This window comes from Phyllobacterium sp. LjRoot231 (assembly GCF_964253365.1).
In the GTDB taxonomy this organism is placed as follows: Bacteria; Pseudomonadota; Alphaproteobacteria; order Rhizobiales; family Rhizobiaceae; genus Phyllobacterium.
The window spans coordinates 2,379,852-2,493,628 of sequence record NZ_CAXUQT020000001.1 but is presented as its reverse complement, the minus strand read 5'-3'; the positions used below and the strand labels follow the sequence as shown (position 1 = coordinate 2,493,628).

Sequence of the window (113,777 nt, the reverse complement as noted above, 5' to 3'; positions counted from 1 at the left end):
CAAATGGACGAGATCGATTGGCCGCTTGCGCGATGGCTTCGACTTTTCGCCTCCCGGCGATGCAAAGGCCATCGATGCTTGTTGTGCCATTGGGTACTCTCCTGAACGCTTTACAATTGAACTAACAACTTTACTCAAATGTCTCTGATTCAAGGTTAAAACGTGGCAAGCGTTGCGGGGAAATGGCCGGTTATGGTGAACAGACGGTAAATTTTGGTGTTCGTATGAAATTTCGCTCGACCTGAAAAAATTAACCTTGTGTTTAAACTTTTAAGCATTTCCCGAATCCATTGTTTCTTTCCAATCCATGTGCCAGTACGATACAGTAGCGGTGTAAAGAGTATGGTGCGGTGGGCTTCACATGTGGTCACCGCCCAATATTGTGAGGTAAACATGGCCACAGCCCCGAAAAGCAAAGCAGTGAAGGCCGAAGATGAACTAGGCCAAGCTCTTGAAAAGGCTCTTGAAATTGATTTCGATGAGTCCACGCTTGGAATGGATATGGATTTGTCACCTATCGATGACGAACTCTTGTCCTTCACTGATTTGGAAGCGCAGATATCGCAGGCAGCTCAGGAATTGGCAGCGGAAAAACATACCCCGCCTGCAACTCCGGAACCTGTGAACGCGCCGGAAATCAAGGCGCCTGTCGCCGCTGAGCCATCTACTCCTCTGCCTGCACCAAAGCCGCAGATCAAAGCTGCCAACCCCATCCCTGCCGCACCGCCAGCGCCGCCCAAGGCTCCGGCAGTGCCCGCACAGACCTTCAAGCCGGCAAATGATGATTTGCTGCAGACGACGACTATAACGCGCCCGGCCAGTGCCGTGCCTGCGCCAAAATCCTATGCCCTGACAACAGTGATCGTCAGCGTCCTTTGGGCGGCGGCAGTGCTTGCGCTCGGCAATGCGCTTTATGGCTCCGAGCTGCGGTCAATCCGTTCATTCGCAGATTTTGCCGCAGCACCGCATGCAATTGCCATGGTCGTCGCCATTATTGTGCCGATCATGCTGTTTTGGGCCTTTGCAGTCATGATTCGCCGCGCCCAGGAAATGCAATATGCCGCGCGCTCAATGGCCGAAGCTGCGATGCGCCTGTCCGAACCGGAAATGATGTCCTCGGACCGTGTCGCCTCGCTTGGCCAAGCCGTACGCCGCGAAGTGGCTGCCATGAGCGAAGGTGTCGAACGGACCCTCGCCCGTGCAGTCGAACTCGAAACGCTCGTGCAGACCGAAGTCAACCAGCTCGAACGGGTCTATACGGACAACGAATATCGCATCCGTACCCTCGTCGACCGCCTCGGCGGCGAACGCGAATCGGTCATTGGCCATGCCGAACGCGTCCGCGCTTCTATTTCGAGCGCGCACGAGCAGTTGAAAGATGAACTGTCGCAAGCGGGGGATTCATTGCGCGACAATCTCGCCAATGCTTCGACCAACCTGACCATGTCCATCAGCCAGTCCGGCGAAACGCTCATCGACCGGCTGACGCAAAGCGGACAGAATATCTCCGAATCGATCGTTTCGCGTTCCGACGACATTTCGCACAAGATCAGCACTTCCGGCGAAGCCTTTGCAAATCTTCTGGAAATGCGCATTGCGGCCCTGTCCGAACAGACCGATGCCGTAACGATGAAACTTGCCGATACGCTGGATGGCCGCACCAACAGCATGCTGTCGCTGCTCGGCAATGCCACGCAGACGCTGGTCGGCGAATTCGATACGCGCCTCGCTGGACTCGACACCACAATCAACGAACGTGGCCGTTCACTGCTCGCCGAGTTCGAGACGCGCGCGCAATCGCTGGATACAAGCACCGAGCGCCTCAATTCTGCGCTGGAAGCCCGCGCCCGCCAGATCAACGAACAACTGATCGAGCGTACCCGCGATATCGCCAAAACCTTTACCGACGGCCGCGCCTCGATCGATGGGATCATCGATGAGACCAAGGCCAAGATCGGCAACGACCTGTCGAGCCTGTCTGACTCCGTCGGCAGCCTCCTCTCCACCAATGCGGCGGCCTTTGCCGACAAGCTGGTCGAGAGCCGCGAGGCACTCGCCGCAACACTGTCTGTCGAAACAGACCGTGCGGCCAACGTCATTCGCGAACAGGCGGGCCAGATCGGCGACCATACGTCGAACCTCAAGACCATCCTCGAAAGCAGCACCGCCGCCATCGGCCAGATTATCGGAGGCCATGGCTCATCCCTCGAAAGCCAGGCTGCGGGCTTGCGTTCTGCCCTCGACGACAACGATGCGCGCATCGGCTCGGCGCTCGAGCAGCACGCCAAGGCGATCGAAGACCGTACATCGGGCATGCACGCCGCCTTCTCCGATACGGATGCCAAAATCCGCGAAACGCTGGACGAGCATGCGCGTACCATCGATCTGCGCAGTTCAACCATTGAAGCGGCAATCCAGGCCAACGATTCGCGGATCGGCCAGACGCTCGACGCACATGCCAAGATCTTTGAGGATCGCACGTCGGGCATGCGCGCCGCATTCGTCGATACGCACGCCAAGATTGCGCAAACCCTTGATCATCACGCCAAGAGCCTCGACGAGCGCAACCAGGAAATCCAGTTGGCTCTGTCGAGCAGTGACGGCAAGCTGGCCGAGACATTGGCGGCGCATACGCAGGCTATCGATGCTCGCAATGCGGAAATCCAGTCGACATTGCTCTCCAGCGGTGCGCGCATCGACGACACGCTGGGTGGCTTCATCGACTCGGTTGACGACCGTACCAACCGTATTGAGTCCGCGCTCACCAGCAGTGATGCGCGCATCAGCGATGTCCTGGCATCCCATGCGAGCGCCATCGAGGATCGCACCGCCGGTATCGAGCAGGCGCTTAGCAACAGTGATCAACGCATCGGCCAGACCCTCGCCTCGCATGCGACCTCGCTCGACGTGCGCACTGCGGGGATCCAGTCCGCACTCGAAAACACCCATGCACGCATCGGTGAAACGCTTGCCCAGCATGCAAACGACATTGAGGAGCGCACCTCGGGCATTCGTTCGGTGCTCGATAACAGCAACAGCCAGATCGCGAATACACTCAACCGGCATGCAAATGATATCGAGGAACGCGCTGTAAACATCCGCGCCACGCTCGATAACAGCAACAGCCAGTTTGGCGAAACACTCGCATCGCATGTCGGCGCTCTCGAAGAACGCGCGACAGCAATCCGGGCTGCGCTTGCGGACAGCGACACCCGCATCGGCGACACGTTGAACGAACATGCAGGCATGCTCGATGACCGCATTGCCGGCATCCGCGCCGCCATGGAACAGGGCAACGCCGCCATTGGCCAGACCTTGGACAACCAGGCAAGCGCCATCAGCGACCGCACGGTTGCACTGCAGGCTATCCTGCAGGACAGTGCCGAAGTGCTGGCCAAGGCCTTCGACAACCATGGCGGAACCATCGACGAACGCACATCGACGATGCAGAACGCTCTGGCGATGGGCGTCGAAAATGTGCGCAAGTCGCTCGAACAGAGTGCGACCGTCGTGGCACGCAGCCTGCGGGACAAGATCACCGAAGCCGCCTCGTCCCTTACCGGCGAAGCACAGAAGGCCGGCGAAGCGCTCGACGGCCACGGCGAGGCATTCAGCCTGCGCATGAACGAAAGCCTTGCGCAAACCGAAAAGCGTCTCGGCGAACGGGCCCGCGAAGCCGCAGCCAATCTGGAAGCGCTCGAAGCGCGCTTCTCTGCGGCAACGGATTCGACTGCGTCGAAGCTTGCGGAAAGCACGCGCGAACTCAACGAAGTTCTCGCTGCCCGCTCGCAGGAGATCATAGGCATTCTCGACAACACTGCACAGCCGCTTGTGGACAGCCTCGCTGACAATGGCCGTACGCTGGCTTCGCAGCTGGTCGAGGCGACAACTGCGGCAACCGAGCGCCTGCGAGTCGAAAACGCGGCCCTGATCAATGCCATCGCCAGCCGCACGGCCGAGACCATCACCGCCGTTCAGGCTGCAAAGGCTGGCCTCACCGACGACGTCAGCAATCTGATCGACCGGCTCTCCGCTTCCAACGCGAAGCTCGGCGAGTTGATCGATATGGCTACCAAGAACCTTGGCGACATCGATGGGCGTCTGCTCGACACGACGACGACCTTCGCCGAAAACGCAACGAAGGCGGCGGAGTCGTTCCAGACGTCGACCCGCCTTATCGATGGCAATCTCGGCAAGCTGTCGCAACTGTCGAGCTCGACGCTGACGGACATTTCCGCCATCGCCAAGAGCTTCGAAGAACATGGCAGCATGCTCGACAAGGCATCCGAACTGATCAATGCGTCGCAATCGAACCTCGCATCTACCTTCGACGAACGTCAGGAAGCGCTGCAGAGCCTTGCGGCCGGTTTGATCGCGAAATCGGAAAGCGTCGAAAAGACCATGCGTTCGTTCGAGTCGCTGGTTTCCTCGGCATTCGACCGTGCCGAAGGCCGGGCAACACAGACAACCGAACAGATCCGCAACTCGATCTCGGAAGTCGTCGAACAGGCGTCGCAGAAGTTCGCCAATGCAACGGACGAAATTCGCCGCTCTTCCGCTGCCATCCGCGCGGAACTGGAGGAAACCCGTTCCGAGCTGCAGCGCGGCGTCATGGACATGCCGGAAGAAGCCAAGCAGTCGACCGCGCAAATGCGCAAAGCTGTGTCCGAGCAGATCAACGCTTTGAAGGAACTCGCGGAAATCGTTCAGAAATCCGGCCGTTTGACCGATGTTGGCGAGGCCCGTGCAGTGCGCGCAGCGACGCCCACTCGGACATCGGCCGTCGCAGCACAGCCGCAGCGTACCGAACCGGCGGCGGCCCCGCGGGCATCCGCACCTGCGCCGGCTTCTACACCGGCACAGGCACCTGCAATGCGCGGCACCCTCGATGTTCGTGGCAGCGCAGCTCCGGCTGCACGCCCTGCCGGTAATGGTTGGGTTTCGGATCTCTTGCGCCGCGCATCGAGCGACGAGGCACAAGCCGAGCCAAAGGCGAAGGCACCCGAGACTGGCGGACGCTCACCTGGCCAGGTCGTCGAATCGCTGAACTCCTTGTCGATCGACATCACCCGCGCGATCGACCATGAAGCATCGGTCGAACTCTGGCAGCGTTATCGCGCTGGCGAACGCAACGTGTTCACCCGCCGTCTCTATACGCTGAAGGGTCAGCAGACATTCGATGAGATCAAGCGCAAGTATCAGGGCGACAGCGAGTTCAAGCGCGCCGTCGACCGTTACATGGATGATTTCGAACGCCTGCTCGAAGACGTTTCCCGCAATGACCGCGACAATGTCATGGCGCAGAACTACCTGACGTCGGATACAGGCAAGGTCTATACGATGCTGGCGCACGCGAGTAACCGGCTGAAGTAAGAATTGGTATATGGATGTGAAAAACGCGGCTTCGGCCGCGTTTTTTGTTGGGGAGAACCAGGACGGACACTGCAATCATTGTGCGTGGTTCGACAAGCTCACCACGAGGGAGGTGGTTATTTGCAATTACAATCGGCAACCGTAGCGGTTCCTAGCTCCCTGCGAACCCCGACGTTCCTCATGGTGAGCTTGTCGAACCACGCACAATGATTGCAAATTTTAAAAAGAACAGGGAGATAACCCTGCCTAAATCACCGAAAGCGTCCACTTGACGATATCGCTCGTGGCACTGTCAAAGGCCCTGTCAAGCGCGGCAATATAGAGCGCATTGCCTTGCCCGCTTACCGGCCCACCCACCGGTGACGTTGAGCGGAAAACCCGCGACGAACGCACGGTTCCGTTCGTGTCGTTCAGTATCTTGACAGCGATTTCGACGACAGCGGTTTCCCCGGCGGACGCGTCGATATCGAAAGTGCGGATGTCGCTGATCACCTGATAGTCGATCGCGAGTCCATCGCCCGGACGACCGACGCCGCCGAGACGGCCGGTGCTTTCGAACGCCTGGAGCAGACGTGACTGCACGATATTCGGCAGGCGATCAGCCCATTGTGCGCCTTTGAGATAGGAAATCGAATTAGGGCCGGAGCGGACAACGACATTCTCGCCATCCAGCGCCTTGAGCGCCGAGGGCGCCGCGATCAGGATCTGACGCCCCTGCTTCTTCGCTGAAGACACGGAAGGCGAAGCACTGGAAAGATCGAACGTATCAAGCTTTTTAGAGCTGGCGCAGGCTGAAACGGACAAAGCCATCAGCAGACCGGCAACTGTCGTTCTTGAACTCACCAATGCCCCCGTCCCTGCGAAGCGTGACAACCCATTGACTCTCATGCGATGCGAATCGGGCAAAGTCAACGGCGTGTGCGTCCGTCATATTCGGGAACGCTGCCGCCACCACCGAAAATCACGCGCTGCGGGTTTCTTTCAAGATCGGTGATTGCCCGTTCGATGCGTTGTACTGACTGACGGCTCTCATTTACGAGCGCCTGCACGTCCCGCAGGCCCTGTCCGGAGAATCGGTTGATGTTGTCGGCGATCGGACCGAGCCGGGTATTCAGATTGTCGGCGACTGCACGATAGGATTTGAGCGTATCCTGCGCTTCCCTGACGACGCTGCCGTCCTGATCCGATAGCTGTTTGTCGAGCTTGGCGAGAACGCCATCGACCCGCGTCGATGCAGTGTTGAGGCGGGTCATCATTTGCCGCGCTTCTTTTACCACAGCCTGAACATCTTCAGCGCTCTGGCTGAATTTGTCGATGACATCGGAATTGTTGGCGAGCGCGTCGGTGAACTTCTTGGTGTTGCTGACCGTGTCGACCAGCGGCCCCTTCACTTCGGTGATGAAGCTTTCAATGGTACCCACTGCACTATCCACACGCTCAAGAATTGTCTGCGCCTTCTGCAAAAGGTTGTTCACCACCGAAGGATCGGCATCCATACGGGCGATCTGATCATCTTTCGCAGCTTCTTCCAATAGATTAGGCTCGTTGAGCTTTCCACCCTTGAGTTCGATGAAGGCCTGTCCGGTCAGGCCGGCAAAGCCCAATGTCGCCTGGGTGGATCGGGTGATCGGAGTCGTCGCGTTGACTTCCGTCTGGGCGATAACCGCATCGGGATTGTTGGCATCGATGGACAAGCGCCGCACGCTGCCAACCTTGATGCCGTTGAACAGAACCTGGCTGCCCTCGGCCAGTCCGGTGACGGAGCCTACGATGCGGATTTCGAGCGTTGCGGTTTCGCTGCGATCGCCATAGCGGGCGATCCAATAGACGAATCCAAAGGCGAGGATACACACTACGAGCGTGAAGACACCGACCAGGACATAGTTGGCTTTCGTTTCCATAGATTACTTCGTCTGATCCTGCTCTGCCTTGGGCTGTTCGTGGGTCGACCGCCGCCTGTTATTGCCATTGGATACTATCTGGCGTGCGCGCTTTCCGCGGAAATATTCCTGAACCCACGGATCATCGAACGCCAGCATATCTTCAATGGTTCCCTCAACGAGAACCTTCTTCTTACCCAATACCGCGATTCGGTCGCAAACGGCGAACAGGCTGTCGAGGTCATGGGTCACCATATAGACCGTCAAACCCATCGTATCGCGCAAATTGGCGATAAGTTCGTCGAATTCCGCTGCACCGATCGGATCGAGACCCGAAGTCGGCTCGTCGAGAAAGACGATCTCCGGATCGAGCGAAAGCGCGCGGGCCAGTGCGGCGCGCTTGATCATGCCGCCCGAAAGCTCCGACGGGAACTTTTCCGCAGTATCGGGTTTGAGGCCGACCAGCTCGATTTTCAGCCGTGCGAGCTCATCCATGAGCCTTTGCGGAATATCGAGATATTCCCGCATCGGCACCTGGATGTTCTCAAGAACCGTCAATGCCGAGAAAAGCGCGCCCTGCTGAAACAGCACGCCCATGCGCATGTCGACGCCCAGCTTTTCCTGCTCCGAGGCGCGATCAATATCATGGCCGAATATTTTGATTTGTCCGCTCTGCTTTTGGTTGAGGCCGAGGATCGCCCGCATCAGCACCGACTTGCCGGTGCCTGACGCACCGACAAAGCCGAGAATCTCGCCGCGATAGACGTCAAGTGAGAGGTGATCGAGAATCTTCGCCTTGCCGAAAGAGACGCTGACATCCTTCACCGAGAGGATGACCTCGTGTGCGTCAGCGTCAGGTTGTCTGTTTGTTGCCGGAGTCATTCGCCTTGGCTCAAAAATTGATTGATGCGTAGAAGATTGCGAAAATGCCATCGACCACGATAACAACGAAAATGGACTTCACCACGGATGCCGTCACCCGCTGGCCGAGTGACTCGGCGCTGCCGCCAACCTTCATACCTTCCACCGAAGCCATGATGCCGATGATCATTGCCATGAACGGCGCCTTGATCAGACCGGCCAGATAGCTTGACGTATCGATTGCGTCGCGCAGCCGCTGGATAAAAGCATCGGGGGTGATACCCGAATAAGCCCAGGTGATTGTTATTGCACCGCCGAGAGCCGAGAAGTCTGCGATGATCGTCAACAACGGCAGGGCGATCACCAGCGCCACCAGACGCGGAAATACGAGAACGCCGACAGGATTGAGACCGATGACGGTCAAAGCGTCGGTCTCCTCGCGCATTTTCATCGAGCCGATTTCGGCGGTGATGGCGCTGCCGGAACGGCCGGCAATCATGATCGCGGTCAGGAGCACGCCGATCTCGCGCAACACCAGAATACCGACGAGATCGACAACGAAGATCTCGGCTCCGAAATAGCGAAGCTGAAATGCACCCTGCTGCGCGATGATCGCACCGATGATCGTCGACATCAGCACAACCACTGGCACGGCTCCGATACCCATGCTGTCGAGCTGGTGTACAATCGCTGCTGGCCTGATACCGCTGCGACCACTGCCCTTCATCTGGGCGCCGCGCACGGTTGCACCCAGGATATGCATGGCTTTGATAAAGTCGTCGCCAAACGCATATACAGTCCTGCCAATCGCTGCCAAAAAGCTGATCAACAGCGATGGCCGTTCGATATGGACGGGCTCCTCAGGTGCGGATGCTGCTTCGCCGACCGCATCGAACAACGCGCCCCAGCTTTCGGATCGCCCCTCGACCGTGACCTGCTTGCCTGCCTTTTCTAGCGTGGTGCGTAAGCGTTCGATCAGCCACGTTCCCGCCGTATCCAGCAATTCAATGCCGGAAAGTTCGATCACAGCGCTGGAAAAACTCTTGTCGTGGCCAATTTCGCGCATGCGGTCATCGACACGGCGAACATTGCGCGTGGTCCATGCACCCGATAGCGTGATCGTCGCGCGATCGCCATCCTTGCTGAATTCAACGTGAGGCGGCGCTGCGGTAGAAGCACTTGAATTGTTTGCTCTATCGGTCAACATCACACACACATATCGAGTCTCGTGCTTCCTGTCACTTGAACAATTAAGGCGTGAAATATGGTCCTGAGAATGGAGATTACGGTGGAGCGCTGGCCGATTGCCGGAACGTTTACAATCTCCCGCGGTTCGAAAACCGAGGCCGCTATCGTGCTCTGTACGCTGACCGATGGCAGGTTCGCCGGGCGCGGCGAATGCGTGCCCTATGCGCGCTATGGCGAAAGTCTGGAGTCGGTCTGCGCCGAGATCGAAGGGTTGCGCGTGGCCTTGGTAAATGGCGCTGCACGAGATGATTTACCGGGGTTGATCGGTGCCGGTGCCGCCCGTAATGCCGTCGACTGCGCTTTGTGGGACCTCGAGGCAAAGCGGAGCGCCAAGTCAGTCGCTGATATTGCCGGATTGCCTCCCTTGCGCGAACTCACAACCGCGGTGACTGTCTCCTTTGGCGATCCGGAGACGATGGCAGTCGCGGCTCGCGCTTTCGCCGGCCGGCCATTGATCAAGGTCAAGGTGGGCGGCGAGAACGATGTCGACCGTATTCGAGCAGTCGCAGAAGCTGCGCCTTCAAGCCGCATCATTCTCGATGCCAATGAAGGCTGGACGGACAATAACGTCGTCGAGAACATGCTGGCGGCGGCAAAGGCCGGTGTCGTTCTGATCGAGCAGCCCTTGCGTGCAGGAAGCGATGCCATCCTCGCTAAAATACCGCATCCGGTGCCGATCTGCGCCGATGAGAGCGCCCATGGTACAGATGATCTTCACATGCTGCTTGGCCGCTATGACAATATCAACATCAAGCTCGACAAGACCGGCGGGCTGACGGAAGCGCTGCGCATGCAGAAGCGCGCCCGTGAGCTTGGTTTCGGTATCATGGTTGGCTGCATGGTCGGGACATCATTGGCCATGGCGCCAGCGATACTGGTGGCACAGGACACGGATTTCGTCGATCTCGATGGACCGTTGATCCTGAAGGAAGACCGCGAGCCGGGGCTGGTTTTTGATGGCAGCCAGATCTCGCCGCCCAGATCCGAACTATGGGGTTAGACCTCCCGCTGTTCGAGCCTTAACGAGACAACGGCCAGGGAGAGGCCACAAGCGGCAAGCGCAACCATTGCGTAGAAACCGTAAATGCCGGTGGCGCTGTAGAGCGGACCGGACGCCATGGTGGCGATGGCGAGCGATGTACCGATGAAAAACGTCGAAAGACCTTGCGCCGTACCGCCGCGTTCCTCGGGTATGGTGAGCGCAATCATCTTCTGCATGCCGAGGAATGACAGCGCGAATGAAAAGGAATGCAGGCTCTGGACAACGAGAAATCCGCCAACGCCAAGACCGGCGGGCGCAATGAGCGGAAACACCGCCCAACGGAACATCGCTGCTGCCGAACCGATGATCAGTACTTTGGCCGGATGAAGACGGCCGAACAGCCGCCGGAAAAACGTAAACATGATGACTTCCGCCACCACGGAGATGGACCAGAACGCACCGATGACGGTTTCCTCCATGCCGATCGATTTCCAGTAGATCGCTGAAAAGCTGTACCCATAGGCATGGCTGGCCTGGGTGATGCCGGTGGCAATCAGAAAGGTGACGAAAGCCGGTCTGCGCAGCGCCCTGCCTGCATCGGCGATATCCACATCCGAGAGCGGCGAAAGACGCCTCGGCTTGCCGATGCGCGGCACGATGAAACTCATGCCGCATGCTGCGGCAAGGGTGCCTAGAAGTGCCCAGGGAATGATGTGTTCACCCACATGCTGGATGAACACACCGCCTATGAAGGACGTGAGAAGAAACGATATCGAGCCCCAGACGCGCATCCTGGCGAAATCGGCGCCGTAGCGGCGGACGCCTGACAGAGCGATCGTATCGGCCAGCGGCACCTGCGATGTCCACGGTGGGGCAAGCATCAGCGAAACGATCAGAATTCCCATGAAGCCGAACGGTACGAAGTAAAATGCCGCAACGATAACGGCGAGAACCGTCGCCATGGTCAATATATGCGCCCGATCATTGGAGCGATCGGCGAGCATCGAGACGAGCGGCGCTGCGACAACGCGCACGAACAGTGGCATCGACAAAACGATGGAGATTTGCGTCGGTGTCAGCGCGCGATACTCCAGCCACAGCGGGAAGTAGGGCAAATGCAAGCCGCTCGACATGAAAATAGCAAAATAAGCCAATGCAACCCGCAGCTCGAAGCGCGACGGCATGTCCTGGCTGGTATCCGCTGCAGCGGCCGTCATGGGAAAGACTTTCGGAAGATCGAGCGGTTCAGGCGGAATCGCAACACTGCGTTGCCTGAGATTCGCAACTATCACGAAATTCGCCAAGCGCCTAGAAGCGCTGGGGGTCATCCGCAATTAACGCGACACTACCGCGCCGGCATCGCCCGACTGGACTTTACTTTGCGCGATTTCAGTTCCCTCGCACCGCCAATCGTCGTCAGCACGCTCTCGAAAATGTCGGCGCAGGCTTCCCAGCTGAAGCCTTTGAGCCTGACATCTGGATCGACCCGGCCCATCTCCAGCGCACCCAATGCGGCCTTCTGCAAACTATCCGAGAGGACGCCAGCACCTGATGCGCCGATCACGTCCTTTGGGCCTGGTACGGGATAACCCGCAACGGGCAGTCCGCAGGCGATAGCTTCGAGCAGCACCAGACCGAACGTGTCGGTACGACTGGGAAACACGAAGACATCGGACCCTGCATAAAAGCGGGCAAGGGTCTCGCCCTCTCTCTTTCCGGCAAATACCGCTTCCGGATATTTCCGTTTCAACTCGTCCAGGTCAGGACCATCGCCGACGATAAGCTTGGTGCCCGGCAGATCGAGAGACAGGAAGGCTTCAAGGTTCTTTTCAGGGGCCACCCGGCCGACGCAGAGGAAGATCGGTCGCAGCAACTTGAGATCGACCTCCGGTTGCGGCCGGAAGAGTTCACGGTCGACGCCGCGCGTCCACACTTTTAGCGTCTCGAAGCCGCGTTCAGCCAGTTCGTCATGGATAGATTGCGTCGGGACAAGGCAATGTTCGGCAGCATTGTGGAAACGCCGCAGGAAACCGTACGACCACGACAGCGGAACCGGCAACCGCTCACGCAGATACTCGGGAAAACGCGTATGAAAGCTCGTGGTAAAGCGCCAATTATTCTTCAGGCATGCACGCCGTGCCATGATACCGAGCGGACCTTCGGTCGCGATATGAACGAAAGCCGGCTGCAGCGCTTCGATCCGCGCCCTGATCGCAGACGGGTGCGTCAATGCCAGACGGATTTCCGGATAGGTCGGGCAAGGCGCGGAGCGATAATCGGCTGGCGAGATGATCGTCACTTCATAGCCGCGCGCTTCCATCTGCTCGCGCAGCTTGGTCAGTGTGCGCACCACACCATTGACTTGCGGGTGCCAGGCGTCCGAGACGATGACCAGGCGCTTTGCTTGACCCTCAGGCTGCATTCGCCGCCTTTGGACGCTTGTCATCCAGCCGGACGACAGGCGCGAAGCCGGCCTGTTCGCCGATCAGATGCGTCCATGACAGGAGTTCCATGCGACCATCGAAGTGCTCGACGATTGCCGTGCAACTTTCCACCCAATCGCCCGTATTGATGTATTCGATGCCGTCGATCTGCTCGATCGTCGCATGATGAATGTGACCGCAGATCACACCATCCGCACCGATGCGCCGCGCTTCATCCGAGACCACCGTCTGGAACGAACCAATGAAATTCACGGCCTTCTTGACGCGGAATTTCGCCCAGGCCGAGAACGACCAGTAGCGCAGGCCGAGCATGCGCCGGACCTTGTTCATGATTGTGTTGATTGCGAGCGCCGCGTCATAAGCCCAATCGCCGAGATAGGCGATGTGACGGGCATTACGCACGACCACATCGAACTGGTCGCCATGGATGACGAGGAATTTCCGGCCATCCGCAGTCTCATGCATGATGCGGTCCATGACCTCGATGCCGCCGAAATGCGTTCCCTGGAAATCGCGCAGAAACTCGTCATGATTACCGGCGATGTAGAGGATACGCGCGCCCTTACGGCTCTTGCGCAGGAGCTTCTGCACGATGTCGTTGTGTTCTTGCGGCCAATGCCAATTGCGGCGCAAGCGCCAGCCATCAACGATATCACCGACCAGAAAGATCGTGTCGGCATCGTGGTATTTCAGAAAATCTAACAGAAAACTGGCCTTTGCACCTTTCGAGCCGAGATGCACATCGGACAGGAAAAGCGTGCGGAATTTGCGGGCCTCGATCTCGACCATGCTGCTGATCTCCGTTCAGCTGACGCAAAGCGCGTCCATTTGCGCTGACACAAACCTGATTCATGTCACAGTCTTATGACGGCGCAGAAAAGTGCGTGGTTCGGCAAGATAAGCACTTGTAACAAAATCGAGTTCGGTTATGCCTCTGGATGACATTTTAGCGTGCTGGAAAATTTGAAACGCCAGTGTATAAACGCGCGAGCCAAATCCCCGGAGGACATCGTCAATGGCCAAGGACAAAATGCCCAGCAACTCTGACCTGGAAGAAAGCGCGCTGTTTTATCATCGCTTTCCTCAGCCGGGTAAGCTGGAAATCCAGGCGACGAAGCCGCTTGGAAATCAGCGCGACCTTGCTCTCGCCTACTCCCCCGGCGTCGCTGCACCATGTCTTGCCATTCACGAAAATCCTGCAACGGCCGCCGATTATACCAGCCGCGCCAACCTGGTGGCGGTTATCTCCAACGGTACAGCCGTCCTCGGTCTTGGCAACATCGGCCCGCTTGCGTCCAAGCCCGTCATGGAGGGCAAGGCCGTCCTGTTCAAGAAATTCGCCAATATCGATGTGTTCGATATCGAGATCGACGCACAGGAAATCAACAAGATCGTTGATGTGGTAGCGGCTCTCGAGCCCACGTTCGGCGGTATCAATCTCGAAGATATCAAAGCTCCGGAATGTTTTGAAGTTGAGGAACAACTTCGCGCCAAAATGAACATCCCGGTATTCCATGATGATCAGCATGGCACAGCGATTATCGTTGCCGCGGCCATTCTCAACGGCATGGAACTTGCCGGAAAAGATCTCTCTAAGATCAAGATCGTCGCTTCCGGAGCCGGCGCTGCGGCGCTCGCTTGCCTTAACCTCCTGGTGAAGCTCGGCGTTGATCGCAAGAATATCTGGGTCTGTGACCTCGATGGCGTTGTCTATGAAGGCCGCAATACGCTGATGGACCGCTGGAAATCGGTCTACGTGCAGAAAACCGATGCGCGGGTTCTCGCTGATGTCATTGGCGGGGCTGACGTCTTTCTTGGCCTTTCGGCCGCCGGTGTGCTGAAGCCCGAACTGCTGCAGCAGATGGCACCGAACCCGCTGATCATGGCTCTGGCCAATCCCAATCCGGAGATCATGCCGGACGAGGCGCGCGCCGCGCGCGCCGATGCAATGATTTGCACCGGCCGTTCGGACTTTCCCAACCAGGTCAACAACGTCCTCTGCTTCCCCTTCATCTTTCGCGGCGCGCTCGATTGCGGCGCTCGGGCGATCAATGAGGAAATGAAAATGGCAGCAGTGCAGGCTATTGCCGCACTTGCTCGCGAAGAACCATCGGACGTTGCCGCCCGCGCCTATTCCGGCGAGACGCCGACGTTCGGGCCAAATTATCTCATCCCTTCGCCCTTCGATCAGCGCCTGATCCTTCGCATCGCGCCGGCCGTCGCCAAAGCTGCAATGGATACCGGCGTTGCCGAACGTCCGATCGAGGATTTCGATGCCTATCTCGACCGGTTGAATCGCTTCGTCTTCCGCTCCGGCCTGATCATGAAGCCTATCTTCACGGCGGCAAAAACTGCGGAAAAGAAGCGCGTCATCTATGCAGATGGCGAAGACGAAAGAGTCTTGCGTGCTGCGCAGGTGGTGCTGGAAGAAGGCGTCGCCATCCCCACACTGATCGGGCGCCCGCAGGTCATAGAGACGCGCTTGCAGCGCTACGGGCTGAAGATCAAGATCGGCACTGATTTTGATGTTATCAACCCCGAAGATGATCCGCGTTATCGCGATTATGTCGACCTGCTGCTGAATCTCACCGGGCGACGCGGCACAACGCCGGAAGTGGCTCGCACCATGGTCCGCGCCAGTGGTACTGTCATCGCAGCACTTGCAATCGTTCGCGGTGAAGCCGACGCGATGATCTGCGGTCTTGAGGGCCGTTTCGAGCGGCACTTGCGCAATGTTGACCAGATCATTGGCAAGTCGGAGGGCATTCGCAATTTCTCGGCGCTGAGCCTGCTGATATCGCAACGCGGCGTGCTGTTCCTGACCGACACCTATGTCAGCATCGATCCGACTGCCGAGGAAATCGCCGAGAAGACCGTTCTGGCTGCCAATGAAATCCGCCGCTTCGGTATCGAGCCCAAGGCGGCCTTGTTGTCCCATTCCAACTTTGGTTCGCGTGATTCCGAGAGCGCCGCAAAAATGCGGACCGCGTCGGAAATTCTGCGCGTCAAGGCACCGGAACTGGAGCAGGACGGCGAAATGCATGGCGATTCCGCCTTGTCGGCAATTCTGCGGGAGCGCGTACTTCCACATTCGCGGCTGAGCGACGAAGCCAATCTGCTGGTCTTCCCCAATCTGGATGCAGCGAATATCACGCTCAATGTTGTCAAATCTGTCACCGATGCCTTGCATGTCGGCCCGATCCTGCTCGGCGCCGCCAAGCCTGCACATATCCTGACGCCATCCGTGACATCGCGCGGTATCGTCAACATGACGGCACTGGCGGTCGTGGAGGCATCACAACGCATTGATTGAGGTTCAAGAGTCTGTCTTATTGCTGCCGCATGACCATGGCTGGTTCTTGCGCATTCACCCGCTTCGAATGCACATGACTATCTTGGGCCGCCGCATGTACCGGACATTTCAGATCGCCTTCATAACAGCAGCAGCCATCCTGGCGGCGACACAACTTTCTTCCGGAAATTCAAATATTTGCGCGCGCATGCAGGACCGTCTCGACGAACTCAACCGCAACGCGGATGTCGACGATTTCGAACTCACCCTGCGGCGTGACCGCGTCGAGGCAGCGCTCGATGCCAATGATTGCCCGGTGGTGGACGACCGCGTGCACGAGGAGCCACGGCGCGACACGGCACGTCCGCAACCTTACGAAGTTCTCGGGAAAGAGCCGGAACCGGTCGAGCCGGAAATGAGCACAGCTCCGGTCTATGGTGGCCGGTACCAGACGCTTTGCGTGCGCACATGCGACGGTTACTATTTCCCGCTCTCCTATGAAACCGGTGCGGAGAATTTCTCACGCGATCAGGCGCAGTGTCAGTCCCAGTGTCCCGGGGCAAAGCTGTATTATCAGCCCACGGACAATCCAAATCCTGAAAGGATGACCTCATTAAGCGGCGAGGATTACAAGGACCTGCCGAATGCCTTCAAATTCAGGAAGGTAGGAGCTAATGCAACGCCGCAATGCGGTTGCCAGAGATCGGCCGCAAATTTCAGCACATTGGGTAATCCTGCCGCGGCGACATCTGCCACAGGAAAGCCCGGAGAGCCTGCCAAAATTATCGAACCTGTGAAACCCGTAGAAACCAAAGTCGAGCCAGCAGTGCCCGCGCCTCAACCGGCGGAGAAACCCTCATCCATCATTCAGCTAGGTGAACCCGCGCCGGCAAAGACCGAAGCACCGTTGCCGCAGCCGCTCAGCGGCGACAAGCCCATCGATCCGAACCGCAAGGTCAGGGTCGTCGGGCCAACGTTCCTTCCCGACCAAGAAGGGGCAATAAATCTGCGAGCTCCGGACCAGAAGACAGCCCAGTAAGCGCGATACGCAATGGCATGAACAGTGGCTTGCCCTTGCGTCCGCTCTGGAGCTTCACCCCATCGGTCCATAGTTTCCAGGTCTCGCGGTTCCACGGCTCCGGCGGCAGCAGATCAAAGGCAGCACGAACGAAATCGCGGTCCTCTTCGGCAAGCTGTTCATCCGTAGCGGGACCGTCCTTGATGATCTTCCACCAACCTTCCGCATCCGAAACGCGCGAAAGATTGCCTCGCACTGCGAGCCAGAATGCCTCGGCCTGATCGCCTTCAATACCAAGCTCTTTGAGCCGGTCCTTGGCGTCAGAAAACGGCATTGCGTGGATCAGTGCGCGGTTGAGCGTGTCGAGTTCAGCCGGATCGAACTTCGAAGCGGACTTTGACGTTGCCGCGGGATCGAAAATCTCGGCAAGGGCGTCCATGTCACGTATGGCGGTGACATTCTCCGAAGTTCCAATCAGCACGGCAAGGCTGGCCACGGCCATCGGCTCGTAGCCGTCACGACGCAAGCTGCCGATCGAGAGCGCACCGGTACGCTTGGAAATCCCCTCGCCTGACGCCGTCGTCAGGAGGTTGATGTGACCGAGCTCGGGAACCTTTGCCCCCAGAGCCTCGATAATCGCGATCTGAACGCCACTATTGGTGATGTGGTCGTTGCCCCGGATGATATGGGAGATTTCCATGTCGATGTCGTCGACGACCGAAGTAAACGTGTAGAGATAGGTGCCGTCTTCCCGCACCAAAACCGGATCTGAGAGTGAAGCGAGATCAACCGTTTCCCGGTCGCGCACAAGATCGTCCCAGTGAACTTCCGTCCTCGCTACCGAAAACGGGTCGTCCTTGAAGTTTGGCAGGAGGAAGCGCCAATGCGGGCGGCGCCCTTCGGCTTCAAGCTTTTCCCTGTCGGCAGAGGTCAGCTTCAGGGCGTCCCGGCCATAAATTGGAGGCAGGCGCCGCGCCAGGCGCAGCTTGCGCTTGCGCTCGAGTTCCTCGGCGGTCTCGTAGCAGGGATAAAGCACGCCCGCTGCCTTGAGCCTCTCGGCCGCAGCGTCATAGATCGGAATACGCTTCGACTGATACTCGATGTGCGCCGGTTTAATGCCCAGCCAGTCAAGGTCAGCGATCGTCGCCTCGGCATATTCCGTCTTGGAACGTACAGTATCCGTATCGTCAAAGCGCAGGATAAATTGGCCATTGTTTTTCAGGGCGAAAAGCCAGTTGAACAAGGCAATGCGCGTATTGCCAATATGGATATAGCCAGTCGGAGATGGTGCAAAACGGACGGTAATGGTCATGCTTGGGGCATATCGGATGCTGCCCTGAATGGCAATATGGGCCGCGCTCACATGCGGCCCATATCTTAGTCATCGTTGAGGACAAGCCCCTTGGTCAGTTCGAGCGCCTGTAATTCGAACAAGCCACGATAGATACCGCCATTGAGCCCGATCAATGCCTCGTGGTTACCCTCCTCGGCAATACGGCCATGCTCGAAGACCAGAAGCCTGTCGAGAGAGCGCACGGTCGACAAACGGTGAGCGATCACCAGTGTCGTCCGCCCCAGCATCAGCCGTTCCATCGCCTGCTGGATCAAGACTTCCGATTCCGAATCAAGGCTGGAAGTCGCCTCGTCCAGAATGAGAACCGGAGCATCCGCGAGGAAAGCACGGGCAATTGCCACTCTCTGGCGCTCACCGCCGGAAAGCTTGACACCGCGCTCACCGACCAGCGTGCTGTACCCCTTCGGCAATGCCGAGATGAAGTCATGTGCGCTGGCCTGCCTTGCAGCCTCTTCGATCTCATCTTGCGTGGCACCGGGCCGCGCATAGGCGATATTCTCCGCCAGAGACCGGTGAAACAGGATCGGCTCCTGCTGCACGATGGCGATCTGCTGTCGTAGCGAAGCCTGTGTGACCCCGGCAATATCCTGACCGTCGATCAGGATTCGACCCGACTTCAGATCATGCAGACGCTGGATCAGCTTGACGAAGGTCGTCTTGCCCGAACCGGAATGACCAACCAGACCGACGCGCTCACCTGCCCGGATCGTCACCGAAAACCGGTCATAGAGCGGCAGGCGATGTGCGCCATAATGGAACGTCACATTGTCGAACTCGATCTTGCCATTGCTGATCCGGATCGGCTTTGCGCCGGGCCGGTCTTCAATGCCAAGCGGCTGACTCTGGATATCAACAAGCTCCTCCATGTCGTTGACCGAGCGCTGCAAATTGCGGATGTGCATGCCGACTTCCCGCAAATAACCCTGCAGGATGAAGAAGGAGGTGAGCACGAAAGTGATATCACCCGCACTCGCCTGCCCCTTCGACCACAGGACCAGCGCGAAGCCGATAATGGCCGCCCGAAGCAAGAGCAGCATCGTGCCCTGCGTCGTGCCGTTCCATGTACCGCGGACCCAGGTGCGCGCCGTCCGGTCCCGCCATTTGGTCAGAACCTTGGCGAGACGCGCATCTTCACGGCTTTCCGCACCGAAGCCCTTCACCACCATGTTGCAACTGACAGCGTCAGCCAGCGAACCGCCAAGCTTTGTGTCCCAACGATTGGCAAGACGTGCCATGGGCGCAACGTAACCGAGTGACAGCGATGCGGTCACCGCAACGAACAGGAGCGATCCAATGCCGATGATGAGGCCCATCAACGGCCAATACCAGGCCATCAGCGCTGTCGAACCGATCAGCATGATCACCGACGGAAACAGCGCCAGCAGCAGCGTATCGTTCAACAAATCCAGCGCCCACATACCACGCGTCACCTTGCGAACGGTCGAACCTGCGAAGCTGTTGGCATGCCAATCGGTCGAGAAACGCTGGATGCGGTAGAAAGCCCCCGAGGCAATTTCTGTCATCATGTTCAATGTCAGATCAACGATCTGCATGAAGGTGATGTGCCGCAGGACGATCGCACCCAGCGATAGGGCAAGCAGCGTCGAGAACGCTGCAATTGCAGCATCCCACACGACAGCTTCAGTGGCATGGCCATTGACCACAGCATCGACCAGCCGGCCCGAATAGAGCGGCGTCAACACGTCGGCCAGTGTCGAGAGCAACACTGCACCAGCAATGACGACGATACGCACCGGCTGCCTTTGCCAGTGTAACCAGGTGAATCCAAGAACGCTGCGGAATGCGCCGCCGCGCAGGTCGAATCTAAAAAAAGCCATGACGATTGTCCGATGCCAATGCGCACCGGCCCCAATAGAAAATGCAAACGAGAATGCCGTGAAAAAGGACGATGGAATCAGTACGGCATGAATGATCTGGCGACTTGCCTGAATACAGGAAATGCCATTATTGGCGATGAGTTACCTTGACCGGTGAAGTCAATCGAAGAGCCGAAAGGCTCTTCATCATCACGTGTCAGGAACGAGCGCCTGCCCAGAGGGACTTATAAAAAGCTGCCATTCGAGAACCTCCCGGTCGCTATTGCCGGAAGATCGCTTATAGGTGAATCGCTCCAAGCCGCCAAGCGCCTGTTTTTTAAGCTGCCGCTTTTAGAATGTCGGTGCGGCCAGATTGCAACAGTACAGGTCATGCAGCTCTGGTGGGTTGGCGAGGTTTAGTCTGGTCACCATAGCCGGCCAGAAGCCCGGCAATCGAAATATCCTCATCCAAAGTTTCCCAATGCAGGCCACGCGAGCTTATTCGTACATCACTGCGTTGCTCGGGTGTCGCATGAAGAAGGCGCGGAAACCACACCAGTGGAACACCAAGTGTTCGTCCATCCGACAGTTCAAGCCACATACTGTCGTCGTCGAAGCGGACGCTCTCAGCTTTCACCAAAGAATTCATGCCACGCTCCTGTTATAACTTTATGCCGTTGCTCCACGAGTTCATTCAACTCACGCAGAGTTTTAGCATTGAAACCATCATTATAGGCTAGATGCACATTAGGAAACAGCCAGAATTTGGCTTCGATATTGTCTTTCTCAATATGGACGTGCATTGGCTCACGTGGATTGCCCTCGTTTGCATAGAAGAAAAACTTGAAACCCTTGTGTCTAAAAATCACCGGCATCAGGAACCAGTTCGCCGATCCCGGAACCGGTTGGTGATCGGGTAGCGGCGGTCGCGGCCGAAATTTTTCTTTGTCACCTTCACACCTGGCGCAGACTGCCGGCGCTTGTATTCGGCAATGTAGAGCAGATGCTCGATACGCTCGACCGTCGCGCGGTCATGACCGCGTTCAACGATTTCATCGACACCCATCTCATGTTCGACAAGGCATTCGAGGATATCGTCGAGAACCGGGTAAGGCGGCAGAGAATCCTGGTCGGTCTGGTTTTCGCGCAGTTCTGCCGATGGTGCCTTACGAATAATGTTGACCGGAATGACTTCGCCAGACGGGCCCAGGCCGCCTGCGGGAACATTCTTGTTGCGCCATTCCGACATGGCATAGACCTGCATCTTGTAGAGGTCCTTGATCGGATTGTAGCCGCCGTTCATATCGCCATAGAGCGTGGCGTAGCCGACCGACATTTCCGACTTGTTGCCGGTGGTGACGACCATGGAACCGAACTTGTTGGAGATCGCCATCAGGATGGTACCGCGGGCACGGCTCTGCAGGTTTTCCTCGGTAATGCCTTCCTTGGTGCCTTCGAATGTTGGCCCAAGCGCCTTGAGGAAACCCTGCACCGGCTCGAAAATCGGCACGATGTCGTAACGGCAACCAAGAAGCTTGGCGCAGTCTTCAGCATCCTTGAGAGAATCCTTCGATGTGTAGGTGTAGGGCATCATGACAGCGCGCAAGCGTTCTTCGCCCAGCGCATCGACGGCGAGCGCGGCGCAAATCGCTGAGTCGATACCACCAGAAAGGCCAAGCACAACATCCTTGAAGCCGTTCTTGTTGACGTAGTCACGCAGACCCAGCATGCAGGCTCGGTAGTTAGCCTCCTCGCCCTCCGGGATGCGTGACATCGGCCCTTCGGTGCAGGCCCAGCCATTTGACCCACGCCGCCAAGTGGTGACGATGAGCTGTTCCTCGAATTGCGACATCTGGAATGCGAGGTTCTTGCCGGCATTGAAGGCGAAGGAAGCGCCGTCGAAAATCAGGTCGTCCTGCCCGCCGAGCTGATTGGCGAAAATCAGTGGCAGACCAGTTTCGATCACCTGCCGCAGCGCTACCTGATAGCGGACGTCAACCTTGCCGCGATAATACGGCGAGCCGTTCGGCACACAGAGGATTTCCGCGCCGCTTTCGGCCAGGGTTTCACAGACGTCATGATCGCCCCAGATATCCTCGCAGATCGGAATGCCAATGCGAACGCCGCGAAAATTGACGGGGCCGGGCATCGGGCCAGCCTGGAACACTCGCTTTTCGTCGAACTCGCCATAATTGGGCAGATCGACCTTGAAGCGCTCGGCAATCACCTTGCCGCCATCCAGCACCATGACAGAATTATGCAGGCCAGATTCGCGCTTCAGGGGCGTGCCGATAATCACACCGGGTCCACCGTCCGCCGTATCCAAGGCGAAATCCTGAACCGCCTTTTCGCATGCTTCGATAAAGGCCCGCTTCAGCACCAGATCTTCCGGCGGATAACCTGAAATGAAAAGCTCGGTGTAGAGGATCAGATCGGCGTCCTGACGCGCAGCGTCGGCGCGAGCCTCACGGGCTTTTGCAAGATTGCCTTTGATATCACCCAGCACGGGATTGAGCTGAGCGATGGCGATACGAAGAGTGTCTGGATTTTTGCTCATATTGAACATATATCGTTTCGTTGATGGAAAAACAATGTTTGATCAAGCGCCGATCAGGAAAAAAACACGCTCCACACGGTATAGAACCAGACGGTGGCCACAAGAATAACCGAGATCAGCACAGCAAGCGATCCGCAATCCTTGGCGATCTGGATTTCATGATGAAAATCCAGTGAAACTGCATCACAGGCTGCCTCGATACCGGTATTGAGTACCTCGATCATAATGAGAAACAGCACCGATCCGGTCAAAAGCAGGAAGGATAGAACTGTCGGGGCAATGAACGCCGCAACAGGAATGGAGAGAATGAACAGCATAAGTTCCTGCTGAACAGCCTTCTCATGCTGCGCCAGATGCTTCAGCGCGCGCATGGAGTTGATGAATGCCAGTACCAGACGCCGCATGCCCGCCCCCGTATTTCCACAAAAGGCAGCTATAAAGCGAGAACGGCCCGCGTCAATCCTGTCAGTCCCCTGCAACCACAACACCACCGCCGCTCTTCGCGTATTTCGGCAGATCGTCGTGGATTTGATAATAGTCGCCCTTGTCGTCGACGAAGATATGGCTTTCGCCATGCAGGTCGGACGGGCGATCGAACGATCCTGCCATCACCGAAATATAATCAAGATCCTTGTGCTTCCAGAAAAGTGCCGAGCCGCAATTCTTGCAGAAACCACGGCGGGCGAAGTCGCTTGCCTCGTACCAACTGATGTTGTCTTCACCGGAAATGTCGATCGAATCGTCCTGCACATTGGTTGCAGCATAGAAATGGCCCGACTGTTTGCGGCACTGCGAGCAATGGCAGTAGACGACGCCGCGCAACTTTCCGCGCGTTTTGAAATGTACCTTGCCGCACAGGCATGAACCCCGATGCAACTCCATATCGCCACCTCCTTGTTGCTGAAGACGAAACATAAGCGACGCCGCGGGCAACGCCTTTCGTATTCACGTCTTTGCAGGACGCTTCGACGACAGACTGAGCAGGAAAGCCCCGAAGACAGCAGACAGCAGCGAACCGAGCAGCACGCCAAGCTTGGTCTCATCCTGCAGCAAAGGTGAATTCGCGTAGGCAAGCAGGCCGATGAACAGACTCATGGTGAAGCCGATCCCACAAAGCGTGGCCACGCCATACATCTGAAGCCAGCTTGCGCCGACAGGACGTTCGGCGAGACGAAGCTTGATCGCCAGCCAGGCAAAGGAAAACACGCCGATCTGCTTGCCAACAAACAGGCCAGCCGCGACACCGAGCGGAACCGGATCGGCGAGATTTGAAAGCGACACGCCACTGAAGGAAACGCCGGCATTGGCGAAACCGAAGATCGGCACGATAAGAAAGCCAACCCACGGCTGGATAGCATGCTCAAGTTCAACCAGCGGCGAATCGGCCTCGCCCTTCGCTCCGCGCATGGGGATAGCCAGGGCCAGCAACACGCCGGCAATGGTCGCGTGGATGCCGGACTTGAAAACAAGAATCCACAGGATCACCCCGAGAATGAGGTAAGCCCAAAGCCGAATCATGCCGAGAAGATTCATCGCGATGAGAATAGCGAAAACGGCAGCAACCCCGGCCAAGGCCGGGATGTTCAATCCTTCCGAATAAAACAAGGCAATGATGATGACCGCGCCAAGATCATCAATGATGGCGAGCGCGGTCAGAAAGACCTTCACTGACAACGGAACGCGCGACCCGAGCAACGACAGAACGCCGAGCGAAAAGGCAATATCGGTGGCGGTCGGGATGGCCCAGCCGCGAACTGTTTCACCCTCATTGAAGGCAAGGAAGATCAGCGCCGGAACGACCATACCGCCCACAGCGGCAAAACCCGGCAATGCGCGGCGCGACCAGTTCGACAATTGGCCGCTGATCATCTCGCGCTTGATTTCGAGGCCAACGAGCAGGAAGAAAACGGCCATCAAGGCATCATTGACCCAATGAAGGATGCTCAGGCCACCAACATAGGTTTTCAGGAGACCGAAATAATCTTCGCTTAAGGGAGAGTTGGCGACAATCAGTGCCAGAGCCGCGACCGCCATCAGAATGATACCGCCGGAGGCCTCATTCTCAATGAACGAACGGAAAGACGCTGACAGGCGGATTCGGCGTACGGGTTTTATGTCCATACAACCTTGATAGAATCCCGAAACGCAAAACTCCAGCCCCAATGCCTTGATTACTGAAATTGAAAAAGGCGGCCCGAAGGACCGCCTTTTATTGCAGATATACTTTGAGGTCAGGCGTTGACGGCCATTTTCTCCGGATGGCTGTCGCGTTCCTTCTTGAGAAGTTCAGCAACGAGGAACGCCAGTTCCAGTGCCTGATCCGCGTTGAGACGTGGATCGCAATGGGTATGGTAGCGATCCTGCAGATCTTCTGCCGAAATCGCTCGCGCACCGCCGGTGCATTCCGTGACGTTGTTGCCGGTCATCTCGATGTGGATGCCGCCCGGATAAGTTCCTTCGGCGTGATGAACCTCGAAGAAGCCTTCGACTTCCTTCAGGATACGGTCGAAAGGCCGCGTCTTGTATCCATTGGCAGTGATGGTATTGCCATGCATCGGATCACAGGACCAGACAACCTGACGGCCCTCCTTCTGCACCGCACGGATCAGCTTCGGCAGATGGTCGGCAACCTTGTCGTGACCGAAGCGGGCGATCAGAGTCAAACGGCCTGGTTCGTTTGCAGGATTGAGCAGGTCGATCAGCCGAAGAAGATCGTCGGCCTCCAGCGACGGGCCGCATTTCAGACCAAGCGGATTCTTGATACCGCGGCAGTATTCTACATGGGCATGATCCGCCTGACGGGTGCGATCGCCGACCCAGATCATATGTCCGGACGTCGCGTACCAGTCACCAGATGTTGAATCGACGCGGGTCAGGGCTTCTTCGTAGCCAAGCAACAGGGCTTCGTGGCTCGTATAGAAATCCGTCTCGCGCAACTGCGCATTGGTTTCTGCGGTGATGCCAACTGCACGCATGAAGTCAACCGTTTCGGAGATGCGGCGTGCCAGCTGGCCGTAGCGTTCGCCTTGCGGGCTGTCGGCAACGAAACCCATCATCCATTGGTTGACGTTCTCCAGATTGGCATAACCACCCTGGGCGAAAGCGCGCAGCAGATTCAGCGTTGCAGCCGACTGGCGATAAGCCATTTCCTGGCGGGCAGGATCCGGCGTGCGCGACTGTTCGGTGAACTCTGTACCATTGATGATATCACCGCGATAGATCGGGAGCTCGATACCGTTCTTGGTTTCGGTATCAGAGGTGCGCGGCTTGGCGAACTGACCCGCAATACGGCCAACCTTGACGATGGGCTGTGAAGCGCCGAATGTCAAAACAACGGCCATCTGCAGGAAGACGCGGAAGAAATCGCGAATATTATCCGCACCATGTTCGGCAAAGCTCTCGGCGCAATCGCCGCCCTGCAACAGGAAGCTCTCGCCCTTGGAAACAGCCGCAAGCTGCTTCTTGAGCTTGCGCGCTTCACCTGCAAAAACCAGCGGCGGATAAGTACGAAGACGGGCCTCGACATCGCTCACAGCCTGAGCGTCCGGATAATAAGGCACCTGCTTGATAGGTTTGCCTCTCCAGGAAGTCGGTGTCCAGTTCTTGGTCATTATTGCACCTGTTACTTGCTTTCCACATTGGTAGCATTGAGAATATCCGGTCATTCCGGAAGGCGCTCGTATAGTCCAATTACAACGGATACGCCAGTCCTGTTGACGTCAACGTAGATGAGCCCGTTGTCGCGCTCCAGGCGGCTATTAATGGAAGTAAAAACCGACGAACGCGACTAAGCTTGATCTTACTTTACGTTAGCAGCAGTCGCATCATTTATTTCTGGCGCATCGGTAAAGTTCGCACCAATCTCTACGAGCAACCGGTCGAACATGTCGATTTCCTTGTCGCTGAGTTTCACGGCGCGTGGATAGGTCGGCGACGGTCGGTCCCTGTAGATCGGTGTGTTGAAATATTCTGTCTTAAGCACGAAGTGCCGAAGCCCCTCTTCACCATGCTCGACGAGAAAACCCTGCATGACCGCATCCAAATAGGATTGCAGGATCATCGGCGGTTCTGGACGAACCGGTACATATTCGTGCGCCTCATACACAAAGATCGGCACGCCTTCCGGAAAAGGCGTTGCAGTCTCGATGTCCTCAGGCAGGACGTTGCGGCGGTCGTAATTTTGCTCGCGCAGATCGACTGCTGGAAGGTTTTCCTGGTAGTCGAAAACCAAAAGACCATCCACACTGGCGCTCTCGTCCCGGCAGACCGAGAGGAGCGCTGTGGGGAGCTCGCTCTCGCTTGGACTGGCACGCCACAATCTCCGCCAACCGTGAAGTTTGGCCGGCATGGCATGCACGATGTTAGTCCGTAATGTTTGACGGTTTACCAGCGAGCCATAACCGAAATAAGCGACAAGCTTGCCGCTTTTCGCAAGGTTTTCGAATTCATTCATCAATCAACACGCTCGCCATTCACCAGCCTATAGCTTGGCTTGTACATGGTAACCAGTTCTTCAGAAGCAGTAGGATGCACCGCCATTGTGCGGTCGAAATCATTCTTGGTGCACCCTGCCTTGATGGGAATGGCCAAAAGTTGAGCCATTTCGCCCGCATCGGGTCCCAATATATGCGCACCGACGACCTTTCGGCTGACGGCATCGACGATAAGCTTGGTCAGCATCTTGTCCTTGGCGCCGGAAAGCGTGTTGCGCATCGGGCGAAAAAGAGCGCGGTAAACCTCGATCTCCTTGAATTCCCTGGCCGCATCTTCTTCGGTCAGTCCTACGGTACCGATTTCAGGCTGCGAGAAAACGGCGGTAGCGATCTGGCGATGATCGGGTTTGGTGGGATTGTTTTTGAATGCTGTCTCGAGGAAACACATGGCCTCGTGAATCGCGACGGGCGTCAGCTGGACCCGGTTGGTCACGTCGCCTACAGCCCAGATGTTGGCCCTGGTTGTGCGCGAATACTCGTCAACCTTGATAGCGCCGAGCTCGTCAATTTCTACACCTGCCTGTTCCAGGCCAAGCGATTTCGTGTTTGGTGCACGGCCGATGGCCAACATGACCTGGTCGGCAACAAGCTCATCGCCCGCATAAAGACGGACAGCGAGCCGGCCATTATCCTGGCGTTTCACTTCCTCGATGACCTCCACGCAACGTACGCGGATACCCTTGGCTACCATGGCCGCGTGAAGCAATTGGCGAAGATCGTGGTCGAAGCGCGAAAGGATTTCCTTGCCGCGGTAGATCAGCGTCGTTTCAACGCCAAGACCATGGAAAATATTCGCGAACTCAACAGCGATATAGCCGCCGCCCTCGATGATGATGGCCTTTGGCAATTTCTCCAGATGAAATGCCTCATTGGAACTGATGCACAACTCGTGCCCAGGCAGAGCCGGATGCGGATTAGGATGACCGCCTGTTGCAATCAGTATCTGGTCTGCAGTTATCCGCTTGCCAGTCTTGAGGATTTCGATTGTGTGATAATCGATAAGGACTGCGCGGCTGTCGAAAATCTCGACATCGGAATTATCGAGTCCCTGCCGATACAACCCTTCCAGTCGCGCGATCTCACGATCTTTATTGGCGACCAGCGTCGGCCAATCGAACTTCGTTTCACCAAAACTCCAGCCATACCCGGCAGCAGCTTCGAAATGTTCGGAAAACTGCGACGCGTATACAAAAAGCTTCTTTGGAACGCAGCCGCGGATTACGCACGTACCGCCCATCCGGTATTCCTCGGCGAGCCCGACCTTCTTGCCCATGGCACCGGCAAGCCGGCCCGCGCGAACACCGCCCGACCCTCCCCCGATGACGAAAAGGTCGTAGTCATAGCTTGGCATGGTGGAAACACTCCGAATCTGATGAGCAGTTCATATGGGTTGTATAGTGGCGACTTAAAAGAACAAAGCCCGGCTTTGCGGCCGGGCTTTGCAGAATATCGAATTAAGGCAGCACTCAGGGTTTTGGCTGAGCCGGTTCGGCGGGTGCGGCTGGAGCTTGCGCGGGGGCTGTAGCGGCGGCTGCAGCGACAACCTTCTCGGCAACGGCCTGGGCCAGGTCGCGCGCGATGCCACGCTGCCAGATGCCAGCTGCCTTCATCACTTCACGCGTAACGATCGGACCTTCGGACAAAAGCTTCTTACCAGCCGTGGAATTATAAAACCCGGTGATCGCGTTCAGTTCTTCTTCATTGAACGACACAGCATAGGCGCGGGCGGCTTCATTTTCGAGGTCGGCGCGGCGTGCTGCAAGCGCCAAAGCCTGTTCGTCGACGGCTGCGCTGATGATAGATTCGAGATTGGGATCCTTCTGGATCAACTCGCCCTTCAGCTGCTGTGCAACGCTTGGCAGAATCGAGTCGAATTGGTCCGTTGCCTTGATTGCGGAAATAGCAGCCCGGGCGGCTGCGAGATGCGATGCTGTAATATTATTGTTGTTGTTCGCATCCTGCGCCTGGGCGGCACAGAGACCGCCAAGCATGATTACGATAGACAAAGGTGCAATCAAGCGGCGGAAGCCAGTTGCTCGGTTCATGAATTTATCGCTCCGTTTTCGACGTTGTCGCGCATAACCCAAAATCATCGATTTTCAGAAGGCTTTGCGCAGATTCAAAGTGCACCTGCTTCTTGTGCCTCTAAGCAGACGCACGGCTCAGCAGCGTTCTGATCCCGTCAGCACCGGCCAAAATGGCTACGCGCGCCAGTCCCAGAAAAAGTCCATGCTCCACCACGCCAGGTATGGCGTGCAGAGCGTTCGATAAAGCTCTTGTATCCGGAATGCGGCCAAAAGATGCATCCAGGATCAAATGTCCGCCGTCTGTAACAAATGCTTCGTCTCCCGTCATCCTCAATGTAACAGGACCCACAAGTCCGAGCTTGCCAGCCGCCTGCTCGATAGCAAGTTTTGTCGCCGCAAGTCCAAAACGATTGACCTCGATGGGCAGCGGGAAAGTACCCAGCGCCTCCACCAGCTTCGATTCGTCAGCAATCACGATCATCTCGCTCGAAGCTGCCGCGACGATCTTTTCCCGCAGCAACGCGCCGCCCCCGCCCTTGATCAATGCAAGTTCAGGGTCAACCTCGTCGGCACCGTCGATCGTAAGATCAAGCTGCGGCGTTTCTTCCAGAGTGGTGAGCTTGACGCCGAGTTCGCGGCAGAGAGCCGCGGTGCGCTCGGATGTGGGTACGCCAATGACATTCATTCCGGATGCGACCTTATCAGCCAAAAGCCGCACGAATTCCTCTGCGGTCGAGCCCGTTCCAATTCCAAGGCGCATGCCGTCCTTGACGTAGGTCAGGGCCTCGGCAGCAGCTTTGATCTTCAGCGATTTGGCATCCATGGATGGTGCGCCCTCTTGTAGCTTTGACTTGTCTTCGCTTTGACTTGACACTGGGCTCCCTAACACGTCAGGCAACCGGGTCAAGGCTCGTCGCTTGATTTTGAGCCCACCTTATACTTCAGTGTGGGAAGGTCACCTCACGAAACCGGTAATAATCTGGTTTCGCCATCGGCACGGATGCCACAGGAATATAGATGTCCAAACCCATTGTCGTATTTGATCTTGACGGAACTCTGGTGGATACCGCCCCGGATCTCCTCGATAGTCTCAATCATTGCCTTGATGCAGCAGGCATGCAAAAGGTCGATCCAGTCACCCTGCGCCGTTATGTCGGGCAAGGCGGACGCGTGATGATTGAGCGCGCATTCGAGGCACAGCAAAAACTGCTGAGCCCGGAACAGCTCGACTGGCTGGTTGATATCTTTATCGAGCATTACGGTGCCAACATGCCCGGCCACTCGGCGCTCTATGAAGGCGCCGAACGAGCCATGGAAGACCTGTCTAGCGCCGGTTACCTGCTTGCCGTATGCACCAATAAATTTGAAGGCCTGTCGGTTAACCTCCTGGCGGGCCTTGGCCAATCGTCCCGCTTCAGTGCGATTTGCGGTTCCGATACTTTTGCCTACCGCAAGCCCGATCCGCGCCATCTGGTTGAAACGATCCGCAAAGCTGGCGGTGATCCCGAACGTGCAGTGATGATCGGCGACAGCCAAACGGATATCAACACGGCAAAGGCTGCGGGAATTCCCGTAATCGCAGTGGACTTCGGCTATTCGGATCTACCGGTTGCAACCTATGAGCCAAGCCGGATCATCTCACACTATCGTGAGTTGAAGGTAAAGCTTGCAGACGATTTGATAGGTGCGGTTAGCGCCTGAACCGACTGAATTGGAACGATTTTTTTATCAGCGCGTTAACCAGCTACAGGTGTTAGGCGGCTTTGGCCTACCATCCGAGGTTTTTTGCTCTTACATTGAAATCGGGGCACACAGTCCCGGAATTCCAGGAGGAAAAATTGAGGAAACTAACTTCAATACTGGCCGCTCTTGCGATGTCGGTGGGCATGACATCGGTCGGACCCATGCCTGCCTTTTCGGCGCCGCTCTCGCCCTTGAGTGTTGAAACCAGCAGCCCCAACATCGAACAGGTACAATATAGACGTCCTTATCGCGGAGGTCGCTACTACGGCGGAGGTCGCTACTATGGCGGAGACCGCTACTATCGCGGAGACCGATATTGGTACAGAGGTCACCGAGGTTACAATTATTATCGCCCCGGCTACCGTTACTATAACGGCGCATGGTTTCCGCTGGCCGCTTTCGGCACCGGTGTCATAGTCGGCAGCGCTATTGCTCCTCGCCCGGTTTATCGCGCCGACGGTTCACATACACAATGGTGCTATAATCGTTATCGGTCGTACCGGGCCTATGACAATACGTACCAGCCCAACAACGGCCCCCGTCGTCAATGTGTTTCTCCATACTAAGCACGGCGAAATGATTCCAGAGCCCGGCTGCCAATCGGTAGCCGGGCTTTTTATTTGGCTAGTGTACAAGGACCCGAACCGCCTACCCATTAGACGAAGATCGCACTGCGCTTGCCTCGATCCCATTATAGGTGCCTAATTTTTGAGCTGTGCTGCAACACATGCCCCCGGACAATGGAATGTGCTTGCATTTTTTGCCGAACCCGCTTGAATGACGCTTATATGAAGGGGATTTTGAGTGAAGCCATTTGATGAGATGATCAAAACCGGCGGTGACGTGCGCCCGCCATATGAACAGCTAAAATGCTGGCTCGATACCCAGAACCCTGAGCGGTTGGCTCAAAAGTCGCTCGACGCCGAGAACGTTTTTCGCAAGACCGGGATTACCTTCGCAGTCTATGGCGATGAAGAAGCCGCCGAACGTCTCATTCCCTTCGATATTATTCCACGCATCATCACCGGCAATGAATGGCGCCGCCTGTCGCAAGGTATCGAGCAGCGTGTCATGGCGCTCAACGCGTTTCTTGACGATATTTATCACCGCCAGGAGATTATCCGCGCTGGCCGCATTCCTCGCGAATTGTTCACACACAATGATGCCTATCTGCCGGAGATGGTCGGGTTTAGACCGCCGGGAAATGTTTACACGCATATCATCGGCGTCGACATAGTAAGGACCGAAGAGAACCAATTCTACGTTCTGGAAGACAATGCGCGCACACCCTCTGGCGTGTCCTACATGCTTGAAAACCGCGAAACGATGATGCAACTGTTTCCGGAGCTATTCCAGCAGATCAAGGTACGTCCTGTTGAAACCTATCCGAAGCTGCTGCGCCAGTCATTGGCGGCGGTTGCTCCGCCCGGATGCAAGGGCGCGCCGACCATCGCCGTTCTGACGCCGGGCATCTATAATTCCGCCTATTTCGAACACGCGTTCCTTGCCGACCAGATGGGTGTCGAACTCGTCGAGGGTAGCGACCTCAAGATCGAAAATGGCAAGGTGGTCATGCGTACCACCGAGGGTAACCGCGCGATCGACGTCCTCTATCGGCGAGTTGACGATTCCTTCCTCGATCCCCTCACCTTTCGCCGCGATTCAGCATTGGGCGTTGCCGGGATCATGGATGTCTATCGTTCGGGTAACATCACGATTGCCAATGCACCGGGCACCGGGATTGCCGACGACAAGGCGCTCTATTCCTATATGCCGGAAATTGTCGAGTTCTATACCGGCCGCAAGGCGATCCTGGAGAACGTACCGACCCACCGCTGCTCGGAACCGGACACGCTCAAATATGTGCTCGAAAACCTTTCCGATCTTGTGGTCAAGGAGGTTCACGGCTCCGGCGGATATGGGATGCTCGTCGGTCCGGCTGCTTCGAAGAAGGAATGTGAGGCTTTCGCTTTCAAATTGAAGGCCAACCCGAAAAACTACATTGCACAGCCAACGCTGGCGCTTTCGACCACGCCGATCATGACCGAAAAGGGCCTCGCGCCGCGCCATGTAGATCTGCGGCCCTTCGTTCTGGTCTCCGACCGCATACGCATCACGCCGGGTGGTTTGACGCGCGTTGCCCTGAAAGAGGGCTCGCTGGTCGTCAACTCCAGCCAGGGAGGTGGTACAAAGGATACTTGGGTACTGGACGATTAGACTTGTTCTGAGGGGTATAAGAACCGCTCAAGACGGTTCCAGAACGACAAAGAGGGATACCACCAAAAAATGCTTCTTGGCCGAACCGCAAATGGTCTCTACTGGATGTTCCGCTATATAGAGCGGGCAGAGAATATGGCGCGCCTGATCGATGCCGGGTTGCGTATGGCCTTGACGAAGACATCCGACGCGCCGGAAGAATGGTCATCGGTACTGATGAGCGCCGGCGTCAAGATCGGCTATGACAACAAGTACAAGGAATACAACGCGAGCCTGGTGTCGGATTTCCTGCTGCGCGATCTGAGCAATCCTTCGAGCGTTATGTCCTGCGTTGAAACTGCACGCTCCAACGCGCGCATGGTGCGCACGGCGCTTACGCGTGAGGCCTGGGAAAGCGTCAACGAAACCTGGATGGTGCTCAAATCGACCCTGGCTTCAGCGATCCCAGAAACTGATCTTCCACGCGTGCTCGATCAGATCAAGCGTGAAACCGCGATCATTCGCGGTGCTTTTCACGGGACCATGCTGCGCAACGAGATTTTCAATTTCGCGCGCATTGGCACATTCATCGAGCGGGCTGATAACACAGCGCGTATTCTCGATGTCAAATATTACGTGCTGCTGCCGTCGATTTCCTATGTCGGCACGACACTCGACAACTTTCAGTGGGAATCAATCCTGCGTTCCGTTTCCGCCCATCGCTCGTATCGCTGGGTTTATGATGTCGAGTACAATCCCGTGAACATTGCGGATTATCTGATCCTCAATTCTCGCATGCCGCGATCCTTGAACTTTTGCTACTCAAACATCGTGGATAATCTGAAATACCTTGCAAACGACTACGGCAAACGGCACGAATGCCATGACATGTCGGAAGGCATTATGACACGGCTCGAAAACAACGAGATCCGGACCATTTTCGACAATGGGCTGCACGAATTCCTGAGTGATCTCATTTATCAGACGAACAGCTTGAGCAGTAAGATCGCTGAAGCCTACAATTTCGATTGAACATCATGCTTTTGAACATCCAGCATAATTCCCGCTATCATTACGACGCTCCGGTACACTATTCGGTGCTGCGCTTGCGCATGCATCCGCAGAGCAGTCCGGGCCAGAAGGTCATCGATTGGACGCTGAACGTCCAGGGCGCAACGCAGGAAGCGAACTACCGCGACGGTTATGGCAATCGCACCATATTGATACGGCTTGATCGCGACGTGGAGGAACTCGTTATTCACGCCGAAGGGCACGTCGAAACCGAGGACCGTACCGGTGTACTCGGCAAGGTCTATAATTTCATGCCGATATGGCTCTACGAGCGCGAAACGGACCTGACCAAAGCCGGAGATGCGATCCGTGAATTGGCAGCAAGCTTGCCGGCCAAGAACGACAAACTGGCAGTCATGCACGATCTGATGGGATTGTTGCATCAGAAAGTGGCCTACACGCCCGGCACGACCACTATCAACACGACCGCTGAAGAAGCCCTCCTCAACGGCAATGGTGTTTGCCAGGACCATGCGCACATTTTCATTTCGGCCGCTCGCCTGCTCAACATCCCGGCCCGCTACGTATCCGGGTATCTCATGCTGAACAACACGATAGAACAGACGGCAAGCCACGCTTGGGCCGAGGCCCATATAGAAGGACTAGGCTGGGTAGGATTCGATGCGGCCAATGATATTTGTCCGAATGAAACCTACGTGCGTCTGGCTTGCGGCCTCGATTACCGCGAAGCGGCACCAGTTTCCGGAATACGCTTTGGACCGGGCATTGAATCACTTGCCGTAGAGGTCAATGTAGAGCAGTAATCGCTCTGCTATCGGAATTCGGGATTCGCTATGACTTACTGCGTGGGGCTCAAACTGGACCGCGGCCTTGTGTTCATGTCTGACACGAGAACAAATGCTGGTGTCGACAATATCTCTACGTTCAAGAAAATGTATACGTGGGCCAAGACAGGCGACCGCGTCATCACGCTGCTTTCCTCTGGCAACCTAGCAACAACCCAGGCCGTCATCAGCATCCTGAATGAACGCACCAAGCAGCCATCGGAACGGTCGCCGTCGATCTACGAAATGCCGTCGATGTTCCAGACGGCAAGGCTTGTTGGCGATACGATAAGACATGTCATCGACGAGGTGGATTCCGGCGGGCAGCGTGCGGATTCGTTCGGCGCCTCGATCATCCTCGGCGGTCAGATCAAAGGCGGCGATCCGCGACTTTTTCTGATTTATCCCGAGGGAAACTTCATTGAATCAACGCCTGATACGCCCTTCTTCCAGATCGGCGAGCATAAATATGGCAAACCGATCCTCGTGCGTTCCTACGATCCGGCGATGACCTTTGAGGAGGCAACCAAGCTATTGCTGGTGTCCTTCGATTCGACGTTGAAATCCAACCTCTCGGTGGGTTTGCCGCTAGATCTGCAATTTTACGAGTCGGACAGTCTCAAGCTTGGCTTCGAGAAGCGCATCGAACGCCATGATCCCTACTATGAAATTATTTCCGATGGCTGGTCGCAGGCCTTGAAACTCGCGTTTCAAAGCCTGCCGCCTTTCGAGATCAAGTCCGACGAATGACCTTGCCTTTATAGCGTCGCGGTCTGAACGCTTGCTGCCTGCCTGACGGCGCGTGTCTTGACGAACGCTTTTTCGAGATAGGCATCGCGCTGATAGACGTCATCATAATACTTGATCTCGCCTGTTGTCGCATCCGGCCATGCTGTGAAATAGGACACGTAGACGGGCAGCTGGTCCTTTACCTTGACGCTGCGTTCGTTTTTGCCGAAATACTGCTTCAAATCTTCGACCGGAACGCCGAGCACAGCCGCAGCCATGTCACGCGGACGCTCCAGCCGGATACAGCCGTGGCTCAATGCCCGCATGTCCCGCTTGAAATAGGATTTGGCCGGCGTGTCATGCATGTAAATGTCGTGGCTATTTGGGAAGAGTATCTTCAGTTCCCCAAGAGCATTGTCGAGGCTCGGCTTCTGGCGAATGCCGACCCCGCCGCCATTTGAAGCAACCTGATACCAGTTGATCGAGCTCGATGGAACCACACGGCCCGATTTGTCATAGACCTCGTATCCGCTGTTTTCGAGATAAGACGGGTTGCTGAGTATTTTCGGCATCATCTCGTTGAGAATGATCGAGCGCGGCACCCCCCAGGATGGATTGAAGACAACAGTCTCGATCGTATCATCGAAGAAATAGGTCTGGTTCGTAGGCGATCCGACGACAATATTCATTGCCAGTTTTTCTGTGTTGTCGTCGAAATACTGGGCCCGGTAGGCAGGCTGATTGATGAAGACATAACGCTTGCCGAAATCATGCGGCAACCAGCGCAGCCGCTCCATCGAATAAAGAATACGGTCGCGTTTTGACGAGGTTGTTTCAGTTTGAAGCGACTTGATGGTGCTGCTGCCGATTATTCCGTCGCCTTTGCGCCCCTGTGCCTTCTGAAAGTCCTTGATGGCTTCGACGAGGCTATCATCATAGACATCGCCGTTCTCATGCGCCGCCAGTACGGTTTCGTGCTTCGCGAGATAATCCTTTGGCGCTTTCGCCCTGATCAGCGCCACGACGTTACGGATTTCCGGGTTCGTTTCACCAGGGCGGATCATTGTGCCGGGGACAATGCTCACAGTTGGTTCGTTGGTGTCGCCAAGCTCATGCAGATTCTGTTTCAGCTCGGCATACCATTTATTCTGCGGTTCGAAACCAATAAGCGTTGCGGCGGGACCGTTCGAGGAAGCAAGCTGATCGATCACTTCCCGCGGCTTGACACGACCCGTGGCGAAATCATGGAACCCGCTGAGGCGGTTCGGATTAATGCGCCCCTCGCCCTGATCCAGGGCATAGCGCAGCGCCCGTGCCGACATCGACAATTCGAAATCTGCAAGCTCCTTTAACCGCGCTGGAATATTGGCACGGTCATAATCGTCGCTCGGCACCGTAACCGCATAGTCTTGTGGATCAAGACCATCTTCGGCAGCCTTTGCAAAAAGCGCTACGACTGCCTTGGCTTGTCGTGTCACATCATAGGATGCCGTCCAGATCGGCCGCTGTTTCGTCGCATAATACGAGACGATGGCATCAGAGATTTCCTTTTCCGCCAGGACATGAGCGGTTTTCAAATGATCGAACTTCAGACCGAATTCATCCATGGCCATCGATGGCGACGCATCCATGCTATGATCGGCAGAGGCCGTGAGCTGTGTATCGACTTTGGAAAAATCCACCTGAACCAAGCCTTCAGGCTTGTAGTCGTAATTTGTGGGCGCAGTGACGACCACGCGCTTTATAGGGGCAGCCGGACGCTGGACGCTCGCGCGCTTGACAGATTGGTCGTCCTCCAGCCTTTGGCGGGTCTGATCGACAGGCCGGGATTCGATACGGCGATTGCCGAACAGCAATTCCATCAGGTTATTGGCTGCCGAAGCCGGCGACATCGAGACGGCCGTGGCCGACAACATCGCAGCCAGAAAGATTGCATGTTTTTTGGAATAGGAATTCATGATGCGCGCCCAGCTGGAACTGTGTTGCCCACGGATGAACATGGGTCATCGATGAGGTGTGTAGCCAGTTTGACCGCATCGTATTTAGATTCTTTTAACAATGCCCCGCCCCAAATATTAACTCGCCGCCGCACAATTTTAAGCTGTGTGCCGGTTTTGACACATTTACCTGGGTTCATCTCCACTTTCATGTCGATTCATCACACAAATAGTTGACCAAACCAGTTCTTTTCTAAAACTTGCAATAATGTCACAGAAGAAGCGACTCACGACATCGAATTGGGGGATGCGATGAACAAGTTTTTTGGCATGTCGTTGTTGTGTTTGGTATTTTTTGGAATGAGTTCTTTAACAGCGCCCGCAAACGCGCAGGATAGTCTTATCAAGAGAATATTTCTCGCGGGCCAACCTGAACGCCAAGCCGGCAAATATCGATCGGATCACTCGCCTATTGCGCGAAAACCTGTGTCGTTCTCTACAACCTATGGTTCTGGAACCATTGTGATAAATACCAGCGAGCGCCGGCTCTTCATGTCATCGAACCTGGCCGCGCAATGGCTTATGGAATCGGCGTTGGACGTGATGGCTTTACCTGGAGCGGTAGCAACGGGATTTCCCGCAAAGCGGAATGGCCCGGCTGGACCCCGCCCGCTATCATGCGCTCCCGCGAAGCAAAGAAAGGCGCGTCCTTCCGCCATATATGCCAGGCGGACCAAACAACCCGCTCGGCGTGAGAGCCATGTATATCGGCTCGACGGTCTATCGCATTCACGGCACCAACCAACCCTGGACGATTGGCCAAGCCATGTCGTCAGGCTGCATCCGCATGGCCAATGACGATGTGAAACACCTCTACGCCAATGTCGATATTGGAACGGAGGTCATCGTCCTCAGGTAGGTCAAGTCACTCGCCGCGGCGTAAACGGTTCGCGGCTCAAGCCTTTTTCGGCGAGTTCATCGAGATAGGCCTGCCAACGTGTATCCTTGTTGCGGCCAAGATCGATCAGATAGTCCCAACTGAACAGGCCGGTATCGTGCATGTCGTCAAAAATGATCCGCACCGCGTAGTTGCCAACCGGTTCCATCTTGGCGATCTCAACATTTACCTTGCCCGGTACCGTCTGGCGCTGTTCCGGCGAGTGCCCTTGCACTTCCGCCGAAGGTGAGGCAACGCGCAAAAGCTCCGCTGTAAGCACATAGCTTTCGCCATTGTCGAATGTAACCGCGAGTGATCGGCGGTCTTTGCTTACGCGCAGTTCTTTGGGCCAGGCATCGGTCATGCGAACGCTCCTCATTTCCCTCTTCTGTAAGCACAGGCGCTGGAGGTCGCAAGCGGGCAAATGACGGCACTTGGAAATGTTGTGAAAAGTGATATGTTTCTGGAGTGAGGAGCGAGCTTTCGCCCGCCCCTCTTTCCTAGAAGTTGAATCGACCCGGATCGTGACTGACCAGCCAGTCCGGGTTCTTTTCATTTCCAGGGCGATACTAAACGGCAGATACCGCATAGTTCACCTCCAAGTTTCGAAAGCAAGGCCCGTTACCGCGGTTGAAGTGGCCCATCCTCTCCAATGCACCGGCTGGCTCAGCGCAGACTGTTTCGCTTTCGAACGGCCAATTGTCCGCTTTGTTCGATGCTGTCGGCAACAAACGCAGGGTTGAATAAAACTGCGTGCAAACGGCTCGGCGGTTGTCTCGAAAACGTGTGCGCCCGTGACTGGACAATTGGCAGCCGGCATCCTATCTCTTCTGTAGGAGGACGCTCTTGGACCACAAAGCATTGCTCGACACAACGGCACATCAGGCCCCCATGATCGACCCTTTCGGGCGAACGATCAGCTATTTGCGCGTATCTGTGACGGATCGGTGCGATTTCCGGTGCACCTATTGCATGTCGGAACATATGACGTTCCTGCCGAAAAAGGATCTCCTGACGCTTGAAGAACTGGATCGGCTGTGCACGGCTTTCATCGAAAAAGGTGTGAAAAAGCTGCGCCTTACCGGCGGCGAGCCGCTGGTTCGCAAGAATATCATACATTTGATCGGCGAGCTTTCGCGTCATCTGCAGTCGGGTGCACTTGAAGAGTTGACGCTCACCACAAACGGCTCGCAGCTGGCACGTTTTGCGCCTGAATTGGCTGGCCACGGCGTCAAGCGCATCAACGTTTCACTCGATACTCTGGATCCCGACAAATTCCGTGCCATTACCCGCTGGGGTGACTTCAACCAGGTCATGGAAGGCATCGAAGCTGCTCAAGAAGCCGGTATCAAGGTCAAGCTGAACGCAGTCGCCCTTAAGGGCTTCAACGATCACGAGATTCCAGAGATGATCCGCTGGGCCCATGGGCGCGGCATGGATCTGACCCTGATCGAAACCATGCCGATGGGCGAAATCGATCTCGATCGCACAGACCAGTACCTGCCGCTGTCGCTGCTTCGGGCCAAACTCAGCGAAGAATTCACCTTGAACGACATCGCCTACAAGACCGGCGGCCCTGCCCGCTATGTCGAGATCAAGGAAACCGGCGGGCGCGTCGGCTTCATCACGCCGATGACGCATAATTTCTGCGAAAGTTGCAACCGTGTACGTCTGACTTGCACCGGCACGCTTTACATGTGCCTGGGCCAGGAAGACGCGGCTGATCTGCGCGAACCTTTGCGCGCGTCAGAGGGCAATGAACTTCTGAACAATGCCATTGACGAAGCAATCGGCCGCAAGCCGAAGGGCCATGATTTCATCATCGACCGCCGTCACAATCGCCCTGCCGTCTCTCGCCATATGAGCGTCACAGGCGGCTAAGCCTCTCCTAACATTCCGGATGCACTGAGCAGCGCAGGTTGATATATCGACCGAAGCGATTCTGGAGGAGAATCGCGTCCTCATTCGGAAATGACCATCTTGGCGCTATCTCCCAATTTGCGTGGCAGTCTTTTCATGGCCATCGGCATGGCAAGCTTCACTTTCAATGACGCGACGGTCAAGTTCGTTGCGGAAGACATGAATATGGGTCAGGTCATGCTGGTACGCAGCACGATTTCGACGGTACTGATCCTCGCACTCGCCTGGCACAAGGGCATGCTGGTTCCGCTCCGTGAAGCCCTGCATAAAATGACCATCTTGCGGGTCATCGGCGAAGTGGTCGGCACGGTGAGCTTTCTTGTCGCTCTGGTTCACGTGCCCCTTGCATTGACCTCGGCAATTCTGCAGGCCCTGCCCCTGGTGGTGACCCTCGGAGCTGCGCTGTTCTTCGGTGAACCGGTTGGCTGGCGGCGTTGGATTGCAATCATTGTCGGCTTCATCGGCGTACTCATAATCGTCCGGCCGAGCCACAACGGTGTCAGTCCATACATTCTTCTGATCGTGGTCACGGTGATTTTTGCTTCAATGCGTGATCTCGCGACGCGCAAGGTCCCAAGGACTATTCCAGTACTGATGATCTCCGCACTGACCTCCATAGGTGTCGGCCTCGCCGGGATAGGCATGATCGGTCCGCTTGGTGGATGGACGCCCATGTCATTGACAAACACGTTGCTTCTGACGCTTGCGGCCTGTTGCGTCATGGTCGCGTATCATTTCATCATTCTGGCCATGCGAGAAGGCGAAATAGCCTTTGTTGCTCCATTTCGTTACACCAGCCTTATCTGGGCGATCCTGCTCGGATTTTTGTTTTTCGGCGACCTGCCGGATGTCCCGATGATCGTCGGTTCCATCATCGTGATTGGCAGCGGGCTCTATACGCTTTACCGTGAGCGCATTGTCGGCCGCTTGAAACCGGTCGCAACCACGACAGCGGCGGCAACGTCACCTGATGGAGTATAGACGTGCGAATTGCGGGTATAATACTGGCTGGCGGACAATCGCGACGGATGGATGGGGTGGACAAGGCCCTGCTGCCATTTGGCGACCGGCGCGTGATCGATCATGTCTATGCGCGTCTGTCACGTCAGATCGAGCCAGTGGCGTTGAACAGCAATAACGAGCCGGTGCTCTTTGCGGATTTGCCAGTTCCTGTGATCCCAGACGACATTGACGGGTTTGCCGGTCCCCTTGCCGGCGTTCTGGCTGCAATGGAGTGGGCGAACAATCAGGCGCTTCCGTTTACCCACATTGTGACCGTGGCGACGGACACGCCATTCTTTCCCGACGATCTGGTTCATACGCTTCGCCACGCCGTCGCCGATACTGCGGGACATATCGGAGTCGCGGCTTCGGGAAACAGGCTGCACCCGGTTTTCGGCCTCTGGCCAGTTTTCCTCAAGAGCGATCTTCGCCGCTGGCTGAGCGATGAGAAGAACCGCCGCGTTGTTGCCTGGATCGAAGGGCATCCGCACAAGATTGCAGAATTTCCCATTGTGACGACGCAATCCGGCGCATCCTTCGACCCGTTTTTCAACATCAATACACCCGAGGATATTGCCGAGGCGCGGCAAAGATGGAACGCCATACCATGACGCATCGCATATTCGGGATAACCGGATGGAAAAACTCGGGAAAAACCACGTTGACCGTCAAACTCGTCGGCGAATTGACACGCCGGGGCTGGAAAGTTTCAACTGTGAAGCACGCCCATCATGATTTCGACATCGACAAGGAGGGAACGGATTCCTACCGCCACCGCAAAGCAGGCGCTGGCGAAGTGGCAATTGTCTCGGATCGCCGCTGGGCATTGATGCATGAACTGGCCAATGAAAGCGAGCCAACGCTGGCTGATATCGTTGCTCGTTTTGCAGCCTGCGACCTTGTCCTCGTCGAGGGCTACAAACGCGAAAGCCACAAGAAGATCGAAACGCGCCGGACGGAAGGCAGGTCAGGGGAACGATTGACGACAGGCGATCCAACTATCGTTGCAATCGCCAGCGACTACCCCATCCTGGACGAGAACGTGCCCGTCTACGAACTTGATGATGTTGCTGCCTTGGCCGATTTGATCGAACGCGAAACAAGCCTTTCCCGGTAGACGCGTCAGAAAATGACGTTTCAACCAACACGCGCGCAACAAAAGTATAAGGTCCAAAATAATTATGTGATTTTGACCGTCAGATTTGTTTGACGACGCACGATTCCCGGTTGCAATTAAAAGAAAACTAGTGGGAATATCCATGTCAGGAGCAGTGACGTAAACTGCGACCTTGCCCGGAAGGCTGTCCAAAAGAATAGGGGAACAGCCGGGCCGTAAAAGAGAGGTTCAAATAAATGCGTATCATTAAGCGTCTCGCACTCGCGATTTCCGCTGCAGCTCTAGCCTTTTCCATGGGCGCGGCGCACGCGGAGGACGCACTGAAACTGACAATCGCGTCCGAAGGAGCTTACCCGCCCTTCAATAATCTCACCCCGGGTGGCAAGTTGGAGGGCTTCGACATCGACATCGGCAACGCGCTGTGCGCAGAAATGAAGGCCGAATGCACTTGGGTATCCCAGGATTGGGACGGCATGATTCCAGCACTACAGGCCGGAAAGTTCGATGCGATCATCGCGTCCATGTCGATTACGCCCGAACGTCTGGAAAAAGTCGACTTCTCCAAGAAGTACTACAATACGCCCCCCGCCATTGCCGTGCCGAAAGATTCCAACGTCAAGGACATCACACCAGAAGCCCTGAAGGGCAAAACTCTCGGTGTGCAAGGATCGACCAGCCATTCGAACTACGCCCAAGCCAAATATAGCGGCTCGGAAATCAAGATGTACCCGACGTCTGATGAGTACAAACTTGATATCGCCAATGGCCGCATCGATGCCGTGATGGACGATGTGGTCGTTCTCGGCCAGTGGCTCGATAGCGACGCTGGCTCATGCTGCAAGCTGCTTGGCACGATTACGCCTGATCCCGCGATCCACGGCCCAGGCGCCGGTGTGACAGTGAAAAAGGGCAATGCCGCTCTGGCAGACAAGTTCACCGCAGCCATTGCAGCGATCCGCGCGAACGGAAAGTATAAGGAAATCAACGATAAGTACTTCAAGATCGACGTTTATGGCGGCGAGGATTGAGCCCAACGCGCTGAATTGATAAGAAATGTGGATGGCGGTCAAGCCGCCATCCACGGCTTTGGTTTCAAAAATGACGGGTAGGCTCGAAAAAGAGCCATTGGGGAACAGCCCGCAAATATGAAAGTTGCCTATGGAAGGCTCAATAGCGTTACTGGGTTTTGGCGAGGGCGGTTGGGGTCCGAGCATTGCAAGCGGCGTTCTGGTAACGGTCAGTCTGGCGCTCGCCACGCTACCGGTCGGGTTGGTGATCGGCTTCTTCGTCGCTCTCGGCAAGCAATCGCCCGAACGTTCCGTCAAGCTTGCTGCAAACATGTACACGACGATTTTTCGCGGTTTGCCTGAGCTGCTCACCTTGTTCGTGGTCTATTTCGGCGCGCAGATCGGCATTCAGAAGCTGGGTCAACTGCTTGGCTACGAAGGCACGCTCGAGATCAATTCATTCATCGCCGGGATGTTCGCGCTGGGGGTCGTATTTTCATCCTATGCCAGCGAAGTCTTTCTCTCGTCGTTCCGCGCCATACCGAAAGGCCAGTATGAGGGCGGCTACGCCATTGGTCTTTCCAACGGTCAGACGATGCGCATGGTTATCCTGCCGCAATTGATCCGCATCGCACTGCCGGGACTCGCCAATCTCTGGATGATCCTGCTCAAGGACACAGCTCTCGTTTCCGCTATCGGGCTTGCCGACATATTGCGCCAGACAGGCGTCGCTGCCCGCGTCACGAAGCACGCATTTTTGTTTTTTGGCACGGCCTGCATGATCTATCTCGTGCTCGCCATTCTTTCATCCTTTGTTATCGACGCGATCGAACGCTCATCAGCCAAGAGCGGGGTAAAGTGATGACGGAAAGCTTCATCAATGCACGGCCCGCAACGGTTATGCGCCCGCCCGCACCGCCCAAAAAATGGACTAGAGGTCGAGTTGTCGGCCATCTGCTTGTGGGTCTTTGGACGGCCCTTCTGATCGGACTGCTCGTCTATCTCTACAGCGCCTGGAACATAGAACTCATTCAGAAGTACGGCCCCACATATCTCGCTGGCCTCAAGACCACGATCGGTCTTGTCGGCTCCTCAATCCTTCTCGGTGCGTTGATTTCGATACCGGTAGCCCTAGGCCGGATGAGCAAGAACCCCATCGCTTCATCCATTGCCTATGCCTATGTCTATTTTTTCCGCGGAACACCTCTGATCGCGCAAGTTTTTTTATTCTACTACGGCCTCGGCTCGTTTAAGCCACAGCTCGAATCTGTCGGGTTGTGGGTATTCTTCCGCGAAGCCTGGTACTGTGCCCTGCTGGCGTTCGCCCTGAATACGGCAGCCTATCAGGCTGAGATACTGCGCGGTGCAATCCGTAGCGTTCCGCTTGGACAATGGGAAGGAGCGGCATCGCTTGGCGTTTCCAAATTCGTTACGTTCTGGAAGGTTATCCTGCCGCAAGCCCTGATCGTCGCTTTGCGGCCCTACGGCAACGAGATCATTCTGATGATCAAGGGCTCGGCCATCGTGGCCTTGATTACTGTCTACGATCTCATGGGTTACACAAGGCTTGCCTATTCGAGGACCTTTGATTTCCAGGCCTATCTCTGGGCTGCGATTATTTATCTGATTTTGGTGGAAATCCTGCGGCATATCTGGGATTGGTTGGAGCGTCGCATCACGCGCCATCTCATACGCTGAGATCAAACCCATCGAAGAGAATCCACCATGCTAAAAATCTGGGGCCGGACAAACTCGACCAACGTCAAGAAAGCGCTTTGGGCGGTCGAGGAAGTCGGCGTTCCATACGAGAACATTCCTGCTGGCGGCGCCTATGGCGTCGTGTCCGATCCTGCTTATCGCGCCATGAACCCGAATGGGTTGGTGCCGACGCTAGAAGACGAGGATCTGGTGCTCTGGGAAAGCAACACGATCGTTCGCTACCTAGCAGCCCAATATGGTCAATCAACGCTCTACATCGACGATGCGGCGACGCGGGCGAAAGCCGAAAGTTGGATGGATTGGGCAACGTCCACGCTTGCAGGCCCGTTCCGTGATGTCTTCTGGAACGTTGTGCGCCTGACACCCGACAAACAGGATCATGCAGCCAAGGGAAAGGGCATTCAGGACTGCAGCAGGCTGTTTGCCATTGTTGATGCTACACTTGCCTCGCAGCCCTACCTGTCCGGCGAGAAATTCGGCGTGGGCGATATTCCGCTTGGTTGCTTCACCTACGCCTGGTTCGAAATGCCGATTGAGCGCCCGCACCATCCTCATCTTGAAGCTTGGTATGAACGCTTGAAAGAGCGGCCCGCCTACCAGAAGACAGTGATGACCGCCCTGACCTGAGAAATCATTCTTTCGGCTTCAGACGCCACACGCCAAGCAAGCCTTCCTGATAGGTTCGCTCGTCGGTGGGAATGGTAATCGCCTCGATATCGGCCCACTTCGGAGCAAAATCGCGATAATTGGATGAGAACACGTTTCCTGACTGGCCGGTCGTCTGGATATAGGTCGAGCGATTGAGATCGGCGAGATCGAACAGCCCACGATAGCTGGTACCGTGGGTAACCCGAAACGGATTGCTTTCGTCCATAAATGACGACTTGCCGCGATCGAGAGTATAGGCACCACCCGATGTGGGCACGGTAACGTTGAAAAGCTGGTCGAGCGGACTGACCTGCGCAAATGGGCGATGCGCCCCGTAGGCATAGTGCAGCGTGCCCCAGTTCCATTTTGAGCGATCCGAGCCCAGGCGTGTATTGAGGTCTTTGATCGCATCGGCGAGTGACAAAGCCAGGATATCGCCGCAACTCTCTTTCTCCGGCGTGCGACCATCATCGCACCAATCGCGAGCGGGATTTGGTCCAAGCCAGCGCAGCATGGCATCGATATGTCCTTGCCAGTAGGAGGGGAAAGCCTCGCCAAGATCGTCTTCAAGAATTCGCTTCGTCGCCATCCTTAGCCAGGCGTTGAATAAAAGCGGCTCGATGCGCGTACGGTCCTCGACAAAATCCCACGTCTGCAACTGCTTGATGACATCGAGGTCCACACCACTTCGGCCATCGACCAGTTTGAGCATGACCGGAGCCAGGGCCGCGTAGGCATTCTCCAAGGCGTCACCTTGAGCCTTGCCATTGGTTTCAAGCGTTTGTTGGTTCGCACCATAGATCAGTGTCTTGATCCGTTCGAAACGCCAAGGCTCGTCCCAATCGAATGTCAGGAAATGCGGATAACTCGCATCAACTATCTTCGTATTGGCCGTCGCCAACACGTTGTCTGCGGGATTATAGATACGCGGCAACTGCTCGTAGGGAATAAAGCCCTTCCAGTCATAGATCGCGTCCCAGCCCGGCGAAGGAGCTCGCCCCATGATCTGGTTGGCCGGGTCGCGCACCGGCACCCTGCCCGGCGCGATCAGACCAATATTTCCATCGACATCGGCAATCACGATAGACTGCATCGGCGTCACGAAATCGCGCATACCGTTCTGAAAATCCGAGACGCTGGCGAAGTCCCAAAGCTTCAAGCCGGCAGAGATCGTCTTGTCGTCGCCAGCCAAAGCAGTCCACGAGAGGGCCGCAACGGTACCATCCGGCAGATAATGGTCCACCCCGCGGTAGTCGGCAGGCAAGACCGGACCGTGACGTGTGACCTGGCGGTCGAAGTTGACGGTGTCCCCGCCCTTGACCTTGATTGCCACGTTCTTCTTTTCAAACGGCTGAAAACCCTGGGGTGTCTGATATTCGTTTGGATTGGCGGGATTGATCCTCTCGACGAAGATGTCTTGAACATCGGAACCAGTATTTGTGAACCCCCACGCGACCTTGTCGTTGCGTCCAAGCAAGACAAGCGGCGCTCCCGGCAAGGTCACACCGACGAGGTTCTTCGATGAACCGTCGCTGTTCTTGACCTGAAGATGCGCCAGATACCAGATGCCCGGCGCGGTCAACCCAAGATGAGGATCATTGGCGAGGATCGGCTTGCCGGTCTCGGTCCGGGCGCCGCCAACCACCCAATTGTTCGAGGCGCCGGTGGACATGATGTCGTTCAACAGGGCAAACTGTTTTTCGGCCTCAACTACCCCGGCTTTGAGTGTGCCGCTTGGTAACCCGAGAACCTGACGCAGGTCCGGTAACGGTGGCGGCGTATCACCCGGCACCGGCGGTAGCAAATCGATGATTTCCGCATCGGTCATGCCAAGGCGGGCAAACTTCAATCTCAAGACTTCGTCATCGATGTTGGCGGCGAGCGTCACGGACATCAGTTTCAGCGTCACGATCACATCGACGGGAGTCCATTTTTCAGGTGAATGGCCAAGGATAACGAATTCCGGCGAATATTTGGAGCCGAAGGTCGGCCCTGCGCCGGCAATAAACGCATTGATTCCCTGCACATAGGCGTCGATCTTCTTCCGGTCTGACTCATCGAGCGACGCGAGGGAGCTTTGGGCGGATTCATAGAGTCCGATCGAGCGGATGAAGCGGTCAGTGGAGATGGTCTTGTCGCCAAAAAGCTCGGACAGACGTCCCTGCCCGGCCATGCGATTTATTTCCATTTGCCAGAGACGTTCCTGCGCATGGACAAAGCCAAGAGCGGTTAGAACGTCTTCGACCGAGTCACCGCTGATATGCGGGACGGCATTCTTGTCGCGTGTGACCGTGACCGGCGCGGACAAGCCCGCAAGAACCATCTCCCCGGTTGCGGGAGCTACCGAGCGTGCGAGCCAGACGTAACCGAGAACGGCGCCGAGCAATGCGATGGGGATGAGGGAGAAAACAATCCACAATAGGCCTTTGATGATCCGCCGCATTGTCCTAACGTCCCCCGATACTCAACACATGGCCTATCTGACAGAGGAAACTAGGGAATGGCAACAGTCGCTTTTATTGGTCTTGGCGTCATGGGATACCCGATGGCGGGTCATTTGAAATCGCGGGGCGGCCATGACGTTACGGTTTTCAATCGCAGCAGCGAGAAGGCGAGGAAATGGGCCGAGCAATTTGGTGGCGCCCATGCCCCAACGCCAAAACAAGCTGCGGCGGACAAGGATTTCGTCTTCTCCTGTGTCGGCAATGATGACGATCTGCGCTCGGTGACGATTGGTGAAAACGGCGCTTTTCATTCGATGAAGAAAGGGGCGATTTTCATCGACAACACGACGGCATCAGCCGAAGTTGCTCGGGAACTCGACGCGGAAGCGCGCAAACGTGGCTTCCACTTTCTCGATGCTCCAGTATCCGGCGGTCAGGCGGGCGCGGAAAATGGCGCCCTCACCGTCATGGTTGGCGGCGAGCAGGATGCATTCGACAAGGCAAAGCCGGTCATCGAATCCTTCGCCAAGATGGTTGGTCTGATGGGGCCGGTCGGTGCCGGACAATTGACCAAGATGATCAATCAGATCTGCATTGCCGGACTTGTCCAGGGCCTTGCTGAAGGCATTCATTTCGGCAAGAAAGCCGGTCTCGATATCGAAAAAGTCATCGAGGTGATTTCGAAAGGCGCCGCCGGCTCATGGCAGATGGAAAACCGCCACAAGACGATGAATGCCGGAAAGTATGATTTCGGCTTTGCGGTGGACTGGATGCGCAAGGACCTCGGTATCTGTCTTGCGGAAGCCGACCGTAACAATGCCAAATTGCCTGTGACTGCATTGATCGATCAGTTCTACAAGGATGTGCAGGTCATGGGCGGCAAGCGCTGGGATACTTCATCCCTGCTGGCGCGACTGGAGAAATAATCCAATCGCGCAGGTTCGAACTGAAAAACTCAGTTCGATTCTTTCTCGATGCTCATGTAATCGAGCGGCAATTCGGTGGTGTATTTGATCTGTTCCATGGCGAACGCAGACGATACATCCCGAATGTCGATCTTGCTGATCAACCGCTTGTAGACCGCATCATAGGCAGCGATATCCGGCACGACGACGCGCAGGAGGTAGTCGACATCGCCGCTCATGCGATAGAATTCAACCACTTCCGGGAATTCCTGCACAACTTCGGAGAAGCGCTTCAGCCACTCATTGCTGTGCGACCCGGTGCGGATAGAGACGAAAACCGTGACGCGTGTATTGACGCGAACAGGGTCGAGGATAGCGACACGGCGCTGAATCACGCCATCCTCTTCCAGCTTCTGGATGCGACGCCAGCAAGGCGTTGTCGAAAGCCCGACTTTCTTGGCGACATCTGCTACGGCAAGCGTTGCATCCTCTTGCAGGAGGCGAAGAATCTTTCGGTCGAGTCTGTCCATGTTTGCTATCCTTTTACTGCGCCGCGCGTCCTTTGGACGCGCAAAGGACGCAGTAACACTTTGAATCGACGCATAATCCCTTCCAAAACCGATTCCGATTTTGGGGTTATGCGTTGGAATGGGATACTTTATGGTCTGATAATCTGGCAGCGTACAAGAAAATTATTCTAAACTTCTCAAATTCGGAAAAAATTTCATTCTGAAAGCTATGAAGTTAGAATTCTGACCTTCTCTTTAAGCAAGGGGAGAACGTCCTGCGCGAACCACGGATTCTTTTTCAACCAAGAGCTGTTGCGCCAGGAGGGGTGCGGCAGTGGTAGAATTGACGGGCCCGATTCTGGCTCGAAGTAATCGCGCCAGTTCAACACCGTTTCGGTCATGTTGGTGCGGCGGCGGCTTCCGAGATGATAGGCCTGCGCATATTGGCCGATCGTCAGGACAAGTTTGATCTGCGGCATGGACCGAAACACACGGTCGTGCCACGTTTCGCGGCATTCACGCCGAGGGGGAAGATCGCTGCCATGCGCGTCATAGCCCGGAAAGCAAAAGCCCATCGGGACAATGGCGAACTTGTCCGGATCGTAGAATGTTTCGCGATCAACGCCGAGCCAATCACGCAGTCGGACGCCGGACGGATCATTGAACGGCAAGCCGGTGTTATGCACGCGAATGCCCGGCGCCTGCCCGCATATGACGATGCGTGCCGTTGACGAGAGCACGCACACCGGATTGGGTTCATCTGGCAGAGGCACGCCATACCGCGGGGCGTCCCGGCATATCCGGCACGCCTTGATTTGCGATGACAAGGTATCAAGTAATGGCGGCAAGTCGCTCAAATCTCACGCTTTGGCGCTGGGGCGGCTCGACACTGCATCGTGCCAGCGGCGGAGGTTACTCAGCTCTTCAGGCATTTGGATCCTGGCGAGTTTTAGAAAGTCGATCGACACAAGCAGCGTGATATCGGCAATCGAAAAGTCGTTGCCGGCTATAAATTCATTCGTTTCGAGTTGACGATCCATGATTCTCATCGAAGCCAGCGCCTTGGGCCGGTTCGCCTCGCCCCAAGCGGGGATTTGCGGAACCTCCCATTCGACCATCGCCGGGTGCGTATGCCGGAATGCCGCCATCACTACTGTGAGCAGGTGAAGGTCCGCGCGACGGTTCCACATTTCAACCTGCGCCTTGCCGATGGCGCCGGTGCCGAACAAAGGCGGATCCGGATATAGCTCCTCGAAGTAACGAGAAATCGCTACGGATTCACTGATGACCGTGCCATCGTCGAGCTCAAGCGCTGGCAGGCGCTGGAATGGATTGAGCGCTGTAAACTCGGGCGTCTTGTGTTCCATGGCGGTCATGTCAATTGGTATCAAGGGCACCTCGACACCTTTTTCTGCAAGGAAAATGCGAATACGGCGCGGATTGGGCGCGCGCCCTCCATCGTAAAGTTTCACCAGAGTCCTCCCACTAAGCCAATGATCCAGCCGACGAATTGGTCAATCAGGTCCGCGGCACGGTTGGATTGCGGTTGCGTTTGCGGCGCTTCCGGCACCTGCTCGTGCTCCCTGCGCCAATCCTGCGGTGTCTCAAATACTCCGGACCATAGACCTTTTTTGTCCCTTCGGGCTTGCAATTCCACATCACGATAATCGCCATAAGCGATCGCCTGTCCAGCCTCAACCATTGCACGATTAAGATTTGTCTCCCCAACAAAACAGATGGCGAGGCTACGACTGTACTTATCGTGACCGTTCCCTTCGCAACGGACCGGTCTGCCCTGAATCAGCCTTATCAATGTCTGCCTGGATACTTGTCCGCAGGCATTGGCTCCACAATTCTGGTTGAGTTCAGGAGCATCAATGCCTTCGAGACGAATGTGGTTCCCGGAAATTGAAAGCGTATCGCCGTCGATGACATAGGCTTTGCCCGCCAGCAACTGCGTAGGGGCTTTGGGTTGGCTGAGTTTTGCCACCAGCAGGGCGACAAGCACAAAGAAGATCACCATCAGGCTGTAATCCAGCACTTTGCGCCCAAATGAACGCGGTGCCGGCGGCGTGCGACGCCATCTATGGCGATAACTGCGGTACCCTCTGCTCATAGTCGTTTCATCGGAAAAAGAAGGTTCATATACGCCCTTGGAGCTAATCCGATTGATTGCATTCTCTGCATTGGTTTGATGGTGTGTTAATCATTTGTGAATAGGCTTGCGATGCAATGCTGCCACAAGTGCAGATCTATAGCCATCTGGAACGAGGCGCATGGCATCACTCGACGCGACAAGTGCAGACAAGAATATTGTTGATCGCCGCAAATTGCCGCGCAACAAGGATCTCACTGTCGTCATGCGCGGAGCGCGTGACCGCCTGATGGAGCGCGCAGGTATCCATCATTTCGATCGCGAACTGCTCTTCATGCATACGCGTGCGTTGATCATCAACTCAGCGACTATCCCACTTTTAATAGCCATGATTGTCGTCATAGGCGTGTTCACCGGCTTCGACAGAACGATCGTCTTGTGGGCAGGCTTCGCCATCGGACTTTATGCCATTCTGGGGCTTCTGGCACGCCACCTGGAAAAAACAGGCCTGGCCAACGAGGAAATCCGGAGATGGCAAATGATCTATCTGGGCGGTCATTTCATGACCAGTCTTGGATGGGCCTACTTCACCTTCCTCGATTGCACAGCCTGTGGCACCAATCTGTTTCCAGTGATCAAGGCCGTAGTCATTATCTTGGTGATGGCCATTACCGCGATTATTTCCTCGGCATTGCGTGCAGCCATTCTGGCGGCATTTACCTTGCCCGTCCTGAGCTACACATTGCTGGCGTGGAAGCATTTCGACAATCCGGTGCAGGCAACGATGGTAATCATGCTGATCGCCGGACTCGCCTTTTTCTATCTGGTTGCAACGCGGCTCAATCAATCCGTCGCAATCACCTTGGCATTGCAGGCCGAAAAAGATGCGCTGATCGCCGAACTCGAAACGGCGAACGCTATGTCCGACGAAGGCAGACGGCGTGCGGAGGAAGCCAATCTCGCCAAGTCGCGCTTTCTTGCTTCCATGAGCCATGAATTGCGCACGCCCCTCAACGCCATCCTTGGTTTCTCGGAGGTCATGGCCAAGGAAGTGCTTGGGCCGATCCAGAACGGGACGTACCGCGAATACGCCAGCGACATTCATGCTTCTGGCGAACATCTGCTCAATCTCATCAATGAGATACTCGATCTGAGCCGAATCGAGGCCGGTCGATACTCGATCAATGATGAGCCGCTGTTGCTGACCGACATTGCCAGCGAATGTATTCATATGATGAATTTGAAGGCCCGCAACAAGGATATCGCCCTTATACCGCAGTTCGAGAACGAAATGCTGCGCCTCAAGGCTGACGAGCGCTCGATTCGCCAAATATTGCTTAATCTCATGGCCAACGCGGTCAAGTTCACGCCGCCAAACGGCAAGATCTACGTCAAAGTGGGCTGGACTGCGGGAGGCGGGCAGTACATTTCCGTTCGCGACACCGGACCCGGAATTCCGCCGGAAGAGATCCCCGTTGTTCTTTCAGCTTTCGGTCAAGGATCGATTGCAATCAAAAATGCCGAACAGGGAACTGGTCTCGGTCTTCCCATCGTACAGGCACTCGTTCATGTCCATGATGGAGAATTCCATCTGTTCTCCAAGCTACGCGAAGGCACGGAAGCATTGGCGACCTTCCCGCGCAGCCGTGTCCTTCAGGGCACCCAGTCAAAGCACAACAAGCCTCTCCAGAAAAAAGCTGCCTAGAATACTCAAGTTCAATTTATTGTTATTTGCTCGTCGGTGAGCGGCCCTGCATTGCTCATGGCAGCGCAACAATGAACGGGAACATTTCTCAATGAATTCAAACGGCAATAACCGTCCTTTGATCATCCCCGCTCTTGGTGGCATCTATGCCGCTTTGGGCCAAGTCTCGGAAACAATCCTACGAGTTGTCGCCGGTGCCGCACTCGTCGTGCACGGGTCGGGCAAGATCGTCAATCCGATGGGCTCGGTGGAAATGGTCGAAGGCCTCGGCTTCTACCCGGGCGTGTTCTGGTCGCCGCTTCTCGCCGCAACCGAGTTCTTTGGTGGCATTCTACTTACCATTGGCCTGCTCACACGCCCTGCAGCGTTCGCGACGGCAATCGTGCTTGCAGTCACCATATATTTCCACGGCTTCGTGCAGGGGCAAGGCTGGAGCGGTTCGGAGAAGTCGATCCGATGGACGGCAATCCTCCTTTTCTTCGTCATTCGTGGCGCAAGCAACCACTCCGTCGACGCCAGGATCGGCAAAGAGTTTTAAACTCTTATCACTTGAAAAAGGGCCTGCTTTCGCAGGCCTTTTCTATTCAGTCGCGATTGCTGACGCCGGCCTGATCGAATGTCGCCATACCGCTATGGCAGAGCGCAGCTGCCTTGACGATGCCCGCCGCAAGTGCCGCGCCGGTGCCCTCGCCGAGCCGCATTCCAAGGTCGAGCAATGGCTTTTTTCCAAGCTTCTCCAGAACCTTGCGATGGCCCGGCTCCGCTGAGACATGGCCGAACAGGCAGTGGTCGATCGCTTCCGGATTCGCGGCATGCAGGATCGCCGCAGCGGCGGTGGCGACATAGCCGTCGATGATCACCGGAATTTTTTCGACGCGTGTCGCAAGAATAGCGCCAGCCATCGCCGCGATTTCACGGCCGCCGAGGCGTCGCAGCACTTCGAGCGGATCTTTCAAATGCGAAGCGTGGAGTGCGACTGCTGTGCGCACAGCATCGGCCTTGCGCTTCATTCCCTCGCTGTTGGCACCGGTGCCTGGACCAACCCATTCCTCCGCAGTACCGCCATAGAGGCCATGGAAAATCGCGGCGGCAATCGTCGTATTGCCAATCCCCATCTCGCCGATGCAGAGAAGGTCAGTACCGCCAGCGATCGATTCCATGCCGAACGCCATGGTCGCTGCGCAGGTCTTTTCGTCCATGGCTGCCTCTTCGGTGATATCGGCAGTCGGATACTCAAGCGCGAGATCGAAGATTTTCAGCCCGAGATCATTGGCGATGCAGATCTGGTTGATCGCAGCGCCGCCTGCAGCGAAATTTTCGACCATCTGCGCCGTGACAGAGGATGGATATGGCGAAACGCCCTTGGCGGTAACGCCATGATTGCCTGCAAAAACCGCCACCAGTGGCCGCGTTATCTGCGGGCGCGAACGCCCGGTCCATGCGGCAAGCCATTCGACAATCTCTTCCATCCGTCCAAGTGCTCCCGGCGGCTTGGTCAGTGTGGCGTCGCGCTTGCGCACAGCGGCAACAGCGGCCTCGTCCGGTCCGGGCAATGTCTCGATGAGTGTGCGGAAATCGTCAAATGGCAAGCCGGTGGTCATGATATCCCCTGCGATCAAGTCTTCATGGCAAATTAGGAACCCCCGTCCTATAAGCGCTGGGAGAGAAAACGCAAAGGTCAATGCACGGCACAGAGTGTCGCGACCTCAGTGATTCAAAGGTTGCAGCATGGATTTGGTCAATGACACGATGCGGGCGCTGGCCTTTCTCTCACGACTGCCCGTCCCGCAGCGCTGGTTTGAAGGTTATGACGGCGCGCTCAGTAGCACGGTGCGCGGCTTTCCCCTGGCAGGTATGCTCATCGCCCTGCCCGCCTCGCTCGTGCTGCTGATCGCCCATGCCCTTGATCTGCCCGAGATCGTCACAGCGTCGTTGGTTGTTGTCGCATTGATCATCACCACCGGTGCATTGCATGAGGACGGGCTTGCTGATGTAGCTGACGGCTTCTACGGCGGGACGTCGATTGATCGGCGGCTGGAGATCATGAAGGATTCGGCGACGGGTTCTTACGGTGTACTTGCACTGATTATCTCTGTGTTCTTGCGGACAGCGTTGCTTACCACGATACTCGACGAGGTCGGTGTATTCCATGCAGTAGTTGTCGTCATAGGGACAGAAGCCGCCAGCCGCTCCGTGATGGCAAAATTCTGGCAGAGCCTGCCATCCGCACGGGCGGGCGGCGTCAGCGATCAATCAGGAATGCCAACTGCCGAAGCTGCCAATTTTGCCCTGATCCTTGGCGCTGTCGTTCTTGCAATCAGCTATGGCACTGCTGGCGGGCCACTAGCAATCGTCATCGCAGCATGTTTGACTGCGCTCGTGTTCCCCGGTTTCTCCTGGCTCTGCCATGAAAAGATCGGCGGACAGACGGGTGACACATTGGGGGCCATGCAGCAGCTCACGACAATTTCACTGCTGCTCGGGCTTGTCATTGCACTTTAACCGTACCAAATCTCCCACATGAGCATCATCGAGTCACCTTGCATCCTCGTCTGCGCCATCGATATGAAGACCGGTTTTTGCTTCGGTTGCGGACGTACGCGCGAGGAAATAGGTGCATGGTCGATCATGTCACCTGAGACTCGCCGCAGCGTCATGGCGGGCCTGCCCGAGCGGCTCGAAACCGTTGAGCGACGCCCGCGCCGCGAAACGCGGCGCAGCCGCATGGCGCGCGAAAAGCAAGAGAGCTGATTGAAAATGAGCCGCCTGTTCTGGATCATCATTGCCTTGATTGGCGCAACCCTGCTGCTGTTGATGGCGAACAATGACAGCGGCTCAACTTTGGGTATGGCGAACGATGATTTCGCCCGTTTCGCCTATATGGGCATCTGGGGCGTCGTCCTCGGCTCGTTTCTGCTCGGTTCCGGCATTCCTCTCAGCCATTTTCTGCGCAGTATGGCGATTTGGGTCGTCATTTTTCTGGCGATCGTTGCAGGCTACCAATACCGCTATGAGTTGCAGGATGTCGGACACCGGATAACGGCTGGACTGATTCCCGGAAGCCCTATTTCCAATCGTAATGGTAATGGAACAATCACAGTGACGCTGGCCAAGGCCGATAGCGGTCATTTCGAGGTTCGTGGCGAAGTAAACGGTGCGACGATACCGTTCATCATTGATACCGGCGCCTCGTCGATCGTGCTTTCGGCGGAAGATGCTCGCCGGGCAGGGCTCAATCCGCACAAGCTCTCCTACAAAACGCCTATCATGACCGCGAACGGCATGGCGACCGCGGCCAATATCACGTTGGACACCATCAAGATAGGTGCCATCGAACGCCGTAACATTCGTGCTATGGTGACCCAGGATGGCCAAATGGCAGGCAGTCTGCTCGGCATGAATTTCCTGAATACGCTCAGCGGCTTTTCCGTACGCGGCGACCGGCTGGTTCTTTCGGACTAACTCAAGCCGCTTCTTCCGTCGGCGCGATCCCGATCGCCGCATACGCCCGGCGGATCACAGCACTGGTTGCATCTGTCTGATTGGCTTCCGTCGACAGTATTTGCCGCCAGCGCCGTGCGCCGGCCGCGCCATGGAACAGACCTACCAGATGCCGTGTAATGTGCGACAATCGACCGCCGCGCGCTATATGAGCATCCGCATAATCGCACATGTGATCGATGATCGCATCCAATGAAGGGACCGCGTTTTCGCTGCCGTATATATTTCTATCGACGCCAAGCAGCAGCATAGGATTGTTGTAGATCGCGCGGCCAAGCATGACACCGTCAACATGATTCAAATGGTCAAGCGCTTCATCAAGCGTCTGAATACCGCCGTTGATCCCAATGAATTGACTCGGATTTTGCTGTTTCAGACGATAGACCCGAGCATAATCCAGCGGCGGAATATCGCGGTTTTCCTTTGGTGAAAGCCCCTTGAGCCATGCCTTGCGGGCATGCACCCATAACGCATCAGCACCAGCATGGAATACACCCCTGGCGAGTTCATCAAGAGCCGTTTCCGTATCCTGGTCGTCGACACCGATGCGGCACTTGACCGTCACGGGAATTGCGACCGCCTGCTTCATCGCCTCAACACTTGACGCAACAACGCGCGGCGTTTTCATCAGGCAAGCACCGAATGTGCCCGATTGAACGCGGTCGGATGGGCAGCCGACATTGAGATTGATTTCCTGGTAGCCCATGGCTTCGCCGATGCGTGCTGCTTCAGCCAGCTTGATAGGATCGGACCCACCGAGTTGCAGCGCAACGGGATGTTCCGCTTCGGCAAACCCAAGAATGCGCTCGCGATTACCGTGGATCGCAGCATCGGCAACGACCATCTCCGTATAGAGCAAGGCATGGCGCGTGAATTGCCGGTGGAAGGTCCGGCAATGCCGGTCCGTCCAATCGATCATCGGCGCTACCGCGAAACGGTAGCGCTTGTAGTTTTCGCTCGTATCAGCCTGGTTAATCACTATGGAAACGTCCGGTTGTCTGCTTGGCTCATGTAGTGTGCCAGCCGTTGCTTACCAACATCTGGACGTCCTCATAAAACGCAAAGCGGCAATTGTCCAATCCGCCGACTATACCGATCCCTCGTTGGAAACCACACCGTTTTTGGGTCGCGTTGTAAAATCGCAACAACAATTTCCGAACCCTCAGTTCGATAATAGTTCGGTTTTGCGCCTGCCAGCGAACAGGAATATGCATCGGTTGGGGACATGAGCTTGTGACTCTTTTTAATCGGAGATCAGAAATGAATATCAAGAGCTTTCTCCTCGGCTCTGCTGCTGCCCTCATAGCGGCATCGGGCGCACGCGCTGCAGACGCAGTGGTTGTGGCCGAGCCAGAGCCCGTCGAAAACGTCAAAGTCTGTGATGCCTATGGCGCCGGCTTCTTCTATATCCCCGGAACCGAGACTTGCCTTAAGGTCGGCGGCTATCTGCGTTACGATGCAGCCGCAGGTGACGATGTCTATGTCGGCGGTCACGTCGGCGGCGAGCACGACACTTGGAGCAAGAGCACTCGTACTGATATTCGTTTTGACGCGCGCTCCGAAACCGAACTCGGTACCTTGCGCTCCTATGTTGACGGCCGTTTCCAGTACACCAACGGCGAAGACGATGGCGCTACTCTTCATCAGGCATATATTGAGCTCGGCGGTTTCCAGATCGGCGTCAACGACGCTATCTTCGGTTCATGGGTCGGCTACGCAGGCGATATCATCAATGACGATGTGATCCAGTATGGCAGTGATAGCTTCTCCAGTAACGAGATCAGCTATACCTACAAGGCTGGCAACGGTTTCTCCGCCATCATCGCCGCTGAACAGGGCTCAGAGGAAGGGGGATATGATTACACGATCGACGATTACATGCCCCATGTCCTCGCAGGCGCGAAATTCGAACAGGGCTGGGGAACGATCTCCGGTATTATCGGCTACGACTCCGTGCAAGAGGCCATAGGCGTCAAGGCGCGTTTGGATGTGAAGTTCACCGACACGATCTCCGCCTGGGTAATGGGAGCCTATCAATCCGATTATGACCCGAACTCATTCGTGACCAATATCAACAAGAACTGGTATGGCTTATGGGAGGGCGACTGGGCGGCATGGGGTGGTTTTGCCGCCGAGGTTTCCGACAAGGCGATGATCAACGGTCAGGCTGCTTATGAATCTGAAGGGACATACGCTCTCGCTCTCAACGTGGCTTACGAACTTGTCCCGGGCTTCACGATCACTCCCGAAATCGACTACACCCAGTTTGACGGTGCCCGTAAGGATCAAGCCATTCTTAATGGCGGCAGCGATGACGCATTCGGCGGTACCATTCGCTTCCAGCGTGATTTCTGAAGAGGACAGATAAAGCGATCCGGGGGCAATTGCCTCCGGGTTTCTTGCGGCCAGGAGACCGGGGCTAAATCTGTTCTGAAACAGCAGCAAACGCCGCGGACTTTTTGAGAATTGCAACGAACGCGTCACCAGCATCTGAAACCGCCCCGGAATTGTCGATCATGATCGCATCCTCCGGATCGCAGGGATTGGGGGCGGCCCGCATCAGACGGCGCTGGATTTCAGCAGCGTCTTCGCGTCCGCGCGAGGCGAGCCGCTTCGCCAGAACCTCATGCGACGCGGTGATGTGAACCACGATGAAATTGGCATAGGCTTCGCGGAGCGCAGGCAAAACGCCGCGCGAGACATTGGCAATCGCCACGGCTCCGCGCTCGATCTCGTCGTCAACAGATTTCGGCAGGCCATAATGAAGGCCGTGCGCCTCCCAGAAATGCGAAAACTCCCCTGCCCGTTTTGCCGCCAGGAACTGCTCTTCGCTCAGAGTGTCATGATCTTCCGCATCTACCGACGACGGACGGGTCACCACGCGGCGAACGAAATGAAAGCCCGGCTGATCGTTAAGCGCAGCGCGAGCGAAATCAATGATCGTGTCTTTTCCGGCGCCGCTCGGCCCGACAACAGCAACGAAGGCACCGTTGCGCAGTGGTGCAGATGCGGGGTTGAGCGCGCGCTCTATCATTCCCGCCATCATACGACCCGGCGACCTTCCCGCCAGACTGTACGCACCACTGGAATATGCTCATCGACACGAACCCGCACGAGATCGGCACGCTTGCCGATTTCGATTACACCGCGATCCTTGAAACCTACGGCCTCTGCAGGGTTTTTGGTCACCAGACGCACCGCATCCGGCAGCGTGATCCCCTCGACGGTTTCGCCGAGGAAAAAGGTCGATTGAATAAGACTGAAGGGGATGTAGTCGGACGATAGAATATCGAGATGACCATGTTCGGCCAGTTCCCGTGCAGACACATTTCCCGAATGCGAACCGCCGCGTACCACATTCGGTGCACCCATCAGCACTGAAAGTCCGGCCTGTTTCGAGGCGGCGGCAGCTTCGAGCGTCGTTGGAAACTCTGCCACGTGAATGCCTTGCTCCACCGCTTCATCCACATGGGCACGCGTCGCGTCATCATGGCTGGCCAAAACAATCCCGCGCGCGCGGCATAGCTCGGCAATTGCTTTGCGCTGAGGTCCAGAATTCTTCGCAGATTCTGCCATACGCTTTTCACAGAACGCATTGAATTCCTTGTCCGAGAGCTTCAGCTTACGCTGGTAATAATAGGCATAGGTTTCCAGACTGACGAACTGCCGCTGACCAGGTGCATGATCCATCAAAGAGGCCAGCCGGACGCGGCTGTCATTGTCGAAGTGAGCGAAACCCTCGAGACAATCAGACGCCGACACTTCACAACGCAGATGGATGTAGTGATCGGCGCGCAAACGGCCCTGTTCGACACTGTCTTCAATCGCATCGGCAAGCTTGCGGCTTTCGTCCGCGGACATGTCCGCATCTTCATCGAGCCCGACCCGCAAGGCATCGAAGACCGTAGTGATACCCGACGTGGCGATCTGTGCATCGTGGGCAAGCACTGCGGCAATCGGATTCCAGCGAACCCGTGGACGCGGCATATAGTGACCCTCGAGATGGTCCGTATGCAGTTCGATCAGCCCGGGAATGAGATAATCGCCTTCGAAATCCTCGCCGCCAGAAACAGAACCTTCAGAGATATCGGCAATCTTGCCATCTCTGATCACAACCGTCCCGGAGATGACATCATCTTCAAGGACAATTTTCGCGTTGTTCAAGATCAATTCGGCGGACATTTTTAGGCAGTCTTTCTTCTGTTGGTTCCTGCAAGCGGATGCAGCGAGTGTATTTCAAAGGGGAAACCGGGCTCGGCTTCGGTAAAAAGTGCCAGATTATTGATTTCAACAGGCTCTTCCAGAACCGGCTCAAGGAATTCGCTCAAAATCCGCTCGATTTTAGGGCGGTCGCGTTCTGGCACAGTATCGGTAAGCGTCATGTGGAAACGAAAATCCTCAAAAACATAGGGATAACCCCATTGTTCGAGATTTCGCCGCTGCGACACTGTCATTCTGTCTGGATTGCGCCGTTTGATTTCCTCTGCAGTTGGAGGAGCACGGAAGCGGTCAAACGCGACGACAACGTCATTCGCCAGCTGATTGAGGCGCGCCAACGGTTCTTCCGGAACCAGTGCAAAAAATCCGTCGAGGTTGGCGATCTGCAGTTTCGGAATCTCGACTGGATCAATGGATGAGGCAAAATGCATAAGAGCCGACAAAAGCTCTTTTTCCTCAAAGCCCTGGGCAAGATGAAACGGGGCCTTCAAGGTACCATGGAAGCCATAGCGACGTGCCGATGCCGTCAAGAGCGTGAAATCCTCATGAGCCAGATCGCGAATCTGCGGCGGCCTCACCGGCTGACCGGTAAAGGCATTTCGGCCAAGCCAGTTCGCCGCGACTTTCAGAAGCGGGTCACTTGATGGCGGCGTGAAATAAATTGCATAGCGCATGCTGATTCCTCCGGAACATCCTCGCGTTACGCTTTGATTATGACAAGCCTTTGAACGTCGCCAATTTAATGCTGTGGCCTTCCGATCAGCCGTGAACGCAGTGCATTGGATATGCCATCGAAAATGAACACCACCAAAAGAATGAGCAGAACCATATAGGCGACGTTTTCCCAGTTCTTGTTGGTACGCATCGCTTCCCAGAGCTTGAGACCGATACCGCCGGCCCCAACCGCACCGATAATTGTCGCGCCGCGGATATTCGATTCCCATTGGTACAGCGTCTGGCTGATCATGACCGGCACGACCTGCGGCATCACACCGTAGCGCTGGACGAGGACGTGGTTTGCACCGGTCGACTGGACACCTTCGCGCGGCTTGTCATCGATGTTCTCAAGCCCCTCGGAGTAAATCTTCCCGAGCGTACCGGTCTCGGTCAGGAAGATCGCAGCACTGCCCGCAAGCGGGCCCGGTCCAAATGCGCGGGTGAAGAACAACGCCCAGATCAGCATGTCGACCGAGCGCAGAAAATCGAAGAAGCGCTTGAACGATTGATTGACAAAGCGGCTTGATGTGATGTTGCGGGCAGCAAGGAACGCCAATGGAAAGCTGACAACCGCACCTAAAATTGTTCCAAGGAACGCCATGATGATGGTCTGCAGGAGTTTGACCCAAACATCCCCGTGCTGCCATTCGCCATTGTTGAGGAAGTTGTCGACTGCCAGCGACAGGTTTGATCTTCCGGGCTCGATCTGGGGCCTAGTCGTGATGAGACTTATCACCTCGCCGGCCGATTTTCCAAAAAAGGGTGATTGCGGATCGAAGATGAAATTGGCCCAGCCGAGAAAACGTTTGCGGATCTTGACGCGGTCAGCCTCGACACGCACTTCTCCGGCAAAGCCCATATCGGCAACGACATCTTCATCATAGACGCTGACCCAGGATGGTAAATTGCCTGAGACAACAGGTTTCCCGCCCGATAGCTCCACCCGCACAGACTCGCCATGGGCGATCAGCGTTGCTTCAGTGTCGCTGAAAGTCACTGCCCGGTCTGGCCCGCGAATTTCAACGGTCATGGTTCGATCGCTGTTCTGCCTCACCCAGTCAGGGTTCGGATCATTGCCCAATGGTGAGAACCGTGGATATTTCGGCGTGATGGTGTCGCCTTCTAGCCTAAATTCAGCCTGCACGTCGTAGCTGATCCATTGGCTCAGATAGATGCCAACGCGTTCCCAATGGCCTTCCGATATGGCCTTGGGAACCTCGAAGAACCAGACGGCGTAGACACCGTAGAGGAACAGGCTGATAACCATTAACAAAGGCGCGAAGCGCTTGAAAAAGGAGCGCTGGAAGACCTCGGGATAACGTCCCTGGATTGATTCTGCCTGGCTTGCGTCGATAAGGGTCATGGCATCCTCAATGCTTCAGAAGGAAGGCGTTTTCGCCGACCAGCCGGCGTCGCAGCCATGCAGAAAACTGATCAACGGCAAAGATGGTGACAAAGAGCAGCAGCACGAGCGCCAAAGTCTTGGCGCCAAAACCGCGTGAGATCGAAAGCTTCAGTTCTTCACCGATGCCGCCCCCTCCGACGGCGCCAATGATAGTCGAGGCGCGAACGTTGATTTCAAGCCGCAGCAGTGCATAGGACATGAAATTCGGCAATACTTGCGGCAATGCGGCAAACCGAACGCGTTCCGTCCAGCTGGCGCCAACGGATCGCATGCCCTCATCCGATCGCATATCTACATTCTCAACAACTTCGTAGAAGAGTTTACCCAGCGCGCCGATACAATGCAGGCTTATCGCGATGATGGCGGCGATCGGTCCAATCGAAAGAATGGCGGAAAAAAGCCCTGCAATGACGATCTCTGGAAAGGCGCGTAGCAATTCCATGAAACGCTTGACCACGATGCGGATTGGATTGGCGGGCGTAAGATTGCGCGCAGCCATGAAGCTGAGTGGAACCGCGAAAATGAACCCGATAATGGTCGAAACCAGCGCCACGTTGAACGTAATGATCATCAGCTCGAAATACTCGGGAATATAGAAATCGCCCCAGATATAGACCCGCCCTAGATCAAAATTGAACTCCTGACCGCCCTTGTCGTTGGGGCTTGCGATATCGAAGAGTGCCCGCCACACATCGCTCCAGTCCTTGGGTACGAGCCAGCTGAGAAAATCGAAGAGGTGGGGGAGACGATCGAAGAAATGGCCGGCATTGCTTTCATCGGCAAAACGGACGGAGCCCACGAACCCGATGAACAGCACGAGCAGTCCGAGGCCCGTATACATCCGGCGACGTGCCACGACCTTTCGCCACGACTCGGCTATGTCGTGCGAACTTTGTAGTTGCGGCTGAGTGTCAGCAAACGTCATGAGTTGATCCGCATGGTACGCACAAAAAAGGGGTGGCCGTCACCAGCCACCCCGTGATGATCGCCAGCCTTAGCCGCCGATTGCGTTCTTGCGGATATCGATGACCGCATTGTAAAACTCGGGCTTCACAGGATGGTAACCCTTGAAGTCACCGCCTTCGACAGCTTCGAAGCACTTCTTGTCGGTGGTTGGCAATTTCAGGAAGAAATCGGCGAGTTTGGCATGCCATTCATCGCCGATACCATTGCGAACAACCAGCGGGCCATTCGGAATGAGCGGCGAACGCCATACTTCGACCAGCAGGCTCGGATCAACGGCGCCCTTATCGACTTCCTTGCGGAACGTACCGGAGGTGTAGCCATCCTTGAAATCGCCGAGACCCGAGGAATCGTCTACAGCAACGTCGACTTTGCCGTCATAAGCGGCCAGTAGATTGTTCTCATGACCGCCATTGAACTGTGTCTTGGCAAAGAACTTGTCGTTCGGCATGCCAGTGGTCTTGGGGATCTGGGTCAACGGAACGAGGTAACCGGAGGTTGAATCCGGATCGGCGTAACCGAGGATCTTGCCCTTGGCGTCGGCGATCGTCTTGATGCCAGAATCCTTACGGGCGAGACCAATGGAATAGTAGCCGGTCGAGCCGTCAGTCTGCTGGGTGGTGAGAATTGGTGTAACGGCCTTCGGGTCCTTGATGTAGACCGCAGCGTAGCCGGAAGCACCGAGTTCGGCGAAGTCGAGCGTACCGCCGAGGAGGCCCTGGATCACGCCATCATAGTCAGCTGCGGGAAACAGCGAAACCTTTTCAAAACCAAAGGTTTGCTTGAGGTGATCCGCAAGGCAGCCGAAATTGCGCAAGCGGTCGGTTTCGTTTTCGCCGCCGAGGATGCCAATGCGGAATTCCTTGAGGTCTTCAGCGCGGGCCATTGTACCAGTGAACATCGCGCTGAGCGCGATAGCACCGAGAAGGGCTTTTTTGAACAACATGGTTCTCTCCTGTCAAACGTCCAATGAGTTTGTGATCGGTTTCGTATGAGCCCGTAACGTGGGCGAGACGATCTCTTTACGCTCAACGCGCGGCCAGAATGGCCTCCAACTCCGGGATTGGCTTCTGCGGACCGCGTACGATACTCGTCGATGTAATGGCTTCTGAAAACGCATCCTTGAGGCCGTCCGCACCGTAAATGCGGCGGGCGGCTAGTTCAGTCAGATCATCCGGACCGCCATCGAAGACGATCTTGCCGCCCTGCATGCCGATGATTCGGCTGCAAAAATGCCGGGCAGTATCGAGCGTATGCAGATTGGTGATAACGGTCAGGCCTTCCTTCTCATTGATGTCGCGCAGCGACTCCATGACGACCTGCGCATTGCGCGGATCAAGCGAAGCGATAGGCTCATCAGCAAGAATGACTTTGGGGTTCTGCATCAGCGCGCGAGCTATGGCGACGCGCTGCTGCTGGCCTCCAGACAATGTGCCGGCTCTCTGGAGGGCCGTCTTGGCGATATCCAGCCGATCAAGAGCGGCGACCGCCATGGCACGTTCGTCATTGGAGAAGATGCCGAGAAGACTTTTAATCGTCGAACGATGGTTTAGACGGCCAAGAAGCACATTGGTAAGAACATCGAGACGCGGCACGAGGTTGAACTGCTGGAAGATCATCGCGCAATCGCGCTGCCAATTGCGCAAGTGCGACCCGCGCAGCTTGGCGACATCGGTTCCCTCGAACAGAATCGAGCCCTCGGAAGGATCAATAAGCCGATTGATCATACGCAGTAACGTAGATTTTCCTGCGCCCGATCGGCCAATAATGCCAACCATCTGGCCTTGCGGAATTTCAACATTGACGTTGTCGATGGCGATATTGCTGCCAAAGCGCCGCGTCACGTTTTCAATCTTCAGCATTCGTCGATCCCTTTTGGCCGTTGATCCGTCCTAGAGGGATTGTGTGAACCTGCGATGGCATTTTCATTTCAGTTACGTGACAACTGCGGATCGTATTCTCAGGCCGTGTGTTATCCACGGAAAACCCTATCTGGAGGGTGCAAATGATAACGGGAGCGGCACACAAATTTGCGTGATCCGCTCCCGAAAACCGGTGGTTTAAAAAATCGAATAGCCAGTGGTGAACTTAGGCCGCTACGCCATTCGGTACAGAAAATGCCGTGACATCGATGATCCTGTCGGCGACGGCTTCCCGTACATCCTGATCGTGGAAGATGCCGAGCATGGCGATGCCCGCCTCCTTCTTCTGCTGGATCATCGACACCACTACATCGCGGTTCTTGGCATCAAGCGACGCGGTTGGTTCGTCGAGAAGCAGGATCGGATGATCTGTGATGAAGCCGCGGGCAATATTGACACGCTGCTGTTCGCCGCCCGAGAACGTCGCGGGCGGCAATGACCACAGCCGTTCAGGCAAATTGAGCCCTGCAAGCAGCGAACCGGCCTTAGCCCGTGCGTCTGTGCGGTCGATGCCCCGCGCAATGAGGGGTTCGGCAACAACATCCAGTGCCGAAACGCGCGGTACTGTACGCAGAAACTGGCTCACATAGCCGATCATGTCGCGGCGAATGCCGAGCATCGTGCGCGGATCGGCGGCGGCAACGTCAATAAGCCGGTCGCGGTAGGGCACGATGATCTGACCGCGATCCACGGCGTAGTTGCCGTAGACCATCTTCAGGATCGAGCTCTTGCCCGCCCCGGAAGGCCCTCCAAGCACGGCGCATTCGCCCGCTTTAATGGAGAAGGAGACATTTGCCACGACAGGCAGACGGATACCATCGCGCAAATGCATGGTGAAGCTCTTGGCGACATCGGAAACAACGAGAGGTGTCGGCATGATTTTCTCCTAGACTTGCAGGATGGAGGAAACGAGAAGCTGGGTGTAAGGCGCCTGCGGATCATCAAGAACGCGATCGGTAAGCCCTGTCTCGACAATATGGCCATCCTTCATCACCATCATCCGGTGCGAGAGCAGACGCGCCACCGCAAGATCATGGGTGACGACGATGGCCGCCAGACCGAGATCGCTGACGAGACCGCGCAGAAGATCGAGTAGTCTTGCCTGGACCGACACATCAAGACCACCTGTGGGCTCATCCATGAACACGAGCCGCGGGTTGGTGACGAGGTTGCGGGCGATTTGCAGCCGCTGGCGCATGCCGCCGGAAAAGGCACGCGGCTGATCGTCGATGCGGTCGGCGGCAATCTCGACGCGACCCAGCCAATCGGTAGCAGTCGCGCGAATCTTGCCATAATGCCTGTCGCCCACGGCCATCAGCCGTTCGCCAACATTGGCTCCAGCGGAAACAGTCATGCGCAATCCATCGGCCGGATTTTGATGAACGAAACCCCAGTCGGTCCGCATCAGAAAGCGCCGCTCGGCCTCGCTCATGCGGTAGAGATCGCGAAATTGCCCGTCGCGCATCCGGTATTCGACCGAGCCGGTGGAAGGCGCCAAGCGCGTCGCCAGGCAATCCAGCAGTGTCGTCTTGCCTGACCCAGATTCACCGACAACGGCGAGAACTTCGCCTGGCCACAGCTCGAAGGAAACGTTCTGGCAGCCAATGCGGCTTCCGTAGAACTTCGACAGAGCGTTGACTTTCAGGAGTGGTGTATCGTTCATTCTGCTGCCTCCGCAGGATTGGCCGAAAGAAGACCGCGATGGCCCTCTGCCTGACGGTCTTCACAAAAATCCGTATCCGAGCAGACGAACATGCTGCCGCCTTTGTCATCGAGAATGACTTCATCAAGATAGCTGCCCTTGGCGCCGCAGAGCGCGCAGGGCTCCGAGAAGGTCTGTATCTCGAATGGATGATCCTCGAAATCGAGGCTGACAACTTCCGTATAGGGCGGGATGGCGTAGATACGCTTTTCGCGCCCTGCCCCGAACAGTTGCAACGCTGGAGAGTTGTGCATCTTCGGGTTGTCGAATTTTGGCGTGGGCGACGGGTCCATCACGTAACGGCCCTCTACCTTCACCGGATAGGCATAGGTCGTGGCAATGCGGCCGTGGCGGGCGATGTCCTCATAAAGCTTCACATGCATCAGCCCATATTCCTCCAGCGCATGCATTTTTCGCGTCTCGGTCTCGCGCGGTTCAAGAAAGCGCAGCGGCTCCGGGATCGGCACCTGATAGACGAGCGTTTGCCCAGCTTGCAGCGCAGTTTCGGGAATGCGGTGGCGCGTCTGGATGATCGTCGCCTCCGTCGTTTTTGTGGTCACCCGAACATTGGAAACCTTCTGGAAGAAGGCACGGATCGACACTGCATTGGTCGTATCGTCCGCACCCTGATCGATTACTTTCAACGTGTCGTTCGGGCCTATCACCGCGGCAGTCACCTGCACGCCGCCAGTGCCCCAACCATAGGGCATCGGCATTTCGCGAGAAGCGAACGGCACCTGATAACCTGGAATGGCGATGGCTTTGAGAACGGCGCGGCGGATCATCCGCTTCGTCTGTTCGTCGAGATAGGCGAAATTATAGGTCGCAAGCTCGGTCATTCTGCTGCCTCTTTGGTTTCGGTCTCGCGGCGTTCATGCTCGCCACGCATGCGGCGTACGAGGTCAAGTTCCGCCTGGAAATCAACGTAATGCGGCAGTTTCAGATGCTCGACGAAGCCTGTAGACTGCACATTGTCGCTGTGGGAGATGACGAATTCCTCGTCCTGCGCGGCAGCGGTAATGTCTTCGCCGAGTTCCCTCGCCCGCAATGCCCGGTCACACAGCGCCATCGACATGGATTTGCGTTCACTCTGGCCGAATACGAGGCCGTAGCCGCGGGTAAATTGCGGGGGCTGTTTGGATGAGCCCTTGAACTGATTGATCATCTGGCATTCGGTGACGCGAATGCGGCCAAGTGTCAGCGGGAAATCAAGTTCGTCAACCTCAAGCTCGATTTCGACTTCGCCGATACGAATTTCGCCAACAAAAGGGTGGCTGCGTCCGTAGCCTCGCTGTGTTGAATAGGCGAGACCGAGAAGAAATCCCTCATCACCCCGAGCCAGCGCTTGTAGGCGCAAATCGCGTTCGAGGGGAAAAGACATTGGCTCGCGGGTGAGGTCGCCTGTTTCCACGCCTTCGGGCATGTCGCCATCGGCTTCAATCATGCCGTCGTGGCCGAGAATATCGGTGACGCGCGGCGTGTGTTCGTACGCTTCAATACGACGATCGGGCGTCTCGACGGCCCCATCTTCGGCGAGTTCGGGATCGAGCAGACGATGCGTATAGTCGAATGTCGGACCGAGTAACTGCCCGCCTGGCAAATCCTTGAACGTTGCCGATATGCGCCGCTCGATCGCCATCTGCGCTGTTTCGACCGGCCTGGTATAGCCAAACCGTGGCAATGTGGTGCGATAGGCGCGAACGAGAAAGATCGCTTCGATCATGTCGCCACGCGCCTGCTTCACCGCCAGCGCCGCGAGTTCGGTGTCGTAGAGCGAACCTTCCGCCATGACACGATCGACTGCCAACGCAAGTTGTTCAACGATCTGATCGAGGCCAATTGCAGGCACTGAACGATCGCCGCGGCGGCGGTCGGCAAGCAGTTTGTGCGCATTGCGGATGGCTGCTTCACCGCCCTTGACTGCAACATACATGGCTCACGCCTCCTTTTTCGAAATGCGGGTCGTGCGGGGCAAGGCTGCGAGCGCGTGCTTGCCCGCGAAAATCAGGTCGATACCGCGCGGAAACGCGCCGCGATTTGCTGCCCATTGATCAACGAACATCCTTGGCAATTGGCTTGGCGCGAACGCTTGCGTGTCCTTGATGCCCGGACCCTTCAGCATCAGTTCTTCCGGCCCATTGAAACCGTCGATCTGGAGAATAATTGTGGTCGAGCGATCCGGATATTCCGACGTTCCTTTGGCAAACGATTGGAACGACGGCATCGTTTCGATGTCGCTGATCAGGGCAAATTGCGCGTCCGATGGGTTCGAAGTTAGCTCAAGCCCAGAATGGAACTTCAGCCAGCCAATAGCAGCCTCCGAGCCGATGATGGATTTGTCGCACCACACCATCGCATCATGATCAAACAGAGTAGCTGCCACCGATGCTGCAACAGAGGAAATCGGCGATGGAGCAGCCGTAAGATTGCCAATCTCGATGACGCGGCCGGGATTGGCCATGGCGTCCATCAGAGCCCGAAAGACCTCTTGCGAATTGAAGACTGCATCGCTGAAGCCGCCCTCATAAACCTGTGTCACTGCGCGCATCAATTATCACCCCGCACCATTGTGAAGAAATCGACCTTGGTCGCGGCCGTCTCGGCTCGTCTGTCTTCGAGATTGTCATTGAGACGTTGCGCAATGGGAGCAAGGATCATGTCCTCAACTGCCTGACGATAGGCCGGTTCCTGCCAGAGCGCGTCAAAGATGGCCGCAAGACGAACCTTCTCGCTCGAACGTCCGAGCGCATAGGCATGACCGACAGCGCCGCTGCCGAGCCGCACCGTTGCGCGCGTCACAGTCGCCTCACCGAGATTGAAAGGAGCGCCGCCACCGCCGATGCGTCCACGCACCATCACGAGGCCCGTTTCCGGCCCACGCAACGTCTCGATTTGCGGCTTGTCCGCCCAATGCGTCCAGAAATCCTTCATCTCCTGCACAGTTGCCTGCGCCAGCAAGGCCATGGCAGCCTTGCGCCCGAAATCAGGTTCGCCAGCAATTGGAGTGGCACTTGAATTTTCGTTGCCCATTGACACCTCACTGAAATTTGTCTAGTTATCTATACAATCAGACAATATATATGTTTATAAATCAGGTCAATGACAGGAGCATGACAAAGCGTGACATCGGCGCGATTCATTACACGCAACAGCGGGGTAGCTATCTGGCGTCAGATCGCGGATCAGATCAGGGGCGATATCTCGGCGGGAAAATTGGCAAATGGCACGCGCATGCCGCCTGAGGTCGAATTGGCGACACGTTTCGCGGTCAATCGCCACACAATTCGCAGTGCGATAGCGGCACTGACCAAGGAGGGTGTCCTGCGAGCCGAACAGGGACGCGGTACTTTTGTCGCCAACAGCAAGAAGCTCACTTACCGCATCGGCGAGCGCACGCGTTTTTCACAAATCCTGTCGACCCAAGTGCGTGAAACCAGGGGTATACTGCTTGCCCATCGCGTTGAAGAAGCGCCTGCCGAAGTTGCTGAAGCGCTGCATATGCAGTCGGGGCAAGTGGTCAGGATCGACACGATGCATACTGCCGACGGCAATCCGGTTTCCTGCGCTACGGCTTGGTTCGATGCAGCACGCGTACCAAATGTTGCGGAGGATTATCGTTCATCCGGTTCGATAACATTTGCTCTTAAGGCTGCGGGAATTGACGATTATCTGCGCAAATCGACAGTCATTGCAGCGCGCCATGCCGAAGCAGAGGAGCTACGGCACCTGAAACTCTCGCCTGGTGCAATCGTCCTCGTCGCTACCGCCATCAATGTCGATGTCGAAGGCCATCCAATTCAATATTCAAAGACCCGCTTTGCAGCTGATCGGATGGAAATTGCCATCGACAACAATAAGAATGCTGGCTGAATTACCACATTGTTTTTGCGGCGCGCTCCGGCCATTCGCGATCATACATCTCTCCGCCTACTCTATCTTCGCTGAGAGCAGCCAGTATCTGGCCGGGCGTTGGAAAGTCCTTCGGAGAGCGGTGTTTTTCCGGATTCCACAATTCCGAGCGGATCAACGCACGGGCACATTGAAAATAGGCTTCTTCCACTTCGACGACAGTGACAGAACGCGGGGCTTTGCCATCAACGATGAAACTATCAAGCAGTGTCTGATCGGTATCGACAAATGCACGCCCATTGACGCGAAACGTTGTGGTCAGCCCGGGAATGAGGAAGAGCAATGCGACGCGCGGGTCCCGAATAATGTTGCGGAGCGAGTCAACGCGGTTATTGCCGCGGCGGTCCGGCATCATCAAGGTCCGTTCGTCATGAATCCGCACGAAACCCGCAAGATCACCACGCGGCGAACAATCCAGACCTTCAGGACCACTTGTCGCCAGCGCCACGAAAGGTGAGCCTTCGATCAACTGCCGATATTCCGGCGTGATTCGAGCTGCAACCTTGGCTGTAGATGCATCGGTGATGCCGCCGCCATAGATGGCTTCCAGCTGTTCAATCGTCGTGATTCGCGACATTCAATTCTCCTTCAAGACGTATTCGCCGACTAACATGGCATGACGAAGTGATTATGACAGTTCGCGTTTTTATGAAATGACAGCAGCAATACACTCGTATATCAGTCGCAGCCGACCGGAGTAGTGGAGGATTTCATGAGCGGATTTGCAGCCATTGGCGAGTGCATGATCGAATTGTCCGGCGCCAATGGCGATCAGTGGCGCATGGGTTTTGCAGGTGACACGCTCAACACCACATGGTATGTCCGCGCCCTCACTGAAGCGGACTTCGCTGTCGATTATGTTACCGCTTTTGGTGATGATCCCTTCTCGGTCAAACAGCGCACATTCCTGCGTGATAACGGCATTAACACCGCCCATAGCCCGATCATCGTTGGCGCGCGCCCCGGCATTTATGCCATCACGCTAACCGGCAGCGAGCGCTCATTCACCTATTGGCGCAACGACGCTGCAGCGCGGCACCTCGCTGACGATCCAGATGCCTTGGCGAAAAGTCTCGACGGTCGGCAGATTATTTATTTTTCTGGCATCACGATGGGTATTCTAAGCCCCAAAAGCCGCCAGAATGTCCTGAACGCCGTCAGTAATGCACGACGTCAAGGTTCGCTCGTCGTCTTCGATGCCAACTACCGCCCCCGCCTGTGGGAAAATGCCGATACCGCGCGGCAGGTTTTGAGCAATGCGTTTCACGTCACCGACATCGCTCTACCAACTTTTCCGGATGAGAATGCACTGTTCGGCGACGCAACGCCCGATGATACCGCTGCCCGCATCGCAAGCTATGGCGTGCGCGAGATCGTCGTCAAGGATGGAACGGAGCCGGCGCTCGTCATTGCCGGTGGAACGCGCACCGAGGTGCCCGCCTCGCGCGCCAATGCAGTCGACACGACGGGCGCTGGCGACAGCTTCAACGGGGGCTATATTGCCTCGCGCCTCGCTGGTCTCGATCCGGTCACCGCAGCAACCAACGCACACAAAGTCGCTGCACGGGTGGTAGAGTTCCATGGCGCGCTCGCCCCGATGGACGAAGCGCGCAAAGCGTTCAAAGCCTAGCCTTTCGCCCTATTGAAACTGTACTTGGTCATTTGGCTGTAGACTTCGTCGGGACGCAGGATGGCCCGTGGAAAATAAGGAAAGTGCGTGGAGTCAGGCCAGGTCTGTGCCTCGAAGCAAAGGCCTGCGTAGTTGTCGTAGGTCTTGCCGGTCAAGCCAATGGGTGGTTTTCCACCCAATGTGTTCGCCGCGTAGAATTGCACGCCGGGCTCGGTCGTCGATACATTCATCTCCACGCCAGAATGGGCGCCCTTCACCGAAGCGACAAGGCATAGCGGACGGCGCTGGCTGGCAAGACAGAAATTGTTGTCGTAGACCACCTGCTTGCCCTCCACTTCGTGCCGGACGGCTCGATATTCGCGGAAATCGTGCGCTGTCCCGGCGACCGGCATAACGCGTCCGTCGGGAAGAAGATCACCATCCACGGGAAGATAGGCCTCGGCATCGATCCTGACCTGATGGTCGAGCGCCTCGGTTGCGCCGCCATCATCGAGATTGAAATAGCTGTGATGTGCAAGGTTACAGATCGTCGGCTTATCTGTGACCGCATCCAGACGAATCACAAGCGTTCCCTTTGATTCCAGCATGTAGGTACACGTGATCGTCAGATTGCCGGGAAAACCCATCTCGCCATCACCGAGTTGGACCGTCAGCGTGACGTAATCCGGTCCGATCGCGACGACATCCCAGACGCGCTTGCCCGCTCCGTGGCTACCGCCATGAATATTATGCCGGCCGTGGAAATTTTTCTCCAGCGCGTAGGTCTTGCCATCGATCGTAAGTTCACCGTCACGAATGCGGTTGATGGAACGGCCGATCGTCGCGCCGAGGTACGGGGAGTACGCAGGATAATCGGCAAAATCCCGATAGCCCAGCACCAGCGGATGTTCGTGCCCCTTGAGGCGCAAATCCTGAATGACTGCTCCCCATGTCAGCACGTTGGCGGTTAGTCCACCACCCGAAATTGTAATGCGGTGGACTGCCTCGCCCGCAGGCGTGTGGCCAAAAACTTCTGTATTCATTTAACCTAAAGCCCCAAACCACCAACGCAGACATATTTTGTGTCGAGATAATCTTCGATGCCCTGATGGCCGCCTTCTTTGCCGAGACCCGATTCCTTCAGGCCGCCGAAGGGGGCTTCCACCGTGGTGATCATGCCTTCATTGACGCCAATCAGACCATATTTCAGCCCCTCGGAAACGCGGAATACGCGGCCGAGATCCTGCGTGTAGAAATAGCTGGCAAGCCCGAACTGCGTATCGTTGGCGAGGTCGATTGCTTGCTGTTCGGTCTCGAACTTGTAGACCGGTGCGACTGGCCCAAAGATTTCTTCCTTGGTGAAGAGCATTTCTGGCGTCGCGTCACCAATCACGGTGGGCTCGAAGAAACTTCCGCCGAGCGCATGACGCTTACCGCCGGTAATGATCTTGCCGCCCTTCTGTTTGGCATCGGCAATGAATTCTTCAACCTTTTCGACGGCCTTTTCATCGATCAACGGGCCCTGCTGCGTTCCGTTTTCAAGACCATTGCCGATCTTGAGCTTCTCCGTGGCGGCAGCGAACTTCTTGACGAATATGTCGTAGATGCCCGCCTGCACAAGGAACCGGTTGGTGCAGACACAGGTCTGACCGGAATTGCGGAATTTCGCAATGATCGCCCCATCGACGGCGCGGTCGACGTCCGCGTCATCGAAAACGATAAACGGTGCGTTACCGCCAAGCTCCATCGAAACTTTCTTGACAGTATCGGCAGCCTGCTTGATCAGGATTTTGCCGATCTCCGTCGAACCGGTGAAGGTGATCTTGCGCACCAGCGGATTGCTGGTGATCTCGCCGCCAATTTCGGTGGCAGAACCAGTGAGAATATTGACCACGCCTTTCGGAATGCCGACTTCTTCGCAGAGCGCGCCCCAGACCAGACCTGAATAAGGTGTCTGTGTGGCAGGCTTGACCACCGCCGTGCAGCCGGACGCCAGTGCCGGACCAATCTTGCGCGCAAGCATAGAGGACGGAAAATTCCAAGGTGTGATTGCAGCGATGACGCCCACCGGTTCCTTCGTCACAAGAATTCGCCGATCCGCCCATGGCGAAGGCACAACATCGCCATAAGTGCGGCGTGCTTCCTCGGCATACCAGAGGATATAGGCAGCCGACATGCCGACCTCGCCCTTGGATTCGGCAAGAGACTTGCCCTGTTCGAGCGTGAGCAATTCGGCGAGCGCATCCTGATTATCCAGAATGGCATCATGCAGTTTGCGCATCAGTTTCGAGCGTTCAAGCACGGATGTCTTGCGCCATGTCTTGAAAGCCTCAGCAGCAGCATTGATCGCGCGTTGCGTCTCGGCCTTGCCCGAATTTGGCACGGTACCGATCTTCAAACCCGTAGCAGGGTTGATGACGTCGATAGTCTTGCCGGAATCGGCCGCCACCCACTCACCATTGATGAGGTTTGCCTGCTTCATGAACTGGCTGGATTTCTGCAACATCATATTTCTCCCTGTGTTCGAAGGGTTATTGTTGTTCGTGAGTTCCGTGAAGGATAACCCTGCACTGCGCGAGGCAATGCGCCCTAGTGAAGGCGATTTCCTACCCTGCTCCTTTTTGGCCAAAGCTGCAACTATCCGAATATGCGCGTCACGACTGAGATCCAGAACGCCAATGTCAGCGCTGAGAGAGCCGTCGCCATGACCATGGAATTCGAGGCCAGAGCCTGTCCGGTACCGAACCGCGTGGCAATGAGATAGGAATTAACGCCTGCGGGAAGCGCAGCAGCAGCCACGGCAATTTTTGCGGTGAATGGCGGCAGTCCGATGAACCAAGCCGCGCCAAGCACGACGGCGGGCATGAGGAACAGCTTGATCGCAGACATCGTCAGCGCCGCTGCAATATTGCCGGAAACGCCGAACTTCTTCAGCCCCATGCCCATCGCGAACAGGGCAACCGGCCCCGCAACGCTCCCCAATGTCTGGATCAATGAGTCGGCAACTTCGGGCATCTGAATACCCGCCAAGCGCCAGATCCAACCGGCGAGTATTCCCAAAACAAAGGGATTGTGCAGCAAGCTCTTAAAGAATGAGGTGACAACCGCTGCCCAATGGCTCTCGCCTTTGAACACACCGTCGCGACGCATTGCGAATTCATGCAGCAGCGAGATCGACGCGGCCATCATGATCGGCATGTGGATCGCAACGATGAGGGACAGAATCGCAAAGCCTTCCTGACCGAAGACTCCAAGCATGAGCGGCATGCCAAGAAAGACAAGGTTGGAAAATGCACCGGAAACACCCGCCACGACGCCAGCGCGGTTGTCCCTGCCAAAAAACAATTTGATCGCAATATCCGACGCGGCCCAGGCGATAATCACACCAATGAAGTACGCGATCCACAAAGACCACGGTGCTGTGCCGTGAAAATCAGCCGTCACCATAGTCCTGAAAAGCAACAAGGGTGCCGCAATCATGAAAACGAAATCAGACAGCCCGTCACCCACCCGCTCATCCAGCAGTTTGAAATGTGCTGCTGCGTAAGCGATGGCAATCACACCAAAAACGACGATGATTGTTTGAACGAGACCCATCGCCTTCCGCAATAGGCTGGCAAATCAGGCAGTGCAAGACGTTACGGCCCCATCACTTTATTTTTCTTGAACAAATCACCATCTCGACTGCTAAGGAGAGTGATGTTGAAGCAATTCCGCCCCTGGGCAATTTCTGTATTTGCGCTGCTGCTAAGCGTACTTTTTGCAGTTCCGCACGCATACGCAACAGATGCTGCCTGGGCGAGAGTGCAGCGAGGCGGGTACACTATCCTCATTCAAGGTGCCGACTCCTCTGGTACCTTGAGTCCCAGCCTGGATAACTCAGTCGATTGTTCCGCTACGCAAACGCTTTCCGATCGTGGACGCCAACTGGCCCAAAAACTCGGGGCGCGCTTTGCTGCCCGCAGCGTGCGAATCGACAAGATACTCACCAGTTCGACCTGCAATGCGCGGGAAACCGCGCGGCTGTCGTTCAACTCAATCCCCGCCGAGATATTCAAGCCGCTCGATCCATTGCCCGCTGACGAAGCTGCCAAACGATCCCAGATCGAGCAGATTCGCGCAACGATCGCCGCATTCAGGGGTCCAGGCAATCTGGTAATGATGGCTGACCGCGCCAATATAATAGCGTTGACAGGCATTACTCCACGCCCAACCGAGGCCGTTGTGGTTTCTAAAGCTGAAGAAGGTGAAACGATCCACATCGCCGGAAGAATCATATTCGACTAATCACAGCGCAGCTTTGGTCTTTCCCTAAGCCGTGAAAAACGCTAGATACCGGCTTCATTAGACATCAGTGCCTTCGTCCGAGGCACGATAAGCAAAGGAAAATCAATTGTCCGATACATTCGACAAGGTCGCCGATATCATTGCCGAAACCAGCGAGATCGACCGCGACTCCATCACGCCGGAGAGTCATACAATTGACGATCTCGGCATCGATAGCCTTGATTTCCTCGATATCGTTTTTGCGATCGACAAGGCCTTCGGTATCAAGATCCCACTCGAACAGTGGACGCAGGAAGTCAATGACGGCAAGGTTCCGACCGAAGAATACTTCGTGTTGAAAAACCTGTGCGCCAAGATCGACGAACTCGTCGCCGCCAAGAAAGCCTGATTTTCCTACCTAACCGGGTACACCGTATAAACGGTGTTGCGAGACAATGCAGAACAACACCGTCGTTATCACTGGTATCGGACTGATTTCATCACTGGGCGAAGGCGTCGATGCCCATTGGCAGGCCTTCAACGGCGAGGCTGAGCCTCGCATCGACAGCGAGACGTTCAAACCCTACACCGTCCATCCCCTGGGCGAAGTCGACTGGAACAATCAGATTCCCAAGCGCGGTGACCAGCGGCAAATGGAAACCTGGCAGCGTATCGGAACCTATACGGCTGGCCTCGCGCTCCAAGACGCGGGTATCAAGGACGACGAAGCGCTCTGCTCCACGATGGATATGGTGGTCGCAGCAGGCGGCGGCGAACGGGACGTTACCGTTGACAAGCAGATTCTGGCCGAGGCGCGTGTCCGTAATGATCTCGGCACGATGCTGAATGAAAAATTGACGACAGAACTCCGACCTACACTGTTCCTGGCACAGCTTTCAAACCTGCTGGCCGGCAACATCTCTATTGTTCATAAAGTAACAGGCTCGTCGCGCACCTTCATGGGAGAAGAAGGTGCAGGCATTTCAGCGATCGATACGACGGTTGCACGCATTCGTTCCGGCCAGAGCACACATGCGCTCGTTGGCGGTGCCTATAATTCCGAACATCCAGATATGCTGCTTGGCTATGAATTGAACGGCATGCTCAAGACCGATGGTTGGGCGCCTCTCTGGCAGCGGGAAGGTACAGCAGGTGGCGGTATCGTCACGGGCTCGGGCGGGGCATTCCTCGTCCTGGAAAGTGCTGATCATGCAAGAAAACGTGGCGCACGCGTTTATGCTGCCATTGACGGCATCTACAGCGCGCAAATTCGCCGCAGCCGTGATGATCTGAGCCAAACGGTCGCCAAGCTGGTCGGTGCCGCCAGCGCAGACAAGGCTGCCGATCTGATCATCTCAGGCGCCACCGGCGCGAAAAATATAACGGCAGCCGAAAAAACAGCGCTCGATACATTCTCGAGTTCGGTGGTGCGTGGCGTGGCGGGCAAACTCGGCCATGTGCGCGAGGCGCAATTCTCTCTTGTCGTCGCGCTTGCGGCACTGAGCGTCTTCAAGGGCTCTGCCTTCCCGCCAGTCGATGCCGAAAACGAAAAAGCTGGACCGTCCAGCATCGACACCGCGCTGGCAACTTCCATTGGCGGGACCCGCGGCGAAGGCGTTGCCCGCCTGGTCAAAGTTTAAGGGATATTTCCATGTCCAAGTACACTGATCATCTCGGCCGTCCCCTTGTTGCCATCACCGGTCTCGGGGTTGTTTCTTCACTGGGACAAGGCAAGGAAGAGAACTGGGCGGCACTGACTTCCGGCACCTCCGGCATTCACACGATCACACGTTTTGCCCTCGATAATCTGCGCACACAGATCGCCGGGACTGTCGATTTCCTTGAGGAAAGTACCAAGGGTGCGTCGGCGTTGTCGCAGAAGCTAGCCTCGCTCGCAGCCGAGGAAGCGATAGCGCAAGCCGGATTTCCGATCGATGACTTCGGCGGCCCACTTTTCTTGGCAGCACCACCGGTGGAGCTCGAATGGCGCAACCGTTTCGCTCTCGACGCTTTGGTAAAATCCGAAGGCGAGCCCGGATATGATCTGCTGCTAGCCGCATGCCGTCGCGGCCCGCAGGTCGACATGTTCAACACCGTCGAATTTGGCTACATTGCAGAATGCCTGGCGGATACATTCGGTACGCGCGGCCTGCCGGTTACGCTTTCCACAGCCTGTGCTTCGGGTGCAACTGCTATTCAGCTCGGCGTGGAAGCGATCCGTCGCGGCGAAAGCCACCGCGTCTTGTCGATCGGTACTGATGGTTCAGTCTCCGCCGAAGCGCTGGTCCGTTTCTCGTTGCTCTCTGCCCTCTCAACTCACAACGAGCCGGCCCACAAGGCTGCAAAACCGTTTTCCAAGGACCGCGACGGTTTCGTCATGGCCGAGGGTTCCGGCGCGCTGGTGATGGAATCGCTCGAATCGGCCGTTGCGCGCGGTGCAAATATTCTCGGCATCATGCGCGGTTGCGGCGAAAAGGCCGATGACTTCCATCGTACCCGTTCGAAGCCGGACGGTTCGCCTGCCATCGGCGCAGTCCGCGCCTCGCTGGAAGATGCAGGCATCAAGGAAGACGCGATCGACTACATCAACGCGCACGGGACATCGACTCCGGAAAACGACAAAATGGAATATCTGGCGCTGTCCACTGTTTTTGGCGACCGCATTTCATCGCTTCCCGTGTCGTCAAACAAGTCGATGATTGGGCATACACTGACTGCCGCCGGTGCCATCGAAGCCGTATTCTCTGTGCTGACCATTCAGACCGGCACGATCCCGCCGACGATCAACTACGACAATCCGGATCCGGCAATTGTCATGGATGTCGTTCCCAACGTGAAGCGCGAGGCAAGCGTCTCATCGGTGCTTTCCAGCTCATTCGGGTTCGGCGGGCAAAATACGTGTCTTGTCATGACGGCAGAACCGAACTAATCCGTGGCCTGAATAAGGAAACGGATATGCGTGCATTACAGCTGATTGAAGACCGCAAGCTCGAGATCGTCGATATTGCGCCCCCGCCCCCGCCCGGTCCGGGCGAAGTGACGGTCAATATCAAGGCTGTTGCGCTCAACCACATCGACGTCTGGGGCTGGCGGGGCATGGCCTTTGCCAAACGCAAGATGCCGCTGACGATCGGTGCGGAAGCATCCGGTGTCGTCGATGCGATCGGCCAAGGCGTCAGCAATTTGCTGCCTGGTCAATTGGTTTCGATCTATGGCGCGCAGACCTGTGGTCTTTGCCGCCCTTGCCGCGAAGGGCGCGACAATCTCTGCGAGCATGTTTCTGGCGTGCACGGCTTCCATCTGGACGGCTTTGCCCAGGAAAAAGTCAATCTAAAAGCCCGCCTGCTCGTCCCTGCGCCTCCAGGTGTCGATGAAATAGGCGCGGCCGTTGCACCAGTCACGTTCGGAACGGTCGAGCACATGCTGTTCGATAATGCCAAGCTCGAACCGGGAGAAACGATTCTCGTCCATGCCGGTGGTTCCGGCATCGGCTCGGCGGCAATCCAGCTTGCCAAGAAGATCGGTTGCACAGTGATCACTACCGTCGGCTCCGACAACAAGATCGACAAGGCCAAGGCACTTGGCGCCGACCACGTCATCAATTACCGCGAGGACCGCTTCGAGGGCGTCGTGCGCAAGCTGACCAAGAAGAAGGGCGTCGATGTGGTCTTTGAGCATGTCGGCGCCGATACTTGGGCCGGTTCCATGCTATCGCTGCGGCGCGGTGGTCGGCTCGTTACCTGTGGCTCGACATCGGGCGTCTCCACCAGCATGAACCTGATGATGTTGTTCCAGCAGCAGTTGAAACTTCTCGGTTCGTTTGGCTGCCGCATGGAAAACATGGCCGATGCCATGCAGAAGATGGCGCGCGGCCTTGTCCATCCGGTAATCGATACGGAAGTGGGCTTCGACGATATCGATACGGCGTTGAAGCGGATGGAAGGCCGGGACGTCTTTGGCAAGATCATCCTGCGCGTCAACTGAGCGTAATCAATGAATCTTAAGCTGAAGCTTGCTCTGTTTCGCTGGAGCCAGAAGTTGAAGAAATTCAACTACTGGCTGTCGGCTTTTGTCATTTTCGGTATCCTCAAAGTGCTCCGTTTGCTGCCCGCAAAGGCGGCCATGGATTTTACCGATGCGGCAGCACGTAAAATTGGCCCTCTGATGGGACGTCATCGCGTGGCGATGATCAATTTGCGCAAGGCCTATCCGGAAAAACCGGAAGAGGAACTGCAGCGGATCGCCCGTGATATGTGGGGCAACATGGCACGGCTTACTGCCGAATATGTCTTTCTGGACGCAATCTTCGACTATGATCCGCACAGCGACACGCCCGGACTGATCGAGGTTCAGGGTCGCGAAATATTCGAACGCATACGCGACGAGAAGGATCGGCCGCATATATTCTTCACAGGTCATACCGGCAATTTCGAGCTGCTGCCGATCTGTGCGGCAACGTTTGACCTGAATGTGACCGCCCTCTTCCGCCCGCCGAATAATCCATATGTTGCCAAGAAAATTCTCGGGGCGCGCCGCACCAACATGGGGCATCTGGTCCCGTCGAAGGCCGGCGCCGCGTGGTCGCTCGCGACCGTCCTCAACAATAACGGCAATGTCGGCATGCTGGTCGATCAAAAATTCAAACGCGGCATCGCTTCGACCTTCTTCAATCGCCCGTGCAAAACCAATCCGCTTCTCGCGAAACTCGCGCGTCAATACGATTGCGACGTTTATCCGGCGCGCTGTGTGCGTCTGCCCGGTGGGCGGTTCCGGCTGGAGCTTGAGGAGAAGATGGAACTGCCGCAGGACGAAAAAGGTGCAGTTGATCTGGCTGCAACCGCTCAGGCGTTGAACGATAAGGTCGAGGCCTGGGTACGCGAATACCCCGGCCAATGGATGTGGTTCCACAAGCGCTGGAACAGCTAGTCTCAGTAGTAATTCATGACCGCATGTTTGGCTTCGGCGAAGAACAGCCAGCGCTCGACAAAAATCCCCAGCAAATGCGCGATGACGCCGAGAATGAGCGCGATCTGCGCGGCCAGCCCACCCCCGATCGCTAGAACCAGCAATAGCGCCAGGATGGGCAGGATCGCTCCGAAAACAAAGGCGATTACCCAAAGCTTCGCCGCATGTTTTCGGGCAACACGAAAACCCATTTCGCGCGTCAGGTAGTTGTCGAGCGCATGCGGCCGCTCGAACAGCCGTACATTGCCGATAAAACCCAAACCTGTTGCGCTCTCAGGCGTCGAAATCGGTACGAGTCTCGCGGCGCGTTTGCGCCAGACCATCTTCACAATCAACGCCAACAGCACAAACAGCAGCGCCAAAAACTCTACGATCAGGCCATTTCCGCCCGCGAAAGCGCTTGCCAGCAAAAATCCACCGGCCAGCGAAAACAACACGAAACACAGCGGCGTCAGGTTCGTATGCCATGAGTCCACTGTCTTGAGCGACGCGTAGATCATCGACGTGCAATAGACTGTCACCAGCGCACCGAGAACGGTGATAATCCCCAAAATCGCATCATGTTTGTTGGCAAAGACCGCCAGCACTTCACTTAACGTCAGCGGGACAAATGTTGCGATTGCCATGACCCCTTCGCGCGACAACCAACTGGAGCGCCATTGGCTCAAGGCGCGCCATGCACGTTGCGGATTGCCGAGATGCAAAAGCGATGCTGTCAGTCCGATGCTGATCAATGCCAGCGATGTGAAATAGGCAAGCTTGGTCGATAGCAGTGACGGGTCGAGAAAACCTACGCCCAGCACAATCGCAAGTCCGTAACCCAGACCTGACAGCGTCGTGAAGACAATGATAGAATACGCTGGATGCATGTACTAAATCCGGTCCAGCGTCTTGTCGAGCCAAGCGAAAAATCCGCGCGCGTCTTCGGTATTCTCGGCAAGCGGAATGATCGGCGCGCTATCGCTTAAGGACGTGCGGGGCCGCGGCGGGAGATATTTGTTGGTGGGCCGTGTTCCCTGCTCTGGCATGAGATCGAAACCACCGCGCTCGGCCACCATGATCGACACATCGGAATTCGGATCGCCGAGATCGCCATAGTGCCGCGCATTGACCGGACAGGTCCTGACACAGGAGGGCACGCGGTCTTCCTGCTTCAATGTCTCGTTGTAAACGCGGTCGACACACAGCGTGCATTTCTTCATCACACCGGCCGCCAGATCCATCTCCCGAGCACCATAAGCGCAGGCCCACGCGCAAAGTCCGCAGCCTATGCACTTGTCTTCATCCACCAGTACGATGCCATCCTCGGCACGTTTGTATGAGGCACCGGTGGGACAGACCGTGACGCAGGGCGCATCCTCGCAATGCAGGCAGGATTTGGGGAAGTGTACCACGCGTGCGTCGCCGGCTTCGCCGATGATCTGCCCGCCTTCCGGAACGACCTCGAAACTGTGAATGCGATTGAGGAAAGTGCCTGAGACATCCCCGCCATAGGGATGCTGGTCCGACAGCGCACTGCCATAGCCGCCGGTATTCCACTCCTTGCAACTGATTACACAGGCATGACAGCCCACACAGACATCGAGGTCGATGACCAGGCCAAGCTTTTTCGACGTGCGATTTTGCGGCAGGCTGGTCATTTTGGCGCCCACTCCTGCCCATAGCGTAGTTCATCGACTGACTGTTGCTGGCTGCCGGGCCGCTTGATCGTACCGAAATGCGGCTCGCTGATCTCCGCACCCGCCTCAGCCCTCTCAATACGCACGCGCAAATCGTACCAGGCTGCCTGCCCGGTGATCGGATCGGAATTCGACCAGCGCATCCCATCGGCCTTTGGCGGCAGCAGTTCATGGATGAGGTGGTTCAGCAGAAAACCCTTGGTCGCTTCCGGCGCATTCGGATCGAGCGCCCAAGCACCCTTGCGCTTGCCGATGGCATTCCATGTCCACATGGTTTTGCCGTTCACAGCATCGGTCCGCGCGATTTCGCATTTGATACGTCCGTGATGGGAAATAATCCACGCCCAATCGCCATCCTTCAGCCCAAGCTCATCGCAAATCGCGCCCGGAACATAGAGCGGGTTTTTCGTATGTATCTGCCGCAGCCACGCATTCTGCGAGCCCCAGGAGTGATACATCGCCATCGGCCTCTGGGTGATCGCATGATAGGGGAACTCTGCGATATCGACGCCCTGTTCTTCAAAGGGACGGTACCAGTCCGGCAACGGGTCGAAACAATCGAACAGGCGTTGCCTGTATTGTTGAGGAGCGACAGGCTGTCGGATACCGAGCGCCGATAGGCGGAACTTCTGCAGTGTTTCGACATAAAGCTGAATCGTAACCGGCTGAGGTGCATCAAAAAAGCCCATATCGATGGCGAACTGTTGGTACGCCGCATTGTGGTGCTTGAAATACAACGCCTCTTCAGGAATGTGTTTCATCCAGAATGCGCCGTGATCGATATAGTTCTTCAACTGGTCTTGGTTGGGGGCCCCCCTGCCCTCATCACCAGCATCCTCGCCGCGCCACCCAGACAGCGGACCAATACCAGGCTTGCGCTGATGGTTGACGATATAGTCGGCATAGTCTTTGTACAGCGCCACGCCTTTTTCATCTACAAAACCCGGTAGCTTCAAGCGAGCGCCGAGGTCAATCAGCACCGACTGGAAACCGCGCACATCGCGATCCGGCTTCAGCACCGGCCAGCGAATCGCATCGCAGGCAGCATCCGGTTCGGAGATCGGCCGGTCGAGCAGAGAAATACAATCGTGACGCTCCAGATAGGTCGTATCCGGCAGGACGAGATCGGCATAGGCCACCATTTCCGATGAATAGGCGTCCGAATAGATGATCTTCGGGATTTTATATTCGCCTGTCGCCTCGTCGCGCTCCTCCAGCATCTTGATCGTGCCGCGGGTGTTCATCGACGAGTTCCACGCCATGTTCGCCATGTAGAGGAACAGCACATCGACCGGATAGGGATCGCCCGCGCAGGCATTGGCGATCACCATGTGCATCATGCCGTGGGCGGAAAGCGGCGCTTCCCAAGAGAACGCCTTGTCGATGCGCTGCGGCTTGCCTTCGCTATCAACCAGCAGATCTTCAGGTCCGAGGGGATAGCCGAGATGCGGCCCCGCCAGCGGGTGGCCGGGCTTCACATGTTCCGCCTTGCCGTGCGGTCTGGGGTGGGCTGTAACGGGCTTCGGATATGGCGGTTTGTAGCGATAGCCGCCGGGGCAATCGATGGAGCCAATGATCGTCTGTAGTACATGCAGGGCGCGCGCAGATTGGAAGCCGTTGGAATGAGCGGAGATGCCGCGCATGGCATGAAAACTCACGGGCCGGCCGATCATCACCTCGTGCTGTTCGCCCTTCATGTCGGTCCATGGTTGTTCGACGATAATCTCTTCTTCGAAAGCCACGCGGGCGATTTCCGAAGCCAGTCCACGAATTGTGGCCGCCGCGATCCCCGTTTCCGCCGCGACTGCTTCCGGGGTATATTTCGGATCGAGATATTTTTCAGCCATCAAGTGCAAGACACTGCGAACTTTCCGGCCATCCTCTGTAACGAAATCAGCATTGAGATCAGCGACGTGTCCCGGCTCGTCAAACCGCACCAGCGCGCCGGACTTGCGGTCGCGCACCAGTGCCTTGCCGAGATCGTCGCGCAGAAACAGGCCATGATCGTCCGTACCCTCATCATCGATGACCAGCCATGGCGCATTGGTGTAACGCTGAAGGTAATCGAGATCGATCTTGCCGGTACGGAAGAGCTCGTGAATGACGGCAAGGATAAGCAAGCCGTCGGTGCCCGGCCTGATCCCGATCCAGTTATCGGCAACGGCGGAATAGCCAGTTCGGACCGGATTGACCGACACAAAACGCGCGCCGCGCTTTTTCAGCTTGGAGATGCCTATCTTGATCGGATTGGAGTCATGATCCTCCGCCACGCCGAACAGCACGAACAGTTTGGTCTTGTCCCAGTCCGGCGCGCCGAACTCCCAGAACGCGCCACCGATCGTATAGATACCTGCCGCGGCCATATTGACCGAGCAGAAGCCGCCATGAGCGGCATAGTTCGGGGTGCCGAAATTTTGCGCCCAGAAACTGGTCAGCGCCTGGCTCTGATCACGGCCGGTGAAGAAAGCCAATTTTTGTGGAGCGGTCTCGCGCACGGGTTGCAGCCAATCGACAGCCAACGACAAGGCTTCTTCCCAGCTGATCTCCTTGAATTCGCCCGAACCGCGTGGTCCTGTCCGCAACAATGGCGCTCGCAGCCGTGCCGGCGAATAATGTTGCATGATCCCGGCGGAACCCTTCGCACAGAGAACACCTTTGTTGATAGGATGATCGCGATTGCCTTCGATATAGCGGATTTTGCCGTCTTTCAGATGGACATCGATGCCGCAACGGCAGGCGCACATATAGCAGGTGGTTTTGCGGACTTCATCACCAACCGGCTCCGACAAAGCAAGGATTGGTTCTGAATTCATTCTTCGAAGGCCCCGTTGATTACATGCATTACGAATGGTTTTATAAGAACAATTCCAAACCACCAAACACACAAACGACATCCCTCGAGGAAAAAGCCATTCGCGATTGGCAAGAACTTGCCTCTTGCCAAATCGGGACATCGGCTGATTTGATGGGCGAATGGATGAAAAGCTATCCCGCGCTGTCGAAAAACGCCGTGACGACCTGATCGCGCTGACGCGTGAACTCATTCGTTTTCCAACGATAAATCCCCCCGGTGAGGCCTATACACCTTGCGCCGAATATCTCGCGAAGCGGTTGCAGAAAATCGGCTTCGAGACCCAGTTGATTCGCGGCGAAGGTACGCCCGGCGATACGGACCGCTACCCGCGCACCAATGTCGTCGCCCGTTTCGATGGTCGCACCCATGGACAGACCGTCCATTTCAATTCGCATATCGATGTGGTGGATACCGGCGAAGGCTGGACCGTCGATCCATTCGAAGGCGTAGTCAAAGATGGCAAGATCTACGGTCGCGGCGCCTGCGACATGAAAGGCGGGCTTGCATCCTCCATCATCGCGGCGGAAGCTTTTTTAGAGGTCTATCCGGATTTTTCCGGTGCCATTGAAATATCCGGCACGGTTGACGAGGAATCCGGTGGTTTTGGTGGCGTTGCCTATCTCGCCAGCAAGGGCTTCTTCTCAAAGCCGCGTGTCGATCACGTTATCATCCCCGAACCACTTAACAAGGACCGCATCTGCCTTGGTCATCGCGGCGTCTGGTGGGCGGAGATCGAGACCAAGGGCGAAATCGCTCACGGCTCGATGCCGTTTCTTGGTGATTGCGCCGTCCGGCATATGGGCGCGGTGCTCGACGCCTTCGAGAAGGAGTTGTTTCCGGCTCTCGACAAGAAAGTGACGCGCATGCCCGTCGTTCCGGAGGGCGCGCGCCGGTCGACGATGAACATCAATTCTATCCATGGAGGCCAGACCGATGACTATTCCGGGCTACCCTCGCCCAATGTGCCTGATTCCTGCCGGTTGACGATCGATCGGCGTTTCCTGCTGGAGGAGGATATTGCCGAGGTGAAGCGCGAGGTCATTTCGATCCTCGACAGGCTGCAGTGGGAGCGGCCGAAATTTCACTACAACATCCGCGACATCATGGAAGTGCAGCCGCTGATGACCGAACGCGATGCACCGGTCGTGACTGCGGTCGCCGAGGGAATCCGGTCTGTCTTCGGCAGGGAACCAGACTATGTGATTTCGCCCGGCACTTACGACCAAAAGCACATCGCGCGCATCGGGCTGTTACATGACTGTATCGCATACGGGCCCGGCATACTCGACCTAGCGCATCGACCGGATGAGTATGTCGGCATCGAGGATATGATCGAGTCGGCCAAGGTCATGGCGCTCGGTTTGAAAGTGTTACTGACGGGATCAGCCTAAACGGCAAAGTGTTGGGGAGTCATCGAATGCAGTTCTGGAAGTCAGCCGTCGCCGGCGTGGCAATCGCACTATTTTCCTACACTACATCTTACGCCGCAAAGACCGGCCTGGTGCTCGGCATCGTGCTGGAGCCACCGCACCTCGATCCGACAGCCGGCGCAGCGGCGGCAATCGACGAGATCGTCTATGCCAACATCTTTGAGGGCCTGACACGGATTGGTCCCAAGGGCGACGTTCTCCCCGCGCTCGCCGAAAGCTGGACGCAATCGGACGACGGCAAGGTCTACACATTCAAGCTGCATAAGGACGTTAAATTCCACGACGGCACGTCGTTCGACGCTGATGACGTCAAGTTTTCGCTCGATCGCGCTCGCGGCGACAAATCCACCAACGCGCAAAAGGGTCTGTTCGCCGCAATCGATACAGTTGATGTGATCGATCCCCTGACGGTCAAGGTCACCTTGAAGCAACCAAGCGGCGATTTCCTCTACAATATGGGTTGGGGAGATGCCGTAATCGTGGCGCCCGAGAGTTCCGAGACCAACAAGGAAAAGCCGATCGGGACCGGGCCCTTCAAGTTCGATAGCTGGGCCAAAGGATCGCAAATCGTCATCACCAAAAATCCGGACTATTGGGGCGCGCCAGCCTCGTTAGAAAAGGCCACTTTCCGTGTCATTCCTGATCCCGCAGCGGCAACGGCCGCACTTATGGCCGGCGATGTGCAAGCTTTTCCGGTTTTCCCAAGCTACGAGACCATTCCGCAATTCCAAGCCGATCCGCGTTTCAAGGTGGTCATCGGCACGACCGAGGGCGAAACGGTCCTTGGATTCAACAACAGGAAGCCACCCTTCGATAATCTAAAGGTGCGCCAGGCCATTGCCCACGCCATTGATCGCAAGGCACTGATCGACGGCGCGATGTTCGGACTGGGAACGCCGATCGGCTCGTTCTTTCCGCCGCACCATCCCGCCTACCTCGATCTCACATCCGAGACTGCTTATGACCCAGAACTTTCGAAGAAACTTCTGGCGGAGGCCGGTCATCCTGACGGATTCAAGACAACGCTGAAACTTCCGCCGCCTACCTACGCCCGGCGCGGCGGTGAAATCATCGCGGCCGAACTGCGCGAAATCGGTATCGAAGCTAAAATCATTCCGGTTGAATGGGCGCAGTGGCTTGATCAAGTTTTCAAGAACAAAGACTACGACATGACGATCGTCTCACACACCGAGCCGAATGACCTCAACATTTTTGCCCGCGACGACTACTACTTCAATTATGACAATGCCGCCTTCAAGGACGTGATCAAGCTGATAGACGCAACCTCTGATGGATCCAAGCGTATCGAACTCTACCGGCAAGCCCAGAAAATCCTGGCAACCGATGTACCTGCAGCTTTTCTTTTCCAGCTGCCGAAAACCGGTATCTGGGATTCGAAGGTCGAAGGGCTTTGGGAAAACGGGCCCATTCAGGCCAATGATCTTACTGCTGTGAAGTGGGCAGACTGATGATCACCGGGCACGGCATGGCCACCCTATGCTGAGCTATGCCGCAAAGCGCATATCGATCGGCATCCTCACGTTGCTGGCTGCATCCATCGTCGTTTTCGCTGTGCTTGAAGTCGTGCCCGGCGATCCGGCACGACTGATGCTGGGGATGAATGCCACAGAGGACGCCGTTCGTACTCTGCAAGAGCAGATGGGGCTCAATCAACCGCTGATTATACGTTATTTCAGTTGGCTCGGCGGACTGCTTGGTGGGGACTTGGGCAAGTCCTATACATATTCGGTTCCCGTCTTTGATCTCATCAAGGAGCGTGTTGCCGTTTCATTGCCGCTCGCCGTGATTTCCCTGGCGCTGTCCGCCTTGATCGCCATTCCGGTCGGACTGTTTTCCGCATCGCGGCGTGGTAAGCCCTCCGATGCGGCAACGATGGTTGTTGCACAGGTGGGTGTCGCTATTCCGAATTTCTGGTTCGCCTTGCTCTTGGTCTATGTTTTCGCCGTAACGCTGCGGCTTGTTCCGGCCGGTGGCTTCCCCGGCTGGAGCGCAGGAGTGGGTCTCAGCTTGAAATCATTGATCCTGCCATCGATTGCACTCGCCTTGCCGCAAGCGGCGATCCTTGCCCGCGTTACCCGTTCCGCCTTGCTGGATGTACTCGGCGAGGATTACATTCGCACGGCCCGAGCCAAGGGGCTCAGCGGGCGTCAAGTATTATACCGCCATGCCTTGCGCAATGCTCTCATTCCAGTCTTGACAATTCTAGGCTTGCAGTTCGCCTTCCTGCTCGCGGGTACAATCATCATTGAGAACGTCTTCTACCTGCCAGGCCTCGGTCGTTTGGTGTTCCAGGCAATCACCCAGCGCGACCTGATCGTGGTCGAAGGCGTAGTGATGCTGCTTGTCGCTACCGTAATCCTTGTCAATCTGCTGGTCGATCTTTCCTACGCCATCGTCGATCCTCGTCTGCGGAGCCGTCCATGAACGCTGCGTGGCAAGAGAATATCGGGAAAGCGCTTGCGAACAGATCGTTTGTCATCGGCCTGACTATCACAGGCGTTATCGCGCTGATGGCGTTGATATCCTTCATCTGGACACCTTACGCGGTCGGTGCATTCGATATTGCTGGCAAGTTGAAACCACCGTCCTCTGCACATTGGCTCGGCACCGATCATTTTGGCCGCGACATTCTTTCGATGATCATGGTCGGCAGCCGCAATTCCATCGCTGTGGCCTTCGTTTCGGTAGCGATCGGCGCAGGTATCGGCGTTCCGCTTGGGCTTTGGGGCGCAGCCAGTGGCAGCGTCGTCGACGAGGTACTGATGCGTTTCAACGACCTGATCTTCGCTTTTCCAGCGCTCCTCTCCGCGGTGATGATCACCGCAGTCTTTGACCCCGGCACGATCAACGCAATTATTGCCATCGGTATCTTCAATATTCCGGTTTTTGCCCGCGTTGCCCGTGCCGCAGCATTATCGCTTTGGCCACGGGAATTTGTCATTGCAGCAAGCGCTATCGGTAAGGGGTCGGCGCGTATCACGCTCGACCACATTTTACCCAATATGGCGCCCCTGCTTATCGTGCAGGGAACGATCCAGTTTTCGCTCGGTATTCTCGCCGAAGCGGGTCTTTCCTATGTTGGGCTTGGTTCTCAACCTCCCATGCCAAGTTGGGGGCGCATGCTTTTCGAAGCCCAGACGATGATCAGCATAGCACCACACATGGCGCTGTTTCCCGGCCTCGCCATCGTCATCACCGTTCTCGGGCTTAATTTGCTCGGCGATGGTTTGCGCGACGTGCTTGACCCAAAATTTCAATGAAGGAGACTAAAAAAGCAGTCCGATCAGGAAGAGTACCAGGATCGCGGCTGTGAAAATTCCGGTCGTAACACTGAAGATATTGAGCGCATCTTCGATGTTTTCGGCTCCGGCATCGCGGCGCCCTGCCCCGTTCAGCATCGGCTCGTTGGCTACCACGCCACCATAGATGCGCGGCCCTGCAAGCGCCACTTCGATAGCGCCGGCCATCGCCGCTTCAGGCCAACCCGCATTGGGCGAGCGATGCAGCCGCGCATCACGCATCATCACATTGAATGATCGAAGCGCCGCATCATACCCGTGTACGATCCAAGCTGCTGCCGAGATCAGAAGGCCCGTCAATCTTGCAGGTATCCAGTTGGCGACGTCATCGAATTTGGCCGCGAACCGGCCAAAATCACGGTATCGATCGTTCATATGTCCGATCATCGAATCTGCCGTATTCAGCATCTTGTAGGCAAAAAGCCCGGGAAGCCCGAGCAAAGCAAACCAGAATGCTGGCGCAATGATGCCATCGGAGGTATTTTCGGCAAGACTTTCGATGGCCGCACGGCTGACGGCCGCGTCATCCAGCACTTCCGGATCGCGCCCGACAATCATCGAGACAGCACGCCGGGCGCCGACGATACCCTCTTCGCGCAAGGCTACTGCGACACGCTCGACATGGTCGCCCAAGCTTTTTTGCGCCAGAAATACCGCGACAATCAGCGCTTCGATCAAACCGCCAAACGGCTCAATTGTCCGCAGCGCGAGATGCACAAGCAAGCCAATGACCGCTGAGAGCACCAGCAAACCCAGCATGACGAGGAAACCATCACGCCGTCTTTCATCATCCGAATCGCTAACCTTGTTGAACTGTTTGTCAGCAAATTCGATCGCCTTGCCAAATAGAACCACAGGATGGGGAATCTTCCGCCACAACCCGTCCGGGTCACCGAAAGTGCGATCGGCGAGCAAGGCAAGAAACAGAATCAAGAGATTGATTTCCATGGATGATTCGATCCTCTTGAATCAAATATCAACTTTGCGCGATGTCCAAGGCAATACCGAGACGGTGCTGCAATCGCTCAGCTGCATTTTCATCCAATGGCAGACCAAAACGCAACCACTGTGGCGCATAGTCAAATTTTCTGGTCAAAACATGTTCTTTGCATAGCGCTTCGTGAAGCAGATAAGCCTGCCTGAACTCTATCAGCGAAAACAACATCGTCCCACCAGTCTCGGCAAGACCTGCCTCAGCCAGAACAATTGTTAGCAATTCGCGACGGGACCTCAACCGCGCTAAATAGTCCGCGAGGCGGTTCGTATCGCAGAACGCGTGGGTTGCGATAATCAGCGCGGGACCCGATACCGCCCAAGGGCCAAGCCGGTGCTTGAGCGCCTGTGCAATATCTCGCGTCGTCAGCGCAAAGCCCAAACGCAGCCCCCCAAGACCGAAGAATTTGCCGAAGGATTTGAGAACAATCAGCCCACTCATACCTGCTTGGGCTGCGACGCTCGCCTCAGGATGCGGATCGGCAAAAGCTTCGTCAACAATGAGAGTTCCGCCCCTGCTATCCATTCGCTTAGCGAGTTCAAGCAACGGTTCCCTTGGGATAATCCGCCCGTCCGGGTTGTTCGGATTGACGATAACCACAACCTTTGCAGAGGGCGGAATCTCGTCGATGCTTGCACAGTTCGAAATCAGCCAGCCGGCGTTAAGGAAAGACGCCCTGTGCTCCTGATAGGTCGGACCGACGATCACCACTTCGCCCTTGCTCATCACATCTGGCAATATCTGGATCAGCGACTGTGTGCCGGGCGCTGCAACAATTCCAGCCTCACTCCCCGCACCATAATATTCTCGGGCCGCGTTAAGGGTTGACGTGAGCAGTTTCTCGTCCGGCAAGCGATTCCAGATTTCAAGACCAATCGGCGGCAGCGGAAATACTTCCGGATTGATACCGGTCGAAAGATCGATCCAGTCGCCTGGTGTTCCACCAAAGCGTTCCATGGCACGATCGAGCGCGCCTCCATGTTCAATCTGCATTATCCCGCCAAATCAATTAGGTGCATGTAGGAGCCGCAGACCGGTCCGACGCGCAGCCCGGCTTCGCCCAAATCTTCGCCCAAGGCGTCACGGACGCGGAAGAGCCGCGCGGCATTTCCCTCCCGGACGATACTGGCATAGTGGAATTCATGACCGGTCATGGCTGCCTGAAAGGGCGAAGCTGGAAGCGGCTCGATGCGTCGATATCCGAGATGCATCTTGCGTTTCGCAAAACTGGTCTCGACCGGCAAAAGTCCGAGCATTTGGTGAGTTGCGCCCATCGCATCCTCAATGCTTTCCCCGAGCACCATGTATCCCCCGCATTCGCCATAGATAGGGACACCCCTGGCCGCGGCGTTCTTGATGCCAGAAGCAAAGTTAACCGCTTGTGCGAGGCGTCCAGCATGAAGCTCTGGATAACCCCCGGGCAAATAGATTGCATCGCTGTCCCCAGTCGGCGCTTCATCCGCAAGGGGCGAAAAGTAACTTATATTGGCACCGCGCCGCCGCCAACCGTCCAACAGATGCCAGTAGGAAAAAGCAAACGCGTTATCGCGAGCGACCGCTATCCTTTGGCCAAGAGGCGGAATGCGAGCGACATTGGCCATGGATTCCGTGGAACCATACCGGCCAGCGATTTGTTGAATGCGCTTCAGATCAATCTTCTCACCGATGAGCGAACCGGCATGGTCAATAAAGGCTTCAAGATCAAGATGCTCGCCCGCCTGAACGAGACCGAGATGCCGTTCCGGCAATTGCAGTCTCTCGTCGCGAGGCAATGAACCAAGGATCGGTATGCCGATGGGATCCAGCGCCGACCGCAACATGGCCTCATGTCTCGGACTGCCGACCCGATTGAGGATTAGGCCCGCGATCATTACGTTGCGGCGAAAATCACGGAAGCCGCTAACAAGCGCAGCGATCGAATGCGATTGCCGCGCGCAATCCAAAACGAGAATGACCGGGAGCGACAGATGCGTCGCCAGGTCCGCGGCGGAACCGCCGCCATCAGCAGCACCGTCGAACAGGCCCATCATGCCTTCGACGACAAGCATCTTACCGCCTTCAGTATGACGGGCGGCAAGCGCGCTTATGAGGTCTGGCCGCATAGCCCAGGGATCGAGATTGACGCAAGGAATACCACTCGCCACCATATGATAGGCGGGATCGATGTAATCGGGACCCGCCTTTGCCGGTGCAATCTCCACCCCGAGATTGCGCAGTGCACGCAAAAGTCCCAGAGTGACGGTCGTCTTGCCACTACCCGAGGATGGAGCGGCGATCAGTACGCCTTTCATCCCGCATCCTTTTCCTTGCGGGTTCCGAGCGGGTCCTGCGTGAGCACCCGGCCCTCCGACGCACCGAGCCAGTCGAGAGCGGCGCGCAGACGTACAACTTGCCCTACAACAACGATGGCGGGCGGCCGCAGACCCGACTGCTGGACATCAACGTCGGCATTCTCCAGCGTCGTCTCCAGCACCTGCTGCTCGCCCGTTGTAGCATTGCAGACAAAGGCCATCGGTTCATCTTTCGAACGGCCCGCTGCAATCAGCCGCGAAGCGATCAAACCGATATGCTTCATTGCCATATACATGACGATGACCGAAGACCCCTTGGCGATACTGCTCCAGTCCATCGAATCGGGAATAAGACCGGTGGCATCGTGCCCGGTCAGAAAGGTTACACTCTGATTCGTTTCGCGGTGGGTGACAGGTATACCCGCATAGGCAAGACCACCGATCCCGGCGGTAATGCCGGGAACAATGCGGAATGGCACATTATGTTCGACCAGCGTCAGTGCTTCTTCGCCGCCTCTCCCGAATACAAAAGGATCGCCACCCTTCAATCGCAGCACACGCTTGCCCGACCGCGCCAACTCAACAAGGCGCAACGAGATATCACGCTGTTGTGGCGATGGTTTGCCGCCACGTTTGCCAGCAAATTCAAGTGTCGCTGCCGGACCGGCAAACGACAAGCAATCCTCGTTAACCAGCGCGTCATAGACAACCACATCCGCCTGTTCGAGTGCATTGACCGCGTGCAGCGTCAAAAGGCCAGGGTCGCCCGGTCCTGCCCCGACGAGCCAGACATGTCCCGCTTCAAACTTTGGCAATTTCAGTTTCATTGCGCCCATCGCTCAACCCCGATCTTTTGCGCATAGCACAATTTTTCTGACCGCAAGCATGAACTTATCGGAAAAATCATGCAACGGGTGCAGAAGCTGGTCTATAAGACGCACATGAGCGACGAACCTGATGCAGGACAGCGGAAACCCGACGAGACGAGCGAACGGCCTTTGCGCCGGGGCTGGACCACTGGCGCCTGCGCCACCGCAGCAACAAAGGCTGCCCTGATCGGCCTGATCACTGGGGAATTCCCCGATCCGGTGGCAATTATCCTGCCTAAGGGTGAAGTTCCGCACTTCCAGCTGGCGATCGAATCGATCGGCGATAGTTACGCCATGGCAGGTATTGTCAAAGATGCCGGTGATGATCCCGATGTCACGCATGGTGCCACGATAATCTCGACGGTGTTTCCAGCGCCGCCCGGAAGCGGCATCCAGTTTGTTGCAGGCGAAGGCGTCGGCACGGTCACCCTGCCCGGTCTTCCCATCTCGCCTGGAGAACCCGCTATCAATCCCGTACCGCGCGAAATGATGACCCGGATTTGCGAGGAAATCTGCGCGCAATATGATCTTCCGGCAGATCTCGTCATCACGATCTCTGTGCCTGAGGGCGAAGAGTTGGCCAAGAAAACCTGGAACCCGCGTCTTGGTATTGTTGGCGGCATCTCCATCCTCGGCACCACGGGCATTGTCCATCCCTTTTCGTGCGCGGCTTGGATACACTCCATCCACCGCGGCATTGACGTGTCACGTGCGGCAGGCCTCAAGCATGTTCTCGCCGCAACCGGCTCCACCTCCGAGGATGCGGCGCAAGCCATTTATCACCTGCCGGAGATTGCGCTTCTTGACATGGGTGATTTTGCCGGCGGACTGTTGAAATATCTGCGGGTCCATCCCATCGACCGGCTGACCATCGCCGGCGGCTTCGCCAAGCTGACCAAACTGGCTCAAGGCGCACTTGATCTTCACTCAGGACGCAGCCAGGTCAGCATGACTTTTCTTGCCGATGAAGCGGAAAAACTAGGGCTCGATCCAAATGTAAGAGAGCGGATTCTGAATGCCAACACCGCGCAGGAAGTGCTTGAATTGACACAATCTCTGGGAGTTGATCTCGCCGGTCCCATAGCCGCAAAGGCCAAGAAAACAGCTCTTGCCACACTCAAGGGCGCGCCGGTCGAAGTAGAGGTCATCGTTACCGATCGCAAGGGTACAGTTCTTTCCCGTGTCTAATGGTCCGATTCTCATTCTCGGTGGCACTGCCGAAGCCTCAAAACTCGCAGCCCGGCTTGTGGTGCAAGGCCATCGCGTGATCTCATCTCTGGCAGGGCGCACGCGCGATCCGGCAAAGCTTGAGGGCGAAGTGCGCATCGGCGGCTTCGGCGGCGCAAGAGGGCTCATTGGTTACATCGTACGCGAGAATGTATCGCTGCTTATCGACGCTACCCACCCATTCGCAACCCAGATATCGGATAACGCCCTCCTTGCGGTGGCTTCGACCAATATTCCGTTCGTCCGGCTGGAACGCCCGGTGTGGCACCCGAAGCCGGGCGACAACTGGACAAGTGTCACATCACTCGAACGGGCAGTTTCGGCCATTCCGGCAAAGGCACGCGTGCTGCTCGCGCTTGGACGGCAACACATCGCACCATTTTCCCGCCGTGGTGACGTGCATTTCGTCGTGCGTATGATAGATCCGCCGGAAATACCTCTCGATCTCATCGATTTCGAGCTGGAGCTGTCAAAGCCCGGCAAGGTCGAAGATGAGGCCGCCTTTCTGACGAAGAAGCGCCTGACCCATATCGTTTGTCGCAACTCCGGCGGCTCTGCATCCTACACAAAGATCAGGGCCGCCCGCGACCTCGGCCTGCCCGTCATCATGATCGACCGGCCACACCGTCCCGACACAAACACCCTGCCGGATATCGAAAGTGTCAGTCATTTCATCGACACAACTTTCGGTTCACTCCGAACGTGAGCGCAGCGTATGGCTGTGATCCTTGTGATAAAGGGCGGAGTCACGGAACGTATCTGCCACCAAACCGCGTCCGACAAAAATCATCGCCGAGCGGCTCAAACCTGAGGCTTTCACCTTGCTGGCAATATCGGCAAGCGTTCCGTGAATAAATTGTTCGTCCGGCCACCCCACGCGATAAGCAACGATTACAGGACAATCAGTGCCATAGAGCGGGGTAAGTTCGGTTTCGATACGAGCCAGATTGCGAATCGACAGGTGGATAACCAACGTCGCTCCCGATTTCCCCAGCGTTGCGAGGTCCTCCCCGTCCGGCATCGCCGATGACTTCATCGAGGTGCGCGTCAGGATGATGGTCTGGCATACTTCCGGAACCGTCAGTTCCTTTTTCAAGGCAGCAGCGGCGGCTGCGAATGCCGGAACGCCCGGCGTCACATCATAATCGATGCCTAAGGCATCAAGGCGGCGCATTTGCTCTGCTACCGCGCCGTATATCGACGGATCGCCGGAGTGAACCCGCGCCACATCCTTGCCTTCCGCATCGGCCCGTTCGAACTCCGCAATGATCTCGTCGAGTGTGAGTGATGATGTATCAACCACCCGTGCGCCTTTGGGCACTTCCGCGACCATTTCTGGCGGAACCAGTGATCCTGCGTACAGGCAGACCGGGCAGGACTGGATAAGCTTCAATCCGCGCACAGTGATGAGGTCAGGTGCGCCGGGGCCTGCGCCGATAAAATGGACTGTCATTGTTTGAACCCGTTTATCTCTTCACCGCAAGCGCCGCAGTGGCATGAGCAGTTTTTGTCTTTCCGATCACCAGTACGCCGTCTGAACCCACGGCCGCAAGTGCGGCGGCTTCGGCCACACCGTGACATCCTGTCAGGGCAAAAACGCGCTCCGACGGGTTGAGCAGCCGCTGTGTCTGCTCTTCCAACACGGCAGCACTGAAATAACTGACAGGAACGTCCAATTGCTGCGACACGTAGGCAAGAGCGGGTTCTCGGCGGCGCAGATCAATCGAATAAGCACCGGTCAAATCAGCCGCGCCAATCCCGGCTTCTTCCAGTACTTTCCGGGCAAGCTCCAACAATTCTTGTGGCTTGCATCCTCGCTCACAACCCAACCCAAGTGCATAAAGTGGCTGCGCCATCAGTGCTTCTTGTGCAGTTCTTCCGGCGTCACTCCCAAAAGATCGGCCGTCTTGCGGATCAGATTGGCTTCCTTGGCGTCCAGTTCATCGTCGGCATTCGCAATCGCCAAAAGATGGCGCAGCAGTAACACTTTGCGTTCAAATGGCACGTCAGCAAAGGCGAGCGCTGCCTGTGTGCTCGTTGTTTCATAGCCGAAATCCTTGAGATATTCAGCGACTTCTCCGAACTCCTCAGATGAAATGCCGAAATCGTTGGAAGCGATACGCAGAATCGCGGCGTATTCCTTCTTTTCGGTCTTGCCGTCTGCCAGTGCGACATGCAGCAGCAATAAAAGCTCTGCTGTCAGCACCGGATCATCGGCGACCTTCTGCACTGCACTTTTCGTACCCAGGAACGCCGTGATCCGATCAAAAATGCTTTCGCTCATTTTACCCCCAAATTGTCTGTACTGATTGATTGCAGTACAGACAGTCGAATTCAAGTAGCGAAACGCCTCAGGTCGATATGCGCATCCATACAACTAGAATTCGATGCCCTTCTGGGCCTTTATCCCCGAGCGGAAGGGATGCTTGATCATTTCCATCTCGGTGACAAGGTCGGCAAACTCGATGAGCTCATCCTTGGCGTTCCGGCCAGTGATGATCACATGTTTCATGTGCGGCTTCTGCTTCAAGACCTCGATGATTTCTTCAACCGGCAGATAGTCGTAGCGCAAGGCGATATTCAGCTCGTCGCACAGTACGAGTTCTGTTTCGTCGTCGAGGATCATCGCCTTCGCCTGCTCCCAGGCATTGCGCGCCATGGCGATGTCACGCGCCCGGTCCTGTGTTTCCCAGGTGAACCCTTCGCCCATTGCGGAGATCGTGACCTGCTCGGGAAATTTTTCCAGAACCCAGCGCTCACCCGTGTCCCACGAGCCCTTGACGAACTGCACCACACCGATCTTCATGCCGTGACCCAACGCCCGAAATACGATGCCAAAACCAGCCGTGGATTTGCCTTTTCCCTTACCGGTATTAATGATCACCAGGCCTTTTTCGTCGGTCTTGGTCGCCAGGATCTTGTCGCGCACCGCCTTCTTTTTGCGCATTTTGTCAGCATGGCGCTCATTGATTTCCGCTTCGGTCAGGTTTTGCAATTTCTGTGATTTTTCAGCCATTTGGCCTCTCCTCCCGAATCCTATTCTTAAGCAGCAAGTCTGCTGAGTTCGTATCGCGCCGAGTTGGAACGCGGCGTCCAGAAGCCGCGCGTCACCGCCTCTTCCAGTTTTTCCGCGATATCACGCAAAGCGTGTGGGTTCTTTTCACGCAGGAACACCCGCACGTCTTCATCCACCAGAAATGCCTGATAGACGGCTTCGAAATGATGGTTGCCAACAGCGCCGGTCGTGGCAGCAAAGGCAAAAAGATAGTCGACCGTCGCCGCCATTTCGAATGCGCCCTTGTAGCCGTGGCGCATGACGCCAGCGATCCACTTAGGATTGGTCACACGGCCGCGCACCGTACGGGCGATCTCTTCCTCCAGCGTGCGGATGACCGGCTTTTCCGGACGCGAATGATCGTTGTGATAAATGGCTGGCCGCTCGCCGGACACCAGTTCCACCGCCGCCGACATGCCCCCTTCGAACTGATAGTAATCGTCAGAATCGAGAAGGTCGTGCTCGCGATTGTCCTGATTCTGGACAACTGCATTGACCGTGCGCAATCGCTCTTCAAGCAAGCCTCGCTCCGCCTTGCCTTCTTCGCCGGCGCCATAGGCATAGCCGCCCCAAACGAGCCACGCCTCAGCGAGATCGTCGCGCTTGGCCCAATCTTGTCCGTCCATCAACGCCTGCAGCCCGGCACCGTAAGCACCCGGCTTGGAACCGAACACGCGGAATCCTGCGCGCTGCCTGGCCAGTTTTTCATCGATACCGTCCGCAACAAGCCGCTTCTGTTCATTGCGCATGCGCGCAGCGATGGGATTATCCTGCAAATCCTCATCAAGTGCACCAACCGCTCGCACGGCGGTGTCGAATAACGCGATCTGGTCCGGAAACGCATCACGGAAGAACCCGGATATCCGCAAAGTTACATCGACGCGCGGTCGGCCAAGCAATACAGGTGGGATGATCTCGTAACCGGTGACGCGACGTGAAGCCATATCCCATACCGGCTTGACGCCGATCAACGCCAGCGCTTGGGCGATATCATCGCCGCCGGTGCGCATATTGGACGTACCCCAAGCGGTGAGACCAAACGAGGTCGGCCATTCGCCATGATCCTGCGTATAGCGGCGGATCAAAAGCTCGGCGGATTTCTGACCCAGCTCCCAAGCAGCGGGTGTTGGCACAGCACGGGTATCGACGGAAAAGAAATTACGTCCGGTCGGCAGCACATCTGGCCTGCCGCGCGTCGGCGCTCCGGAAGGTCCGGGCGCAACAAACCGTCCATCGAGCGCCGTCAGCAAGGCGGTCATCTCGGCATCGCCGCAGGCAGCCACGGCAGGATGCAAATCACTGCGGATGCCATCAAGGACTGCGGCTGTCGCGGCCCAAGTCGAGGGGCACTCGACTTTCCCGGACACCAAGTTCGCAGCCAGAAGCTCAACACGTTCCACTGTATCGCCAGCGATACGCCACGGATCATCTGAAACGGCCTGCAATATCTCGGGACGCGCGGCATTCCACGGAGCAGCCATATCGCAATCGAGTGGATCAAAGCCGTCAAGTCCGAGATCAAGCACAATCGCACGCTGCAAGCTTTGATCGGCACCGTGGCCGGACCCACGCGGCACACGGGCCAACGCTACGACGAGATCCGTCAGGAGGCGCCCTTGCGGCGACCGACCAAAGATATGCAGCCCGTCGCGAATCTGCATTTCCTTCAGATCGCAAAGATAGGCATCGAGCTTTTGCAAGGCGAGATCGTCCGGGTCATGATCGTGAATGCCCGCATCGCTGTCCAGCCCAATGTCTCGCACCAGATCGAGTATCTGGACTTTCAACCGCACGAGACGGCGGGGATCGACGCCAGATGCCTCGTAATATTCATCGACCAGCGCTTCTAGATCCTTCAGCGGACCATAGCTCTCGGCGCGCGTCAGCGGCGGCGTTAGATGATCGATGATGACAGCGGACGAGCGGCGCTTGGCCTGCGTACCCTCGCCCGGATCATTAACGATGAACGGGTAGATATGCGGGATGGGCCCAAGCACCGCTTCCGGGTAGCACATCTCAGACAGGGCAAGCGACTTGCCCGGCAGCCACTCGAGATTGCCATGCTTGCCGACATGGACGATAGCGTGCGCGCCATAGACTTCACGCAAATAGGCGTAGAACGCCAGATAGCCGTGCGGCGGCACGAGATCCGGCGAATGATATGTTTCCTTGGGATCGATATTGTAGCCGCGTGCCGGCTGGATGCCGACCAGCGTTTCCCCAAAACGGGCAAGCGGCAGCGCAAACATTTGCTCCAGCTTCATGAAGTAGGGATCGGCCTCAGGGTCGCCCCAGCGCGCGCTAATCGCCTGCTGAATCGACTTCGGAAGCGACTGGAAGAAGCTGTTGTATTGATTCAAGGAAATGGTTTCGCGAATTTCCCGTCCATCACTCGCCGCATTGGTTGGCCCGGCCATCAAATGGTTGATTAGCGCCTCACCATCGGCCGGAATATCGGCAACCGGATAGCCCCGCTCGCGCATTGTGTTCAGCACATGCCACGAGCCGGCGGGCGTATCGAGCCCGACGCCGTTGCCAAGCCGGCCATCGCGGTTCGGATAGTTGGCCATGATCAGCGCAACGCGGCGCGCACCGGGCTTCGTCGCCCGCAACCGCGCCCAGTTTGCCGCCAGTGCTGCAACGAATTCAACCCGATCGGGCTGCGGTTCGTGCGTGACGATATCGGCTTCGACCGCCTCGTCATAGACCTGGGCCGATTTGAACGAAACCGCGCGAGAGAGCACTCGCCCATCGACTTCCGGCAGCGCCACGTTCATGGCGAGATCGCGGGCCGAGAGTCCCTGATCCGAATTGCGCCATTGCTCGACGTTCGATCCGGAAAAGATCACCTGCAGCACTGTCGCGCCATCATGTTCAAGCACGGTTGGCTTGCGGGCAGCACCTGGTGCGGACACGGCAAACCCCGTCGCATTGAGCACAACAGCAGGCGGCGCCTCGCTGAAAATGGCCTCCAGTGTCGCCACTGACACCTGGTCTTTCAGGCTCGATACAAATACCGGCAACGGGTTCAGTCCCTTTGCCTTCAGCGCCTCGACCAACGCTTCTACCGGCTGGGTCTGCCCGCTTTGCACCAGCGCCCGGTAAAAGCAGATCGCGACCACCGACGCATTTTCCCGCCAGTGCCCCCGCATTTCAGTAAGCGACGGCGCTGAGCTGCCCGGCCACCACAATCCAGCCTTCAACAAGGGCGCCGCTTCCTGCGGTTTATCCCTGTTACTGATCAGCGCTGCACAATAGTCGAGAAAGCGCTGCGCATTCTGCGCTCCACCCTCAAGTAGGTAGTGCCAGAGTGCATCGCGATCCTGCCGTGAAATGGTGGAAAACCGGTCGAGCCCCGGATCCGGCTTGTCGTCGCCCGGAAGAACGGCGAGCTGAACGTTGTGATTGACTGCGCAGGCATGCAACGCTTCGAGCCCGTACGGCCAATAGCTCTCGCCACCGATAATCCGCACGATGATAAGCTTTGCATGACGCGCCGTACGCTCGACATAGGCATCGACCGACATGGGATGCGACAGCGCCATCATGTTGGCGAGGCGCAGCGACACCGCGCCATCGCCCTGCTGCCGTGCTGAGGCTAGACTCGCGAGTTCGGTATCAGCGGCAGAGAGAAACAGCACATCTCCCGGCGTCTGGCCGAGATCAATCGCCTCGGTGCCTTCGGCTATCGTGCCTTTCTGGGCAAGCAGGAGGTGCATTCAGTATCCTATGACCAAGCGGCGGCTGCATTTACTGCCGAGGTTATGGCGACGGTATCGATATCATGCAGGCCGATGACGACCAGCCGCGTCTGGCGCTGCTCACCGGGATGCCAGCTGCGGTCGAAGTAATGTTCGATCCGCGACCCTACCGCTTGCACCACAAGCCGCATTGGCTTGCCGGGCACGTCGACGAAACCCTTAAGCCGCAGGACATCGTGATCAACAATCACAGCCTTCAGTTTCTCAACGAAAGATTTTGGCTCGGCTACCGGACCAAGACCGACGACGAAACTCTCAAATTCATCGTGATTATGTTCCTCACCGGCCGCATGTTCTATCTCATGCTGCGATTTGCGGTTGACGATATCCTCCTCGGTACCAACACCAAGACCGAGCAGCAACTCATTGCTGAGCTTGCCGAAACTCGCCGAAATCATGTTGAGCGAGCGCGACGAACGGCTTTGCACATCGCCCTTGACCCCGTCGAGCTGTTCGCTGCTGATCAAATCGGTCTTATTCAGAACGATCAGATCGGCCGCCCGGATCTGGTCCTCGAACAATTCTTCCAGCGGACTATCATGGTCGAGCGATTCATCCCGAACGCGCTGCGCATCCACCTTGTCGTGATCATCGGCAAAGCGTCCTTCGGAAACAGCAGCAGCATCGATCACTGTAATCACGCCATCAACGGTTACCTGCGTCTTGATCTCGGGCCAATTGAAGGCGGCGACCAGCGGCTGTGGCAAGGCTAGGCCCGATGTCTCGATCACGATGTGATCCGGGCGATCAGGACGGTCCAGCAATTTGGTCATTGTCGGGATGAAATCGTCAGCCACCGTACAGCAGATGCAGCCATTGTTGAGCTCGATTACATCCTCATCGCGGCAAGCTTCGATACCACAACCCTTGAGCAGACCACCATCGACACCCAAATCACCAAACTCATTGATGATCAGCGCGATACGCTTGCCATTGGCGTTTTCGAGCAGGTTGCGGATCATTGTCGTCTTGCCCGAACCGAGGAAGCCGGTGATGACCGTTGCCGGAATCTTGTGATCAAGCATCTTGTGACCCTGCATATTCTTATCCCTTCATTTTGAGCGGCAGTCCTGCTGCCACGAAATAGACTGTTGCCGCAGCGCTAGCCACGGCTTGATGGAGGCGGCCCGCATCATCGCGAAACTCGCGCGCCATGCGGTTTTCGGGAACAATGCCGAGACCAACCTCGTTGGAAACAAATACCGCGGCGCCCTTGAGGAGCGGCAGCACCGCAACAAGTTTCGCCGTCTCCGCCTCTATATTGCGCTCGGCCATCATCAGATTGGTGAGCCAAAGCGTGAGGCAATCCACAAGCACCGCTTTGCCGTCCGCACATTCGTTTTGCAAGGTGCCGACAAGGTCGAATGGTTCTTCGATCGTCACCCAGGAGGCACCGCGCCGCTCTTTGTGCAGCCCGATCCGCTCCGACATTTCTTCGTCCCAGGCCCTTCCGGTGGCAACATAGACGGCATCCATGCCAGATGCCTCTATCAGACCTTCCGCAAAGGAGGATTTACCGGAACGCGCGCCGCCCAACACAAAGGTGACCCCGCGTTCCAATGTCGACATCAACCCTCCAGCTCCGATGCCGCATAGTGCTGGATGGCAAAGCCGAGCGCCGTTCCAAGAACTACCCAGAAGAACAAATTGGTCGCCAGAGTCGACACGGCGAATTCTGAAGCCAGTGTGGGTGGTACTGCCGATGTAAGGTCTTCAACTTCCGGCGCACCGTAAACATGCGGGGCGACAATCAGTACGACGCCCAGAACTTTGGCCCAGATTTCCTCGCGTAGAACGATGAGATAGACGCCGCCCGCTGTGAGCACAACCGTGATAAGCCACCACGCCTGCCGCGCGGCGAGGTCGGCAGCAGGCATTGCTGGCAATTCCGGTGCAAGGCTGAATGCGGGCGCAAGGTTGAAAATGAAGAACCCCGCAAGACCCCAGTAGATACCGTTCTGCAGCGTGATCTTGCGGCCAAGGAAAAGTGCCGCGGCACCTGTAACGAGCGCAAAGCCCGCGCCGGCAACGAGGTTGATCAGTAGGGTATTGCCAAAGCGTCCGAATGGCAGTGCCGGGCTGGCCTCTTCTGCGTGTTCATGCGCAACCATCGCAGCGGGGGTACTTTCCGCGGTCGTTGCCGCAGCCGGCTCAGCGGTTGCGTGCTCATGCCCACCGGCATTTTCATATTCTTCGGCATGAAGAATAAGCGGAACGTTCCGCACATACATGGCCGGCGTCAAAAGGATACCGGCAAACAAACCAGCTACGATCGTAGCCAGGAGATATTTGACCAACATGAATCTGCTCCCAAATCCTAAAGCAAGCTGCCGGGTACGCAAAAACGCCCCCGGCAAACAAACCGTAATTTTTCAATGCGTAAGCGCTGGAGGCTGAATCTGTTTATTCAGCCAGTACCAGACTCAATGGCAAGGGAATCCGTATGAATGGCGGGTGTCATGCGCTGTGTCATGCAGTGTTTCGGAATGGGAAAGACCGACACCGTAAATGATGAATACACCAAGCATAAGCGAAAACACCGCCGTCGTCAGACGCGAAGCGAGCGGGAGAGAAATCGTCGAAGTACGTGCAGCAGCCATAACAACCTCCGTGCAGGGCCAGAAGGGACAATCCCCTTCGGTTTTGGGCACTATTGCCCTATGACTGGCAGGTCTCCTGGCTCGCGGGTCGCAAGATCAATGCCGCCTTCCCGGTTTCCCAGTGGCTGCCATCGGCTTTCGCTTCTGGCGCTGACATTGACCCTCGCCGCTCTACAGTCGCGGGGTCGGCTGCGGTTTGGCCGCCCTGATGGGTACGGCCGTCGCATTCCCTTTTGATCCCATGGCCTTTGGCCGATACGGGAACCAATCATGGGTTGGACGTTATTCATCAAGCGCCGGAAATGTCAAACGAAACTGCGAGAGCAACAACAGTTGCCGCGTCATCAACGCAGTTTAGGCATCAGTAATGCGTCGATATCGAGGACTTCCGCCAGTTGGCCGGCTATCGAATCGAGAGCGGCATCCACGCCGGCGTTGTAATCAACGGTGTCGGCAGCGATTCCCATAGATCGTAACAATGCCGCTCTGAAGGCATCCGCCCCGAACAGTCCATGCATGTATGTGCCGAAAACTTTACCGTCGGCGGACATCGCGCCATCTTCGATGCCATTAATGCGGGACGTCGGACGCGTGCAATCCGGCCCAGTTGTTCTGCCAAGATGAATTTCATAGCCTTTCAACGGCAGGTCGAACTGTAGCGAGTGCGCCACGACGTTGCGCACGGTCTTCTCTGGCTCCATCACCGTCTCGATGTCGAGATAGCCGAGGCCTTCGACTTCCGTGACACTTCCTTCAATTCCATCGGGATCGCGGACCGTCCGGCCAAGCATCTGGTAACCGCCGCAAATGCCGATAATGTGGCCGCCACGCCGCCTGTGCATGTCGAGATCGCGGTCCCAGCCATTCTCGCGGAAACGTAGAAGATCACTAATCGTCGATTTGGAACCCGGAATAATTACCAATCCCGCATCCGGCGGTAGCCTCTCCCCGCTCCGCACCATGATCACATCCACCTGCGGTTCGGCCATCAGCGGATCGAGATCGTCGAAATTGGCGATACGATCAAGCACTGGCACCGCGATTTTCAGCGCTTGTCCCTCACCCTTGACCAACCGCTCCAGGACAACGGAGTCTTCCGCCGGTAAACGCGAGGCATCCCGCAGCCACGGAACAACACCAAACGACGGCCAGCCGGTAAATTCGGTGATGGATTTGAGCCCATCATCGAACAGCGAAACATCGCCGCGAAACTTGTTGATGATGTAGCCAATGATCATGTCGCGATCCTCGGGTTGCAGGATCGCGTGCGTGCCAACGATCGACGCGATTACGCCACCCCGGTCGATGTCACCAACCAGAACGACCGGCACGTTGGCCCGTGTGGCAAAGCCCATATTGGCAATGTCCCCGGCGCGCAGGTTGATTTCCGCCGGTGACCCCGCACCCTCGACGACAACGAGATCGGCGCCATCGCGTACGATATCCCAGGACGCCATCACCGCATCGAGAAGCTGCGCCTTGAATTTCTGATAGTCACTGCCCTTTGCCTGCCCCCAGACCTTGCCCTGAACGATGATCTGACTGCCGGTTTCCGACTGCGGTTTCAGGAGGACCGGGTTCATATGCACTGATGATGGTACGCCGCATGCAAGTGCCTGGAGCCATTGCGCCCGGCCAATCTCGCCGCCATCGTCGCTGACCGCTGCATTATTGGACATGTTCTGCGGTTTGAAGGGACGTACTTTCAACCCGCGATTGCGAGCAAGCCGGCAAAGTCCAGCCACCAGGACGGATTTCCCAACATCAGAGCCTGTTCCCTGCAACATGATTGCGCGTGTCATGGGCTTTGAGTAGCGGATATGTCTTTCTCTTCCTAGCCCCATCCAAAGCTCATCTGAATCGTTGCGCCACTTGGCGCATGGGATAGAGTGATGGTAACCAGAATACAGGGAGGTTAGCATGGATACGCTCGTGGATTCGGCGTCCGGCCAATTCGAGCTAAATGAGGATCAACTGGCAATCCAGGACATGGCCCGGGCGTTTGCAGCAGACCGCGTAGCGCCCAATGCGCTCGCCTGGGATCGTGACAAACATTTTCCGGCAGACGTTATTCGTGAAACCGGCCCGCTGGGCATGGGCGGGATTTATGTGCGCGAAGATGTGGGCGGGTCGGGGCTGAAGCGGCTGGATGCCGTGCTGATTTTCGAAGCGTTGTCGGCGGCGTGCCCGGCATTCTCGGCGTTCATATCGATTCACAATATGGGAACATGGATGATCGATCTGTTTGGCAATGAGGAGCAGCGTCAGCGCTTCGTGCCGAGACTGACATCCATGGAGTGGCTTGCCAGCTATTGCCTGACCGAGCCCAATTCGGGCTCGGATGCCGCAGCGCTGAAGACCCGTGCCGTGCTCGATGGCGATCATTATGTGCTGAACGGCGCCAAGCAGTTCATTTCCGGTGCGGGCGATTCAGATTTGTACGTCACCATGGTACGCACTGGTGAGGATGGGCCAAAGGGAATTTCGGCGCTTGTCATCCCGAAGGATGCTCCGGGCCTTTCCTTTGGCGCCAACGAATACAAGATGGGCTGGAACGCCCAATCGACCAGGCAGGTTATTTTCGACAATTGCCGGGTTCCTGTGGCAAACCGGCTTGGCGAGGAAGGCGACGGTTTCCGTATCGCCATGGGAGGGCTCGATGGCGGGCGCCTCAATATCGCCGCCTGCTCGCTTGGCGGCGCACAGTCGGCGCTCGACAAGGCGGTCACTTATGCCGCTGAGCGCAAGGCTTTCGGCAAGGCAATCAACCAGTTCCAGGCCTTGCAATTCAAGCTTGCCGATATGGAGACGGAGCTGTCCGCCGCGCGCATGCTGCTCTATACCGCTGCCTCGAAGCTCGACCGCAAGACCCACGACGCATCGAAATGGTCGGCCATGGCGAAACGCTTCGTCACCGACACCGGCTTCAACGTCGCCAATGACGCACTGCAAATCCATGGCGGTTATGGCTATCTGCACGATTACGGTGTCGAGAAGATTGTGCGCGACCTGCGTGTTCACCAGATTCTGGAAGGCACGAACGAAATCATGCGGGTCATCATCGCGCGGCATATGACCAGTCAATGAACTTATCAGGGAGAAACGCTGCGATGACGACAGTTGCATTTATCGGTCTCGGACATATGGGCAATCCAATGGCTGCCAATCTGGTCAAGGCTGGACACAAGGTCCTTGGCTTCGACCTTTTGCCGGAAAATCTTGACGTGGCGCAAGGCAATGGTGTGACAATCATGGCAAGCGCCGGTGCCGCCGTCGCTGATGCCGACGTCGTCATTACGATGCTGCCGGCGGGAAAACACGTGCTGTCCGTCTATGAAGACGTTGCAAAGAGCGCCAAAAGCGGCACCGTTTTCATCGATTCATCCACAATTGATGTTGATTCCGCCCGCAAGGCCCACAAAATTGCGCGAGATAACGGCTTGTTGTCGGTTGATGCGCCGGTTTCGGGCGGCATCGGTGGTGCAGCCGCGGGCACGCTGACCTTTATGGTTGGCGGGAGCGCTCACGCATTCGCCACTGCAGAACCGATCCTGAAGCCAATGGCGGGCCGCATTGTCCATTGCGGCGAGGCTGGCAACGGTCAGGCCGCCAAGATCTGCAACAATATGATCCTCGGCATCTCGATGATCGGCGTCAGCGAAGCCTTCACTCTGGCAGAAAAACTCGGCCTGTCACATCAGGCGCTGTTCGATGTCGCATCGACCTCGTCCGGTCAATGCTGGTCGCTAACCACCTATTGCCCCGTTCCGGGCCCCGTTGCGACTTCCCCCGCCAATAATGGTTATAAACCCGGATTTGCGGCAGCACTGATGCTGAAGGACCTGAAATTATCGCAGGAAGCCGCCAAGAGTGTTGGTGCAGCGACACCACTCGGCGCCCACGCCGAAGAGATTTACGCTCAATTTGGCGCAGCGGGCAACGAGGGCTCGGATTTCTCCGGGATCATCAACTTCTTGCGCGAGTCAAAGCGCGAGAGCTGAACATTCGACGGAAAACACCAAGAAAATCCCGAAATTTAGATTTGCTTAAGCTCTCGCTAACCTCGCGGTAACGATGTCCGGTTAAAACTTTACGGGTGAGCAGATCAAGACCCTGCTCTCCTGCTCCGGATCAGGTACTGCGTACCGGAGTCGCATTTTCTGCCGGCCTATCATCCGGCAAAACCACATGTAATTGGAAAAAAGACCGCGCTGCGCCAATTGGGACAGGGCGGTTTTTTATTTTTCTGAGGTCAAAGAAAAACCGCCACCTGACAGGCAGCGGTTCCAGGACGAATTTGTTGGGAGATCAGCCGGCCGAACGCGTCCAGATGAACGAGACCGCTGAGGCAATGCCGCTTTTCGCATTACTGGAAGGCGCGTTGCGCTTTTCAGTAGCATTCCACGAAATGTGTACGCGATTATTGCGGTTAAAAATGTAGAGCATTTCTGCACCTCGAAGAGAAAACTGTTGTTGCCCTTCAAATGCGCTTCTTGCCTAAAGTTTGATCAGGGAAATTCGCCATGGCGTGTCGCTTTTACTGCATTCGCTCCAGCAAGTTTGCATGGCAGTCCTGCTAAATTCGCCTGCCGGTCCTGAAGATCGAGGCGCTTGTCAAGAAAAGATAGCGTGGCGCGAACAGAAGAGCTTCAATCGCGGCACACATCACAACCAGGCAAGGCATGACCGTTTCAAGTGAATTGACAAAGGAAATTGCCTAAAGCGTTGATCTTTCATCTATTGGTTTGTTACGATACCGCCATGAGCATTGTCACATTGGCACCGCATTCATTCTCCTGGCGTCGCTATATCGACAGGCCTTGTCGCGATGCACCGCATTTATTCAAGGAAAGCATTGCATTCTGCCGGGATAAAGATGCCAAATGGCACGTAAGCGAGCAACTGGGTAGGACAGTACCAAGTTAGAATTCGTATTCGGGTGAACTGTCAAAAAGAGTGGGAGATAAAACACATGAAGAAGCTACTCGCTTCAACTATATTGGCCGCTGGTCTCTTCGGCTATGCCGGATCAGCATCGGCCGCGGAATGCGGTACCGTCACAATCGCCAACATGAACTGGCCATCGGCCGAGGCCTTAGCCAATCTGGACATGCTTATCCTTACAGAAGGCTACGGCTGCGATGCGGAACTGGTCGCTGGCGATACGGTTCCGACCTTTACATCGATGATCGAAAAGGGACAGCCGGACATCGCGCCGGAGGGCTGGCTCAACACCGTCCGCGACCAGCTTGAGAAGGCGGTCAAGGAAGACAAACTGGTCTTTGCAGCGCCTGCAATCACCGAAGGCGGCACCGAAAGCTGGTGGATACCAAAATATTTCGCTGATGAGCATCCCGACATCAAGACGATCGCAGATGCAATGAAACATCCTGAATTGTTCCCCTCCCCGGAGGATCCGAAAAAAGGGGCGGTCTATAATTGTCCATCGGGCTGGGCCTGCCAGATCACGACGGCCAATTTCTACAAAGCCTATGGAGGCGACAAAAACGGCTTCACACTTGTTGATACAGGTTCGGCTGCCGGTCTCGATGGCTCGATCGCCAAGGCGTACGAGCGCAAGGAACCATGGCTGGGATACTATTGGGGCCCAACCGCTATCCTCGGTAAATATCCTATGGTCAAGCTGGACAATGGCGTGCCGTTTGACGAAAAGGAATGGAAACGGTGCACTGTCGTTGCCGACTGCCCGGATCCAAAACCCAATGGATGGGCGAAATCCGATATTTATACGGTTGTAACGAAGAAGTTCGCTGACTCTTCAGGTCCGGCGTTCGACTATCTGAAAAAGCGGCAGCTTTCGACTGAAGAGTTCAACAAGCTGCTTGCCTGGATGGTCGACAATCAGGCGACAGGCGAAGATGGCGCCAAGTACTACCTCAAGAACAATGAGGCGGCTTGGTCGAAGTGGGTTTCTCCTGAAGCCGCTGAGAAAATCAAAGCAGCTGTACAATAGTAGTCAGATACGGCGAAGCAAACCTTCGCCGTATCCCACTCTGGATAGGTTGAACGCCATCACGTTCAACCACTTCAGTCATTCGAGAGCATAACGTTCCGGCTGAATATAGAAGGGGGTACCAACAAATGGATTGGTTCTACTCATTCCCGAATATGAATGATGACACGCTGCGCAATCTGAAGAAAGCAATGGATGAAGGTTTCAAAGCCTTCACCCGTCAATACGGCGATGTTATCGAGTCGTTTTTTCAGCCCCTGCAGTATTTTCTTATCCAGGCCGAGCGTTTCATGACGACAACACCGTGGCCGATCATGCTCGTTCTCATTGGCGGCATTGCATGGATTGCCAGCCGTAACTGGACAATTGTCGCGGGTACAATCATTACCCTCCTCCTCATCGGCTATTTCGATATGTGGAGCGACGCGATGAAAACCATCGCCATGATCTTCGTTGGCACGGTCGTTTCCATCGTCATTGGTATCCCGATCGGCATCATCATGGCGCGTTCTGACGGTTTCCAGCGAATGGTCAATCCGATCCTTGACGTGATGCAGACAATGCCGAGCTTCGTGTATCTGATTCCGGTTGTGATGTTGCTCGGTATTGGCAAGGTCCCAGGCCTCATCGCCGTGGTGATCTACGCGATCCCGCCGATGATACGCCTGACCAATCTCGGCATCAGGCTCGTCGACAAGGATGTGCTGGAAGCCGCTGACGCATTCGGCTCA

At 56.4% G+C, this 113,777-nt stretch carries 107 protein-coding genes, 1 pseudogene and 1 riboswitch (2 of these 109 cut by a window edge); of the genes and pseudogenes, 44 read left to right on the top strand and 64 right to left on the bottom strand.

Going from position 1 to position 113,777, the window contains the following annotated elements:
* Window positions 1-90, bottom strand: partial view of an Hpt domain-containing protein gene (locus ACSQ3H_RS12205; protein ID WP_436117312.1) — the 5' portion only. It extends 279 nt beyond the left edge of the window; the window shows 90 of its 369 coding nt (coding positions 1-90); the start codon lies at window positions 88-90; the stop codon falls past the left edge of the window.
* 303 nt (window positions 91-393) lie between these two features.
* Here ACSQ3H_RS12205 and ACSQ3H_RS12200 point away from each other — a divergent pair, with 303 nt between their 5' ends.
* On the top strand, window positions 394-5,373 hold the full coding sequence (locus tag ACSQ3H_RS12200; protein WP_436117311.1) for a kinesin: 4,980 nt from the start codon (window positions 394-396) through the stop codon (window positions 5,371-5,373).
* Between the two features lie 246 nt (window positions 5,374-5,619).
* On the opposite strand, the gene ACSQ3H_RS12195 is transcribed toward ACSQ3H_RS12200, so the two are convergent.
* The 4 genes from ACSQ3H_RS12195 to ACSQ3H_RS12180 are packed head-to-tail and all read right to left on the bottom strand — an operon-like array spanning window position 5,620 to window position 9,321.
* Entirely contained in the window at window positions 5,620-6,261 is a 642-nt protein-coding gene (locus ACSQ3H_RS12195) for an ABC-type transport auxiliary lipoprotein family protein (protein WP_436117310.1), read from the bottom strand.
* A 20-nt stretch (window positions 6,262-6,281) separates the two neighbouring features.
* A complete protein-coding gene (locus tag ACSQ3H_RS12190; RefSeq protein WP_436117309.1) occupies window positions 6,282-7,274 on the bottom strand; it encodes an MlaD family protein in 993 nt (330 codons plus the stop codon).
* A 3-nt stretch (window positions 7,275-7,277) separates the two neighbouring features.
* Entirely contained in the window at window positions 7,278-8,135 is an 858-nt protein-coding gene (locus ACSQ3H_RS12185) for an ABC transporter ATP-binding protein (protein WP_436117308.1), read from the bottom strand.
* Between the two features lie 10 nt (window positions 8,136-8,145).
* Window positions 8,146-9,321, bottom strand: a complete 1,176-nt coding sequence (locus ACSQ3H_RS12180) for an ABC transporter permease (protein WP_436117307.1) — start codon at window positions 9,319-9,321, stop codon at window positions 8,146-8,148.
* A gap of 57 nt (window positions 9,322-9,378) precedes the next feature.
* Here ACSQ3H_RS12180 and dgcA point away from each other — a divergent pair, with 57 nt between their 5' ends.
* Window positions 9,379-10,362, top strand: a complete 984-nt coding sequence (gene dgcA, locus ACSQ3H_RS12175) for an N-acetyl-D-Glu racemase DgcA (RefSeq protein ID WP_436117306.1) — start codon at window positions 9,379-9,381, stop codon at window positions 10,360-10,362.
* Here dgcA and ACSQ3H_RS12170 read toward each other — a convergent pair.
* Genes ACSQ3H_RS12170 through ACSQ3H_RS12160 form a run of 3 tightly spaced genes read right to left on the bottom strand, consistent with a single transcriptional unit; the run spans window position 10,359 to window position 13,577 of the window.
* Window positions 10,359-11,636 (bottom strand): MFS transporter, encoded by a 1,278-nt coding sequence (locus ACSQ3H_RS12170; RefSeq protein WP_436117305.1) that lies wholly within the window; start codon window positions 11,634-11,636, stop codon window positions 10,359-10,361. The two genes, dgcA and ACSQ3H_RS12170, sit on opposite strands and share 4 nt — an antisense overlap.
* 53 nt (window positions 11,637-11,689) lie before the next feature.
* Entirely contained in the window at window positions 11,690-12,766 is a 1,077-nt protein-coding gene (locus tag ACSQ3H_RS12165; RefSeq protein WP_436117304.1) for a glycosyltransferase family 4 protein, read from the bottom strand.
* Complete coding sequence (locus tag ACSQ3H_RS12160) at window positions 12,756-13,577, bottom strand: UDP-2,3-diacylglucosamine diphosphatase (RefSeq protein WP_114428810.1); 822 nt, start codon at window positions 13,575-13,577, stop codon at window positions 12,756-12,758. The genes ACSQ3H_RS12165 and ACSQ3H_RS12160 overlap by 11 nt, the downstream gene beginning before the upstream one ends.
* A 226-nt stretch (window positions 13,578-13,803) precedes the next feature.
* On the opposite strand from ACSQ3H_RS12160, the gene ACSQ3H_RS12155 reads away from it, so the two are divergent.
* Window positions 13,804-16,101, top strand: coding sequence for an NADP-dependent malic enzyme (locus ACSQ3H_RS12155; protein WP_436117303.1), 2,298 nt, complete (start codon window positions 13,804-13,806; stop codon window positions 16,099-16,101).
* A 73-nt stretch (window positions 16,102-16,174) separates the two neighbouring features.
* Window positions 16,175-17,119: a DUF2865 domain-containing protein gene (locus tag ACSQ3H_RS12150; RefSeq protein WP_436117302.1), complete on the top strand. Its 945-nt coding sequence runs from the start codon at window positions 16,175-16,177 to the stop codon at window positions 17,117-17,119.
* Here the strand turns inward: ACSQ3H_RS12150 and gltX are convergent.
* The 13 genes from gltX to rpiA all read right to left on the bottom strand — a co-directional run bounded on the left by gltX (window position 17,037) and on the right by rpiA (window position 30,169).
* Window positions 17,037-18,410 (bottom strand): glutamate--tRNA ligase, encoded by a 1,374-nt coding sequence (gene gltX, locus ACSQ3H_RS12145; RefSeq protein WP_436117301.1) that lies wholly within the window; start codon window positions 18,408-18,410, stop codon window positions 17,037-17,039. The genes ACSQ3H_RS12150 and gltX overlap by 83 nt on opposite strands.
* 65 nt (window positions 18,411-18,475) lie before the next feature.
* Window positions 18,476-20,290, bottom strand: coding sequence for an ABC transporter ATP-binding protein (locus ACSQ3H_RS12140; RefSeq protein ID WP_436117300.1), 1,815 nt, complete (start codon window positions 20,288-20,290; stop codon window positions 18,476-18,478).
* A 367-nt stretch (window positions 20,291-20,657) separates the two neighbouring features.
* Complete coding sequence (locus ACSQ3H_RS12135; RefSeq protein WP_436117299.1) at window positions 20,658-20,918, bottom strand: DUF2442 domain-containing protein; 261 nt, start codon at window positions 20,916-20,918, stop codon at window positions 20,658-20,660.
* Window positions 20,896-21,144 (bottom strand): DUF4160 domain-containing protein, encoded by a 249-nt coding sequence (locus ACSQ3H_RS12130; protein ID WP_436117298.1) that lies wholly within the window; start codon window positions 21,142-21,144, stop codon window positions 20,896-20,898. Before ACSQ3H_RS12130 ends, ACSQ3H_RS12135 begins: the two co-directional genes overlap by 23 nt.
* Window positions 21,144-22,826: an NAD+ synthase gene (locus ACSQ3H_RS12125; RefSeq protein WP_436117297.1), complete on the bottom strand. Its 1,683-nt coding sequence runs from the start codon at window positions 22,824-22,826 to the stop codon at window positions 21,144-21,146. Before ACSQ3H_RS12125 ends, ACSQ3H_RS12130 begins: the two co-directional genes overlap by 1 nt.
* A 53-nt stretch (window positions 22,827-22,879) precedes the next feature.
* Window positions 22,880-23,230: a diacylglycerol kinase gene (locus tag ACSQ3H_RS12120; RefSeq protein ID WP_436117296.1), complete on the bottom strand. Its 351-nt coding sequence runs from the start codon at window positions 23,228-23,230 to the stop codon at window positions 22,880-22,882.
* Window positions 23,231-23,291: 61 nt separating this feature from the next.
* The gene (locus ACSQ3H_RS12115) at window positions 23,292-23,708 is read right to left on the bottom strand and encodes a GFA family protein (RefSeq protein WP_436117295.1); all 417 of its coding nucleotides are present in this window, start codon (window positions 23,706-23,708) and stop codon (window positions 23,292-23,294) included.
* A gap of 63 nt (window positions 23,709-23,771) precedes the next feature.
* The gene (gene nhaA / locus ACSQ3H_RS12110; protein ID WP_436117294.1) at window positions 23,772-24,947 is read right to left on the bottom strand and encodes a Na+/H+ antiporter NhaA; all 1,176 of its coding nucleotides are present in this window, start codon (window positions 24,945-24,947) and stop codon (window positions 23,772-23,774) included.
* Window positions 24,948-25,057: 110 nt separating this feature from the next.
* On the bottom strand, window positions 25,058-26,437 hold the full coding sequence (locus ACSQ3H_RS12105; RefSeq protein ID WP_436117293.1) for a class II 3-deoxy-7-phosphoheptulonate synthase: 1,380 nt from the start codon (window positions 26,435-26,437) through the stop codon (window positions 25,058-25,060).
* A 188-nt stretch (window positions 26,438-26,625) separates the two neighbouring features.
* Complete coding sequence (locus ACSQ3H_RS12100) at window positions 26,626-27,279, bottom strand: gamma-glutamylcyclotransferase family protein (protein ID WP_436117292.1); 654 nt, start codon at window positions 27,277-27,279, stop codon at window positions 26,626-26,628.
* Entirely contained in the window at window positions 27,279-28,670 is a 1,392-nt protein-coding gene (gene gor / locus ACSQ3H_RS12095) for a glutathione-disulfide reductase (protein ID WP_436117291.1), read from the bottom strand. Before gor ends, ACSQ3H_RS12100 begins: the two co-directional genes overlap by 1 nt.
* Window positions 28,671-28,785: 115 nt before the next feature.
* The gene (locus ACSQ3H_RS12090) at window positions 28,786-29,364 is read right to left on the bottom strand and encodes a DUF2059 domain-containing protein (protein ID WP_436117290.1); all 579 of its coding nucleotides are present in this window, start codon (window positions 29,362-29,364) and stop codon (window positions 28,786-28,788) included.
* A gap of 100 nt (window positions 29,365-29,464) precedes the next feature.
* Entirely contained in the window at window positions 29,465-30,169 is a 705-nt protein-coding gene (gene rpiA / locus ACSQ3H_RS12085) for a ribose-5-phosphate isomerase RpiA (RefSeq protein WP_436119430.1), read from the bottom strand.
* A 194-nt stretch (window positions 30,170-30,363) separates the two neighbouring features.
* On the opposite strand from rpiA, the gene ACSQ3H_RS12080 reads away from it, so the two are divergent.
* From ACSQ3H_RS12080 to ACSQ3H_RS12055, 6 genes are all read left to right on the top strand, one after another.
* Complete coding sequence (locus ACSQ3H_RS12080) at window positions 30,364-31,047, top strand: HAD family hydrolase (protein WP_436117289.1); 684 nt, start codon at window positions 30,364-30,366, stop codon at window positions 31,045-31,047.
* A gap of 173 nt (window positions 31,048-31,220) precedes the next feature.
* Window positions 31,221-31,655: a BA14K family protein gene (locus ACSQ3H_RS12075; protein ID WP_436119429.1), complete on the top strand. Its 435-nt coding sequence runs from the start codon at window positions 31,221-31,223 to the stop codon at window positions 31,653-31,655.
* A 238-nt stretch (window positions 31,656-31,893) separates the two neighbouring features.
* Window positions 31,894-33,306 (top strand): circularly permuted type 2 ATP-grasp protein, encoded by a 1,413-nt coding sequence (locus ACSQ3H_RS12070; RefSeq protein ID WP_436117288.1) that lies wholly within the window; start codon window positions 31,894-31,896, stop codon window positions 33,304-33,306.
* Between the two features lie 69 nt (window positions 33,307-33,375).
* Window positions 33,376-34,317 carry an alpha-E domain-containing protein gene (locus ACSQ3H_RS12065; protein WP_436117287.1) on the top strand — a complete coding sequence of 314 codons (942 nt, stop codon included), beginning with the start codon at window positions 33,376-33,378 and terminating at the stop codon, window positions 34,315-34,317.
* Window positions 34,318-34,322: 5 nt separating this feature from the next.
* Window positions 34,323-35,120, top strand: coding sequence for a transglutaminase family protein (locus ACSQ3H_RS12060; protein WP_436117286.1), 798 nt, complete (start codon window positions 34,323-34,325; stop codon window positions 35,118-35,120).
* Between the two features lie 30 nt (window positions 35,121-35,150).
* Window positions 35,151-35,891, top strand: a complete 741-nt coding sequence (locus ACSQ3H_RS12055; RefSeq protein ID WP_436117285.1) for a peptidase — start codon at window positions 35,151-35,153, stop codon at window positions 35,889-35,891.
* 8 nt (window positions 35,892-35,899) lie between these two features.
* On the opposite strand, the gene ACSQ3H_RS12050 is transcribed toward ACSQ3H_RS12055, so the two are convergent.
* Entirely contained in the window at window positions 35,900-37,828 is a 1,929-nt protein-coding gene (locus ACSQ3H_RS12050; protein ID WP_436117284.1) for a L,D-transpeptidase family protein, read from the bottom strand.
* Window positions 37,829-38,119: 291 nt separating this feature from the next.
* On the opposite strand from ACSQ3H_RS12050, the pseudogene ACSQ3H_RS12045 reads away from it, so the two are divergent.
* A pseudogene (locus ACSQ3H_RS12045) lies at window positions 38,120-38,726 on the top strand (L,D-transpeptidase).
* Window position 38,727: 1 nt separating this feature from the next.
* On the opposite strand, the gene ACSQ3H_RS12040 reads toward ACSQ3H_RS12045, so the two are convergent.
* Window positions 38,728-39,108 (bottom strand): gamma-butyrobetaine hydroxylase-like domain-containing protein, encoded by a 381-nt coding sequence (locus ACSQ3H_RS12040; protein ID WP_436117283.1) that lies wholly within the window; start codon window positions 39,106-39,108, stop codon window positions 38,728-38,730.
* A 527-nt stretch (window positions 39,109-39,635) separates the two neighbouring features.
* Here ACSQ3H_RS12040 and moaA point away from each other — a divergent pair.
* The 8 genes from moaA (at window position 39,636) to ACSQ3H_RS12000 (ending at window position 46,136) form a co-directional block, all read left to right on the top strand.
* Complete coding sequence (gene moaA / locus ACSQ3H_RS12035; RefSeq protein WP_436119428.1) at window positions 39,636-40,625, top strand: GTP 3',8-cyclase MoaA; 990 nt, start codon at window positions 39,636-39,638, stop codon at window positions 40,623-40,625.
* Between the two features lie 99 nt (window positions 40,626-40,724).
* A complete protein-coding gene (locus ACSQ3H_RS12030; RefSeq protein WP_436117282.1) occupies window positions 40,725-41,645 on the top strand; it encodes a DMT family transporter in 921 nt (306 codons plus the stop codon).
* A gap of 2 nt (window positions 41,646-41,647) precedes the next feature.
* A complete protein-coding gene (gene mobA, locus ACSQ3H_RS12025) occupies window positions 41,648-42,277 on the top strand; it encodes a molybdenum cofactor guanylyltransferase MobA (RefSeq protein WP_436117281.1) in 630 nt (209 codons plus the stop codon).
* Complete coding sequence (gene mobB, locus ACSQ3H_RS12020; RefSeq protein ID WP_436117280.1) at window positions 42,274-42,783, top strand: molybdopterin-guanine dinucleotide biosynthesis protein B; 510 nt, start codon at window positions 42,274-42,276, stop codon at window positions 42,781-42,783. Before mobA ends, mobB begins: the two co-directional genes overlap by 4 nt.
* 236 nt (window positions 42,784-43,019) lie before the next feature.
* Window positions 43,020-43,811 carry an ABC transporter substrate-binding protein gene (locus tag ACSQ3H_RS12015; RefSeq protein ID WP_436117279.1) on the top strand — a complete coding sequence of 264 codons (792 nt, stop codon included), beginning with the start codon at window positions 43,020-43,022 and terminating at the stop codon, window positions 43,809-43,811.
* A 130-nt stretch (window positions 43,812-43,941) separates the two neighbouring features.
* Entirely contained in the window at window positions 43,942-44,652 is a 711-nt protein-coding gene (locus tag ACSQ3H_RS12010; RefSeq protein ID WP_436117278.1) for an ABC transporter permease, read from the top strand.
* The gene (locus ACSQ3H_RS12005; RefSeq protein WP_436117277.1) at window positions 44,652-45,488 is read left to right on the top strand and encodes an ABC transporter permease; all 837 of its coding nucleotides are present in this window, start codon (window positions 44,652-44,654) and stop codon (window positions 45,486-45,488) included. The genes ACSQ3H_RS12010 and ACSQ3H_RS12005 overlap by 1 nt, the downstream gene beginning before the upstream one ends.
* A 27-nt stretch (window positions 45,489-45,515) precedes the next feature.
* Window positions 45,516-46,136: a glutathione S-transferase family protein gene (locus ACSQ3H_RS12000; protein WP_436117276.1), complete on the top strand. Its 621-nt coding sequence runs from the start codon at window positions 45,516-45,518 to the stop codon at window positions 46,134-46,136.
* 4 nt (window positions 46,137-46,140) lie between these two features.
* On the opposite strand, the gene ACSQ3H_RS11995 is transcribed toward ACSQ3H_RS12000, so the two are convergent.
* Window positions 46,141-48,600, bottom strand: coding sequence for a penicillin acylase family protein (locus tag ACSQ3H_RS11995; protein WP_436117275.1), 2,460 nt, complete (start codon window positions 48,598-48,600; stop codon window positions 46,141-46,143).
* Window positions 48,601-48,657: 57 nt separating this feature from the next.
* Here ACSQ3H_RS11995 and ACSQ3H_RS11990 point away from each other — a divergent pair, with 57 nt between their 5' ends.
* A complete protein-coding gene (locus tag ACSQ3H_RS11990; protein ID WP_436117274.1) occupies window positions 48,658-49,527 on the top strand; it encodes an NAD(P)-dependent oxidoreductase in 870 nt (289 codons plus the stop codon).
* Window positions 49,528-49,556: 29 nt separating this feature from the next.
* Here the strand turns inward: ACSQ3H_RS11990 and ACSQ3H_RS11985 are convergent, their stop codons facing one another.
* From ACSQ3H_RS11985 to ACSQ3H_RS11970, 4 genes are all read right to left on the bottom strand, one after another.
* Entirely contained in the window at window positions 49,557-50,036 is a 480-nt protein-coding gene (locus ACSQ3H_RS11985; protein WP_112528551.1) for an Lrp/AsnC family transcriptional regulator, read from the bottom strand.
* Between the two features lie 206 nt (window positions 50,037-50,242).
* Window positions 50,243-50,863 (bottom strand): uracil-DNA glycosylase family protein, encoded by a 621-nt coding sequence (locus tag ACSQ3H_RS11980; RefSeq protein ID WP_436117273.1) that lies wholly within the window; start codon window positions 50,861-50,863, stop codon window positions 50,243-50,245.
* 12 nt (window positions 50,864-50,875) lie between these two features.
* A complete protein-coding gene (locus ACSQ3H_RS11975) occupies window positions 50,876-51,487 on the bottom strand; it encodes a glutathione S-transferase family protein (protein WP_436117272.1) in 612 nt (203 codons plus the stop codon).
* Window positions 51,484-52,056 (bottom strand): thermonuclease family protein, encoded by a 573-nt coding sequence (locus ACSQ3H_RS11970; RefSeq protein ID WP_436117271.1) that lies wholly within the window; start codon window positions 52,054-52,056, stop codon window positions 51,484-51,486. Before ACSQ3H_RS11970 ends, ACSQ3H_RS11975 begins: the two co-directional genes overlap by 4 nt.
* Window positions 52,057-52,291: 235 nt before the next feature.
* Here ACSQ3H_RS11970 and ACSQ3H_RS11965 point away from each other — a divergent pair, with 235 nt between their 5' ends.
* Entirely contained in the window at window positions 52,292-53,815 is a 1,524-nt protein-coding gene (locus ACSQ3H_RS11965; protein WP_436117270.1) for a sensor histidine kinase, read from the top strand.
* Between the two features lie 91 nt (window positions 53,816-53,906).
* Window positions 53,907-54,353 carry a DoxX family protein gene (locus ACSQ3H_RS11960; RefSeq protein ID WP_436117269.1) on the top strand — a complete coding sequence of 149 codons (447 nt, stop codon included), beginning with the start codon at window positions 53,907-53,909 and terminating at the stop codon, window positions 54,351-54,353.
* A 46-nt stretch (window positions 54,354-54,399) separates the two neighbouring features.
* On the opposite strand, the gene cobT is transcribed toward ACSQ3H_RS11960, so the two are convergent.
* A complete protein-coding gene (cobT, locus tag ACSQ3H_RS11955; protein WP_436119427.1) occupies window positions 54,400-55,419 on the bottom strand; it encodes a nicotinate-nucleotide--dimethylbenzimidazole phosphoribosyltransferase in 1,020 nt (339 codons plus the stop codon).
* A 124-nt stretch (window positions 55,420-55,543) separates the two neighbouring features.
* Between cobT and cobS the strand changes: the two genes are divergently transcribed.
* The 3 genes from cobS to ACSQ3H_RS11940 are packed head-to-tail and all read left to right on the top strand — an operon-like array spanning window position 55,544 to window position 57,277.
* Entirely contained in the window at window positions 55,544-56,317 is a 774-nt protein-coding gene (cobS, locus tag ACSQ3H_RS11950; RefSeq protein ID WP_436117268.1) for an adenosylcobinamide-GDP ribazoletransferase, read from the top strand.
* An 18-nt stretch (window positions 56,318-56,335) separates the two neighbouring features.
* A complete protein-coding gene (locus ACSQ3H_RS11945) occupies window positions 56,336-56,566 on the top strand; it encodes a DUF1289 domain-containing protein (RefSeq protein ID WP_436117267.1) in 231 nt (76 codons plus the stop codon).
* Window positions 56,567-56,572: 6 nt separating this feature from the next.
* Window positions 56,573-57,277 (top strand): TIGR02281 family clan AA aspartic protease, encoded by a 705-nt coding sequence (locus ACSQ3H_RS11940; RefSeq protein ID WP_436119426.1) that lies wholly within the window; start codon window positions 56,573-56,575, stop codon window positions 57,275-57,277.
* Window position 57,278: 1 nt separating this feature from the next.
* On the opposite strand, the gene dusA is transcribed toward ACSQ3H_RS11940, so the two are convergent.
* Window positions 57,279-58,235 (bottom strand): tRNA dihydrouridine(20/20a) synthase DusA, encoded by a 957-nt coding sequence (gene dusA, locus ACSQ3H_RS11935; protein ID WP_436119425.1) that lies wholly within the window; start codon window positions 58,233-58,235, stop codon window positions 57,279-57,281.
* 341 nt (window positions 58,236-58,576) lie between these two features.
* Between dusA and ACSQ3H_RS11930 the strand changes: the two genes are divergently transcribed.
* A complete protein-coding gene (locus ACSQ3H_RS11930) occupies window positions 58,577-59,671 on the top strand; it encodes a porin (RefSeq protein WP_436117266.1) in 1,095 nt (364 codons plus the stop codon).
* Between the two features lie 64 nt (window positions 59,672-59,735).
* On the opposite strand, the gene phnN is transcribed toward ACSQ3H_RS11930, so the two are convergent.
* The 13 genes from phnN to phnG form a co-directional block, all read right to left on the bottom strand.
* Complete coding sequence (phnN, locus tag ACSQ3H_RS11925) at window positions 59,736-60,350, bottom strand: phosphonate metabolism protein/1,5-bisphosphokinase (PRPP-forming) PhnN (RefSeq protein WP_436117265.1); 615 nt, start codon at window positions 60,348-60,350, stop codon at window positions 59,736-59,738.
* A gap of 8 nt (window positions 60,351-60,358) precedes the next feature.
* Entirely contained in the window at window positions 60,359-61,498 is a 1,140-nt protein-coding gene (locus ACSQ3H_RS11920; protein ID WP_436117264.1) for an alpha-D-ribose 1-methylphosphonate 5-triphosphate diphosphatase, read from the bottom strand.
* Between the two features lie 2 nt (window positions 61,499-61,500).
* Window positions 61,501-62,208 (bottom strand): DUF1045 domain-containing protein, encoded by a 708-nt coding sequence (locus ACSQ3H_RS11915; RefSeq protein WP_436117263.1) that lies wholly within the window; start codon window positions 62,206-62,208, stop codon window positions 61,501-61,503.
* 65 nt (window positions 62,209-62,273) lie between these two features.
* Window positions 62,274-63,614 (bottom strand): phosphonate ABC transporter, permease protein PhnE, encoded by a 1,341-nt coding sequence (phnE, locus tag ACSQ3H_RS11910; protein ID WP_436117262.1) that lies wholly within the window; start codon window positions 63,612-63,614, stop codon window positions 62,274-62,276.
* Between the two features lie 7 nt (window positions 63,615-63,621).
* Entirely contained in the window at window positions 63,622-64,581 is a 960-nt protein-coding gene (phnE, locus tag ACSQ3H_RS11905) for a phosphonate ABC transporter, permease protein PhnE (RefSeq protein WP_436117261.1), read from the bottom strand.
* Between the two features lie 69 nt (window positions 64,582-64,650).
* Window positions 64,651-65,562, bottom strand: coding sequence for a phosphonate ABC transporter substrate-binding protein (gene phnD / locus ACSQ3H_RS11900; RefSeq protein WP_436119424.1), 912 nt, complete (start codon window positions 65,560-65,562; stop codon window positions 64,651-64,653).
* 85 nt (window positions 65,563-65,647) lie between these two features.
* Window positions 65,648-66,481, bottom strand: a complete 834-nt coding sequence (gene phnC / locus ACSQ3H_RS11895) for a phosphonate ABC transporter ATP-binding protein (RefSeq protein WP_224508294.1) — start codon at window positions 66,479-66,481, stop codon at window positions 65,648-65,650.
* Window positions 66,482-66,707: 226 nt separating this feature from the next.
* Window positions 66,708-67,418: a phosphonate C-P lyase system protein PhnL gene (phnL, locus tag ACSQ3H_RS11890; protein ID WP_436117260.1), complete on the bottom strand. Its 711-nt coding sequence runs from the start codon at window positions 67,416-67,418 to the stop codon at window positions 66,708-66,710.
* A gap of 9 nt (window positions 67,419-67,427) precedes the next feature.
* A complete protein-coding gene (phnK, locus tag ACSQ3H_RS11885) occupies window positions 67,428-68,204 on the bottom strand; it encodes a phosphonate C-P lyase system protein PhnK (protein WP_436117259.1) in 777 nt (258 codons plus the stop codon).
* Entirely contained in the window at window positions 68,201-69,082 is an 882-nt protein-coding gene (locus ACSQ3H_RS11880) for an alpha-D-ribose 1-methylphosphonate 5-phosphate C-P-lyase PhnJ (RefSeq protein ID WP_436117258.1), read from the bottom strand. Before ACSQ3H_RS11880 ends, phnK begins: the two co-directional genes overlap by 4 nt.
* On the bottom strand, window positions 69,079-70,176 hold the full coding sequence (locus ACSQ3H_RS11875; protein ID WP_436117257.1) for a carbon-phosphorus lyase complex subunit PhnI: 1,098 nt from the start codon (window positions 70,174-70,176) through the stop codon (window positions 69,079-69,081). The genes ACSQ3H_RS11880 and ACSQ3H_RS11875 overlap by 4 nt, the downstream gene beginning before the upstream one ends.
* A 3-nt stretch (window positions 70,177-70,179) precedes the next feature.
* The gene (phnH, locus tag ACSQ3H_RS11870; RefSeq protein ID WP_436117256.1) at window positions 70,180-70,791 is read right to left on the bottom strand and encodes a phosphonate C-P lyase system protein PhnH; all 612 of its coding nucleotides are present in this window, start codon (window positions 70,789-70,791) and stop codon (window positions 70,180-70,182) included.
* Window positions 70,791-71,273 carry a phosphonate C-P lyase system protein PhnG gene (gene phnG / locus ACSQ3H_RS11865; protein WP_436117255.1) on the bottom strand — a complete coding sequence of 161 codons (483 nt, stop codon included), beginning with the start codon at window positions 71,271-71,273 and terminating at the stop codon, window positions 70,791-70,793. The genes phnH and phnG overlap by 1 nt, the downstream gene beginning before the upstream one ends.
* 90 nt (window positions 71,274-71,363) lie before the next feature.
* On the opposite strand from phnG, the gene phnF reads away from it, so the two are divergent.
* Window positions 71,364-72,113 carry a phosphonate metabolism transcriptional regulator PhnF gene (phnF, locus tag ACSQ3H_RS11860; RefSeq protein WP_436117254.1) on the top strand — a complete coding sequence of 250 codons (750 nt, stop codon included), beginning with the start codon at window positions 71,364-71,366 and terminating at the stop codon, window positions 72,111-72,113.
* Between the two features lies 1 nt (window position 72,114).
* Here phnF and ACSQ3H_RS11855 read toward each other — a convergent pair whose 3' ends face one another.
* A complete protein-coding gene (locus ACSQ3H_RS11855; protein ID WP_436117253.1) occupies window positions 72,115-72,729 on the bottom strand; it encodes a pyridoxamine 5'-phosphate oxidase family protein in 615 nt (204 codons plus the stop codon).
* 135 nt (window positions 72,730-72,864) lie between these two features.
* On the opposite strand from ACSQ3H_RS11855, the gene ACSQ3H_RS11850 reads away from it, so the two are divergent.
* Complete coding sequence (locus ACSQ3H_RS11850; protein ID WP_436117252.1) at window positions 72,865-73,782, top strand: sugar kinase; 918 nt, start codon at window positions 72,865-72,867, stop codon at window positions 73,780-73,782.
* Here the strand turns inward: ACSQ3H_RS11850 and ACSQ3H_RS11845 are convergent.
* From ACSQ3H_RS11845 to ACSQ3H_RS11835, 3 genes are all read right to left on the bottom strand, one after another.
* Window positions 73,779-74,804 (bottom strand): aldose epimerase family protein, encoded by a 1,026-nt coding sequence (locus tag ACSQ3H_RS11845; protein ID WP_436117251.1) that lies wholly within the window; start codon window positions 74,802-74,804, stop codon window positions 73,779-73,781. The two genes, ACSQ3H_RS11850 and ACSQ3H_RS11845, sit on opposite strands and share 4 nt — an antisense overlap.
* A 5-nt stretch (window positions 74,805-74,809) precedes the next feature.
* Window positions 74,810-76,267, bottom strand: a complete 1,458-nt coding sequence (locus tag ACSQ3H_RS11840; RefSeq protein WP_436119423.1) for an NAD-dependent succinate-semialdehyde dehydrogenase — start codon at window positions 76,265-76,267, stop codon at window positions 74,810-74,812.
* Window positions 76,268-76,398: 131 nt separating this feature from the next.
* Entirely contained in the window at window positions 76,399-77,358 is a 960-nt protein-coding gene (locus ACSQ3H_RS11835) for an AEC family transporter (protein ID WP_436117250.1), read from the bottom strand.
* Window positions 77,359-77,460: 102 nt separating this feature from the next.
* Between ACSQ3H_RS11835 and ACSQ3H_RS11830 the strand changes: the two genes are divergently transcribed.
* The 6 genes from ACSQ3H_RS11830 (at window position 77,461) to ACSQ3H_RS11805 (ending at window position 82,953) form a co-directional block, all read left to right on the top strand.
* Complete coding sequence (locus ACSQ3H_RS11830; RefSeq protein WP_436117249.1) at window positions 77,461-78,048, top strand: histidine phosphatase family protein; 588 nt, start codon at window positions 77,461-77,463, stop codon at window positions 78,046-78,048.
* Between the two features lie 106 nt (window positions 78,049-78,154).
* Complete coding sequence (locus ACSQ3H_RS11825; RefSeq protein ID WP_008123430.1) at window positions 78,155-78,436, top strand: acyl carrier protein; 282 nt, start codon at window positions 78,155-78,157, stop codon at window positions 78,434-78,436.
* 46 nt (window positions 78,437-78,482) lie between these two features.
* Window positions 78,483-79,667 (top strand): beta-ketoacyl-ACP synthase, encoded by a 1,185-nt coding sequence (locus tag ACSQ3H_RS11820; RefSeq protein WP_436117248.1) that lies wholly within the window; start codon window positions 78,483-78,485, stop codon window positions 79,665-79,667.
* 11 nt (window positions 79,668-79,678) lie between these two features.
* Window positions 79,679-80,956: a beta-ketoacyl-ACP synthase gene (locus tag ACSQ3H_RS11815; protein WP_436117247.1), complete on the top strand. Its 1,278-nt coding sequence runs from the start codon at window positions 79,679-79,681 to the stop codon at window positions 80,954-80,956.
* A 26-nt stretch (window positions 80,957-80,982) separates the two neighbouring features.
* Window positions 80,983-82,011: a zinc-binding dehydrogenase gene (locus tag ACSQ3H_RS11810; protein ID WP_436117246.1), complete on the top strand. Its 1,029-nt coding sequence runs from the start codon at window positions 80,983-80,985 to the stop codon at window positions 82,009-82,011.
* A gap of 9 nt (window positions 82,012-82,020) precedes the next feature.
* Complete coding sequence (locus ACSQ3H_RS11805; protein ID WP_436117245.1) at window positions 82,021-82,953, top strand: lipid A biosynthesis lauroyl acyltransferase; 933 nt, start codon at window positions 82,021-82,023, stop codon at window positions 82,951-82,953.
* Between the two features lie 2 nt (window positions 82,954-82,955).
* Here the strand turns inward: ACSQ3H_RS11805 and ACSQ3H_RS11800 are convergent, their stop codons facing one another.
* Genes ACSQ3H_RS11800 through ACSQ3H_RS11790 form a run of 3 tightly spaced genes read right to left on the bottom strand, consistent with a single transcriptional unit; the run spans window position 82,956 to window position 87,484 of the window.
* Window positions 82,956-83,861, bottom strand: a complete 906-nt coding sequence (locus ACSQ3H_RS11800; protein WP_436117244.1) for a dimethyl sulfoxide reductase anchor subunit family protein — start codon at window positions 83,859-83,861, stop codon at window positions 82,956-82,958.
* Between the two features lie 3 nt (window positions 83,862-83,864).
* Window positions 83,865-84,632 carry a 4Fe-4S dicluster domain-containing protein gene (locus tag ACSQ3H_RS11795; protein WP_436117243.1) on the bottom strand — a complete coding sequence of 256 codons (768 nt, stop codon included), beginning with the start codon at window positions 84,630-84,632 and terminating at the stop codon, window positions 83,865-83,867.
* Window positions 84,629-87,484, bottom strand: a complete 2,856-nt coding sequence (locus tag ACSQ3H_RS11790; protein ID WP_436117242.1) for a molybdopterin oxidoreductase family protein — start codon at window positions 87,482-87,484, stop codon at window positions 84,629-84,631. Before ACSQ3H_RS11790 ends, ACSQ3H_RS11795 begins: the two co-directional genes overlap by 4 nt.
* A gap of 160 nt (window positions 87,485-87,644) precedes the next feature.
* On the opposite strand from ACSQ3H_RS11790, the gene ACSQ3H_RS11785 reads away from it, so the two are divergent.
* From ACSQ3H_RS11785 to ACSQ3H_RS11770, 4 genes are read left to right on the top strand one after another with little or no spacing between them, the layout of a single operon-like run.
* Window positions 87,645-88,916, top strand: coding sequence for an acetylornithine deacetylase/succinyl-diaminopimelate desuccinylase family protein (locus ACSQ3H_RS11785; RefSeq protein ID WP_436117241.1), 1,272 nt, complete (start codon window positions 87,645-87,647; stop codon window positions 88,914-88,916).
* 26 nt (window positions 88,917-88,942) lie between these two features.
* Window positions 88,943-90,424: an ABC transporter substrate-binding protein gene (locus ACSQ3H_RS11780; RefSeq protein WP_436117240.1), complete on the top strand. Its 1,482-nt coding sequence runs from the start codon at window positions 88,943-88,945 to the stop codon at window positions 90,422-90,424.
* A gap of 28 nt (window positions 90,425-90,452) precedes the next feature.
* Complete coding sequence (locus tag ACSQ3H_RS11775) at window positions 90,453-91,400, top strand: ABC transporter permease (RefSeq protein WP_436117239.1); 948 nt, start codon at window positions 90,453-90,455, stop codon at window positions 91,398-91,400.
* Window positions 91,397-92,236, top strand: a complete 840-nt coding sequence (locus ACSQ3H_RS11770; protein ID WP_436117238.1) for an ABC transporter permease — start codon at window positions 91,397-91,399, stop codon at window positions 92,234-92,236. Before ACSQ3H_RS11775 ends, ACSQ3H_RS11770 begins: the two co-directional genes overlap by 4 nt.
* A 6-nt stretch (window positions 92,237-92,242) precedes the next feature.
* Here ACSQ3H_RS11770 and cbiB read toward each other — a convergent pair whose 3' ends face one another.
* Genes cbiB through cobA form a run of 4 tightly spaced genes read right to left on the bottom strand, consistent with a single transcriptional unit; the run spans window position 92,243 to window position 96,396 of the window.
* Window positions 92,243-93,223: an adenosylcobinamide-phosphate synthase CbiB gene (cbiB, locus tag ACSQ3H_RS11765; RefSeq protein ID WP_436117237.1), complete on the bottom strand. Its 981-nt coding sequence runs from the start codon at window positions 93,221-93,223 to the stop codon at window positions 92,243-92,245.
* Window positions 93,224-93,251: 28 nt separating this feature from the next.
* Complete coding sequence (gene cobD, locus ACSQ3H_RS11760) at window positions 93,252-94,262, bottom strand: threonine-phosphate decarboxylase CobD (protein ID WP_436117236.1); 1,011 nt, start codon at window positions 94,260-94,262, stop codon at window positions 93,252-93,254.
* On the bottom strand, window positions 94,262-95,560 hold the full coding sequence (locus ACSQ3H_RS11755; protein ID WP_436117235.1) for a cobyrinate a,c-diamide synthase: 1,299 nt from the start codon (window positions 95,558-95,560) through the stop codon (window positions 94,262-94,264). Before ACSQ3H_RS11755 ends, cobD begins: the two co-directional genes overlap by 1 nt.
* Complete coding sequence (cobA, locus tag ACSQ3H_RS11750) at window positions 95,557-96,396, bottom strand: uroporphyrinogen-III C-methyltransferase (RefSeq protein WP_436117234.1); 840 nt, start codon at window positions 96,394-96,396, stop codon at window positions 95,557-95,559. The genes ACSQ3H_RS11755 and cobA overlap by 4 nt, the downstream gene beginning before the upstream one ends.
* A gap of 105 nt (window positions 96,397-96,501) precedes the next feature.
* Between cobA and ACSQ3H_RS11745 the strand changes: the two genes are divergently transcribed.
* Window positions 96,502-97,617 (top strand): cobalt-precorrin-5B (C(1))-methyltransferase, encoded by a 1,116-nt coding sequence (locus ACSQ3H_RS11745; RefSeq protein WP_436119422.1) that lies wholly within the window; start codon window positions 96,502-96,504, stop codon window positions 97,615-97,617.
* Window positions 97,610-98,362 (top strand): cobalt-precorrin-6A reductase, encoded by a 753-nt coding sequence (locus ACSQ3H_RS11740; protein WP_436117233.1) that lies wholly within the window; start codon window positions 97,610-97,612, stop codon window positions 98,360-98,362. The genes ACSQ3H_RS11745 and ACSQ3H_RS11740 overlap by 8 nt, the downstream gene beginning before the upstream one ends.
* Here ACSQ3H_RS11740 and cobM read toward each other — a convergent pair.
* The 10 genes from cobM to ACSQ3H_RS11690 form a co-directional block, all read right to left on the bottom strand.
* The gene (cobM, locus tag ACSQ3H_RS11735; RefSeq protein ID WP_436117232.1) at window positions 98,348-99,109 is read right to left on the bottom strand and encodes a precorrin-4 C(11)-methyltransferase; all 762 of its coding nucleotides are present in this window, start codon (window positions 99,107-99,109) and stop codon (window positions 98,348-98,350) included. The two genes, ACSQ3H_RS11740 and cobM, sit on opposite strands and share 15 nt — an antisense overlap.
* Window positions 99,110-99,122: 13 nt before the next feature.
* Entirely contained in the window at window positions 99,123-99,512 is a 390-nt protein-coding gene (locus ACSQ3H_RS11730) for a cobalamin biosynthesis protein (RefSeq protein ID WP_436117231.1), read from the bottom strand.
* Complete coding sequence (locus ACSQ3H_RS11725) at window positions 99,512-99,940, bottom strand: TerB family tellurite resistance protein (RefSeq protein ID WP_436117230.1); 429 nt, start codon at window positions 99,938-99,940, stop codon at window positions 99,512-99,514. Before ACSQ3H_RS11725 ends, ACSQ3H_RS11730 begins: the two co-directional genes overlap by 1 nt.
* A 93-nt stretch (window positions 99,941-100,033) precedes the next feature.
* Entirely contained in the window at window positions 100,034-100,672 is a 639-nt protein-coding gene (cobO, locus tag ACSQ3H_RS11720) for a cob(I)yrinic acid a,c-diamide adenosyltransferase (RefSeq protein WP_436117229.1), read from the bottom strand.
* A gap of 26 nt (window positions 100,673-100,698) precedes the next feature.
* A complete protein-coding gene (gene cobN / locus ACSQ3H_RS11715; RefSeq protein WP_436117228.1) occupies window positions 100,699-104,430 on the bottom strand; it encodes a cobaltochelatase subunit CobN in 3,732 nt (1,243 codons plus the stop codon).
* A gap of 8 nt (window positions 104,431-104,438) precedes the next feature.
* Window positions 104,439-105,497, bottom strand: a complete 1,059-nt coding sequence (cobW, locus tag ACSQ3H_RS11710; protein ID WP_436119421.1) for a cobalamin biosynthesis protein CobW — start codon at window positions 105,495-105,497, stop codon at window positions 104,439-104,441.
* A 19-nt stretch (window positions 105,498-105,516) separates the two neighbouring features.
* Entirely contained in the window at window positions 105,517-106,041 is a 525-nt protein-coding gene (gene cobU / locus ACSQ3H_RS11705) for a bifunctional adenosylcobinamide kinase/adenosylcobinamide-phosphate guanylyltransferase (RefSeq protein WP_436117227.1), read from the bottom strand.
* Window positions 106,041-106,772 carry a CbtA family protein gene (locus ACSQ3H_RS11700; RefSeq protein WP_436117226.1) on the bottom strand — a complete coding sequence of 244 codons (732 nt, stop codon included), beginning with the start codon at window positions 106,770-106,772 and terminating at the stop codon, window positions 106,041-106,043. Before ACSQ3H_RS11700 ends, cobU begins: the two co-directional genes overlap by 1 nt.
* Window positions 106,773-106,895: 123 nt before the next feature.
* Window positions 106,896-107,072 (bottom strand): CbtB domain-containing protein, encoded by a 177-nt coding sequence (locus ACSQ3H_RS11695; protein WP_436117225.1) that lies wholly within the window; start codon window positions 107,070-107,072, stop codon window positions 106,896-106,898.
* Window positions 107,073-107,121: 49 nt separating this feature from the next.
* A riboswitch (cobalamin riboswitch) is annotated at window positions 107,122-107,356 on the bottom strand.
* A gap of 60 nt (window positions 107,357-107,416) precedes the next feature.
* The gene (locus tag ACSQ3H_RS11690) at window positions 107,417-108,874 is read right to left on the bottom strand and encodes a cobyric acid synthase (RefSeq protein WP_436117224.1); all 1,458 of its coding nucleotides are present in this window, start codon (window positions 108,872-108,874) and stop codon (window positions 107,417-107,419) included.
* A gap of 118 nt (window positions 108,875-108,992) precedes the next feature.
* Between ACSQ3H_RS11690 and ACSQ3H_RS11685 the strand changes: the two genes are divergently transcribed.
* The 4 genes from ACSQ3H_RS11685 to ACSQ3H_RS11670 form a co-directional block, all read left to right on the top strand.
* Window positions 108,993-110,159 carry an isobutyryl-CoA dehydrogenase gene (locus ACSQ3H_RS11685; protein ID WP_436117223.1) on the top strand — a complete coding sequence of 389 codons (1,167 nt, stop codon included), beginning with the start codon at window positions 108,993-108,995 and terminating at the stop codon, window positions 110,157-110,159.
* 23 nt (window positions 110,160-110,182) lie between these two features.
* Complete coding sequence (gene mmsB, locus ACSQ3H_RS11680; RefSeq protein ID WP_436117222.1) at window positions 110,183-111,073, top strand: 3-hydroxyisobutyrate dehydrogenase; 891 nt, start codon at window positions 110,183-110,185, stop codon at window positions 111,071-111,073.
* A gap of 971 nt (window positions 111,074-112,044) precedes the next feature.
* Window positions 112,045-113,046: an ABC transporter substrate-binding protein gene (locus ACSQ3H_RS11675; protein WP_436117221.1), complete on the top strand. Its 1,002-nt coding sequence runs from the start codon at window positions 112,045-112,047 to the stop codon at window positions 113,044-113,046.
* A gap of 128 nt (window positions 113,047-113,174) precedes the next feature.
* Window positions 113,175-113,777, top strand: partial view of an ABC transporter permease gene (locus tag ACSQ3H_RS11670; RefSeq protein ID WP_436117220.1) — the 5' portion only. 285 nt of this gene lie beyond the right edge of the window; only the first 603 of its 888 coding nucleotides appear in the window; its start codon is at window positions 113,175-113,177; its stop codon lies off the right edge, out of view.

What these genes read in the sequence shown, in the direction of transcription:
- ACSQ3H_RS12200 (WP_436117311.1), top strand. Translation starts at nt 394, where the DNA reads ATGGCCACAGCCCCGAAAAGCAAAGCAGTGAAGGCCGAAGATGAACTA.
- ACSQ3H_RS12195 (WP_436117310.1), bottom strand. Translation starts at nt 6,261, where the DNA reads ATGAGAGTCAATGGGTTGTCACGCTTCGCAGGGACGGGGGCATTGGTG.
- ACSQ3H_RS12190 (WP_436117309.1), bottom strand. Translation starts at nt 7,274, where the DNA reads ATGGAAACGAAAGCCAACTATGTCCTGGTCGGTGTCTTCACGCTCGTA.
- ACSQ3H_RS12185 (WP_436117308.1), bottom strand. Translation starts at nt 8,135, where the DNA reads ATGACTCCGGCAACAAACAGACAACCTGACGCTGACGCACACGAGGTC.
- ACSQ3H_RS12180 (WP_436117307.1), bottom strand. Translation starts at nt 9,321, where the DNA reads ATGTTGACCGATAGAGCAAACAATTCAAGTGCTTCTACCGCAGCGCCG.
- dgcA (WP_436117306.1), top strand. Translation starts at nt 9,379, where the DNA reads ATGGTCCTGAGAATGGAGATTACGGTGGAGCGCTGGCCGATTGCCGGA.
- ACSQ3H_RS12165 (WP_436117304.1), bottom strand. Translation starts at nt 12,766, where the DNA reads ATGCAGCCTGAGGGTCAAGCAAAGCGCCTGGTCATCGTCTCGGACGCC.
- ACSQ3H_RS12160 (WP_114428810.1), bottom strand. Translation starts at nt 13,577, where the DNA reads ATGGTCGAGATCGAGGCCCGCAAATTCCGCACGCTTTTCCTGTCCGAT.
- ACSQ3H_RS12155 (WP_436117303.1), top strand. Translation starts at nt 13,804, where the DNA reads ATGGCCAAGGACAAAATGCCCAGCAACTCTGACCTGGAAGAAAGCGCG.
- ACSQ3H_RS12150 (WP_436117302.1), top strand. Translation starts at nt 16,175, where the DNA reads ATGACTATCTTGGGCCGCCGCATGTACCGGACATTTCAGATCGCCTTC.
- gltX (WP_436117301.1), bottom strand. Translation starts at nt 18,410, where the DNA reads ATGACCATTACCGTCCGTTTTGCACCATCTCCGACTGGCTATATCCAT.
- ACSQ3H_RS12140 (WP_436117300.1), bottom strand. Translation starts at nt 20,290, where the DNA reads ATGGCTTTTTTTAGATTCGACCTGCGCGGCGGCGCATTCCGCAGCGTT.
- ACSQ3H_RS12135 (WP_436117299.1), bottom strand. Translation starts at nt 20,918, where the DNA reads ATGAATTCTTTGGTGAAAGCTGAGAGCGTCCGCTTCGACGACGACAGT.
- ACSQ3H_RS12130 (WP_436117298.1), bottom strand. Translation starts at nt 21,144, where the DNA reads ATGCCGGTGATTTTTAGACACAAGGGTTTCAAGTTTTTCTTCTATGCA.
- ACSQ3H_RS12125 (WP_436117297.1), bottom strand. Translation starts at nt 22,826, where the DNA reads ATGAGCAAAAATCCAGACACTCTTCGTATCGCCATCGCTCAGCTCAAT.
- ACSQ3H_RS12120 (WP_436117296.1), bottom strand. Translation starts at nt 23,230, where the DNA reads ATGCGGCGTCTGGTACTGGCATTCATCAACTCCATGCGCGCGCTGAAG.
- ACSQ3H_RS12115 (WP_436117295.1), bottom strand. Translation starts at nt 23,708, where the DNA reads ATGGAGTTGCATCGGGGTTCATGCCTGTGCGGCAAGGTACATTTCAAA.
- nhaA (WP_436117294.1), bottom strand. Translation starts at nt 24,947, where the DNA reads ATGGACATAAAACCCGTACGCCGAATCCGCCTGTCAGCGTCTTTCCGT.
- ACSQ3H_RS12105 (WP_436117293.1), bottom strand. Translation starts at nt 26,437, where the DNA reads ATGACCAAGAACTGGACACCGACTTCCTGGAGAGGCAAACCTATCAAG.
- ACSQ3H_RS12100 (WP_436117292.1), bottom strand. Translation starts at nt 27,279, where the DNA reads ATGAATGAATTCGAAAACCTTGCGAAAAGCGGCAAGCTTGTCGCTTAT.
- gor (WP_436117291.1), bottom strand. Translation starts at nt 28,670, where the DNA reads ATGCCAAGCTATGACTACGACCTTTTCGTCATCGGGGGAGGGTCGGGC.
- ACSQ3H_RS12090 (WP_436117290.1), bottom strand. Translation starts at nt 29,364, where the DNA reads ATGAACCGAGCAACTGGCTTCCGCCGCTTGATTGCACCTTTGTCTATC.
- rpiA (WP_436119430.1), bottom strand. Translation starts at nt 30,169, where the DNA reads ATGGATGCCAAATCGCTGAAGATCAAAGCTGCTGCCGAGGCCCTGACC.
- ACSQ3H_RS12080 (WP_436117289.1), top strand. Translation starts at nt 30,364, where the DNA reads ATGTCCAAACCCATTGTCGTATTTGATCTTGACGGAACTCTGGTGGAT.
- ACSQ3H_RS12075 (WP_436119429.1), top strand. Translation starts at nt 31,221, where the DNA reads ATGTCGGTGGGCATGACATCGGTCGGACCCATGCCTGCCTTTTCGGCG.
- ACSQ3H_RS12065 (WP_436117287.1), top strand. Translation starts at nt 33,376, where the DNA reads ATGCTTCTTGGCCGAACCGCAAATGGTCTCTACTGGATGTTCCGCTAT.
- ACSQ3H_RS12060 (WP_436117286.1), top strand. Translation starts at nt 34,323, where the DNA reads ATGCTTTTGAACATCCAGCATAATTCCCGCTATCATTACGACGCTCCG.
- ACSQ3H_RS12055 (WP_436117285.1), top strand. Translation starts at nt 35,151, where the DNA reads ATGACTTACTGCGTGGGGCTCAAACTGGACCGCGGCCTTGTGTTCATG.
- ACSQ3H_RS12050 (WP_436117284.1), bottom strand. Translation starts at nt 37,828, where the DNA reads ATGAATTCCTATTCCAAAAAACATGCAATCTTTCTGGCTGCGATGTTG.
- ACSQ3H_RS12040 (WP_436117283.1), bottom strand. Translation starts at nt 39,108, where the DNA reads ATGACCGATGCCTGGCCCAAAGAACTGCGCGTAAGCAAAGACCGCCGA.
- moaA (WP_436119428.1), top strand. Translation starts at nt 39,636, where the DNA reads ATGATCGACCCTTTCGGGCGAACGATCAGCTATTTGCGCGTATCTGTG.
- mobB (WP_436117280.1), top strand. Translation starts at nt 42,274, where the DNA reads ATGACGCATCGCATATTCGGGATAACCGGATGGAAAAACTCGGGAAAA.
- ACSQ3H_RS12015 (WP_436117279.1), top strand. Translation starts at nt 43,020, where the DNA reads ATGCGTATCATTAAGCGTCTCGCACTCGCGATTTCCGCTGCAGCTCTA.
- ACSQ3H_RS12010 (WP_436117278.1), top strand. Translation starts at nt 43,942, where the DNA reads ATGGAAGGCTCAATAGCGTTACTGGGTTTTGGCGAGGGCGGTTGGGGT.
- ACSQ3H_RS12005 (WP_436117277.1), top strand. Translation starts at nt 44,652, where the DNA reads ATGACGGAAAGCTTCATCAATGCACGGCCCGCAACGGTTATGCGCCCG.
- ACSQ3H_RS12000 (WP_436117276.1), top strand. Translation starts at nt 45,516, where the DNA reads ATGCTAAAAATCTGGGGCCGGACAAACTCGACCAACGTCAAGAAAGCG.
- ACSQ3H_RS11995 (WP_436117275.1), bottom strand. Translation starts at nt 48,600, where the DNA reads ATGCGGCGGATCATCAAAGGCCTATTGTGGATTGTTTTCTCCCTCATC.
- ACSQ3H_RS11990 (WP_436117274.1), top strand. Translation starts at nt 48,658, where the DNA reads ATGGCAACAGTCGCTTTTATTGGTCTTGGCGTCATGGGATACCCGATG.
- ACSQ3H_RS11985 (WP_112528551.1), bottom strand. Translation starts at nt 50,036, where the DNA reads ATGGACAGACTCGACCGAAAGATTCTTCGCCTCCTGCAAGAGGATGCA.
- ACSQ3H_RS11965 (WP_436117270.1), top strand. Translation starts at nt 52,292, where the DNA reads ATGGCATCACTCGACGCGACAAGTGCAGACAAGAATATTGTTGATCGC.
- ACSQ3H_RS11960 (WP_436117269.1), top strand. Translation starts at nt 53,907, where the DNA reads ATGAATTCAAACGGCAATAACCGTCCTTTGATCATCCCCGCTCTTGGT.
- cobS (WP_436117268.1), top strand. Translation starts at nt 55,544, where the DNA reads ATGGATTTGGTCAATGACACGATGCGGGCGCTGGCCTTTCTCTCACGA.
- ACSQ3H_RS11945 (WP_436117267.1), top strand. Translation starts at nt 56,336, where the DNA reads ATGAGCATCATCGAGTCACCTTGCATCCTCGTCTGCGCCATCGATATG.
- ACSQ3H_RS11940 (WP_436119426.1), top strand. Translation starts at nt 56,573, where the DNA reads ATGAGCCGCCTGTTCTGGATCATCATTGCCTTGATTGGCGCAACCCTG.
- dusA (WP_436119425.1), bottom strand. Translation starts at nt 58,235, where the DNA reads ATGATCGATTGGACGGACCGGCATTGCCGGACCTTCCACCGGCAATTC.
- ACSQ3H_RS11930 (WP_436117266.1), top strand. Translation starts at nt 58,577, where the DNA reads ATGAATATCAAGAGCTTTCTCCTCGGCTCTGCTGCTGCCCTCATAGCG.
- phnN (WP_436117265.1), bottom strand. Translation starts at nt 60,350, where the DNA reads ATGATAGAGCGCGCGCTCAACCCCGCATCTGCACCACTGCGCAACGGT.
- ACSQ3H_RS11920 (WP_436117264.1), bottom strand. Translation starts at nt 61,498, where the DNA reads ATGTCCGCCGAATTGATCTTGAACAACGCGAAAATTGTCCTTGAAGAT.
- ACSQ3H_RS11915 (WP_436117263.1), bottom strand. Translation starts at nt 62,208, where the DNA reads ATGCGCTATGCAATTTATTTCACGCCGCCATCAAGTGACCCGCTTCTG.
- phnE (WP_436117262.1), bottom strand. Translation starts at nt 63,614, where the DNA reads ATGACCCTTATCGACGCAAGCCAGGCAGAATCAATCCAGGGACGTTAT.
- phnE (WP_436117261.1), bottom strand. Translation starts at nt 64,581, where the DNA reads ATGACGTTTGCTGACACTCAGCCGCAACTACAAAGTTCGCACGACATA.
- phnC (WP_224508294.1), bottom strand. Translation starts at nt 66,481, where the DNA reads ATGCTGAAGATTGAAAACGTGACGCGGCGCTTTGGCAGCAATATCGCC.
- phnL (WP_436117260.1), bottom strand. Translation starts at nt 67,418, where the DNA reads ATGCCGACACCTCTCGTTGTTTCCGATGTCGCCAAGAGCTTCACCATG.
- phnK (WP_436117259.1), bottom strand. Translation starts at nt 68,204, where the DNA reads ATGAACGATACACCACTCCTGAAAGTCAACGCTCTGTCGAAGTTCTAC.
- ACSQ3H_RS11880 (WP_436117258.1), bottom strand. Translation starts at nt 69,082, where the DNA reads ATGACCGAGCTTGCGACCTATAATTTCGCCTATCTCGACGAACAGACG.
- ACSQ3H_RS11875 (WP_436117257.1), bottom strand. Translation starts at nt 70,176, where the DNA reads ATGTATGTTGCAGTCAAGGGCGGTGAAGCAGCCATCCGCAATGCGCAC.
- phnH (WP_436117256.1), bottom strand. Translation starts at nt 70,791, where the DNA reads ATGCGCGCAGTGACACAGGTTTATGAGGGCGGCTTCAGCGATGCAGTC.
- phnG (WP_436117255.1), bottom strand. Translation starts at nt 71,273, where the DNA reads ATGGGCAACGAAAATTCAAGTGCCACTCCAATTGCTGGCGAACCTGAT.
- ACSQ3H_RS11855 (WP_436117253.1), bottom strand. Translation starts at nt 72,729, where the DNA reads ATGTCGCGAATCACGACGATTGAACAGCTGGAAGCCATCTATGGCGGC.
- ACSQ3H_RS11850 (WP_436117252.1), top strand. Translation starts at nt 72,865, where the DNA reads ATGAGCGGATTTGCAGCCATTGGCGAGTGCATGATCGAATTGTCCGGC.
- ACSQ3H_RS11845 (WP_436117251.1), bottom strand. Translation starts at nt 74,804, where the DNA reads ATGAATACAGAAGTTTTTGGCCACACGCCTGCGGGCGAGGCAGTCCAC.
- ACSQ3H_RS11840 (WP_436119423.1), bottom strand. Translation starts at nt 76,267, where the DNA reads ATGTTGCAGAAATCCAGCCAGTTCATGAAGCAGGCAAACCTCATCAAT.
- ACSQ3H_RS11835 (WP_436117250.1), bottom strand. Translation starts at nt 77,358, where the DNA reads ATGGGTCTCGTTCAAACAATCATCGTCGTTTTTGGTGTGATTGCCATC.
- ACSQ3H_RS11830 (WP_436117249.1), top strand. Translation starts at nt 77,461, where the DNA reads ATGTTGAAGCAATTCCGCCCCTGGGCAATTTCTGTATTTGCGCTGCTG.
- ACSQ3H_RS11820 (WP_436117248.1), top strand. Translation starts at nt 78,483, where the DNA reads ATGCAGAACAACACCGTCGTTATCACTGGTATCGGACTGATTTCATCA.
- ACSQ3H_RS11815 (WP_436117247.1), top strand. Translation starts at nt 79,679, where the DNA reads ATGTCCAAGTACACTGATCATCTCGGCCGTCCCCTTGTTGCCATCACC.
- ACSQ3H_RS11810 (WP_436117246.1), top strand. Translation starts at nt 80,983, where the DNA reads ATGCGTGCATTACAGCTGATTGAAGACCGCAAGCTCGAGATCGTCGAT.
- ACSQ3H_RS11805 (WP_436117245.1), top strand. Translation starts at nt 82,021, where the DNA reads ATGAATCTTAAGCTGAAGCTTGCTCTGTTTCGCTGGAGCCAGAAGTTG.
- ACSQ3H_RS11800 (WP_436117244.1), bottom strand. Translation starts at nt 83,861, where the DNA reads ATGCATCCAGCGTATTCTATCATTGTCTTCACGACGCTGTCAGGTCTG.
- ACSQ3H_RS11795 (WP_436117243.1), bottom strand. Translation starts at nt 84,632, where the DNA reads ATGACCAGCCTGCCGCAAAATCGCACGTCGAAAAAGCTTGGCCTGGTC.
- ACSQ3H_RS11790 (WP_436117242.1), bottom strand. Translation starts at nt 87,484, where the DNA reads ATGAATTCAGAACCAATCCTTGCTTTGTCGGAGCCGGTTGGTGATGAA.
- ACSQ3H_RS11785 (WP_436117241.1), top strand. Translation starts at nt 87,645, where the DNA reads ATGGATGAAAAGCTATCCCGCGCTGTCGAAAAACGCCGTGACGACCTG.
- ACSQ3H_RS11780 (WP_436117240.1), top strand. Translation starts at nt 88,943, where the DNA reads ATGCAGTTCTGGAAGTCAGCCGTCGCCGGCGTGGCAATCGCACTATTT.
- ACSQ3H_RS11775 (WP_436117239.1), top strand. Translation starts at nt 90,453, where the DNA reads ATGCTGAGCTATGCCGCAAAGCGCATATCGATCGGCATCCTCACGTTG.
- ACSQ3H_RS11770 (WP_436117238.1), top strand. Translation starts at nt 91,397, where the DNA reads ATGAACGCTGCGTGGCAAGAGAATATCGGGAAAGCGCTTGCGAACAGA.
- cbiB (WP_436117237.1), bottom strand. Translation starts at nt 93,223, where the DNA reads ATGGAAATCAATCTCTTGATTCTGTTTCTTGCCTTGCTCGCCGATCGC.
- cobD (WP_436117236.1), bottom strand. Translation starts at nt 94,262, where the DNA reads ATGCAGATTGAACATGGAGGCGCGCTCGATCGTGCCATGGAACGCTTT.
- ACSQ3H_RS11755 (WP_436117235.1), bottom strand. Translation starts at nt 95,560, where the DNA reads ATGAAAGGCGTACTGATCGCCGCTCCATCCTCGGGTAGTGGCAAGACG.
- cobA (WP_436117234.1), bottom strand. Translation starts at nt 96,396, where the DNA reads ATGGGCGCAATGAAACTGAAATTGCCAAAGTTTGAAGCGGGACATGTC.
- ACSQ3H_RS11745 (WP_436119422.1), top strand. Translation starts at nt 96,502, where the DNA reads ATGAGCGACGAACCTGATGCAGGACAGCGGAAACCCGACGAGACGAGC.
- cobM (WP_436117232.1), bottom strand. Translation starts at nt 99,109, where the DNA reads ATGACAGTCCATTTTATCGGCGCAGGCCCCGGCGCACCTGACCTCATC.
- ACSQ3H_RS11730 (WP_436117231.1), bottom strand. Translation starts at nt 99,512, where the DNA reads ATGGCGCAGCCACTTTATGCACTTGGGTTGGGTTGTGAGCGAGGATGC.
- ACSQ3H_RS11725 (WP_436117230.1), bottom strand. Translation starts at nt 99,940, where the DNA reads ATGAGCGAAAGCATTTTTGATCGGATCACGGCGTTCCTGGGTACGAAA.
- cobO (WP_436117229.1), bottom strand. Translation starts at nt 100,672, where the DNA reads ATGGCTGAAAAATCACAGAAATTGCAAAACCTGACCGAAGCGGAAATC.
- cobN (WP_436117228.1), bottom strand. Translation starts at nt 104,430, where the DNA reads ATGCACCTCCTGCTTGCCCAGAAAGGCACGATAGCCGAAGGCACCGAG.
- cobW (WP_436119421.1), bottom strand. Translation starts at nt 105,497, where the DNA reads ATGCTTGATCACAAGATTCCGGCAACGGTCATCACCGGCTTCCTCGGT.
- cobU (WP_436117227.1), bottom strand. Translation starts at nt 106,041, where the DNA reads ATGTCGACATTGGAACGCGGGGTCACCTTTGTGTTGGGCGGCGCGCGT.
- ACSQ3H_RS11700 (WP_436117226.1), bottom strand. Translation starts at nt 106,772, where the DNA reads ATGTTGGTCAAATATCTCCTGGCTACGATCGTAGCTGGTTTGTTTGCC.
- ACSQ3H_RS11695 (WP_436117225.1), bottom strand. Translation starts at nt 107,072, where the DNA reads ATGGCTGCTGCACGTACTTCGACGATTTCTCTCCCGCTCGCTTCGCGT.
- ACSQ3H_RS11690 (WP_436117224.1), bottom strand. Translation starts at nt 108,874, where the DNA reads ATGACACGCGCAATCATGTTGCAGGGAACAGGCTCTGATGTTGGGAAA.
- ACSQ3H_RS11685 (WP_436117223.1), top strand. Translation starts at nt 108,993, where the DNA reads ATGGATACGCTCGTGGATTCGGCGTCCGGCCAATTCGAGCTAAATGAG.
- mmsB (WP_436117222.1), top strand. Translation starts at nt 110,183, where the DNA reads ATGACGACAGTTGCATTTATCGGTCTCGGACATATGGGCAATCCAATG.
- ACSQ3H_RS11675 (WP_436117221.1), top strand. Translation starts at nt 112,045, where the DNA reads ATGAAGAAGCTACTCGCTTCAACTATATTGGCCGCTGGTCTCTTCGGC.